The 115,343-nt window shown below is 38.6% G+C and carries 103 protein-coding genes and 1 tRNA gene (1 of these 104 only partly in view); 71 read left to right on the top strand and 33 right to left on the bottom strand.

Annotation, left to right across the window (positions count from 1 at the left end; genetic code table 11):
- A protein-coding gene (locus OQX64_RS14460; RefSeq protein ID WP_088299839.1) for a LacI family DNA-binding transcriptional regulator crosses the window boundary here: on the top strand, positions 1-533 show its 3' portion. Its footprint begins 490 nt before the window's first position; 533 of the gene's 1,023 nt are visible here — the last part of the coding sequence; its start codon lies off the left edge, out of view; its stop codon occupies positions 531-533.
- A gap of 3 nt (positions 534-536) precedes the next feature.
- Here OQX64_RS14460 and uxuA read toward each other — a convergent pair whose 3' ends face one another.
- On the bottom strand, positions 537-1,706 hold the full coding sequence (uxuA, locus tag OQX64_RS14455; protein ID WP_265819294.1) for a mannonate dehydratase: 1,170 nt from the start codon (positions 1,704-1,706) through the stop codon (positions 537-539).
- A 251-nt stretch (positions 1,707-1,957) separates the two neighbouring features.
- Between uxuA and OQX64_RS14450 the strand changes: the two genes are divergently transcribed.
- Positions 1,958-3,613, top strand: coding sequence for a glycoside hydrolase family 43 protein (locus tag OQX64_RS14450; RefSeq protein WP_265819293.1), 1,656 nt, complete (start codon positions 1,958-1,960; stop codon positions 3,611-3,613).
- A gap of 219 nt (positions 3,614-3,832) precedes the next feature.
- On the opposite strand, the gene nagB is transcribed toward OQX64_RS14450, so the two are convergent.
- Positions 3,833-5,758, bottom strand: a complete 1,926-nt coding sequence (gene nagB, locus OQX64_RS14445; RefSeq protein ID WP_088299836.1) for a glucosamine-6-phosphate deaminase — start codon at positions 5,756-5,758, stop codon at positions 3,833-3,835.
- 142 nt (positions 5,759-5,900) lie between these two features.
- Between nagB and OQX64_RS14440 the strand changes: the two genes are divergently transcribed.
- The 3 genes from OQX64_RS14440 (at position 5,901) to OQX64_RS14430 (ending at position 11,667) form a co-directional block, all read left to right on the top strand.
- Positions 5,901-7,097, top strand: coding sequence for an anhydro-N-acetylmuramic acid kinase (locus OQX64_RS14440; RefSeq protein ID WP_265819292.1), 1,197 nt, complete (start codon positions 5,901-5,903; stop codon positions 7,095-7,097).
- Positions 7,098-7,203: 106 nt separating this feature from the next.
- Positions 7,204-10,353, top strand: coding sequence for a SusC/RagA family TonB-linked outer membrane protein (locus tag OQX64_RS14435; protein ID WP_265819291.1), 3,150 nt, complete (start codon positions 7,204-7,206; stop codon positions 10,351-10,353).
- Between the two features lie 18 nt (positions 10,354-10,371).
- On the top strand, positions 10,372-11,667 hold the full coding sequence (locus tag OQX64_RS14430) for a RagB/SusD family nutrient uptake outer membrane protein (protein ID WP_265819290.1): 1,296 nt from the start codon (positions 10,372-10,374) through the stop codon (positions 11,665-11,667).
- 35 nt (positions 11,668-11,702) lie between these two features.
- Here the strand turns inward: OQX64_RS14430 and OQX64_RS14425 are convergent, their stop codons facing one another.
- Positions 11,703-12,449: a DeoR/GlpR family DNA-binding transcription regulator gene (locus OQX64_RS14425; protein ID WP_265819289.1), complete on the bottom strand. Its 747-nt coding sequence runs from the start codon at positions 12,447-12,449 to the stop codon at positions 11,703-11,705.
- Between the two features lie 237 nt (positions 12,450-12,686).
- Between OQX64_RS14425 and OQX64_RS14420 the strand changes: the two genes are divergently transcribed.
- From OQX64_RS14420 to OQX64_RS14410, 3 genes are read left to right on the top strand one after another with little or no spacing between them, the layout of a single operon-like run.
- The gene (locus OQX64_RS14420; protein ID WP_265819288.1) at positions 12,687-15,785 is read left to right on the top strand and encodes a SusC/RagA family TonB-linked outer membrane protein; all 3,099 of its coding nucleotides are present in this window, start codon (positions 12,687-12,689) and stop codon (positions 15,783-15,785) included.
- Positions 15,786-15,795: 10 nt separating this feature from the next.
- Positions 15,796-17,367, top strand: coding sequence for a RagB/SusD family nutrient uptake outer membrane protein (locus OQX64_RS14415; RefSeq protein ID WP_088299956.1), 1,572 nt, complete (start codon positions 15,796-15,798; stop codon positions 17,365-17,367).
- 10 nt (positions 17,368-17,377) lie between these two features.
- A complete protein-coding gene (locus OQX64_RS14410; protein ID WP_088299832.1) occupies positions 17,378-18,193 on the top strand; it encodes a DUF4397 domain-containing protein in 816 nt (271 codons plus the stop codon).
- 67 nt (positions 18,194-18,260) lie between these two features.
- On the opposite strand, the gene OQX64_RS14405 is transcribed toward OQX64_RS14410, so the two are convergent.
- Complete coding sequence (locus OQX64_RS14405; protein ID WP_088299831.1) at positions 18,261-18,863, bottom strand: porin family protein; 603 nt, start codon at positions 18,861-18,863, stop codon at positions 18,261-18,263.
- 160 nt (positions 18,864-19,023) lie between these two features.
- Here OQX64_RS14405 and OQX64_RS14400 point away from each other — a divergent pair, with 160 nt between their 5' ends.
- The 4 genes from OQX64_RS14400 (at position 19,024) to OQX64_RS14385 (ending at position 26,165) form a co-directional block, all read left to right on the top strand.
- Entirely contained in the window at positions 19,024-19,239 is a 216-nt protein-coding gene (locus OQX64_RS14400; protein WP_029281875.1) for a hypothetical protein, read from the top strand.
- A 204-nt stretch (positions 19,240-19,443) separates the two neighbouring features.
- Complete coding sequence (locus OQX64_RS14395) at positions 19,444-21,141, top strand: S41 family peptidase (RefSeq protein WP_265819287.1); 1,698 nt, start codon at positions 19,444-19,446, stop codon at positions 21,139-21,141.
- An 88-nt stretch (positions 21,142-21,229) separates the two neighbouring features.
- A complete protein-coding gene (locus OQX64_RS14390) occupies positions 21,230-23,485 on the top strand; it encodes a GH92 family glycosyl hydrolase (RefSeq protein WP_265819286.1) in 2,256 nt (751 codons plus the stop codon).
- Between the two features lie 73 nt (positions 23,486-23,558).
- On the top strand, positions 23,559-26,165 hold the full coding sequence (locus OQX64_RS14385) for a glycoside hydrolase family 2 protein (RefSeq protein ID WP_265819285.1): 2,607 nt from the start codon (positions 23,559-23,561) through the stop codon (positions 26,163-26,165).
- A 118-nt stretch (positions 26,166-26,283) separates the two neighbouring features.
- Here OQX64_RS14385 and OQX64_RS14380 read toward each other — a convergent pair whose 3' ends face one another.
- Both OQX64_RS14380 and OQX64_RS14375 read right to left on the bottom strand, forming a co-directional pair.
- Positions 26,284-26,610: a 2Fe-2S iron-sulfur cluster-binding protein gene (locus OQX64_RS14380; protein WP_047799587.1), complete on the bottom strand. Its 327-nt coding sequence runs from the start codon at positions 26,608-26,610 to the stop codon at positions 26,284-26,286.
- Between the two features lie 66 nt (positions 26,611-26,676).
- Positions 26,677-27,687 carry an NAD(P)/FAD-dependent oxidoreductase gene (locus OQX64_RS14375; protein ID WP_088299827.1) on the bottom strand — a complete coding sequence of 337 codons (1,011 nt, stop codon included), beginning with the start codon at positions 27,685-27,687 and terminating at the stop codon, positions 26,677-26,679.
- A gap of 561 nt (positions 27,688-28,248) precedes the next feature.
- Here OQX64_RS14375 and OQX64_RS14370 point away from each other — a divergent pair.
- Positions 28,249-28,680 carry a hypothetical protein gene (locus OQX64_RS14370; protein ID WP_265819284.1) on the top strand — a complete coding sequence of 144 codons (432 nt, stop codon included), beginning with the start codon at positions 28,249-28,251 and terminating at the stop codon, positions 28,678-28,680.
- 72 nt (positions 28,681-28,752) lie between these two features.
- Here the strand turns inward: OQX64_RS14370 and OQX64_RS14365 are convergent, their stop codons facing one another.
- Positions 28,753-30,879, bottom strand: coding sequence for a prolyl oligopeptidase family serine peptidase (locus OQX64_RS14365; protein WP_265819283.1), 2,127 nt, complete (start codon positions 30,877-30,879; stop codon positions 28,753-28,755).
- A gap of 245 nt (positions 30,880-31,124) precedes the next feature.
- Here OQX64_RS14365 and OQX64_RS14360 point away from each other — a divergent pair, with 245 nt between their 5' ends.
- The 4 genes from OQX64_RS14360 (at position 31,125) to OQX64_RS14345 (ending at position 33,684) form a co-directional block, all read left to right on the top strand.
- Entirely contained in the window at positions 31,125-31,874 is a 750-nt protein-coding gene (locus tag OQX64_RS14360; RefSeq protein WP_265819282.1) for a UDP-2,3-diacylglucosamine diphosphatase, read from the top strand.
- A 135-nt stretch (positions 31,875-32,009) separates the two neighbouring features.
- Positions 32,010-33,083: a peptide chain release factor 1 gene (prfA, locus tag OQX64_RS14355; protein ID WP_088299822.1), complete on the top strand. Its 1,074-nt coding sequence runs from the start codon at positions 32,010-32,012 to the stop codon at positions 33,081-33,083.
- A gap of 105 nt (positions 33,084-33,188) precedes the next feature.
- A tRNA-Asp gene (locus OQX64_RS14350) sits at positions 33,189-33,262 on the top strand.
- Between the two features lie 137 nt (positions 33,263-33,399).
- Positions 33,400-33,684 (top strand): putative quinol monooxygenase, encoded by a 285-nt coding sequence (locus tag OQX64_RS14345; protein WP_265819281.1) that lies wholly within the window; start codon positions 33,400-33,402, stop codon positions 33,682-33,684.
- Between the two features lie 3 nt (positions 33,685-33,687).
- On the opposite strand, the gene OQX64_RS14340 is transcribed toward OQX64_RS14345, so the two are convergent.
- From OQX64_RS14340 to OQX64_RS14325, 4 genes are all read right to left on the bottom strand, one after another.
- Entirely contained in the window at positions 33,688-34,161 is a 474-nt protein-coding gene (locus OQX64_RS14340) for a CAP domain-containing protein (protein WP_265819280.1), read from the bottom strand.
- Between the two features lie 64 nt (positions 34,162-34,225).
- On the bottom strand, positions 34,226-35,050 hold the full coding sequence (locus OQX64_RS14335) for a glycoside hydrolase (RefSeq protein ID WP_265819279.1): 825 nt from the start codon (positions 35,048-35,050) through the stop codon (positions 34,226-34,228).
- Between the two features lie 517 nt (positions 35,051-35,567).
- A complete protein-coding gene (locus OQX64_RS14330; protein WP_265819278.1) occupies positions 35,568-36,707 on the bottom strand; it encodes a hypothetical protein in 1,140 nt (379 codons plus the stop codon).
- A gap of 17 nt (positions 36,708-36,724) precedes the next feature.
- Positions 36,725-37,618 carry a TssN family type VI secretion system protein gene (locus tag OQX64_RS14325; protein ID WP_265819277.1) on the bottom strand — a complete coding sequence of 298 codons (894 nt, stop codon included), beginning with the start codon at positions 37,616-37,618 and terminating at the stop codon, positions 36,725-36,727.
- A 115-nt stretch (positions 37,619-37,733) separates the two neighbouring features.
- On the opposite strand from OQX64_RS14325, the gene OQX64_RS14320 reads away from it, so the two are divergent.
- Entirely contained in the window at positions 37,734-38,672 is a 939-nt protein-coding gene (locus tag OQX64_RS14320; RefSeq protein WP_265819276.1) for a type VI secretion system baseplate subunit TssG, read from the top strand.
- A 19-nt stretch (positions 38,673-38,691) separates the two neighbouring features.
- Here OQX64_RS14320 and OQX64_RS14315 read toward each other — a convergent pair whose 3' ends face one another.
- Together OQX64_RS14315 and OQX64_RS14310 are read right to left on the bottom strand one after the other, a co-directional pair.
- Entirely contained in the window at positions 38,692-40,557 is a 1,866-nt protein-coding gene (locus tag OQX64_RS14315; protein WP_265819275.1) for a hypothetical protein, read from the bottom strand.
- 27 nt (positions 40,558-40,584) lie between these two features.
- Positions 40,585-41,019 carry a GPW/gp25 family protein gene (locus tag OQX64_RS14310; RefSeq protein WP_088299814.1) on the bottom strand — a complete coding sequence of 145 codons (435 nt, stop codon included), beginning with the start codon at positions 41,017-41,019 and terminating at the stop codon, positions 40,585-40,587.
- Between the two features lie 171 nt (positions 41,020-41,190).
- On the opposite strand from OQX64_RS14310, the gene tssO reads away from it, so the two are divergent.
- From tssO to OQX64_RS14250, 12 genes are all read left to right on the top strand, one after another.
- A complete protein-coding gene (tssO, locus tag OQX64_RS14305) occupies positions 41,191-41,712 on the top strand; it encodes a type VI secretion system TssO (RefSeq protein ID WP_265819274.1) in 522 nt (173 codons plus the stop codon).
- A gap of 9 nt (positions 41,713-41,721) precedes the next feature.
- Positions 41,722-42,207, top strand: a complete 486-nt coding sequence (locus OQX64_RS14300) for a type VI secretion system transmembrane protein TssO (RefSeq protein WP_088299812.1) — start codon at positions 41,722-41,724, stop codon at positions 42,205-42,207.
- Between the two features lie 44 nt (positions 42,208-42,251).
- A complete protein-coding gene (locus tag OQX64_RS14295) occupies positions 42,252-43,229 on the top strand; it encodes a PKD domain-containing protein (RefSeq protein WP_265819273.1) in 978 nt (325 codons plus the stop codon).
- Positions 43,230-43,267: 38 nt separating this feature from the next.
- Positions 43,268-45,643 carry a type VI secretion system protein TssR domain-containing protein gene (tssR, locus tag OQX64_RS14290; protein ID WP_088299810.1) on the top strand — a complete coding sequence of 792 codons (2,376 nt, stop codon included), beginning with the start codon at positions 43,268-43,270 and terminating at the stop codon, positions 45,641-45,643.
- A 5-nt stretch (positions 45,644-45,648) separates the two neighbouring features.
- Positions 45,649-48,165, top strand: coding sequence for an ATP-dependent Clp protease ATP-binding subunit (locus OQX64_RS14285; RefSeq protein WP_265819272.1), 2,517 nt, complete (start codon positions 45,649-45,651; stop codon positions 48,163-48,165).
- Between the two features lie 55 nt (positions 48,166-48,220).
- Positions 48,221-48,667, top strand: a complete 447-nt coding sequence (locus tag OQX64_RS14280; RefSeq protein ID WP_088299808.1) for a hypothetical protein — start codon at positions 48,221-48,223, stop codon at positions 48,665-48,667.
- A gap of 18 nt (positions 48,668-48,685) precedes the next feature.
- A complete protein-coding gene (locus OQX64_RS14275) occupies positions 48,686-50,077 on the top strand; it encodes a DUF5458 family protein (RefSeq protein ID WP_253248952.1) in 1,392 nt (463 codons plus the stop codon).
- A 202-nt stretch (positions 50,078-50,279) separates the two neighbouring features.
- Complete coding sequence (locus OQX64_RS14270) at positions 50,280-50,852, top strand: NAD(P)H-dependent oxidoreductase (RefSeq protein ID WP_088299807.1); 573 nt, start codon at positions 50,280-50,282, stop codon at positions 50,850-50,852.
- 291 nt (positions 50,853-51,143) lie between these two features.
- On the top strand, positions 51,144-51,539 hold the full coding sequence (gene tssD, locus OQX64_RS14265; RefSeq protein WP_029281978.1) for a type VI secretion system tube protein TssD: 396 nt from the start codon (positions 51,144-51,146) through the stop codon (positions 51,537-51,539).
- Positions 51,540-51,667: 128 nt separating this feature from the next.
- On the top strand, positions 51,668-52,063 hold the full coding sequence (gene tssD / locus OQX64_RS14260; RefSeq protein ID WP_088299806.1) for a type VI secretion system tube protein TssD: 396 nt from the start codon (positions 51,668-51,670) through the stop codon (positions 52,061-52,063).
- Between the two features lie 870 nt (positions 52,064-52,933).
- A complete protein-coding gene (locus OQX64_RS14255; RefSeq protein WP_265819271.1) occupies positions 52,934-53,701 on the top strand; it encodes a hypothetical protein in 768 nt (255 codons plus the stop codon).
- Between the two features lie 3 nt (positions 53,702-53,704).
- Positions 53,705-54,295 (top strand): hypothetical protein, encoded by a 591-nt coding sequence (locus tag OQX64_RS14250; RefSeq protein WP_265819270.1) that lies wholly within the window; start codon positions 53,705-53,707, stop codon positions 54,293-54,295.
- A 42-nt stretch (positions 54,296-54,337) separates the two neighbouring features.
- Here OQX64_RS14250 and OQX64_RS14245 read toward each other — a convergent pair whose 3' ends face one another.
- The gene (locus OQX64_RS14245) at positions 54,338-55,195 is read right to left on the bottom strand and encodes an EamA family transporter (protein WP_265819269.1); all 858 of its coding nucleotides are present in this window, start codon (positions 55,193-55,195) and stop codon (positions 54,338-54,340) included.
- 135 nt (positions 55,196-55,330) lie between these two features.
- Entirely contained in the window at positions 55,331-55,678 is a 348-nt protein-coding gene (locus OQX64_RS14240) for a hypothetical protein (RefSeq protein ID WP_088299802.1), read from the bottom strand.
- A 118-nt stretch (positions 55,679-55,796) separates the two neighbouring features.
- Here OQX64_RS14240 and OQX64_RS14235 point away from each other — a divergent pair, with 118 nt between their 5' ends.
- Together OQX64_RS14235 and OQX64_RS14230 are read left to right on the top strand one after the other, a co-directional pair.
- On the top strand, positions 55,797-56,330 hold the full coding sequence (locus tag OQX64_RS14235; RefSeq protein ID WP_265819268.1) for a superoxide dismutase family protein: 534 nt from the start codon (positions 55,797-55,799) through the stop codon (positions 56,328-56,330).
- Between the two features lie 94 nt (positions 56,331-56,424).
- Complete coding sequence (locus OQX64_RS14230; protein ID WP_265819267.1) at positions 56,425-56,955, top strand: ExbD/TolR family protein; 531 nt, start codon at positions 56,425-56,427, stop codon at positions 56,953-56,955.
- A 60-nt stretch (positions 56,956-57,015) separates the two neighbouring features.
- Here OQX64_RS14230 and metK read toward each other — a convergent pair whose 3' ends face one another.
- Positions 57,016-58,266 (bottom strand): methionine adenosyltransferase, encoded by a 1,251-nt coding sequence (gene metK / locus OQX64_RS14225; RefSeq protein WP_265819266.1) that lies wholly within the window; start codon positions 58,264-58,266, stop codon positions 57,016-57,018.
- Positions 58,267-58,490: 224 nt separating this feature from the next.
- Between metK and OQX64_RS14220 the strand changes: the two genes are divergently transcribed.
- The 31 genes from OQX64_RS14220 to OQX64_RS14070 all read left to right on the top strand — a co-directional run bounded on the left by OQX64_RS14220 (position 58,491) and on the right by OQX64_RS14070 (position 86,145).
- Complete coding sequence (locus OQX64_RS14220; protein ID WP_253248951.1) at positions 58,491-59,372, top strand: diacylglycerol/lipid kinase family protein; 882 nt, start codon at positions 58,491-58,493, stop codon at positions 59,370-59,372.
- A 39-nt stretch (positions 59,373-59,411) separates the two neighbouring features.
- Positions 59,412-59,762, top strand: a complete 351-nt coding sequence (locus tag OQX64_RS14215) for a translation initiation factor (RefSeq protein WP_088299798.1) — start codon at positions 59,412-59,414, stop codon at positions 59,760-59,762.
- Between the two features lie 243 nt (positions 59,763-60,005).
- Positions 60,006-61,601: a phosphoenolpyruvate carboxykinase (ATP) gene (gene pckA / locus OQX64_RS14210; RefSeq protein WP_265819265.1), complete on the top strand. Its 1,596-nt coding sequence runs from the start codon at positions 60,006-60,008 to the stop codon at positions 61,599-61,601.
- A 298-nt stretch (positions 61,602-61,899) separates the two neighbouring features.
- Positions 61,900-62,730: a MotA/TolQ/ExbB proton channel family protein gene (locus OQX64_RS14205; RefSeq protein ID WP_010601914.1), complete on the top strand. Its 831-nt coding sequence runs from the start codon at positions 61,900-61,902 to the stop codon at positions 62,728-62,730.
- Positions 62,731-62,804: 74 nt separating this feature from the next.
- On the top strand, positions 62,805-63,419 hold the full coding sequence (locus OQX64_RS14200) for a biopolymer transporter ExbD (protein WP_088299796.1): 615 nt from the start codon (positions 62,805-62,807) through the stop codon (positions 63,417-63,419).
- A gap of 3 nt (positions 63,420-63,422) precedes the next feature.
- Positions 63,423-63,929, top strand: coding sequence for an ExbD/TolR family protein (locus OQX64_RS14195; protein WP_088299795.1), 507 nt, complete (start codon positions 63,423-63,425; stop codon positions 63,927-63,929).
- A 17-nt stretch (positions 63,930-63,946) separates the two neighbouring features.
- Positions 63,947-64,768, top strand: coding sequence for an energy transducer TonB (locus tag OQX64_RS14190; RefSeq protein ID WP_088299794.1), 822 nt, complete (start codon positions 63,947-63,949; stop codon positions 64,766-64,768).
- 6 nt (positions 64,769-64,774) lie between these two features.
- Positions 64,775-65,002 (top strand): hypothetical protein, encoded by a 228-nt coding sequence (locus tag OQX64_RS14185; RefSeq protein ID WP_088299793.1) that lies wholly within the window; start codon positions 64,775-64,777, stop codon positions 65,000-65,002.
- Positions 65,003-65,011: 9 nt separating this feature from the next.
- Positions 65,012-65,914: a PstS family phosphate ABC transporter substrate-binding protein gene (locus tag OQX64_RS14180; RefSeq protein ID WP_265819264.1), complete on the top strand. Its 903-nt coding sequence runs from the start codon at positions 65,012-65,014 to the stop codon at positions 65,912-65,914.
- 74 nt (positions 65,915-65,988) lie between these two features.
- Positions 65,989-67,704 carry a tetratricopeptide repeat protein gene (locus OQX64_RS14175; RefSeq protein ID WP_088299791.1) on the top strand — a complete coding sequence of 572 codons (1,716 nt, stop codon included), beginning with the start codon at positions 65,989-65,991 and terminating at the stop codon, positions 67,702-67,704.
- A gap of 81 nt (positions 67,705-67,785) precedes the next feature.
- Complete coding sequence (locus tag OQX64_RS14170; protein WP_088299790.1) at positions 67,786-68,157, top strand: NADH-quinone oxidoreductase subunit A; 372 nt, start codon at positions 67,786-67,788, stop codon at positions 68,155-68,157.
- A 186-nt stretch (positions 68,158-68,343) separates the two neighbouring features.
- On the top strand, positions 68,344-68,886 hold the full coding sequence (locus OQX64_RS14165) for an NADH-quinone oxidoreductase subunit B (protein ID WP_088299789.1): 543 nt from the start codon (positions 68,344-68,346) through the stop codon (positions 68,884-68,886).
- Positions 68,886-69,386 (top strand): NADH-quinone oxidoreductase subunit C, encoded by a 501-nt coding sequence (locus tag OQX64_RS14160; RefSeq protein ID WP_265819263.1) that lies wholly within the window; start codon positions 68,886-68,888, stop codon positions 69,384-69,386. Before OQX64_RS14165 ends, OQX64_RS14160 begins: the two co-directional genes overlap by 1 nt.
- A gap of 5 nt (positions 69,387-69,391) precedes the next feature.
- A complete protein-coding gene (locus tag OQX64_RS14155) occupies positions 69,392-70,606 on the top strand; it encodes an NADH-quinone oxidoreductase subunit D (protein WP_265819262.1) in 1,215 nt (404 codons plus the stop codon).
- Positions 70,599-71,114: an NADH-quinone oxidoreductase subunit NuoE gene (nuoE, locus tag OQX64_RS14150; RefSeq protein WP_265819261.1), complete on the top strand. Its 516-nt coding sequence runs from the start codon at positions 70,599-70,601 to the stop codon at positions 71,112-71,114. The genes OQX64_RS14155 and nuoE overlap by 8 nt, the downstream gene beginning before the upstream one ends.
- A gap of 76 nt (positions 71,115-71,190) precedes the next feature.
- A complete protein-coding gene (nuoF, locus tag OQX64_RS14145) occupies positions 71,191-72,558 on the top strand; it encodes an NADH-quinone oxidoreductase subunit NuoF (protein ID WP_088299785.1) in 1,368 nt (455 codons plus the stop codon).
- 59 nt (positions 72,559-72,617) lie between these two features.
- Positions 72,618-73,166, top strand: coding sequence for an ORF6N domain-containing protein (locus tag OQX64_RS14140; RefSeq protein ID WP_088299784.1), 549 nt, complete (start codon positions 72,618-72,620; stop codon positions 73,164-73,166).
- 60 nt (positions 73,167-73,226) lie between these two features.
- The gene (locus tag OQX64_RS14135) at positions 73,227-74,237 is read left to right on the top strand and encodes a 2Fe-2S iron-sulfur cluster-binding protein (protein ID WP_265819260.1); all 1,011 of its coding nucleotides are present in this window, start codon (positions 73,227-73,229) and stop codon (positions 74,235-74,237) included.
- A complete protein-coding gene (gene nuoH / locus OQX64_RS14130; RefSeq protein ID WP_088299782.1) occupies positions 74,237-75,274 on the top strand; it encodes an NADH-quinone oxidoreductase subunit NuoH in 1,038 nt (345 codons plus the stop codon). Before OQX64_RS14135 ends, nuoH begins: the two co-directional genes overlap by 1 nt.
- A 2-nt stretch (positions 75,275-75,276) precedes the next feature.
- On the top strand, positions 75,277-75,780 hold the full coding sequence (locus tag OQX64_RS14125; RefSeq protein WP_088299781.1) for a NuoI/complex I 23 kDa subunit family protein: 504 nt from the start codon (positions 75,277-75,279) through the stop codon (positions 75,778-75,780).
- A 131-nt stretch (positions 75,781-75,911) separates the two neighbouring features.
- The gene (locus OQX64_RS14120; protein ID WP_088299780.1) at positions 75,912-76,415 is read left to right on the top strand and encodes an NADH-quinone oxidoreductase subunit J; all 504 of its coding nucleotides are present in this window, start codon (positions 75,912-75,914) and stop codon (positions 76,413-76,415) included.
- Positions 76,415-76,744, top strand: a complete 330-nt coding sequence (nuoK, locus tag OQX64_RS14115; RefSeq protein ID WP_010601897.1) for an NADH-quinone oxidoreductase subunit NuoK — start codon at positions 76,415-76,417, stop codon at positions 76,742-76,744. The genes OQX64_RS14120 and nuoK overlap by 1 nt, the downstream gene beginning before the upstream one ends.
- Positions 76,745-76,757: 13 nt before the next feature.
- A complete protein-coding gene (nuoL, locus tag OQX64_RS14110) occupies positions 76,758-78,659 on the top strand; it encodes an NADH-quinone oxidoreductase subunit L (protein WP_322974961.1) in 1,902 nt (633 codons plus the stop codon).
- 20 nt (positions 78,660-78,679) lie between these two features.
- Positions 78,680-80,143, top strand: a complete 1,464-nt coding sequence (locus OQX64_RS14105; protein WP_265819259.1) for a complex I subunit 4 family protein — start codon at positions 78,680-78,682, stop codon at positions 80,141-80,143.
- A 3-nt stretch (positions 80,144-80,146) separates the two neighbouring features.
- Positions 80,147-81,520, top strand: a complete 1,374-nt coding sequence (locus OQX64_RS14100; RefSeq protein WP_265819258.1) for an NADH-quinone oxidoreductase subunit N — start codon at positions 80,147-80,149, stop codon at positions 81,518-81,520.
- 46 nt (positions 81,521-81,566) lie between these two features.
- Positions 81,567-82,217, top strand: a complete 651-nt coding sequence (locus OQX64_RS14095; RefSeq protein ID WP_088299777.1) for a DedA family protein — start codon at positions 81,567-81,569, stop codon at positions 82,215-82,217.
- Between the two features lie 8 nt (positions 82,218-82,225).
- The gene (locus OQX64_RS14090) at positions 82,226-82,777 is read left to right on the top strand and encodes an inorganic diphosphatase (RefSeq protein ID WP_029282047.1); all 552 of its coding nucleotides are present in this window, start codon (positions 82,226-82,228) and stop codon (positions 82,775-82,777) included.
- 71 nt (positions 82,778-82,848) lie between these two features.
- Positions 82,849-84,204: a hemolysin family protein gene (locus OQX64_RS14085; RefSeq protein WP_172406438.1), complete on the top strand. Its 1,356-nt coding sequence runs from the start codon at positions 82,849-82,851 to the stop codon at positions 84,202-84,204.
- A 9-nt stretch (positions 84,205-84,213) separates the two neighbouring features.
- On the top strand, positions 84,214-84,918 hold the full coding sequence (locus OQX64_RS14080) for a 16S rRNA (uracil(1498)-N(3))-methyltransferase (protein WP_265819257.1): 705 nt from the start codon (positions 84,214-84,216) through the stop codon (positions 84,916-84,918).
- Positions 84,915-85,640 carry a DUF4159 domain-containing protein gene (locus OQX64_RS14075; protein WP_265819256.1) on the top strand — a complete coding sequence of 242 codons (726 nt, stop codon included), beginning with the start codon at positions 84,915-84,917 and terminating at the stop codon, positions 85,638-85,640. Before OQX64_RS14080 ends, OQX64_RS14075 begins: the two co-directional genes overlap by 4 nt.
- 4 nt (positions 85,641-85,644) lie before the next feature.
- Positions 85,645-86,145 (top strand): acetyl-CoA carboxylase biotin carboxyl carrier protein subunit, encoded by a 501-nt coding sequence (locus OQX64_RS14070; protein WP_265819255.1) that lies wholly within the window; start codon positions 85,645-85,647, stop codon positions 86,143-86,145.
- Positions 86,146-86,206: 61 nt separating this feature from the next.
- Here OQX64_RS14070 and OQX64_RS14065 read toward each other — a convergent pair whose 3' ends face one another.
- The gene (locus OQX64_RS14065) at positions 86,207-87,874 is read right to left on the bottom strand and encodes an SUMF1/EgtB/PvdO family nonheme iron enzyme (protein ID WP_172406427.1); all 1,668 of its coding nucleotides are present in this window, start codon (positions 87,872-87,874) and stop codon (positions 86,207-86,209) included.
- Positions 87,875-88,472: 598 nt separating this feature from the next.
- Between OQX64_RS14065 and porV the strand changes: the two genes are divergently transcribed.
- Positions 88,473-89,657, top strand: a complete 1,185-nt coding sequence (porV, locus tag OQX64_RS14060) for a type IX secretion system outer membrane channel protein PorV (protein WP_088299770.1) — start codon at positions 88,473-88,475, stop codon at positions 89,655-89,657.
- Positions 89,658-89,728: 71 nt separating this feature from the next.
- Positions 89,729-90,208, top strand: a complete 480-nt coding sequence (ispF, locus tag OQX64_RS14055) for a 2-C-methyl-D-erythritol 2,4-cyclodiphosphate synthase (RefSeq protein WP_265819254.1) — start codon at positions 89,729-89,731, stop codon at positions 90,206-90,208.
- 54 nt (positions 90,209-90,262) lie between these two features.
- Here ispF and OQX64_RS14050 read toward each other — a convergent pair whose 3' ends face one another.
- The 9 genes from OQX64_RS14050 to OQX64_RS14010 all read right to left on the bottom strand — a co-directional run bounded on the left by OQX64_RS14050 (position 90,263) and on the right by OQX64_RS14010 (position 98,011).
- Positions 90,263-91,132 (bottom strand): pirin family protein, encoded by an 870-nt coding sequence (locus OQX64_RS14050; RefSeq protein ID WP_265819253.1) that lies wholly within the window; start codon positions 91,130-91,132, stop codon positions 90,263-90,265.
- Between the two features lie 57 nt (positions 91,133-91,189).
- Positions 91,190-91,720 (bottom strand): YceI family protein, encoded by a 531-nt coding sequence (locus OQX64_RS14045; RefSeq protein WP_265819252.1) that lies wholly within the window; start codon positions 91,718-91,720, stop codon positions 91,190-91,192.
- A gap of 204 nt (positions 91,721-91,924) precedes the next feature.
- Positions 91,925-92,512, bottom strand: a complete 588-nt coding sequence (locus tag OQX64_RS14040) for a Crp/Fnr family transcriptional regulator (RefSeq protein WP_088299767.1) — start codon at positions 92,510-92,512, stop codon at positions 91,925-91,927.
- Between the two features lie 9 nt (positions 92,513-92,521).
- Positions 92,522-92,680: a FeoB-associated Cys-rich membrane protein gene (locus tag OQX64_RS14035; RefSeq protein WP_088299766.1), complete on the bottom strand. Its 159-nt coding sequence runs from the start codon at positions 92,678-92,680 to the stop codon at positions 92,522-92,524.
- A 153-nt stretch (positions 92,681-92,833) separates the two neighbouring features.
- Positions 92,834-94,021, bottom strand: coding sequence for a hypothetical protein (locus OQX64_RS14030; protein ID WP_265819251.1), 1,188 nt, complete (start codon positions 94,019-94,021; stop codon positions 92,834-92,836).
- 186 nt (positions 94,022-94,207) lie between these two features.
- Entirely contained in the window at positions 94,208-95,035 is an 828-nt protein-coding gene (locus OQX64_RS14025) for a type 1 glutamine amidotransferase (protein ID WP_265819250.1), read from the bottom strand.
- A 7-nt stretch (positions 95,036-95,042) separates the two neighbouring features.
- Positions 95,043-96,143, bottom strand: a complete 1,101-nt coding sequence (locus OQX64_RS14020) for a carboxylate-amine ligase (RefSeq protein ID WP_265819249.1) — start codon at positions 96,141-96,143, stop codon at positions 95,043-95,045.
- 26 nt (positions 96,144-96,169) lie between these two features.
- Positions 96,170-97,225 carry an ATP-grasp domain-containing protein gene (locus OQX64_RS14015; protein WP_265819248.1) on the bottom strand — a complete coding sequence of 352 codons (1,056 nt, stop codon included), beginning with the start codon at positions 97,223-97,225 and terminating at the stop codon, positions 96,170-96,172.
- Between the two features lie 81 nt (positions 97,226-97,306).
- Positions 97,307-98,011 carry an esterase family protein gene (locus tag OQX64_RS14010; RefSeq protein WP_088299761.1) on the bottom strand — a complete coding sequence of 235 codons (705 nt, stop codon included), beginning with the start codon at positions 98,009-98,011 and terminating at the stop codon, positions 97,307-97,309.
- Between the two features lie 143 nt (positions 98,012-98,154).
- On the opposite strand from OQX64_RS14010, the gene OQX64_RS14005 reads away from it, so the two are divergent.
- Entirely contained in the window at positions 98,155-98,988 is an 834-nt protein-coding gene (locus OQX64_RS14005) for an alpha/beta hydrolase (protein ID WP_265819247.1), read from the top strand.
- A gap of 3 nt (positions 98,989-98,991) precedes the next feature.
- Here the strand turns inward: OQX64_RS14005 and OQX64_RS14000 are convergent, their stop codons facing one another.
- Entirely contained in the window at positions 98,992-99,669 is a 678-nt protein-coding gene (locus OQX64_RS14000) for a TIGR02117 family protein (protein ID WP_265819246.1), read from the bottom strand.
- A 147-nt stretch (positions 99,670-99,816) separates the two neighbouring features.
- Between OQX64_RS14000 and OQX64_RS13995 the strand changes: the two genes are divergently transcribed.
- Positions 99,817-100,266, top strand: coding sequence for a VOC family protein (locus tag OQX64_RS13995; protein WP_088299758.1), 450 nt, complete (start codon positions 99,817-99,819; stop codon positions 100,264-100,266).
- 63 nt (positions 100,267-100,329) lie between these two features.
- Here OQX64_RS13995 and OQX64_RS13990 read toward each other — a convergent pair whose 3' ends face one another.
- Positions 100,330-100,671 carry a hypothetical protein gene (locus OQX64_RS13990; protein ID WP_265819245.1) on the bottom strand — a complete coding sequence of 114 codons (342 nt, stop codon included), beginning with the start codon at positions 100,669-100,671 and terminating at the stop codon, positions 100,330-100,332.
- Between the two features lie 280 nt (positions 100,672-100,951).
- Between OQX64_RS13990 and typA the strand changes: the two genes are divergently transcribed.
- The gene (typA, locus tag OQX64_RS13985) at positions 100,952-102,757 is read left to right on the top strand and encodes a translational GTPase TypA (protein WP_088299756.1); all 1,806 of its coding nucleotides are present in this window, start codon (positions 100,952-100,954) and stop codon (positions 102,755-102,757) included.
- 224 nt (positions 102,758-102,981) lie between these two features.
- On the opposite strand, the gene OQX64_RS13980 is transcribed toward typA, so the two are convergent.
- Both OQX64_RS13980 and pnuC read right to left on the bottom strand, forming a co-directional pair.
- Positions 102,982-103,512 carry an ATP-binding protein gene (locus tag OQX64_RS13980; protein WP_265819244.1) on the bottom strand — a complete coding sequence of 177 codons (531 nt, stop codon included), beginning with the start codon at positions 103,510-103,512 and terminating at the stop codon, positions 102,982-102,984.
- Positions 103,496-104,101 (bottom strand): nicotinamide riboside transporter PnuC, encoded by a 606-nt coding sequence (pnuC, locus tag OQX64_RS13975; protein ID WP_265819243.1) that lies wholly within the window; start codon positions 104,099-104,101, stop codon positions 103,496-103,498. Before pnuC ends, OQX64_RS13980 begins: the two co-directional genes overlap by 17 nt.
- 487 nt (positions 104,102-104,588) lie before the next feature.
- Between pnuC and OQX64_RS13970 the strand changes: the two genes are divergently transcribed.
- Both OQX64_RS13970 and carB read left to right on the top strand, forming a co-directional pair.
- On the top strand, positions 104,589-104,906 hold the full coding sequence (locus OQX64_RS13970) for a carboxypeptidase-like regulatory domain-containing protein (protein WP_088299754.1): 318 nt from the start codon (positions 104,589-104,591) through the stop codon (positions 104,904-104,906).
- Positions 104,907-105,257: 351 nt separating this feature from the next.
- Complete coding sequence (carB, locus tag OQX64_RS13965) at positions 105,258-108,095, top strand: carbamoyl-phosphate synthase large subunit (protein WP_265819242.1); 2,838 nt, start codon at positions 105,258-105,260, stop codon at positions 108,093-108,095.
- Between the two features lie 87 nt (positions 108,096-108,182).
- Here the strand turns inward: carB and OQX64_RS13960 are convergent, their stop codons facing one another.
- Positions 108,183-110,621, bottom strand: a complete 2,439-nt coding sequence (locus tag OQX64_RS13960) for an outer membrane beta-barrel protein (protein WP_265819241.1) — start codon at positions 110,619-110,621, stop codon at positions 108,183-108,185.
- 265 nt (positions 110,622-110,886) lie between these two features.
- Positions 110,887-112,566 carry a dipeptidyl-peptidase 3 family protein gene (locus OQX64_RS13955; RefSeq protein WP_265819240.1) on the bottom strand — a complete coding sequence of 560 codons (1,680 nt, stop codon included), beginning with the start codon at positions 112,564-112,566 and terminating at the stop codon, positions 110,887-110,889.
- 113 nt (positions 112,567-112,679) lie between these two features.
- Between OQX64_RS13955 and OQX64_RS13950 the strand changes: the two genes are divergently transcribed.
- Entirely contained in the window at positions 112,680-113,516 is an 837-nt protein-coding gene (locus OQX64_RS13950) for an N-acetylmuramoyl-L-alanine amidase (protein ID WP_265819624.1), read from the top strand.
- A gap of 132 nt (positions 113,517-113,648) precedes the next feature.
- Here the strand turns inward: OQX64_RS13950 and OQX64_RS13945 are convergent, their stop codons facing one another.
- Positions 113,649-115,304, bottom strand: coding sequence for a glutamine--tRNA ligase/YqeY domain fusion protein (locus OQX64_RS13945; RefSeq protein WP_088299750.1), 1,656 nt, complete (start codon positions 115,302-115,304; stop codon positions 113,649-113,651).
- Positions 115,305-115,343: the final 39 nt, after the last annotated feature.

The following is a 115,343-nucleotide window of genomic DNA, read 5'->3' as shown; positions in this document are numbered from 1 at the left end:
ATGATTTTAGGGCGGGTTATATGGCCACCCAGCATTTAATTGATCAGGGATACCGGAACATTGCTTTCATAACCACTATTCATCAGATTAAAATTTTTAACGACAGGCTGAAGGGGTATAAAGCGGCATTACAGGACAATCATCTGCCTGTTTTGGAAGAGTATATTCATTTTGGCGGATTATCCATTAAAGACGGCAGGTTTGGTGCCGGAAAATTAATGCGGTTTGAAAATAGGCCGGATGCCATTGTTGCCGGAGATGATTTTACGGCATTGGGTGTAATTAAAAAACTGAAGGAGATTGATCAGACACCGCCTGAAATCGGGGTGATTGGTTTTGCGAATGAAGCATTTTCGGCCTATATCACGCCAAACTTATCTACCATTGATCAGCATGCCTCGCAAATGGGACAGGAATGTGCAAAAATGTTTCTAAAGATGATTCATCAGGAAAATCCTTATGAAAATACAGCGCATATTGTGTTAAATCCAACAGTAGTAGAAAGGCAATCTAGTACTAAATTGCCTTCCTGATGCTTAATTGAATAAGCTTTTGCTGATGCCCATTTCAAGGCCTCTGATTTCGGCCAGGCCTTTGAGCCTACCTATGGCAGAATATCCTGGATAAGGTTGTTTGCTAAGGTCATCAAGCATCTGGTGTCCATGATCCGGACGCATTGGTATTGTTCTGTTTTCAGCATGCATCAGTTTTACCGCTTCACGAACGACTGTAAACATATCGGCATCGCCCTCCAGGTGATTGGCTTCATAAAAATTACCGTCTTCATCCCTTTTTGTACTTCTTAAATGGAGAAAATGGATTCTTGAACCTAATCTTTTGATCATCCCCGGGAGATCATTATCTGGTCTTGCACCAAATGAACCACTGCAGAAACAAAGGCCATTTGATTTAGCTGGTACCTGGTCGATCAGGTATTGTGCATCTTTTTCTGTACTCATAATTCTGGGTAAACCTAAAATGGGATAAGGAGGATCATCCGGGTGGATGGCCATTTGCATACCGTGTTCGTCTGCAACCGGCGTAATCTCCTTCAGAAACTGAACCAGGTTTTGTTTTAAGATATCGGAGGTAATTCCTTTAAAGCCATCTAATAATCCTAAAACTTGTTCAGGTGTGAAATGATCCTTGCTGCCTGGTAAGCCCTGCAAACAATTTGCAGTGAGTTCATTTTTTTGTGTATCGGTTAATTTGTCGAAATAATGAGTAGCCTTTTTTATTTCATCTTCAGTATAATCTGCAGTTGCATTTGGCCTTTTCAGTAAAAATAAATCGAAAGCGATGAATGCTGATTTTTCAAATCGTAAAGCCAGGGCCCCGGTTTCAGTTTCGTACCTGAGATTGGTGCGCATCCAGTCCAATACCGGCATAAAATTATAGGTAATCACCCTGATGCCACAGGAGGAAAGGTTCTCCAGGCTTATTTTATAATTGTTGATCCAGGTTTGGTACTTCCCGGCTCTTTTTTTAATGTCTTCATGTACCGGTAAGCTCTCCACAACACTCCAGGTCATACCGGTCTCTTCAATTTCAGCCTTTCTTTTCTGAATTTCTTCAACAGTCCAGATTTCACCTACCGGAATGTGGTGTAATGCCGTAACTACACCACTGCAGCCCGCCTGTTTAATGTCTGTTAAACTTACAATGTCATCTGGTCCATACCAACGCATGGTTTCAATCATTTTCATTTCTATCGTTTTGATTTTGGTTTAATATAATTGGTATTGCTGCTTGTTCAGTAAAAATTTTCGTGCTTTATTTAACAGGTAAAATTAAAATATTGGTTACAACTGTGAATTTATGTAAAAAGCACCTTATACCGTACTTTTAAAATGCCATAAATTGTAGAGGCAAAATAAGAAAAAAAATCATATTGCAATCGGTTGCATTTTCATGCCATTATGTATATCTTCAACAATTTAACCAGGTATAAATAAATATGAGAAAGCTGATTTTCCTTTTTTTAATAGGCATAACGTTCCGGGGCGTTGCACAAATTAAGTTTAACAACCCCATATTATCAGGTTTTTATCCCGATCCCAGTGTAACTAAAGTTGGATCAGATTACTATCTGGTCAACTCAACTTTCTCGTATTTTCCAGGTATTCCTGTGTTTCATAGTCAGGATTTAAAAAACTGGAAGCAGATTGGAAATGTAATCGATCGCCCTGGTCAGATGAATTTTATGGACAATCGCGTTTCCAGGGGATTATTCGCGCCAGCAATTCATTATCATAATGGATTATTTTACGTTACCTGTACCTTGATAGATGGAAAGGGTAATTTTGTGGTCACGGCTAAAAACCCTGCGGGGCCATGGAGCGATCCTGTTTGGCTGCCTCAGGTGAAGGGAATCGATCCATCTTTATTTTTCGATCGTGATAAAGCTTATATTGTTTACAACAGCGATGCGCCGGATAATAAACCCTTGTACAGTGGCCACAGAACAATCAGGATGTATGAATTTGATCCTGAAACCTTAAGCGTTCGGGGTGAAGAAATACAACTGGTTAATGGCGGTGTTGATATCAGTAAAAAACCGGTTTGGATTGAGGGACCACATATTTTTAAAAGAGGAGAATGGTATTACCTCTGTGCTGCGGAGGGAGGAACATCAGTAAATCATTCACAGGTGGTATTAAGAAGTAAATCCGTATCGGGGCCATATCTGCCTTATGAAAATAATCCGATTTTAACACAGCGGAACTTAGATCCGAACAGGAAAAATCCCGTTACTTCGGCTGGTCATGCAGAACTTGTAGAAGGTCCGGATGGAAATACCTATGCTGTTTTCTTAGCGGTCCGGCCATATGAGGGCGATTATTACAATACCGGGCGGGAAACTTTTATTGCACCTGTAAAATGGGAAAACGGATGGCCTGTCATTAATCCGGATAGCAAGGAAATAAAATATAGTTATTCGGCTGGCTTCAAAGAAGTCAAGCAAAAAGACGCAAGACCTCAAAGTGGCAATTTCTCTTACAGAATAGAATTTAAAGACAAGCTTGATCCTGCCTTACTTTTTCTAAGAACTTTAGATACAAGCTGGTTTAAGCTTAGTAAAACTGATGGTTTAACGATGAATCTATTGCCCGAAACCTGTATGGGAAAAGCTAATCCTGCTTTTATTGGTAAACGATTGCAACACATCAAAGCCAAAGCCAGTACGGAGCTGGTATTTAAAGCCAAAACAGCTAACGAAAAAGCCGGGATAATGATTTTTCAGAATGAATATCATTTTTACTATTTATGCCGATCAGTTGTAGATGGCAAATCAGTATTGCAGGTTTTAAAAGGCGACCAGGATCAAAAAAAGGCAACGCTAATTAAACAGGTTGAAATCAGTGGAAATAATAAAGTATACCTGCAGATTGAAACAAATGGCGATAAATGTAATTTTCAATATGCTACACAAACTGATAAATGGAAACTGCTATTGGGAGATGTTGACGGGAAGTATCTGAGTACTAAAGTGGCAGGCGGATTTGTAGGATCTCTATTTGCCCTCTATGCTACTTCTTCCGGCGAAGCTTCCCAAAATGTTGCAGGTTTTAAATGGCTGGACTATGCGGGTAACGATGAAATTTACCGTTAGTGCCAACTTACGAAGTATAGGCAGGATGTGGGTTTGGAAGAACTTCTTTTCAATTCAGTTTAATAAACAAAAAAGGGGCTGTGTCATAAATCAATTTATCTTCCTGAATCTGTCACGTTGAACTTGTAGAAATGCACTGAACGGCTTTTTTACAAGTCCTTCGACAGGCTCAGGAAGACATTTTGTATTTATGAGACAGCCTCTTAAATCTTAATTTATTTAGTCCTGAAACTTCCACCTGACGAAAGCTTCCATGGCTTCATATTCAGCCAGGCCGAGTTCATCATAGGCTTTAGCCGTTTCACGGTTGCGGTCTTCTGCACGTTGCCAGAATTCCCTTGAATCGTCGCCCGGAAAAACAGCCCGGTCTTTCTGACTCTGGTGCTTAAAGATCGCATTCCTTTTGCGCTCCAATTCCTGAGGAGAAATGGGTACGGCCATTTCAATTTCATGGGTTTCAAATTCATGCCATGCACCACGATACATCCATAACCAGCAATCTTTAGCCCATTCTTCCGTTTCACGGAGGCGGGTTAAAGCCGCAAGAATAATATTGAAGCAAACAATGTGCGTTCCATGCGGATCTTCAAAATCACCGGCAGCAAAAACCTGCTGTGGTTTTACCTTTTGTAAAAGTTGAATGGTTAGATCAATATCTGCGTCGGTAACCGGATTTTTCTGATTCTTTCCGCTTTCATAAAAAGGAAGCGCCTGGAAATGAATGTGATCATCTTCCAAACCACAATAACGCGCACCAGCAATGGCTTCACCTTTTCTAATTAATCCTTTAACGGTTTGAATTTCAGGAGTATCTACCTGATTGGGTTGTTTAGCCTCGATGAAAGTCCTCATTTTATGGTAAAGATCTTTCAGGTGAGTGTTATCCATGCCCATTTTTTCTGTAAAATCTACATTAAATTCTACAAAACGCAAGGCATCATCATCCCAAACGGCGGTATTTCCAGAAGTTTGATAAGCTACATGCACATCATGTTGCTGATCAACTAAACGGATGAAGGTACCACCCATCGAAATTACATCATCATCAGGATGCGGAGAAAATATAATCACCCGTTTTTTCGCTGGTTCAGCTCTTTCCGGACGTTGAGAATCATCAGCATTAGGCTTTCCGCCTGGCCAGCCGGTAATGGTATGTTGTAATTTATTGAAAATATGAATGTTGATGTTGTAAACCGGACCCTTTTCAGTAGCCAGTTGCGCCATACCATTATTGTTGTAATCATCTTCTGTTAACTTTAATACCGGTTTACCTAAGGTATTGGCCAACCAGATTACAGCTTTACGGATCAATGCGTCAGTCCAGATGCAATCTTTAACCAGCCATGGCGTATCAAAACGAGTCAATTCTGAGGCCGCAGGGGTATCCAGGATAAACTCAACATGATCAGACAATTGCAGATAGGTTGCCGGAACCTCGCCAGAGATTTCTCCTTCTACAGCTTTTTTAATGATGGATGCTTTTTTACGGCTCCATGCCATCAGGATAATTTCCCTTGCTTTAAAAATGGTGCCGATACCCATGGTAATGGCTTTGGTGGGTACAAAGGTTTTTCCACCGAAATCACGTGCAGCATCTCTGCGTGTCAGATCATCCAAAGTCACCAATCGGGTACCTGAATTTGGTGCCGATCCGGGTTCGTTAAATCCAATGTGGCCAGTACGGCCAATTCCAAGTATCTGGATATCCAAACCACCTAAATCGCCAATTTTCTTTTCATAATCCAGGCAAAAGGCCGGAATATCTTCCAGTGCCAGGGTACCGTCAGGAATATGAACATTGTTCTTGTCGATATCGATGTGATCGAAAAGATTCTCATTCATAAACGTAACATAACTCTGCGCTGCAGTTGGCGCCATTGGATAGTACTCATCCAGGTTAAAAGTAATCACATTTTTAAAACTTAAACCCTCTTCTTGATGCAGTCTGACCAGTTCGGCATAAACTGCAATTGGGGTAACACCTGTTGCTAAGCCCAGTACTGCAGGTGTGTTGCTTGCTTGTTTGGATTTAATGAGGTTGGCGATTCGGTGCGCCACATTAACTGAAGCAATTTTTGGATTTTCGAACACGCTTACGGGTAGTTTCTCGAAACGTGTCTCCTCCAGTAGATTTAATCTAGCCATTTTTTTTATATGGTTTTTAATGTACGGAGCAGTAAAGATAGCGAGTTATGTGCAGTTTTTAATAAAGGTTATTTACTTTTATTGATTAAATGCCCGATGTACAAAAACTAAGCGCTATCAATTTTAACAATCAAGCCTGAATATGAATAATCAAATTCAAAACCTCTATCTGAAAGCAAATAAAGCCGAAAGACTGATTATTGGTTTAATGAGCGGTACCTCTATGGATGGTTTGGATATTGCACTTTGTAAAGTAAGTGGAAGCGGTGCGGATACGGATATTGAGGTGCTGGAATTTAAAACCGGAGATTTTACACCTGATTTCCGGGCAAAGGTTAAGGCCGTATTTTCTAAAAAGGAAGTGGATCTGCAGTTGGTTTGCCTGATGAATGAGTTGATTGCCAATACCCATGCCGGGTTGATTAATGATGCGTTGAAGGAATGGGGTTATCAAAATGAAGAGATCGATTTCATCGCCAGCCACGGGCAAACCATTTTTCATGCACCAAAATCATTGCATCAGATGAATGATTATCCAAACGGTACCTTACAGATTGGTGATGGTGATCATATTGCCGTAAAAACCGGGATTATTACCTTATCTGATTTCAGGCAGAAACACCTGGCGGCAGGTGGTGAGGGAGCTCCATTGGCGGTATATGGCGATTATTTAATCTTTTCTAAAAAAGCAGAAGACCGAATCATGCTGAATATCGGGGGCATTGCCAATTTCACCTACCTCCCGGGAAGTTTGCAGGCAGATGAAGTTTTTTCTACCGATGTGGGGCCGGGTAATACCCTGATGGATCAGTTTATGCAACAGCATTTTAATCGGTTTTATGATCAACATGCTGCAATAAGTTTATCGGGGAATTTAAACCAGGATTTGCTTTCCGCCTTGCTGAACAATGAATTTTTTGAGGCCGCTTTCCCTAAAACCACCGGACCAGAGTTGTTTAACCTGGATTATCTGCTGAATGCACAAAAAGCCTCTGGAACTGCAAATCTTAAAAAAGAAGAAGTAATGGCTACACTCTGTCACTTTTCTGCCGAAACCATTGCTCATGCGATTCAAAAGTGTTTTGTCAGGGAGGTAAAGGCAAAGGTTTTAATGAGCGGTGGCGGGATGCATAACCCATTGCTGGTTAATTTATTACGCGGTAAATTGCCTGATTTCAGTTTTGGAACCACTGCCGATTTAAATATAAATCCAGATGCAAAGGAAGCCGTATTGTTTGCCGTTCTGGCAAATGAAACGCTTAGTGGTAAACCTATTGATTTTGGGCACAGAAAAGGAGTTCCTTCCGTGTGCATGGGTAAAATCAGTTTACCGAAATAGCTGGATTTAATTGATTTCTTCAGGAAGACTGATTACAAGGAATAAAAATTGGCTTTGTAAGTGATTTTACTAAATTTGTTTAAAATCCTGACCCTAACCTAATTTTATGGAAAAAATTTACCTTCAATGGTTATCGAAGTTATTTATGATTTTGATGATTCCATTTCTCCTGCTCTATTGTACCGATCCGGTACGGGCGCAAAACAAACGGTATACCATTAGTGGAAAAGTAACTGACGGTGCCAATAACACCCCCATTCCCGGGGCGGTGGTTAAAATACAAAATACTAACCTGGCCACAAGTACAAACGGGAGCGGAGCCTATACTTTTTCCGTAGACCTGGCACCAGGGAGTTATCAGCTATCTTTCTCTTTTGTGGGTTATAAATCTGCTGTACAATCCCTCACACTTGGTGAAAATAATACCATCCAGTTAAATGGCGTATTAAGCGGAGATGCCGTTGGTTTGGATGAAGTTATTGTTACCGGTACCTCTGCCGGAACAACCAGAAAGGAACTGGGCAGTTATGTCAGTACGGTAAAAGGTGATGACTTAAATAAAGCGCCGAGCGGCAATGTACTGTCTTCTTTACAAGGGAAGACCGCAGGTGCACAAATCAGTCAGAATTCAGGAGACCCTGCTGGTGGAATGTCAGTGAGGTTAAGGGGAATTAGTTCCGTGAACTCATCTTCAGAACCGCTATACATTATTGATGGTGTAATCGTGAACAACTCCACTACCAGAGTGACCAATACTTCGTCAAATTATGATGGCGGAAACGTAGTGGGAAGCATAGGCCAAAACAGAATGGTCGATATTAATCCAGCGGATATTGACCGGATTGAAGTTTTAAACGGTGCTGCCGCTGCGGCAATTTATGGTTCAAGAGCCAACTCAGGCGTAATTCAGATTTTCACCAAAAGGGGTGCAAGCGGGAAAGCGCAGGTTACTTTTAATACCAGCCTAACCATGAGTGAACTGCGGAAACAGATTGACGTGAACCAGTCGCCGGTTAAATTTGGTGGCTCAGTAAATTCATTCACACAGGATGTCATTCAAACGGTGGTAACGCCTCCGGCTACTGCGGCAGCCCTATTAACAAACACGACCCCGGTTACCCGATATAATTATCAGGATTATATTTTCCAGACCGGATACGGTACCGACAATACAGTTTCTATCAGCGGAGGAACGGATAATACTAAGTTTTATACTTCAGCAAGTTATTTCACCAATCAGGGGATCATTAAAAACACCGATTTTTCAAGGTACAACCTGCGGGCAAACGTAGATCAGAAGATCACCGATTGGGCATCGTTAAGTGTAGGTATGAATTACATCAGGAGTGCGGCCAAGGAGAAACCCGACGGTAACTCTTTTTTTTCTCCGATGAATTCGGTGACCATTATTGGTAACTTCCATGATATTTTTGCAAGAGATGCCAATGGCAATCTGCTGGCGGTTGGAGAGCGTGGCCGGGTAAATCCGGTTTCCGTAATTGAAGATATTAAGCAACGTCAGGAAACCAACAGAATCATTTCAAGTGCCAATCTGAAACTTAATCCGGTAAAAAACCTAACGTTAAATTTCCTGGTTGGTGTAGATAACTCTGGTTCAAATGGTTCTACTTATATTCCGCCGTTTGCTTATAACGTAAACCCCGATTTTTATGGTGGCGGCGCAACACTGGATGGTACGCTAAACGGTTATGCCAGTGCGGCGAGTAATAATGCCTTTCAGTTTAACAATGATATCAATGCGACTTACCAGGCTAAAATCAATGATAAAATTGCTTCAACAACTCAATTGGGATATTCTTTTCAGTATGAGCAAACGCGATATCAATTGGTAAATGGTAGGGGTTTAGCTCCTTTAATTGAAACGGTTAATGCTGCGGCAACCCAACTGCCTAGTGTGGATGGCAGAACACAGCTTTCTGTAACAGGAGGATATTTACAGCAGACTTTTAAATACAGGGATCACTTTTTCTTAACAGGAGCTGTTCGTGTTGATCAATCTACCGTATTTGGTGCCGATAACCGGACACAAACTTATTTCAAAGGCAACGCAAGTTACGTGTTGTCATCAGCTGATTACTGGAAAAATCTGGGTGTTTCCTCCTGGTGGGATACTTTTAAAATCCGGGCTGCCTATGGAGAATCGGGTAATTTAACAGGTATTGGTGCTTACGACAGGATCAATGCCTATTCAACACAGTCTTTTTTAGGTCGGGCATCCTTGTTTTCGAGCGCGACTTTGGCTAATGAAAATGTTAAACCAGAGCGTCAGCGTGAACTGGAGTTGGGTACCGACTTATCTTTTTTTAAAAACAGACTTGGGTTGCAGTTTAACTGGTACAATAAAAAGGTAAGTGATTTGTTAATCGCCAGCGTTACCGCTCCTTCTACCGGATTTTCTAGTTTTCTGGATAACATCGGATCGCTGAGGAATAAGGGAATTGAACTGGTGTTGAATGGAACGCCAATAAAATCAAAAGATTTTAGCTGGAATACCACCGTAGTTTTCAATAGAAACAGAAACCAGGCACTTAATGTTGGTGGTTTAAGGTTATTCTCAACCAATCCTGGTGCGCCTGTAGCCATTATTGATGGTGAAGCAATCGGTGTGTTTTATGGAACTTTCTTTGCCCGGAATCCGGATGGCAGCTTATTAACCAACGCCGCCGGAATTCCGCAGCTGGAGCGTGGAATACAGAATTCGGCAACCACCTTTACACCGCAGCGTGGCGCTGATGGTTTGCCTACCGGAACAACCTTACGTAAAGTGCTGGGTAACCCGAATCCTGATTACACAGCTTCCTTTGTGAATGATTTCTCTTACAAAAAGTTTAACCTTCATGTGCAGTTAGATGCTGTTCAGGGGGGTGACGTTTGGAATGCCGACTGGAGAACACGCCAGGGTGTAGGAAGTGGTAAAGTGGCAGAAGCAGAACAACTCGGCCAGTTGCCGAGAGGTTACGTGGCCGGTGTGTACGCTACGGAAGAATGGCGGATTGATGATGGATCTTTTGTGAAGTTAAGAGAAGTTTCTTTAAGCTATAATGTAGGTAAAGTTAAATACCTGCGCGATCTGACCGTCACCTTAAGCGGAAGAAACCTGGTTTCATGGGATCATTACAAAGGATATGATCCTGAAGTGAACTCAGGCGGTCAGTCTACTATTTTAAGAAATATCGATTTTGGATCGGTTCCCATTCCAAGAACCTTTAGTTTAGGTTTACAAGTTAAATTTTAATCGGCAAAGGAAAAATTTATGAAAAGTTTAAAATTCACTACCTCAAAATATATCACTTGCCTTGCTTTCACTTGGGCGATGGGTTTAGCTTCCTGTACCAAAGAGTATCAGGATCCATCCAGGGCAAAAACAGCTGTGGCACTCACTAATCAGCAAGGTCTGACGGCTGTGGCCATTGGTTTGCAAAGGGTTTATACCTTAAGCAGAACAGGGGTGATGTTTAATGCTGTTGCCGCCAATGGTTTTGTTACCAATGAACTTTCCTTACTGAACTCTGGAAATATTCCTGAATTACAGTTAAGTACAGGCGGAACAGCTGTGGATGGTACGAATACCATTTTATTTAACCTGTGGACAAGCGCAAATAAGATTGTTTATGACGCTGATTTAGTAATTACCAATGCAGGCAACCTTGGTGATAAAGGATATGCATCCGGCCTGATTGCCTACTCGAGCATTTTTAAGGCACTTGCTATTGGCAATCTATCTCAATATTGGGAAAAAATACCCGATGGAACAGGGAAAAATGTCGCATTTATTACAAGGGCAACTGGTTTCACTAAAGCCATTGCTGTAATAGATAATGCTTTAAACACCATAACGGCTAATCCAATTTCAAGCGGCTTTAATTCAAATGTACCCAATATCAATATCTTAAATACCTTGCATGCCTTAAAGGCAAGATATGCCTTGTTTTCCGGTAATTATTCACTGGCTTTATCGGAAGCAAATGAAGTAGATTTAACAAAAGCATCTTCTTTTAACTTTGATGCCACATCACCAAATATTTTATTTACCATTATTTCTTCGAATAATGTTTTTCAGCCATCCAATGTAAATTTGGGTCTGACAGGTGCTGATGTGCCTGATGCCGGAGATAAAAGAATCCCATTCTATACTATTTTTGCTGGAAATCAGGTGGCAACCATCCGGATGAATGGCTTTGCGGCCAGTACAACAACGCCTTTTCCAATTTATCTGCCCGGAGAAATGACGTTAATTAAGGCAGAGGCCTACGCCCGGCAGCCGGATTTGTCAAATGCTTTGGCCGAACTGAATAAAGTTGTTACCAAAACGACAGATGTTTTTGGTGTAACGGCAGCATTGCCACCGCTGAGCGGAACTTATACACAACAGCAGTTGCTGGATTTAATTTATAAACACCGTTCCATTGAATTATATGCTTCAGGCTTAAAAATTGAAGATATGAGGAGATTTAACCAGCCAGTCGCGAACCGGAAGCGTAACTTTTTTCCTTATCCCTTCCAGGAAAGAGATAACAATCCGAATACACCTGCAGATCCAGGTTTTTAACGCAAATGGGGCTCCGAATCTTCGGGGCTCCATTTCTATAAAATATGCACTTCTCTGTTCTGGTATCTTGTTAATGACTCATGATCCTGATCCAGTTCGGTAATGAGGTAGCTGATGCTTTCAATCGGGCATACCCTTAAACGCAGCGCAATGTCCAGTTTCTCTGAAATACACAATACTGCAGTCTTTTTTGAGGACGCCAGCATGGCTTTTTTAAGCTGGTTAATTTCCCAGTAAGTGTCTGTCAGTCCCTCTTCGGGATGAATGGCACTCGTACCCATCAGGCATAAGTCTGCTTTGAGTTCAGCAAGTTGGGTAATCACCTGTCCGCCATAAGTAACCTGCGAATTTTTAGAAAATAAACCACCAATCAGTATCACTTCTATATTGTCGTATTTAGCCAACTCTACCGCCACCAGGGGGCTGATGGTAAAAAAAGTAGCCGCTATGTTTTGCGGAAGCTGCTTTACAAACTCTAAAATGGTGGTGCCGCCACCAGTTAAAACCACCATTCCGTCTGTGATCAGGCCGATTGCTTTTTTAGCAATAATGATTTTACTGTCTCTGGCATAAACCGTACTGTCATCGAAAGAACTATGGTAGGATTTAGATAGTGCGCCACCATGAACTTTAAAAAGCAAGCCTTCATCTGAAAGTTCCTGTAGGTCTCGCCTGATGGTATCTTCAGATACGTTAAGCAATTGAACCAGATCGGAAGTAAGTACACGGTTATGCAGGTTGATCTGGCGCATAATAAAATCGTGGCGTTCTTTTTTAAGCATACTGAGGTATTTTTTACGGAAGTAAATATAAGATTTATTTGTATTGCGTGTTTTTGCGGTTTGTTGCAATAATATATTGGGATTAGAATGTTAAAATCTTAACTATTTGTTTTTTAAATGGAAAACATTTATGATATTAGCTAAATATTGGAAAAATATGCGTGATTATGCGTGTTTGAAAATATTGGCAAACAACTATATCAAACTAAACTCATTTCATTTCAAACCAGGCAGTTTATGAAAAAAAAACTACTACTCACCATTATGGGTACTTTTTTGTTGCTGGCACATGCCATTGCACAACAAATTACCATCACGGGTAAAGTCTCCTCTACAGATGGTCCAATCCCCGGTGTTTCCATCCGGGTAAAAGGAACCACAACCGTTGCACAAACCAATGGCGACGGGAATTACACGATTAAAGCGTTGGAAACCGATGTTCTTGCATTTTCCTATATCGGATATAAGGCCGTTGAACGAAATGTCGGTACAAACAAAATCATCAATGTTTCTTTAGTTTCTGATGCTAAGGGTCTTGATGAAGTTGTGGTAACTGCTTTGGGTAATACAGTGAAAAAACGCGAATTAGGTACATCCCAACAAACCGTTTCAGGTGCTGTAATAGCAGAAACGCAACGCGAAAATTTTATCAATGCTTTACAGGGACGTGTTGCGGGTGTTGAGGTAACAAGCTCTTCAGGTGTTCCGGGGGCATCATCCTCCATAACCATTCGCGGAGTAAGTTCTATCAGCGGGAATAATCAACCATTAATGATTGTTGACGGTTTACCAATTGATAACAAAACGTTAAGTACTTCAGCCTTTGTTTCAGATGCGAGTTCAAATACATCTTTTAGTAACAGAGGGGTTGATTTTACTAATCGTTCTGCAGATATCAATCCGGAAGACATTGAAAGTTTAGTGGTTTTAAAAGGTCCTGAAGCTGCTGCGCTTTATGGAATTGATGCGGCTAACGGTGCAATTGTCATTACTACAAAGAGGGCAAAGGCTGGTAGTGGTGCAATCAATTATAGTAATAGTTTCAGGGTGGAGACAACGAGAGCTTATCCTGAAATTCAGAAAGAATATGGATTAGGTGGGAGTGGCGCTCCTGGATCAGTATCTACATTAAATAATATCTATCAATATTTCGGTCCGGCTTACGCTGAAGGAACGCAGTTCTATGATAATGTAAAGGATTTCTTTCAAACAGGATTTACGCAAAGGCATAATTTATCATTTGAGGGTGGCTCTGAAAAAATGAATTACCGGATTTCAAGTGCATATACAGATCAGGAAGGTGTGGTGCCAAATTCCGCTTACCAGAGAATTAACTTAACAGGAGCATCACAAGGCACTGTAAATAGCTGGTTAAAGACAGATTTATCTATGAATTACAGTTATGCGGTAAATGACCAACCCTTAAAAGGAAGTATCGGGCCTTTACTTGGCCTGCTGGCCTGGCCGCAAACTGATCAGGCTTCTAACTACCTTACACCGGCAGGTACAAGAAGGTTATTGGCTTACGGATCTGCTGGCAATGCTGAAATTGATAATCCCTATTTCAATGTGAATAAAAATATTATTAATTCTAAAACCAGCAGGATTATTTCCAACCTTGGCTTAACCATAACCCCATTTTCTTGGGCGAACATCAAAACCAATATTGGTATGGATTCTTATACCAACCAAAACTTAATTGTACGCCATCCGGAAAGTGCTTCAGGCTTTAGCAGAGGCGGAACGATAGATGTAGCCAATGACGTAACAAGGAATATCAACCTTCAAAACCTGATTAATTTAAATAAACAAAAGCTAACCAGCGATATTTCCTTTGATGCAACTTTGGGTAATTCATTGCAAAACCTGAAATCTAATGTAGATGCGGGTTATGGAGAAGGCTTCTTAGATCCTAATTTTAACTCTTTAAATAATGTGGCAACTAAGTTGGTAAGAACAACAATTACACAACGTCGTTTAGTGAGCTTTTTTGCCAGGGCAACTTTTGATTATAAAAATTATTTATTCCTGACCGGAACTGTGAGAAATGACCGTACTTCCACTATTCCTATAGATCGTTATTCCTTCTGGTACCCATCAGTTCAGGGTAGTTTTGTTTTTACTGATGTTCCGGCTTTTAAGGGGCTTAAAAACATTTTCTATTATGGAAAGTTGAGAGCTGCTTATGCTAATGTTGGTAAAGACGCAAGACCATATGCTTATGTTCCGAGCCTGGAAAATAAGACAACCTCTAACGGGGGCTATGGTTATGGCTTCACAGGTCCTAATCCGGGGCTTAAACCCGAATTTGCAAAATCATATGAATTTGGAGCAGAGCTGGGATTTCTGAATAACCGTTTAGGCCTGGATGTGACGGTGTATCGTAAAGAAACAACTGATCAGATCGTAAACGATATCAGAAGCAGTTATGCCACGGGCTTTATACTCTTAAATCTTAACGGTGGATCAACGAGAAATCAAGGTATAGAACTTACATTACGAGGAACGCCAGTAAAAACCAGCAATTTTAATTGGGATGTTCTGGCGAACTTTGAATCTGCGCGTGGAAAAGTACTTTCACTTCCGAATGAATTACCAGAATCTTACGTTTCCGATACATGGCTATATGCGAACGTGCGTAACGGGAATACCCCGGGAAATTCAACAAGATCATTAACGGGACTATTTTACCTTCGGAATAACCAGGGGCAATTGTTAATAAATCCAACTACCGGAATTCCGGTGCGTTCTACCGTTTTTGTTGAAGGTGGTTATGACAGGCAGCCAGACTTTACCATCGGCTTAACAAATACGTTCACCTATAAAAACATGTCGCTATCCTTCTTACTTGATATCAGAAAAGGTGGCGATGTATTAAATGCTACCCAGCACTTTCTAACAACGATTGGTTTAAGCAATACTACATTAAACAGACTGACCCCAAGAATCATTCCGGGCGTATTGCAGGATGGTAGAGAAAATACAGCCAATCCAACAGTGAATAATATTGCATTTGTGCCCTATTATCAAAACTCTTTTTATTCTAATGCAAGTGAGGAATTATTTATTGAAAAAGATATCAATTGGATAAGGCTAAGAGATGTCACCTTCAGTTATAAGTTACCACAAACCTTATTTAAAAAGCAAAATTTTATCAAAAGCGCAAGTGTTTTTGCCACAGGGACGGATTTATTCTTAATCACAAATTATACAGGCCTTGATCCTGTAGTTAATGGCAATACTGCAGCTGTTGGTGGTTCCGGGGCATCAGGTATTGATTATGGTAACTTTCCAATGCCAATTGGTTTAAACTTTGGAATTAAGATTGGATTATAATATAGAAAATATGAAAAAGATATATTTAGTATTGCTAACCGGAATTCTACTTTCAGTTAGTAGCTGTAAAAAATACCTGGATGTAAATACCAACCCCAATGCTCCGCAAACTGTAACAGCAAATTTGTATCTGTCACCAATGATTCACTGGATGGTAACAGCTCCACAGTATGACGGACGGTTTATTGGAAGATATACACAAAACTGGACTTCAACAACTTCTGGTACTACATGGGATCTCCAGGGCTATGACCCGGTGTCAGATAATGGTGCACAATTGTGGCGGGATGTATATTGGAGCTTTGGTCAGAATCTGATTGATATGAATACCAAGGCAGAGGCTGAACAACGTTGGGATTTATTAGGTGTCGGGCAGATTTTAAAAGCCTGGGGCTGGCAAACCCTGACCGATATTCATGGTGAGATTATCATTAAACAGGCTATAGATCCTACCAGAAATGTTTTTGACTATGATAGTCAGGAATATGCTTATCAGGAAGTTCAGCGTTTACTGAATGCTGCCATCGCAAATTTGGCAAGAACGGATGGAGCAGTAGATGCTGCGTTTTTGGGAAAAACCGATATTCTTTACAAAGGCGACAGAGCGAAGTGGACAAAACTGGCCTATGCCATGCTTGCGCTAAACTTGAATCATTTCAGCAATAAATCCAGCTATAAACCAGATGATGTCATAGCCGCTGTTGATAAGTCATTCGCCAGTAATAATGATGATGCTTTAATGGGATATCCCGGCATTACCGGTAATGATGACAGAAATTTTTTAGGACCAACCAGGGGTAATATGCAAACATACAGACAAACCTCTTTCATTGTGAACCTGATGAACGGAACCCAGTTTGCGGGTGTAGTGGATCCCAGGATGAGCAGAATGCTTTCGCCTTCTCCTGATGGTGTATACAGAGGTATTGTGACAGGAGCAGGAACCGGTGCTTTTACATCCAGCCAGCTACCCAATAACTTGTGGAATCTTGCTTCCATTTCAGCACCGGCAGCAAATACCCAGGGAAGGTATATTTTCTCTGATAAATGTAAATTACCTGTGATGACCTATGCTCAACTTCAGTTCATTAAAGCAGAAGCTGCATTTAAAAAAGGAGACAAAGTAACTGCCCTTGCGGCGTTAAAGAATGGCATCTCATCCCATATAGATTTCGTTAATGCAAGGAATCTTGAAGATAATCAATCTCCAACACAAATTACCAGCACCGAGAAAGCCGCATATATGAATACGCCATCCATTGTTCCTGCAAATGCTGCCGATTTAACACTAACACAAATTATGTGTCAGAAATATATTGCGCAATGGGGATGGGGTCATTTGGAAACCTGGATGGATCTAAGAAGATATCATTATACAGACACCGATCCCTTAACCGGAAAACAGATCTATTTAGGCTATGTTTTTCCGGTAACACTATATTCGGAAAATGTTGGTAAACCAGCATATAGAATCAGGCCCCGTTATAATTCTGAATACGTATGGAACAGGCAGGCATTGAGTGTTATAGGTGGTTTAGCCACTGATTATCATACCAAAGAAACCTGGATTATTCAACCTTAATCAGCTAATCATGAAAATAAAAAATATAGGTCATTTAGCGGTTCTGCTAATTCCGATCATAAGTTTCTCTTGTAAAAAAGACAATAGCATACAGGTAATTGATATACCAATTGAAGCTACTGAAGTTGCACGAATCAAATATTTTAATTTTACAGCCGGTTCCCCTTCTGTAAACTTTTATGCCAATGGTGTAAAGGTTTCCGGGATCCTGAGCAATACCGGTTCGGAAAGTACAGCGGGAACGGCATATGGCGCTGTTTACCCAGCTTCAAATTACAGTGTCATTAATCCAGCAACTTATAAGATAAACGGAATAATCCCTTCTACTGCCACAGCTAATGCCAATGTTACCATATCAGAAGTTAATTCCAATCTGGAAAAAGGAAAATATTATTCTCTTTACACCGGTGGCATTTATAATAGCGCGACAAAAACGGCAGAATCATTTATTCTGGAAGATGTTTTACCACCTAACAATGCAAGCAACATGGTCGCTTATGTTCGTTTTGTAAATGCTATTCCAAACGGGAACTCCCCCATGACCCTGGTTATTAAAAATGCTGTATCCGGTTTAGAAACGGTTGTCGCAACAGGTATAGCTTATAAAGCAGGTTCAGTATTTGTGCCTGTTCCTATCGGGAGTTATGAGTTATATGTAAGATATTCAGCATCAGGAATCAATATCATTTCCCGAAACGGCACAACTAATGGAGTTGTACCTTTCCTTGGAGGCAGAACGTACACTGTTGGTGCAAGAGGTGATATCACCATAACATCGGCAACAGCCGCAACAAGGCCGTTAATTGATAATACGGCTAATCAATAATTTGACTGCGCCGACATTAAACCTCAACGAACAACGCATTTATGTTGTTCGTTGAGGTTTAAATAAATTACAAGATCTTAAATCCTAAACTCAACTGAAATAAGTTCGGTTTCTGGCTGTATTTCTCACTTTTACTAATGTTGGAAAGACCTGCTTCATAACGTAAATCAACTGAAATGGCACCTATATCAACACCGGCACCCGCCTGTAAGCCAAGGGCCTGATTTTTATAGTTGTCAAAATCAGTAGCTTGCTGGTAAGCCGAGCTAAAACTCGAGTTTTCATCCAAAATAAATGAAATTACAGGTCCGGCCATCACCCTGAAATTTAGGTTTTTAGCCCCAAACTTGGTGCCTAATAAAACTGGCACATCCAATGTAGTAAATCTCACTTTACCTTCTGCAGTTACTTCATTATTGTTATTATTGGTAAAGCTGATGAATTTATTGCCTTTACTACCAATATAAGCTTCGGGCTGTACATAAAAACTTGCGCCGCCAATACGGGCCCAGGCACCTACCTGATAACCTAAGCGATTTTCTTCACTGGCAAAATCAGCATTAAGTTTGGCTAAATTTACACCGGCTTTAACACCAAGATTAAATGTTTGCGCTTGCGATGTTGCCCAACCCAGGGTCAGGAAAACAATAGGGAGAATAAATTTTTTCATTGTCTTTAAATTTTTGCGTGTTTTTTATTGGATAAATAACGAATTTTTAACAAAATTATCATGCCAGATATTGTATAGCTCTATTTTTTTTATTACTCATTGGTAAAAAGATATTATAGTGCGCAAATATTTTTTACTTTTGCATCAAATAAAATCTGCTATGGCTAATTTTCAACTTACCGCTGAAACCGCATTTAAAGTAAAAACAAAGTTCTTGAGAAAGTACCGCGACTTAGCTAATGAGCCATTGGAATTTACACCTGGCAAGGAAGATGAACTGGTGCAGGATTTAATGCGCCTGGTAAAACGCGACCGCACTTACATTGAATTTACCATTCAGAAGGCCCTTGCTGATACTAAAGGAAACAGATTGTAATCCTTCTTTAAAAATTTACCTTTCATTTCGTAACGCTTTATTTACGCTGTACCTGAATAAGTATTTTTAATATTTATCTCTTTTTGTACATTTACACCTGTACGGTCAGGAATTGTTTTTCAATGCACTTCATGTTGTATTAAGATACAGTTAAATCTCTGTTTAGCAATCTTTATTCGTGTCACCATTATAATATTAGCAAGGATGAAAAAAATAAAATATGCTTTTTTAGCCGCAGGGTGTTGTATGGCGATTTTATCATTTTCATTTAAAGAAGACTTATTCCTGGTTTCTAAAAATCTCGATATTTTCGCGTCCCTTTATAAGGAAATTAATATCAATTATGTTGACTATACCAATGCACCACAACTGATGAAAACCGGTATTGATGCCATGCTGGATAGCCTTGATCCTTATACTGAATATGTGCCGGAATCTGAGATTGAAGATTATAAGCTTAAATATGTCAGTACCCAATATGGCGGCATTGGTGCCAGTACCGTTTTGATTGCGGGCAAACTTTTCGTGAATGAAGTAAGCGAAGGCTACCCGGCTAATAAAGGTGAAGTAAAGGCCGGTGATCAGATCGTAAAAATAAACGGAGTTGAAGTTAAGGGGAAAGAAAGGGCTGAAATCAGCCAGTTATTGCGCGGGCCTAAAGGTACTCCGGTAGACCTGGTTTTGTTTAGGGAAGGTAAAGAACTCCAGAAGAAAATTATTCGCGAGGAAATCAAACAGCCAAATGTATCCTATTCAGGTATGGTAGGCGATGGCGTGGGGTATATCAAACTGGATAAGTTTTTAGAAAATTCTGGTCAGGAAGTAAAGGATGCCCTTTTGAATATCAATAAGGAAAATCCAAAGGGAATTATTCTTGACCTCCGGAATAATGGTGGCGGAATATTACAGGAAGCCGTAAAGATTGTGAACCTGTTCGTGCAAAAAGATCAGCTCATTGTTACCCAGAAGGGCAAAAATATTGAAAAAACAATTGCCTATAAAACCCAATATCCTCCGGTTGCTCTTGATGTTCCATTAGTGGTGCTGGTCAATGCAAACTCTGCATCTGCATCAGAAATTGTAGCCGGCTCGCTGCAGGATCTTGATCGGGCAATTGTGGTGGGGCAGCGGAGTTATGGAAAGGGCCTGGTTCAACAAACCTTTAATCTGCCCTACAACAGTCTGGTAAAAGTAACGGTTGCTAAATATTATACCCCATCCGGCAGGTGTATTCAAAAGCTGGATTATACGCATAAAAATGCCGATGGCGTGGCAGAGCGTTTTGCTGATTCAACCATGATGATGTTTCAAACCAAAGCCGGCAGAAATGTATACAGTGGTAATGGCATCTATCCGGATGTGGTGGTGGTGGTTAATACCGATAAACTAAGCCCGGTAACCATCTCCATGATTAGTAAAAATTTATTTTTCAACTATGCCAATCAATACCGGAAAACTAACCCCAAGCTCGAATCTGCAAAAACTTTTCAGCTATCTGATGCCGATTATACTGCTTTTGTGAATACCTTAGCAGATAAAGACCTGACCTATCAAAGCAAAACCGAAAGGTTGCTGTCTGATTTACGGCAGGAAGCCGAGAAGGAAAATAAATCGGCAGAAGTTAAAGCTGACCTTGAAAATTTGAAATATAAACTGACCATCTCTAAAAAAACAGATGTAGCCACGCATAAATCAGAGATCAAAAGAGTTTTGGAAACACAAATTGTGAGCCGCTATTTTTATGAAAGGGGGAGAATCGAGCAAAGTTTTCAATATGATAAGGAGTTGATGGCAGCTAAGGCTTTGTTTGGTAATCAGCCCCAGATGTTAGCGATTTTAAAGGGCGATGGGAATTACAAAGTAATTGGTAAACCCATTAAAGAAACGGCCTCACTAGATTAATCCTGTCATTATTGAAAAATATTTTAACATAACGAGCTATTATTATCTAATTTAGTAAAACGATTTATCAAATACCGAATAATAAACCATGAATTTTAAGAAACTTACACCTGTTTTATTTACCGCACTCCTTTTATCTGCAAATGTGCATGCCCAGAAAACTGCCCATTTAACCCAGTTTGTTGATCCCATTATTGGTTCTGCTAAGCATGGTCACGTTTTTGTTGGTGCCAATGTCCCATTTGGGGCAGTACAGCTGGGGCCAGATAATGTTTTTGAAGGTTGGGATTGGTGCAGTGGCTATAACTATGTGAGCAATACCATCACGGGGTTTTCACATACCCACTTAAGTGGTACCGGAATTGGTGATCTTGGAGATATTTCCATTATGCCAGCCTCCGGAGAAACCATTCTGCAAAAAGGTAAAAAGGGTGAGGAAGATAAAGGATATCTTTCCACGTTTTCACATGAAAATGAAGTGGCAAAAGCAGGTTATTATAGCGTATTGCTGGATAAGTACAAAATTAAAGTAGAATTAACGGCCACCGAACGTGTTGGTTTCCATCAATATACCTTTCCTAAAAAAACAGCAACCCCTCATGTTATTATTGATTTGATTGAAGGGATCGGGTGGGATAAGCCTGTTAACGCTTCATTTAAACAACTGGATGCCACTACAATTGTAGGACATAGAAACTCTAAAGGCTGGGCCAACGATCAGCGGTTGTATTTCGTGATTAAGCTTTCTCAACCTTTACAGAAGTTTTCTATCTATAGCGATGATAAACTTGCAAAAGGGACTGATGTAAGTGGTGAAAAAATTAAGGCCGTAATTGATTTTGCATCAGTTAAGCAAAATCAATTGCAGATTAAAGTAGCCTTATCGCCGGTGAGTACGGAGAATGCGCTATTGAATTTAAAAACTGAGTTGCCAGGGTGGGATTTTACATCTACCGTAAAAGCAGCTGATGCAAAGTGGGAAAAAGAATTGTCAAAAGTAAAAATTGATGCTTCAGCAAACACTAAAAAAGTCTTTTATACCGCACTTTATCATACGATGGTTGCACCATCCTTATTTAATGATGTGAATAAAGATTATTTAGGCACAGACAAGAAAATTCATCATGCGGCTGGTTTCAACAACCTCACTACCTTTTCGCTTTGGGATACCTATCGGGCAGCCAATCCACTTTATACTATCCTTCATCAGGATAAAGTGAATGATGTGGTGAACACCATGCTGGCCATTTACAAAGAACAAGGAAAGTTGCCTGTTTGGCATTTGATGGGCAATGAAACCAATACCATGGTGGGTTACCATGCCGTACCGGTAGTGGTTGATGCTTATTTAAAAGGTTACCGTGGTTTTGATGTCAATCTGGCTTACGAAGCTGTGAAACAATCTGCCATGCAGAAAACTGATGGCATCGATTACATTCAGAAGTTGAAATATATCCCGGCAGATAAAGTAAATGAATCTGTTGCCAAAGCATTAGAATATGCCATTGATGATTATTGTATTGCCATGTTTGCAAAATCGTTGGGCAAAACGGATGATTATCAGTATTTCAGTAAAAGAGCTGGTTTGTATGCGCAATACTTTGATCAGGATGTGCAGTTTATGAGGGGTAAATTGGCTGATGGGAAATGGAAATCACCATTTAGTCCGGTTGCAGCCAAACACCGTGAGGATGATTACACGGAAGGAAATGCATGGCAATATACCTGGTTGGTGCCACAGGATGTAGAAGGTTTAATTTATCTTTTCGGTGGCGATAAGCCTTTTGTAAACAAACTGGATTCCCTGTTTATTGTTCCTGCTGATTTAGGCAAGGAAAGCTCGCCAGACATTTCTGGATTGATTGGTAATTATGCACAAGGTAATGAGCCTGGGCACCATATTCCATATTTATATGCTTATGCTGGTCAGCCATGGAAAACCGCAGATTTAATCCGTAAAATTGATCACGACTTCTATACTTCCAAGCCAGATGGATTATGTGGTAATGAAGATGTTGGACAAATGAGTGCCTGGTACGTATTTTCTGCCCTAGGATTTTATCCGGTAAATCCGGCCAATGGTGCCTATGTTTTTGGTACGCCTCTGGTTAAGAATGCCACGATTAATTTGCCCAACAAAAAAACGTTTGATATAAACGTAATTGATAACAGCAGCGAAAACAAATATATTCAGCGAATCCTATTAAATGGGAAGCCATATACCAAATCATTTATCCTACATAAAACCATTGTAGAGGGTGGTTACATGACAATTTATATGGGAAATCAACCCTCTAAATTATGGGGTATATCAGCAAGTGACAGACCGGTTTCGGGAAAATAAATTATTAGTTGGATGAATGTTAGCAATATGCCGATGTTCATCCTACAATCAAACATTCAATAGTATACAGGATATGAGAAGAGTGCTTTTATTTTTTTTGTTTGTTGCCAATTTTTGTGCTCAGGCACAACAACGCTACGAATTAAACACTGGCTGGTTGTGCAATAACATTAAAGAAGTTAAAGTGAGCGGTCAGCAATTGTCGGACACAAATTTTTCGCTTAACAGCTGGATGCCTGCTACAGTTCCGGGAACAGTACTGACCACTTTGTTAAATAATAAAAAAGTGCCCGATCCATTTTATGGCATGAACAATGAAAAAATTGAGGATGTTTATAAAACCGGAAATGATCATTACACGTATTGGTTTGTTAAAGATTTTTCGGAAAAGGCAGTAGCTAATGAACAAGTGTGGCTGCAGTTTCGCGGAATAAATTACAAGGCGGAGTTTTATCTGAACGGTAAAAAACTAAATCCTAAAACACACGAGGGGATGCACATCCGGGCAGAATACAACATCACAAAATTCTTATCGTCAACAGGAAAAAACAGATTGGCCGTGTTGGTTTATCCACCTGATTTTCCAGGAAACCCCAACGGCGGACAAGGTGGTGATGGTACCATTGCAAAAGGATTAACCACACAGTACACCGCTGGGTGGGATTGGATTCAACCCATTCGTGATCGAAATACCGGAATTTGGGATAAGGTAACCATTGAGAAAACCAAGGCGATTAATATTAAAAATCTGCATGTCGTTACTTTGGTGCCGGGTAAAAGATTGCCAGCAGGTACTCAAAAACCAGCAACACTAAAAGTATCGGTAGAGGTAGATAACCCAACCAATAAAGTAGTCACCGGCGTTTTGCAATACCAGGTTGCGGGTAAAACCATTAGCAAATCTATCTCATTGCCGGCTAGTAAAAATACAACAGTAAACTTTGCAGATTTGTCTATAGAAAACCCGAAGCTTTGGTGGCCAAGTGGTTATGGCGCACAAAATCTTTACGATCTTAAAATTCAGTTCCTTTCCGCAAACCAGGTTTATGATCAGGAAAGTTTAAAGGTAGGAATCAGGCAGATTGATAACATCTGGAATGCACATACCAAAAGTATGGGTGCCTATGTAAATGGCCAGAAAATTTTTATTAAAGGCGGCAACTGGATTATTTCTGATGCCATGCTTCGTTTCAGTGATGCCCGTTATGATGCTGAAATCAGGTACCATAAAGATATGAATCTGAATTTGATTCGGATTTGGGGAGGTGCGATCCTCGAACGACCAGAATTTTATAACGCATGTGATAAATATGGATTGTTGGTTTTCCAGGATTTCTGGTTCAGTGGCGATTGTAATGGCCGTTGGGTTGATCCGATGAAAAAAGAAGACCAATGGACACGGAGAAACTATCCGGATAACCACCCGTTGGTATTAGATGCGATTGAAGATCAGGTGAAAATGATTCGCAACCACGCTTCCTTAGCATTTTGGTGCGGTGGAAATGAAATCACGCCGCCAGAAGATATTTTAAACCCGGTTAAAAACGATATTTTACCTCGTTTAGATGGCACCCGCCTGTTTTTCGATTTTTCTAACAGTGATGAAATGTCGTTTAATGATCTGGGTGGCAATGGCGATGGTCCATATGGCATCCAGGATCCGAAAAGCTTTTGGAGTACTAAAACATTTCCATATAATTCTGAAGTGGGATCAGTGGGTGTGGGCGATTATGAATCATTAGAAAGGTTTATCCCCGCAAAAAATATGGTAGCACCACAATTTAAGAACAAGCCAGATTCGGTTTGGGATTACCATAAATACATTGCTTATGAACAATACATCAATCCATACGGAAAGGCTAAAGATGTAAAAGATTTCGCCATGAAAGCACAGTTGGTTAATTATGATCAATACCGTGCCTTAATGGAAGGATTTTCTAACAAGATGTGGGATTGGTATACCGGGTCAATTATCTGGAAAACACAAAATCCATGGACAGCGCTTCGTGGTCAGATGTATGATTATTATCTTGATCCAAATGCCTGTTTATATGGTTTAAGAAAAGGAAGTGAGCCATTACACGTAATGATGAATCCTGTTGATAGCATGGTTACCGTGGTTAATAATGGCTTTACAGGTCTGAATAATTTAATGGTTCAGGCAAAAGCATATGATATGGACGGAAAAGAGCACTTCATCACGCAGGCTTTTAACAGCATCGGTGCTTCATCAGTTCGTAAGTTTTTCTCTTTAAATGATTTTTTAAAGAAACTGGATCAGAAAGAAGGTGTATTTGTTTCGCTTAGAATCCTGGATCAGAAACAGCGTATCTTAAGTGAAAATATTTACTGGCTGGCAGACAAAAACGGCGAATACAGTGGCTTGCAAAAATTGAAAGCTACTCCATTAGATGTCATGGCCGCGAAAAAGTCGAACAACAAAGTTGAGGTAACGTTGAGCAATAAAAATGATAACCCGGTTGCCTTTTTTAATCGAATTGCACTAATCGATAAGCAGAGTGGTAAACGCATTCTCCCGGCATTTTATGATGATAATTATGTGAGTATTCTTCCGGGCGAGCATAAAAACATTACAGTAGAATATACCGGAGCGCAGGATAATTTGGCTGTAGAAGTATATGGCTGGAATGTAGAAAGAAAAACGGTAGCGATAAATTAATTGCATATTGCTGCACAAACCTCAGGTTTTTTAAAATTGTGAGGTTTATAATCTAAATTGAAACCAACAAAAAAGGGCGATACTTAACATATCGCCCTTAATATTTTAATAAGCTTTTCTAGCTCACACCGTGAAGTTTCACCTTCAAACCATCCATGTTGTTGTTTAACTGTAACTGACAGGCTAATCTCGAATTTGGCAATAAATCTGGTAAAGTATCCAGCATTGCATATTCGTCATCAGTCATTTCATTAAGCTTTTCTTCGCCTTCTAAAACATCTACGCAGCAGGTCGCACATAAAGCCATACCACCACAAGTTGCCAGAATATCATATTCTGAAGCTTTCAAAAATTCCATTAAACTTAAGCCCATATCAGTTGGTGCTTCATGTTCTGTAACAGAGCCATCCGGCTCCTGCATGTATATTGTTATGTTGTTTTCCATTTCGCTCACTTATTAACGCAAACTTAACTAAAACTACAGAGCTTATGAACACAAATTAAAAAATCCTTAAAATTCTGAAACGCCGTTTACAGTAGTATATTTCATCGTGTATTTCACGCCTGGGTTCATGTATGAATAAGCACTGTGGCTCATTAATGCAGCCTCATGGAAACCACTCAGGATTAATTTTAGTTTGTTGGTGTAAGTGTTAATATCGCCAATGGCATAAATACCTGGAATGTTGGTTGAATAATCGTCTACATTTACCTCAATAGCACTTTTGCTGATGTTTAGGTTCCATCCTTCAATCGGGCCTAATTTCGGACTTAAACCAAACAAAGGAATTAAATGGTCGGCGGCTACTACAGTTTTTTCCATTGTGCGGTTCTGAACAATCTCCACCTGTTCTAATTTATCCGTTCCCTGTACAGCCTGTAAATTGCTATTCAGGATCAGGTTAATTTTTCCACTTTCAGCAAGAGACATCACTTTGGCGACTGAATCTGGTGCGCCACGGAAACTTTCGCTTCGGTGAACCAGGGTCAGTTCTGAACAAACTTCAGCCAGATAGATCGTCCAGTCTAAGGCCGAATCGCCACCACCGGCAATTACCATTTTCTGATCGCGGTATTTCTCCGGATCAAGGATCATATAGTTAACACCTTTACCGTTTTCAAAATTCTCTAAATTTTCTACGGCAGGTTTGCGGGGCTCAAAACAACCTAAACCACCTGCAATAACCACCACTTTGGATTCAATAACAGTACCCATGTTAGTTGTTAAAACGAAATCAGCTTCGCCACGCTTTTCCAAACCTTCTATACGTTCACCCAGGGTAAAAGTAGGATGAAAAGGTTTGGCCTGTTCCATCAAATTATCAATTAATTCCTGAGCAAGAACCGAAGGATAACCCGGGATGTCATAAATTGGCTTTTTAGGATAAATTTCAGAAAGCTGACCACCAACCTGTGGTAAGTAGTCAATTAAATGGCAACGCATTTTTAATAAACCGGCTTCAAAAATGGCAAATAAACCAACCGGACCAGCGCCAATTATGGCTATATCAGTAGAGATCATTCAAAAAAAATTTACGCAAAGTTACAAAATAAACTTTTATGAACATCCCTATTTAGAAATATTCTAGATAATTCTGTAATCTTTTTGTATTCAGTATTTTATATGCTTTGAATGAATTAAAAACAAAAGTTAAGGTTTTTGTTTAGTTTAAAGCAAATTATAATTGGTCTATAGGTTTAGTAGGAAAATGGAGTGGCTTTACTTTATAAGGTTGTTAATTGATTATTCATAGATCGGTATCACTGCTATCGACAGGTCTAAAATCTGGTATTCAATGAAGTAAGTTTTCAGAGGTGTTAAAATTCAAAATAAATGATATCTTTCCTAAAACTTTAATTAACGATGCTCGATTATTTTTTCATTGCTTTACCTTTTGCTGCGCTATGGTTCTTCCTTTTTCTGTTTTGCAGCAGAAGCTGGCAAATGCCTGCCACATTTGCTCCTTTGTGCATCTATGGTCTTTATTCAGGTCATAGCACTTGGAGATGGATATTGTTAATCCCGTTGTTATCTCTTTTAGTGTTGGATTTGCATATTATATTGAGAGAACCTAAATTCAGTATGAAGATCAATATTTTGACTTACCTCTTCATCGTTCCAATTTTAATCGCTTATTTCTGTTTCGGATTAGGATTTACCAGGGATACCAGTTTAGCGGGTACCATTTGGGGCTATATTTGTCAGGTTATTTTTTTAACAATTTTATTGAAATTCTGGTTCATTGATATATTGTTGCTTTTGATAAACCGCTTATGGCTAAAAGAAAAGCACAGTATAGAAACGCAGATTATAGAAAAGTCAACGCGAACTGTAGGAAGAAGGACAATTTATTTTGTAATATTTGATAACCTGGGTAAGAAGGAAGTCTCTGGCTTTTATTACCTATACCTTAAGTTAAAGCGTGTAAAGCCCGAAGATAGGGTTGAAATGGTGATTAGAAAAGGTTGTCTGGGTGTTGAGTATATAGCTGGTTTCCCCAGGTTAATGTCGTAAAATAACGTTGCCACAACAGCACAGTTAACATCAGGATATCCGATGCGTATTGCACTGCTGTGGCAAGGATCATTACCAGTTCATCCCTAAATTCTGGAAAACAAAGCTCCACACATCAGCAGCCTCCCCAATCAACTTAGTGGTTGGTTTTCCTGCGCCATGGCCAGCTTTTGTTTCAATTCTGATCAGTATTGGGTTTTCACCTTTATATTTTTCCTGCAAGGTTGCCGCAAATTTAAATGAATGTGCAGGTACAACGCGGTCGTCATGGTCTGCAGTAGTGATGAGTGTTGCCGGATAGTTTACACCTGGTTTCACGTTGTGTAGTGGCGAATACTTAATCAAATAATCAAAATCTTCTTTCTTATCGCTGGTGCCGTATTCTACTGCCCATCCCCAACCCACAGTAAATTTGTGGTAGCGTAGCATATCTAAAACACCAACAGCTGGTAGTGCAACTTTAAAAAGTTCTGGCCTTTGTGTCATACAGGCGCCAACCAGCAAGCCACCATTTGAACCGCCAGAGATCGCGATTTTGGCCGGATTGGTATATTTTTCTTTGACCAGGTATTCTGCTGCGGCAATAAAATCGTCAAACACATTTTGTTTTTTGGCTAACATACCGTTTCTATGCCATGCTTCTCCGTATTCACTTCCGCCGCGTAAACTGGGTTGTACATAAATCCCGCCTTTCTCTAAAAACAACATCCGTGATAAGCTGAAAGATGGCGTTAAACTCACCTGAAAACCACCATAGGCATACAGGTAAACGGGATTATTGCCATCAAGCTTAATTCCCTTTTTATGGACGATAAACATCGGAACTTTTGTGCCGTCTTTTGAGGGATAGAAAACCTGACTGGTTTCATAATTGTCGGTGTTTAATTTTAGTTCGGATTTTTTGTAAAGTGAAGATGTCGCTTTTGCAATGTCATAGCGGTAAATGGTTCCCGGTGTTGTAAAGTTAGTGAAGGTATAAAAGAATTCTTTATCTTCTTTATAGCCACTAAAACCAACAGCGGTGCCAATTTCCGGAAGTTTAACTTCGCCAATTTTAGCGCCGTTTAAAGCAAACTGAACAATATGGGTGCTGGCATCTTTCAGATAAGAAGCCCATAGAAAACCACCGCCGCTTGATACTGCTTCCAGCGGAAGTTCCGACTCAGGAATAATCTTTTTCCAGTTTTTAGGATCGGGATTTTTAGGATCAATTAAAACCACCTGCTTATGTTCTGCGTCTAAATCCGTATAGAGCAATAGCTGATCTCCGTTATTATCAATAATATCATGATTATGGTCGTAACCTTTAACCAATGGCAATATTTTGTTGTTTACTTCCTTTAAATCCTGATAATACAATGCATTTCCGGATGTTCCGGCACTTGCAGATATAATTAAGAAGCGCTCATCTTCTGTTACATCTGCACCGAAATATAAGTTTGGGTTGGTTTTATCTTCAAAAATTAACTGATCATCTTTTTGTTGCGCACCCAGTTTGTGGTAGTAAATCTTCTGAAACTTATTTGTGGCAGATAAATCTGTCCCTTTTGCAGGTGCATCGAATCTGCTGTAATAAAATCCATCACCTTTCCAGGCCGCACCCGAAAATTTGGTCCATTTCAGTTCGTCACTTAATTTAGCTTTAGTGGCGATATCCATTACGTAAATACTGCTCCAGTCTGATCCGGCCTGCGCTATAGAATAGGCAACATATTTTTTATCATGTGAGAATCCGAGTAAAGAAACTGCAGCTGTGCCATCTGTTGTAAGTTTGTTCGGGTCAAGAAATACTTCCTCTTTTCCTTCCAGGCCTTTTTTGATGTACCAAACACTTTGATTTTGCAAACCATTGTTTTTCCCAAAGAAATAGTATTCTCCAACTTTCATTGGTGCACTTTCCTTTGGGTAGTTCCAGATTTCGGTGAGCCGCTTTTTAATGTCAGCACGATAAGGAATCTGATTCAGGTAGTTTTGGGTTACTTTATTTTCTGCAATAACCCAGGCTTTGGTTTCTGCAGATGTATCGTTTTCAAGCCATCGATAAGGATCGGCAATGGTTTTACCAAAGTATTGATCGGTTGTGCTATCTTTTCTGGTATCCGGATATTTCATTCGTGTTATTTTATCTATTGGTTTTTTACCTTGATTACAAGCTAAAAGGCTTAGCGCAAATAAGCCTAATAAAAGTTTATTTTTCATAGTAGCAACAATTTATTTACTAATATATGTTTTTGCCTTCAGTATGATTACACAGATTGCAGGATTTCACTGATTTTCTGCGGGATGATTTCAGAGATTTTTGGATATTGATCATTTGTCGTCTATCGTTAAACGTCCATGACTCAGGTCTCTTTATAATCCTTTCTGCTTTAGTTCTTAAGTTTTTTCTTTTGAACCTCCTGCTTTGAACTTTCACCTCTTTTTCCTTTACCTTTGGCTCAGACATGGATAAAAAAATTTATTTCGCATCTGATTTTCATTTGGGTACTCCAGATTATGCTGAAAGCCGTGCCCGGGAAGCACGTATTGTAAGCTGGTTAAATTTTATCGAGCCTGATTGCGGCGAATTATTTTTAATGGGCGACATTTTTGATTTCTGGTTTGAATATGCGAAGGTGATTCCAAAGGGGTTCATTCGTATTCAGGGAAAGCTGGCTGCAATGGCAGATAAGGGGATTAAAATTTATTTCTTTAAAGGCAATCATGATATGTGGGTGCGCGATTATTTCACAAAGGAAATCGGAATGGAAATTATCAGCGATGAGCTGGTCATTGAACGTAACGAAAAAAGGTTTTATCTGCACCATGGTGATGGTTTAGGCCCCGGAGATGCGAAGTATAAATTTTTAAGGAAAATCTTCAGAAGCAGACTTTGTCAGTGGCTCTTTGCCCGTTTACATCCGAATTTGGGTATTGGTATGGCCAGTGCATGGAGCCAGGGCAGCAGAGCAGCACAAACCGAGAAAGAAGTTTTTATGGGCGAAGACAAGGAATGGTTAGCCATTTATGCGAAAGAACAGTTGCAGAAACAACACTTCGATTACTTTATTTTTGGCCACAGGCATTTACCACTGGATTTAGATCTGGGAAACGAAAGTCGTTATGTAAATATTGGCGAGTGGATTAACTATAATTCTTACGCTGTTTTTGATGGGATAGACCTTAAGCTTGAATATTTTACAGGTAAACCATAAGAATCTTACTTTTTGAAAACCTTTAATTGAGTTGAAGCTTTAGGTTTCAAGGCTAATTCAGCTTTTTTCCTTATTTTTGCATTTCCTGAATTTTTGGATTTATGCCAGGTTCGGGGAATTTCAACAAGAATAAATATGTTAGACAAATTAGAAGCTATAAAGCTGCGTTGGGAAGACGTAGAGGAATCGTTAAGTAATCCGGATGTGATTCAGGATATGAAACGTTTTGCGGCTTTAAATAAAGAATATAAAGACTTGGGCAAGATTGTAGATGAATATAAAATCTACAAAAATGTGATGAGTAATATTGATGCCAACAAAGAGATCTTGTCCGTTGAGAAGGATGCTGAAATGCGTGAAATGGCAAAGGAAGAGCTGGATATGTTGTTGAAGCAGCAGGAAGAAATGGAAAGCAATATCCGTTTAATGCTGATTCCTAAAGATCCTGAAGATGCTAAAAATGCTGTTTTTGAGATTCGTGGTGGTACCGGTGGTGATGAAGCTGCCCTTTTTGCCGGTGATTTATACCGGATGTATACCCGCTATTTCGAAACCAAAGGCTGGAAAGTGGAAACCGTTGATGTAACAGAAGGTACTGCCGGTGGGTACAAAGAGGTGATTTTGAAAGTAAATGGTGATGATGTGTATGGCCAGCTGAAGTATGAAAGTGGTGTACACCGTGTACAACGTGTTCCTGATACCGAAACACAAGGCCGGGTTCATACCTCTGCAGCATCTGTTGCTGTTTTACCTGAAGCAGAAGAGATTGATTTATATATTAACCCTGCAGATATTGAATTACAAACCTCCCGTTCTGGTGGTGCCGGTGGACAAAACGTAAATAAGGTAGAAACGAAAGTACAGTTAACGCACAAGCCTTCAGGTATTGTAGTCGTTTGTCAACAGGAACGTTCGCAGTTAGGTAACCGCGTAATTGCGATGGAAATGCTTAGAAGTAAGTTGTATGATATCGAATTACAGAAAAAGAATGGTGATATAGCGGCGAAACGTAAAACAATGGTTTCGACTGGTGACCGTTCTGCTAAAATCAGAACGTATAACTATCCGCAGGGTAGGGTTACCGAGCACCGGATTGGTTTAACCATGTATAACCTCCCTTCTATTATGGACGGAGATATTCAGGAAATTATTGATGCGCTGCAATTTGCCGAGAATGCAGAAAAAATGCAGGAAGGTGCTGTAGGTTAATTGGTTACGATTATTTTAAAATAAAGTTTGCAATTAAAGAATTTGTCTCTATATTTGCAACCTCGAAAGGGGAAAGAGGTTTAAACTTTTAAAAAGTAAACAAAAGGAGTGGTAGTTCAGCTGGTTAGAATGCCTGCCTGTCACGCAGGAGGTCGCGGGTTCGAGTCCCGTCCATTCCGCAAAAAAAGCCTTAACTTGAAAAAGTTAAGGCTTTTTTGTTTTAATGATAAATCATGCTTTGATGAGGTGAAAAATGATGTAGAGATCAGAATTTTTAGGTTACATTTAGCACACTTATTTTTAAATACTGAAATATATGAGCATTTACCTGACCGCTATTATTAAAGGCAAACCGGAAACAAAAGAAGAATTGAGCAAGATACTGCTTAATATGGTTGTACAATCCAGAAAAGAGATCGCCTGCGTGCAGTATGATTTACATGAAGATACTAGTCGTAATCTATTTATTTTCCATGAAGAGTGGACCAATGAGACCGGCTTGGATTTCCATAATCAACAAGAATATCTTTTAGATTTTGTGGCCAAATCAAGTGAGCTAACAACAGATATTGTAATTCATCAAACAAATAAAATAGCTTAAATTTTATAATGAAGCGCCAAATGATATCGCCCAGTAATTCTCGCTGAAGCCAATACCAGCTTCATTACTATTGGCATCCATCATCGCTTTGCAATGGCTCGCGCTTTTTTTCCAGGCGTTAATTACTTCGTCTGCATTAAGATATCCTTTGCCTAAGTTTTCACCTTCAACATTACCCTTATAGCCCGCTTTAAAGGCACGTTCTTGAGGAGTAATACCTTCAGGTGATATATGTTCGAAATAATTTCGTTGATCCATATCCTTTGCATGTGCCATGGCCGCACTCTCCAGTTGACTGTTTAAAGATAAGGGAGCCACAGGCGGCATGTAATCACTTCCACAGTTACAGCCCGATTGCCTTAATAAATTAATTTTCTCCAGGACAAGGTTAAAATCTTGTAGGGGCAGTGCAATTACATCTTTCTTGCATTGCAGAAATATTATGCAGCAAAGCATACAGCCAATGATGGGTTTCATTTCTGAAGTCTTTATTATTTATTGAAATGGAGGTAGCTTAAGGATACCTCCATATTTTATTTTCTTAAAAGGCTCTTTCCCTGCCCATATATACATTCTTAATACGGTATAAGGTATTCCCGGTCGGACCTGGCGAACCACTGTCACCCTCCATTTGCATATTAATAATGAGCCACATAGGTTTGTTAACCGCATTACTTAAGACATGTCTGGCGACCCAGTTGTTGTCAATATAATAATGACATTCTACATCAGTCGCACTTATTTTATTGTACCAGCACTTATAATTATGATAAGATCCGGCGTTGGATACATTTGTCAGTTTATTTTCCCAAGCACCATCGTAAGTATTTTGCCAATTGGTAGAATTTCCTTTAAATTCCATGATATCACTTTCCGGTGGCCATGAATTTACTCCCGTAATCCAGAAAGCAGGCCAGGTTCCTCTCGCTGTAGGAACGGCAAAATCTCCAGAGATGGTATAGCTTGGAAACTGATCATTAATTAATACCTGTTGTTTAGCATGGCATGCGCCTGAATTATACCAGATGGCTACATTGGTAAAGCCATTTGCTGTACTGTTGCCTGGTGAACTTGTCAATCGAGTGGCAGTGATTGTCATTTCTCCACTACTTAGTGCAATCTGGCTATGGTTTGTACTGCTACCTGCCATGCGAGCAGCGCCATTATGATCAGTGCCCCAAGGATAGTTATAATTCCATTTTGCTTCAAAATTACCGTAACTGGCAAAAGAATTACCATCTATTAAAGTCTCCCAGGCCTTTACGCGCTCTGTCACAACTGATTCCCGATCTTTTTTGCAAGATAGCCATATTGCGGATAAGCAGGTTAATAATAGCATGGCTTTAAATGTTAGGTGTTTACTCATCTTTTTAAATTTTAGGTAAATATTTGGTTAGTTTTTGAGCTGATGAAGATTTACTTTTTGTTCGTTAGCCATGGGTAAAATGAGTTTATATTAAAATTTATAAATTCTATTCGGCCATTTTCTATCTTCATTGAAAATATCTTTGATACTATCGTAATACGTTTTGTACCTTACATTAAGGTAGTTTTAAGCTACAATAATTTGTATTTAAATATAGGTTATTTTGTTATAAAGAAAGTGTAATGTAGTGGCTTGTTGATCAGCAGATAAATGCCAATCGCCTTGATGCCTGAGAAGGCGATTTAAAGAAGTGAATTATACAAGAAGAAAGCCCAGCTGTATTCATGATTAAACTGAATAAATTTGTGAGTCAAAGATTTCAAGAATAATGATTTAATCTGTTTTATTTTAAATAAAAAAACCGATCAACATTTAGCATTTAATGATTTAGGCTTTTTTTCTTACGCCCAATCATTTAAACTGAATATTGATCGGTAATTTACCGTTTGCTGCTAATTTAATCTAAAAGCGTCCAGGTTTTTCTGGCCTGCACCTGTTGCACAACTTGCTGTTCTGCAACCACAATGTTTTCCTTGCGCTGACCGATATATTCCAGTCCGCTGAGTTTATTCCATAGTGCAACCAATACACTTAAAAAGTCGTTAATGGTAACCATCGATTGGTTAATCTGCTTATGGTCATAAACAATTTCAATTGTTTTAGCCAATAACTCTTCAAAATTTCCTGGAGTTACATCCTTCCATTCATAGAAGTACTTTAATAACTCTTCTCTTTCTTTAGAGTCAATTAATTTGATGGCCGTGAAAAAGATATGTGCCAAACTGGAAAAATACCCTACTAAAACAGTTGGAGATTCCCGGTAAGCAACATTTCGATATTCATAAAAAATACTGGCAATAAAATCAACAATTTTTTCAGAAACCAACCTGATATTTTTACCTAAAGGAGTGATGTTATCCCTGCCTCCGGTCTTATCAATAATCTTAAAAGAAGCCAGCTGCAAATCGTTAAGCAAGCTGTTAAATGTTTCATAATAGCGGATTAATGCCGGGTGGCTGGTAATGGTAGAACTTGGTGGAATATAATTTTTGTTGATGGAAATCCTCCCGTTTTCATGATAAACCTGGCCGATTGTCAGAAAATAATTATCGGGCAACTGGCTAGCAATTTCGTTTTCCGGAAGAACAACAATGCTGTAAGCTTTAGCCAGTTCAGGATAGCGTATAGGGCTCTCTTCCGGATCTGGCGTACCAGCCGGCACCCGGTTAAAAGGATTTACAACCAGTAAAATGTAATAATTGCGGGGTTCTGATTGGCCGAAATAATGACTATGGGTCAGGTTATCCATGCTGTCATTCTGCAAAATATCAATATGACAACCCTCCGGTGTTAATGCATTGCAATGTTTCACCCTGATTTCGATATGATTGGTTGCCTTTTCTACGATTTCAATATCATGAGAGTTAGGATATCCTGCAAGTGGCGGTAAGAATCCATAGTTGGCATTATTGATATTAAGAGATATGGCATCCCTGACAAAATCCTGTAAATAGAGATCGTTGGCAGTAAAATGATTACTGGATAACTTCATTCCATTAATCCAGTTGATCGATTTATGTTTTAGTGGCTTAATCATGGTAGCGGTTTTAATGGTTAGATAAAGATAGCACTTTCTCCTACTTCATTTGGCTTGTTAACGTTTTCGGATACACGTTTAGCATAAATGGTCATTTTTTCTGAAATGCCGTTCTCTGTGATGTCTAAATCCGGGTCAATAAAAATGTTCCTTTTAAAGAATGATGTTTTGATAAAGAATATCCACTTGTAACCATCCTGGTCTTCATCTCTGAATTCAACAGGGTTTTTAGCAAATTTAAGGTTATAATCATCAATGAATTTATGAAACCAGATACCAAAGTTCATATTTTCAGGTGCCTTAACTTTAACTTTTAAAGGTTCAGGATCAGTGCTTTTTTTATAAAGTTCAAGCTCCAATACCAGTAACTTATTAAAATCTACATGGTCCATGTTAATGTCCAGAGGTGTTGCAGGATATTTCCAGATCTTGTAAATTTCTGACGGGATGCCCAGCAGGGAAACATATGCCCACCAGAACATGAGCGGTACAAAGAACCAGGCAATACTTCCGGCTCCCCACCAGCCAAAATGAACATTGCTTAGCCAGTTAAAAGCCAGTTGATATAAATAAAGTGCCAGAATAGCTGAAACCAGCGTCGCGAAGAAAATAAATACCTTACGTTCCAGCAGCTCAGTGGCGTAGTGCTTGGTGAGCAGATATACAAAAACGGTACCGGTTAAAATGTAAAAAATACAGCAGATGATGTAGCCCCAAGGCATGAAATTAAAATTCAGAAATCCTAAAAAACCGGGGAGTGCTAAAATAATGCCGATAAGGAGAACACTTACAATAAGTCTTTTGTTATTAAGAAACTGGTTCTTTTTATTAATGATAGAGAGTACGCTGGCCGAGACAATGAAGATCAGCGGAAATAGCAGATAGCGAATAAAAAATGATTGAACGTCCATTAATTTTTTTAGATGTGATGTGTTACAAATATAGTATCTTTAGTAGTTGATTGTAATCCTATTTTTTTCTATAATATAAATTTAACCTTAACAAATAATCTAGCTTAAAGTTTAGATGAAAAAAGAAACTTTGGTTCATAATGAACTCTTTACCGATTATAAAGCGATTGCACATGCTGCCGACCTGATAGAACGGGAGGTCATTGCTGCCGACAGGATTGAAATTATCCCCATTGGACCGGATAAGCGCGCTTTTGCAAAAGATATCGAAAACAGTGAAGTTTATTATTCTGAAAAGAGAAGGCAAGACCGCATCCGCATCAGCGCCAACCGGGAAAGTTTATATGATATGTTACCTGAAGGAATTTTTCACCGTCCACCTACCGGAAGCGCGGGGATGGATGAAGAATCCATGATTAAGGATATTAAGGACAGGAGGGAGGAAGAACGGCATGCCAGGTTGTTTTTTACACCTTTTGATGCTGAAATCAATCATGTCAGGATCATGACCGAGCTTTATGAAAATAAACTTGATAAAAAAACTACCTATGCTGATTTAAGCCAGATTTTCGAATTTGGCTGGGATGAATTTAATTTGTTAAATAAAGAGCAGAGCATTATCTGGATGCACCTGCTACCTGAAATTCAGCAAAAAAGGAATGATATCGATTTCGTATCTAAAGTGCTTACAGCCTTGTTTAATCTGCCGATTCTGCTGGTAGATGCTTCGGCCAATGTTAGCCCGGTAAAAATAGCGGATGACATGCAGATGCAGCTGGGGCAAAGTGCCCTTGGTATTGACACCATTATTGGAGACAGCTTTATGCCTGACAACGAAGCTTATCACATCAATATTGGACCAGCCACCCCGCAGGAATTGATTAAGTTTATTCCGGGGCAGCCAAACCGTGCTATTTTAGATATGGCCATTAGCTACCTTATACCAGTTGATGCTGACGTCAATGTTGAATTACTAACGGCCGCAGACTTTCAGGAAACCTTATTAACTGATGGTGGCGAAAGTGCCTATCTGGGCTACACGGTTTATATTTAATCCTGTTTTAAACACTTAATTATATTACTTTATACACAGAAGGTTTTAATAACATTCGGTAATGTATGTTCATCGTGCTTCTGAGTTTTAATTTAGCCAGGGTTAAACTTAATAATTCTTCCCAATCTTCAGCAGTCAGTTTTATATTTTCGGCAGGCTCAATAATAATATCTGTTGTTTTAATAAAGCCCGCATTGGGTTTATGGTCCATCATTATGCCTTTGGCCAAAGTAATTCCACTCAGTTTCTCACCCAGTTCATAACGGCAAAAATTAATGACATCAGCTTTGGTGATAATCCTGTCTGCCGTAGTTAAGCCATACTTATAAGCCTGTACCCTGTTGGTGGCATTTAATTTTGTGCGGCCTCCTTTTGTCTGGCTCAGGAAAAAGATACTTTCGGCATTGACTTTATTGTTCTCATAAACCACTAACCGGCTACCTGCATTAATGTGGTTGGCTTCTTCAGCCTGTGTTACCCAGATATCTACAAATAAAATATCAGCATCATCAATCGGCTTTAGTATGATGTAACTTGGCAGTTCTTTAATATCTTTCAGCGCCGAACGGCTTTTTTGCTCAATAAGGGCAATGTTTTGTTCTAAGTTTTTGAGTATGGTGCTTAAAAAATCAGGACCATAGGCAGAAAAGGCAGCTTTTTCATCTCTAAGCAATTCAAAAAGATAGTCAACGAGTTCTTTTGCATTCCTCGTATCGAAGCGTTCTGTTCCACCATACCTGATGGAAAATGAGCCATCACCCTTTTCATTCTCGTTGGTAAAGGGAATTTCATTATAACTATGCCCGTGGTTATCTTGCAGGTTTTCTACCGCAAGCATTTGATCAAGGGCTTCTGTTTTAATCGGAATAATGTTATTCATCGTTTTAAGCCGGTGTTTAATCTGGCTTAATCTCTTATTAACCACCGGGAATGCATTGATGTAAACATGAAGTTCATTCAGCATTTCCTGATTAATTACCGCCGGAAAAATTACTTTCAGCCATTTTACATTTTTATCGATCTGGTTTAAAGCTGCGGGCTGGAAAATGTTGCCCAAGGCAGCAGGCAATTCCTGTTGATCATCGATGTTGAAATCGTTAAGATCGCCCAGTGTGAGAAACCGGTTACTGTAAAACTGTAAAATATCCGCTTTAATGAGATTAAGCAATTGCTTGTGATGGAAGGGGGCTTCAACTTTACCTGTTAAAGGTTCATCCATAAATCGTTCTGTATAAGCACTAAGTTCGTTATCCTTATAAAACCATTTTCCCAGTGATAACAAATCATAGGTATTTTCAGGTACCGAATAATTCTTCCAGTCGAAAAATAAATTCAACTTGTTAAAATCCATCCAGTTTTTAATCCCGCTTAAGCCAATATACATGGTATTCTTTTCTATTGAAAAGCCAGGAAGTGTATTTAAGAGCGGTTGTTTACTTGTATTTACGGTATTAAAAAGGGTATTTCCAGTTGCAATATATTTTACAGTGGCATTATGAACTTTTACAGTATGCAATGGACTAAAAAAAATGTCTGTTTTTTTAGCTTTGTCATTTTCCTGCTGAACGCTTTTCTTAAAAGCAAACTGGGTGTATGGCGAAAGGTAATCTTCATCTTCAATAGGCCTGGCGTGGATAATGGCATGGGCAGGCAACGAAGAAGTCAGGTGATCAGGTGCTAAAATCCGGCTGATCTTATCAAAAATTCTGTTTTCCAGATTTTTAACATCATTGGCAACATTAAAAAGTTCGTTACTTAAGGCTTCAATAATTAACCTGACTAACGGATCAAAATCATTACTGTCTTTAATATTCCAGAAATCTTCTGCGTTTTTTAATATTCTATTTCGGATTTCATCTTTTGATGAATAAAATACTGGCTTCATGTGTAGGATAAATGAGTCGTTTTTAGATTAGGTTGAAAGTGGGCTGAGGAATAAAGCGGTATTAAAAAAATATTTTTCTCCGGTGGTTTTTATCTTGGCCCTTACCGTGATATCAACCTTCTTTTTAATCTCTGTTATTTTGCGTAAAGGATATACATTTTCGACCTCTGTAATACGTACTTCTACTGCAATATGATCTATTCTAAATTCATAATCCGAGATCGATTTAAGCAGGGATTTGCGGAATTTTTCCTCCCAGAGGCTTTCACTTACAATTAACTCAAAATCAAGGTCCCATATCTCACAACCAAAATCGTTACGGTAGCGGTGCTCTCCATATCGTGTAAAAATAATCAATTCGATATGGTTCGATATAGACTTTCCAAGATCAGTGGATTGAAGTCCACTACCTAGAAATAGGGAGTTAAATCTGAAGGGTTTATTGAAAAAAAATTCAGACATAGAAAGTTGGCTTAAAGTTTGTTAAAAGTAATTTAAAATAATCGTTTTTATATCCAAACACAAAATATAAAAAATTGTTATTTGCAAAGTTGATTTGAAAAGGCTTGTGTGATTAAGTGATGTTGATTGTCAGATTAATTATAAACTATTTTAAGTGAAACATAAAGCTCTATGAAACCCATTAACGCCGTCGAAATTAGGAATGCTTATACAAAGTTTATCCTGAATTTTTTGATCCTCACTGTTTTTTCTATTTTTTGTATTTTTCTTTTTTTTGCAGCCTCTGATTATGAATATGCCCTGCTGGATAAAAAAGTGAAGGAAACAGAAAAGTTATCTTATTTAAGAAAAGACATTAATACCAACTTTGACCTGATCCTGGTTCGTTTTAAAGAGCTTGCGCAATACCGGGCTTACAATGCCAATGAAATGAGCAAGCAGGCTATTCTTCTTGCTGATATACAGTCGGCCAACAACAAAATTAAAGATCTGATTTCCAAAAAAACGGAGGATAGTCCAAGTTTTAACTTGTATGGTAAACTAAACAATAACGTTGGTGCAATGGCTGATTTGCAGGATTCGCTCATCCAGTCGAGAGGCGACATACAGCGTTATAAAGAGCAAATAGACGAATGTCAACAGGCCAACAGGTCTGCAGCAAACAGAATCAGAAACGGGCGATTCGGCCGATAATAGTTTACCATGATAAAATTAAGCATTAAAGAAAGACGCGAACAATTCTTGTTTTTTACAGCGTTGTTTGTTTTTACCGTAGGGCTGCTGAGCTTTGGTATTTTCTACAGCAACCAATCGCGATATGAAATTTCGAAAGAAGATCTTGAAGTTAAAATCAATGAAAATGAAGTATTTGAAAACATGGTAAAGGAAACCATGCCCACCATTGATACCACTTTTAAGCAGATTACGCGCTATAATCCAAACGTACAGGCCGTTTTTTTAAAGAATGACATTCAGCTTTCGCTGGGCTCTATAAAATCAGCATTCGATCGTAAAGCATCCGATTCACGCTACAAAATATTCGTTCAGACGGCACAGTTGTATGACAGGTTATTTTACGACAGGCAGGAACAGAACAGAAATATATCGGATATTGAATTGCACAAAAGACAACTTGACGACTGCATTACCAACAGGCGACAGTTACAACAAACGATTTCATCAAGATAAACCATCTAATTCCTTATCAAAACAATAAATATAAAACGCTAACTATGTCTGACTCAAACACCAAGCAGGTTAATTCAAATTCACAAGGCTATGTTATTTTATACATCTTATTGGCTGTATTACTGTTAACAGGCCTCATCTTTTTATTTAAAAGCTCATTGTTCGAAAAAAGAGCAATTGAAGCCAGAATTCTCAAAGACGAGATTTATTTAAATGAAGATTTAGTTTTTACCGATAATACCCCAAATGCCAAAAAGTGGCTATGGGAATTTGGTAACGGCGAAAGAGCCACCACAAAAACGGGATCTTATCATTACACTAAACCGGATACTTACATTGTACGCTTAACGGTTGACGGAGAATTGCGCCAGGAGTTTCCGATTACGGTAAGAGATACCGTAAAAACGGCCGTTGCAGATAGTGTGCTCACCATCAGCGGGCCTACTGCAGGTTTGGTTAATGAAGAAATCAGATTGGAAGGAGATGGGGAAGGAAAAGATTTTGAATGGTCTTTCGGTGAAACCGGAAGGGTTGATGTGAAAGGTAAAACCGCTTTGTATACTTATCGGGCACCAGGAAAATATGTGGTTCGGCTGCGGTCAGACAAAGCACGTAAACCCGCTTATTTAACCGTATTGATTACTGATCCTAATGCAGAGATTGTAGACGATCTAGTGGCGCCAGGTGATGGAGAACGCAAAACGATCGATGATATCAGGGCACGTTTACAGGCAATCGCAAATGGAGCTGATTTTAATTCCAACTACTATTACCTGATTAATAAATACATGTGTGGAAATGAAAAAGTAACCGTTAATGTGGAGATGAACGGAAAGAAAAAACAGACTGATATTTATTCGTACTGTATGGGCCTAACCTTTGGGGGAGAGATTGCGGTAGATGAAGCACAACTTACCATTAAACCAAATTCTACCTGTGCAAGTTTATTAAATATTAAACAACATTCGGGAACCGTCCAGCCTGCAGCAACAGCCACTGCCGCTACTGATCAATCAAAATAGATTAACATCTTAACTTCTAAAGCTCATCTGTAAGAACTATGAAAAAATACTATGCCTTATCCATCCTGTTGTTAGGAATATCGTTTGCACAGGCACAATCGCCGGCAGCATTTGGCAAAAAAGTAAAATATATGCCTAAGGCCTATGAAAGGCCTGCAGAATCCATCAATGTAAATGAAAATACCAGCAACAGCCGTTTGCCCTGGATTGTGTTTTCAGATCGTGAGGACAATTATACCACCACTGCTCCGGGTGGTAGCCTGATCATGAAAAAAATAGGTTTTATGGAGCCTTTTTATGTGTCAAAACAAGAAAACGGTTACCTGAAACTGATCAAATACAAAGCAGGAATGATCAGGGGCAGAAAAATTAATGATAAAAAAAGTGCCATCAGCTATGGCTGGATTGCTAAATCAAAACTGCTTTTATGGCAACGCGCATTCTCTAACCAAAAAACAGGTTATGCCGAAAAATCTATAGGTATTGTAAATGGTAAAAATGCGTTAACCGAACCAAAATTCTATTTTGATACTACTGATTCCATTCTGGTTTACAACACCCCCGAACTGAAGGACAGACGTACAAAAGTAAGACTGCATGAAATAACTTATATTTATAAAAAATCCGAAGATGGCAAAAAATACCTGATTGGTTCTGACGATCAGCTTGTTGCCGATACGGCCTTAAAAAGTATTTATGGCTGGGTTTCATCAGAAGCCGTGCATAACTGGGGAGACCGCTTGTATATTACTTCGGCAAAACCTGGTGATGATAACAGCAACGATTCTACCGCAACAGCCATTAAAAGTGGAATGGGTAAAGGAACCGATTTTGTGATTGACCCTTTGCTGCCACGGGAAAACGTTATCCTTAAAAGTGTACCTGTAATCACCAATGAAGACAATGCGTACACCGTGGGGATAGCGGCAGATGTTTACAACAAGAAGGACAATAAAATTTTAACGATTAATGGTTCATCCCTTTCCTATCAGGATTACCTTAAACTCCGTAAAAACAAGAATAAGATCAATGTGCTGTTTGTGGTAGATGGCGGAAGTTCCATGACGAAATATTTATCCGGAATGACCAATACCATTGCTTCATTTGAAAATACCATGGGCGATTTCGGTAAGGGTACAAATATAAGCTACGGCGGTGTAGTATACCGTGGTGAATCTGGCTGCGCGCTTCAGGGAATCTTCGTCAGCCCAATTCAGAATGACTACCGGAAGTTAATGACCTTTTTATCCAACCAGGCCAAAAATACGTTGAGGTGTAATGGAGAAGTAGCTGAAGGACCTGTATTTGATGGCTTAAAAGCAGGCTTGAGCCTTTTTAAAGCCAAAAAGAATGAAACCAATCTCATTATCCTGGTGGGTAGTACAGGGAATATAGGTGGTACTAATAATTACCTGATTAATGAATTAAGTGAGCAGGTTGCCCTTGCAGATGCCCGGATTTTGGCACTTCAGGTATATAGTGATTTCAATCAATCGTTCAATAATTTTGTAATTCAGGCGCGTAAACTGGTTTCTGAATCAGCCATCCGTTCTGCTGAATACAGAAAAAACACCATGGTTAAAGGTGAAGGCTTAAAAAGCTTCCAGCCATATAACACCAGTCTTCAGGATTCAATCTCTTACTATCTGGATTATCCTAAAAATAGTTTGATCCAGGGAGGAGTGGTATTCCCAACCAAAGGATCTGTAAATTCAAACCAGAGCATGACGATAGCCCTACGCCGTTTTGTAAAAGAAACCAATATGGATATCGAAAATCAGATCAGTTCATTAGATAGCGCATTTCGTTTAACCGGTATTTCCCGTAAAAATCTTGCTGCAGATGTGGAAAGCCTGCTACCGCCACCAGTGGGTGCAGAAGTAGCAGACCGGATGCCGCATAATGCCTTTAAGTATTTCAGTACAGCAAACTTATCTGCTGATGTAGTGAAAAATAACCGATCAGCTTTGCAATATGCGATTGTGTTAAATAACATGGAATACAAACAGATTCTTGATGTTTTTTCAATCATGCTGGGCGAAAACCTGCAGGCAGATCAATCATCTTTCAGAAGGAAACTGGTTAAAAACTATATTAAAATGCCAAAGCAATTGTTGGGCATGAAAGTATCTTCTGGTGAGATAAAAGCGATGACACTGGCAGACTATGTTAAATTAGTAACCGGATTACCATTGAATAATGAGTTTTTAGCTAAGTATAAGGTCAATGATTTAAAGAGCACTTCCAAAATGCCACTGGATCAGTTTGAAAGTTATATCAAACTACTAAATCAATCCGTTCAGCAAATTAAGAGAGCGACACAGATAGAACAGCAGTTTTTATCTAATGGTAAAATATATTATTACATCACTGAAAATAATTTTAACCCGGCAGTTGTGCCAGTAACCAATTAAGGGATATGGCGATTACAAATTTAAGCGAGTCAGTTAAAACAGCCCTGCACATTGCACAGTCGCTGGCTAAGGAGTATAGAAATGAAGTATTTACCGCTGCGCATCTGCTCAAGGGTTTAATGCATAAAGATGTTGGATTAAGATCATTTATTACCGCTATCGGAAAAGATGAAGAATACATCAGTGAGTGGGCAGAGGTAAGGATCGAAGAACAGTCAAAATCTGCAGGCCTGAGCGATACCGTTAGTGGTGCCCCTGAAATCGCTGTTATATTTGAAGAAGCGGATAATGTACGTATAAAACTCGGGCTTGATTTAATTACTCCCGTTTGTGTGTTAACGGCACTGGCAAAGCCGGGAATAGGCTTTCAGCCAGATCAGTTAAAATCTTTTCCGATTAAGGAACGTGAAATTTTAGACCTTTATGTTAAAGACGAGGAAATTTCAAGAGTAGTTTCTCCTGATAAAGCCACTGCCGGAACCGAAAATAAAAGTACAGGCAATGCCCTGTATAAATATTGTATAGATCGCTTACAAATGGTTCGGGATGCTAAAACAGATCCGATAATTGGTCGTGATAAGGAAACCCGCATGATGATGGAAATTCTTTGCCGCAGAACCAAACCCAACGTCATTCTTACAGGCGATGCAGGCGTAGGTAAAACAGCTTTAGTTGATGGATTTGCTATCGATATTGTGAATCAGAATGTGCCCGACAGTTTGAAGCCCGTACAACTTTTTGAACTTGATCTGGGATCGCTAATTGCCGGTGCATCATATAAAGGGGAAATAGAAGATCGTTTAAAAAACATCATTAAAGAAGTAAAACAGTTTGAAAAAGCAGTACTCTTTATTGATGAAATCCACACCTTATTAGATAGTAAAGGGCCTTTAGGTGCCGGAATTGGTAATTTATTAAAACCAGAACTGGCCCGTGGAGAAATTACGGTAATTGGTGCTACAACGATTGATGAATACCGGAAAATTATTGAACCGGAACAGGCTTTCAGCAGGCGTTTTGAAGTCCTTCAGGTGAATGAGCCGAATGAAGAGAGCACCATCAAAATGTTGCAGAAACTCGCGGTGAAATATGAAGAACATCATGCCTTAAGTATTGAACCGGATGCATTGGGTGAATGTGTTCGCCTGGCCAAGCGATACATGAAAGACAGAAGACTGCCTGATTCTGCATTTGATTTACTGGACAGAACCATGGCTGCCATGAAAATGATGAATGACACATCTGATCAGGTAATTGCAAGTCTGGAAACGGACCTTGTGGCGCTGAATGCAGATGAAGAAAAATCAGAGGCGGATCAGTTTGCCGATTACAAATGGCTATTCTCTTTACTTCAAAATAAACTGAGCCCGGTTTTATTAGGCCGCTTAACGGATGAAACCCAAACAGATGCCTTTGAAACGGCTGATGAATACCAGGGTTATATCAATAGCAGTCTGCAGGAATTAAAGAAATATGCTGCTGAAAAGAGTGATAGGATCACTAAACAGGATATTGCTTCCATTGTGGCTTATAAAACTGGCATCCCAATGGGTAAACTGCAGGCAGGTGAGAAGGAAAAATTGCTGAATATGGAGCAATACCTTAAAAAGCGTGTGGTAGGTCAGGATCAGGCACTCAAGGCTGTTTCAGATGCTATACTGGAATCAAGAAGTGGGCTAAATAAAAAAGGACAGCCAATCGGGTCATTCTTTTTATTAGGTCCCACAGGAACAGGTAAAACCGAATTGGCCAAATCAATTGCCGAATTTTTATTTAATGATGAAAAGGCAATGATCAGGTTTGACATGTCTGAATTTAAGGAAGAGCACAGTGCGGCCTTACTTTATGGCGCGCCTCCGGGATATGTGGGTTATGAAGAAGGTGGTTTACTGGTGAATAAAATCAGACAACAGCCCTATTCTGTATTATTATTTGATGAAATAGAAAAAGCCCACCCTTCGGTTTTTGATACCTTTTTACAGATTTTGGATGAAGGTCATATGCACGATCGTTTGGGTAAGGAAGGAGATTTCAGCAATTCATTAATCCTGTTTACCTCTAATATCGGCAGCGAATGGATTGCCGAGCAAATTGGTAAAGGGGTTATACCGGCCTCAAATCAACTGATGGAAGTTATGGCTGGCCATTTCCGCCCGGAGTTTTTAGCCAGAATTTCGGAAATTGTGCCTTTTGCCCCGATTAATGAAAGTAATGTGGTCCGTATTTTCGAGATCCAGTTAAGCAGTCTGGTACAATCACTGAATAAAATGGGCATCGAATTTGAAATTGCGGAAGATGCCAAGAAAATGATTGCTTTGGATGGCTTTACCCCTAAATACGGCGCAAGGCAGCTGTCAGCCGTGATTAGAAATCTTTTGCGTCGGCCGATCTCTAAATACATCATTTCTGGTGAACTTAAAAAGGGATCTAAGATCGTGGTGAGTAAACATCCTGAAGAAGATCAGCTGGAATGGAAGATTATTCATCCTGAAGCATCAATATTGGAACAAAAATTGAGTTAAAATGTTAACTACTATATCATTATAAAATTTAACCTTAAACCTAAAACAGCATACTATGTTTAACTATGAAATTGGTGGAAACGAACGAAAAATCGATACATCAGAAGCATTCGCAGAAATTGCCCATAACAAAACGCTTTTTGTGCAAAAATTAACAGATAATGAACCCATTAAGCCAGAAAAGGTTGAGGGTTTAAAAACCGTTAAAGAAGTGTTTGATCACTACAAGCCCAATGTTAAAGTGGCTTTTGAGAAACAAGACGGATCAACCGTTGGTGAAACCATCAACTTTAATGACATGAGTGATTTTGGTGTGAAGAATATCATCAACCAAAGTAACTATTTAACCAATGTGAATATTGAAAGGGAAATGTCACTCAACGTAATCAAACAACTAAAATCCAACAAAACTTTAAAAGCTACCCTTGATGATGAAGAAACTAAACATGCTTTCATTAGTGCTTTGAAGAATTTTGTAGATGAACTGGAGCAAAATAAATAATCTAAACGCCAAGAAAACATGTCAAATCCTCAAGAATTAAACGCAGAACAAAATATATCCCAGGAAGCAGGCTTCAAACCGGCAGAAGGCAATAAGATAGCGAAAACATCACTTAAAGAAAACTTAGAAAAACTGGCCAGAGTAGGTGGTTTTGATTTGTTGGAAACTACGGTTGATGGCCTACAGAACTTAAACCCGGAAAGAAAAGCCAGAAAGCAAATCTTTTTAACAGGAGATGAGAAAAGAAAGGAACGTGAAGAACTGAAAAAGAAAATTCAGCTCTGGATCGACGTACTTGAATCTTCTACTTCTGTTGCGGATATGGTGGAGAAGAGTACCGAGAAATTAAACGCTGCGGAACAAAACCTGAATAAAAATATTGGTACAGCTTTAGAAAGTTCAAGAGAACTGGAGCAGGCATACCGGTCGGTTCACTTGTTTTACAAAAATACAGAAGCCGATAAGCTTAAAAATGTAGTGCTGTTGAACGCTTCAATGGATCAGATTAAGGATTTAGATAATCCTCGTTTTATCGATTACGTTGATGATGAGTTAAAGCAAAATTACGACCGTTTAGATTTACGTAAAAACTATTCACTAATGGTAGTGCCTGGTTACATGGGATCTAACAAAGTGCTGGAACGATGGGGTAAAATTGCGCACAACAATAAAGCCATGCTGGTAACAGATTTCGCCGATTTAGACCAGCCGGATGATGTGCTGGATCTATTTACGGCTGCTAATTTCACCGGTGCTGATGCTTTCCGTTCTAATGTTATTATGACCTGTAACTGGTTAGTAGGCAGGGGTAAAGTGGCGGAAGTAGGTGAGGAAGATGATTTAACAGTTCCGGGGTCTGCTGCATTAGCCGGAAAAATGTACTATACCTTAATGTCTCAGGTTACAGCCGGTAAAAAACATGGTGCCATTAATGAGGTAGACGGCGTTAAATTTGATTTGAAGAAAAGCGAAATCTCACATTTGGAAAGAGTAGGATTAGTGCCAATGGTTAATGAATATGGAAAAGTAATGGCATTCTCTGCTAAAACTTTATTTAATGGCGATAACATCGGCCTGCAAACTTATTCTGTAGTAAGGGTATTTGATTACATTACTAAAGTGTTGTTTGATTTCTTAAACAGAAGAGCTTTTGAAAACTGGACATCAAAAACAGAACAGGATTTACGTGGACAGATTGTGAAGTTTTTGGATGGTATTCAAGGTGCTGATCGCTTAATTGAACGTTTCAAAATTATGCGTTTCGAACGTGATGAACAACAAAAAGACAGAATTCATTTAGATATTCACATTACCCCATATTTTCCTGCAAAGAGTTTTGTAGTGAAATTAGACGGTCATAAAGGTGAAGATGAAAGTACCACCTGGGCATCTGAATACAATCAGCAATAAGAGAGCCTGAATGAATTCATGACAGGTTAAATGTGTTTTTAAAACAGGTTTACTGCAGACCTGGATTGATGATATTTATTTTTGTTAAGGTAAAAAACCTGGTCAGTCTGATCAGGTTTTTTCGTTTTTGATGCATGAGGTTAACAAAAACTTTATAGTTTTGTAACATCTACCGCCTCAAAAGCTAAATATCAACATATAAATGAAGCAAGTACTTATCCTAAATGGGGATATAGAAAAGACGGTATCCACAGATTTTTTGATTAATGCCTATAAAAAAGGTGCTGAAAGTGCTGGTGCAACAATTAGGGAAATTGCCATTATTGACCTGATCTTTAATTCCAATAAACTTTTTAATAACAGACAGATTGCCGAGCTGGAGCCTGACTTACAAAAGGCTTTAAATGCCATCAGACAGAGCAGCCATATTGTGCTTTTTTGCCCGGTTTATGTAGATCATATACCTGCCAAAATCAAAGGATTTTTTGACCGGTTATTTATGCCTGATCAGATTTTTCTGACTCAGCAACAAAACATTAATAATAACTTTAGCGGGCGTTCTGCCCGGATTGTTTCTATTTTAGATGAAGCTACTTTTAAAGAATGGAAAGCAAATAAGAAAACAACATATCTCGCAATTAAAAAAGCGGTGTTTGAAAAATGTAAGATAAGCCCTGTATTAACCAATACCATGGGCGAATTACATTCTCTGGAAAATCATTATAGCCAAAAATGGGTGGCCAAAATGGAAAAATTCGGATTTCAATTAATTTAGTAGACAAACCCACAGTGGAATAACATGCCCAAAAGTGCTACATATTGTGGAGAATTACTACAATCAGCATTTTGTTTTATGAAGCATATTAAAGTCTTTAATTATTTTTTGTAAATTCTTTACCATAAAAATCTTGTCGCAGGCGTTTGTAAAAGGGATATTTGTAACATTACTTTTATGGTTTATCAAATTTTAAAATACGTTAACTGATTGCTGGCCTGATATTTGGTTTATATTTTGTGTTGTAGCAAAAGCTACATTAACAAATTTTAACCTTTAAATTTAGACCCTATGGCTTTCAAAGCTAGATTGAATTTTTCGGGCAAGGAGTACGATGTGCTTCATTGCGCCTATGCATTAAACCGTGATGTAGATGCTAAAGGAAGACCCTCTTCCGGAGTTTATGGCGGTACCATTGATATTGAGATTGAGTCAACCGAAGACACCTCCATTATCGAAGCAATGGTAAACAATCAGTACAAACCCATTACCGGAACCCTTCTGATTAAGAAAACGGAAGAAGATGCCAAAATGAAAGAAGTTGATTTTGAAGATGGCTACATTGTCAAGTATTCCGAAGGAATCAACATTGTGGGCGATCACCCGATGACGCTTAAATTCCAGATCTCGGCCAGAAAGCTGAAACTCGGAAATGCAGAGCATTTAAACGATTGGCCTAAAGCGTAAAGGAAGTAGAAATAAAAAGGTTAAAGGGATAAGGTTAATTAAATGCCGAATGCTCATGACCATGCTCTTCACTACAGCCAATTGCTAATCACAATTCATTTTTTCAAAAACATTTAAAACTTACCAAAATGGCATTTAAAACCAGATTAACATTAGGTTCAAAAGAATTTGATGTTTTACAGTGCAGCTTTTCATTAAACAGGGATGTAGACGCTAAAGGCCGTCCATCATCAGGTGTATACGGTGGTACCATTAACATCGAAATTGAATCAACTGAAGATACTTCAGTCATCGAATCAATGGTGAATAACCAATACAAACCACAATCAGGAACGATTGTCTTCAAAAAAGGTGAAGAAGATGCTAAAATGAAAGAACTAACTTTCGAAGATGGCTATATCGTTCAATATAGTGAAGGTATCGCCGTGAATGACAATACCCCAATGACACTTACTTTCGTGGTATCAGCCAGAAAACTCAAACTGGGTAATGCAGAACACGAAAACGATTGGCCAAAGGCTTAAATTATATTTTAATATAAAGATTAGAAGCGATTGGTACAAGCCAATCGCTTTTGTTTATCACATATGAAATTTAAACCACTAATCTAATATTCGAGACAAAACCACCCTACTGTGTATTTTGAGCTTGATTGTATTTAAGAATTAACATTATAAGCTTTTTAAACATTTAATTCTGTGCAATTAGTACAATACTTATTTAACTGAGCACTGTAAGTGAATTGGATTTTGTTCAGATCAACATCGCATGCCTTTCTGAATGAGTTTCAGTTGATTTTTGATCCACCAATGGAATGATCTAAAAGGAGTGGCTAACGCTCATACAAGTTCATAAATTGATTGCATTGTTCAGTGTATAGTGTTTGAAAAATACATTCATTAAAAGCCAAGAGGATAATTAGCATTCTACTGGAGCGAAATTAACTGCTTTAATATATACTCGTTAGCCATTATATATGAGTAAGATACATTGAATTTGGCTTGGTATTTGGGGGCAATAGTAATGCTGAAATTACCAAGTTTTAATTCTAAAATTTAAAATCTTGGCTTTCAAAGCTAGATTTAACTGTGATGTGAATGCGCTAGAGGGAAGTAGTCTATCATCCGCAGTCTTCTGCGGCGGTGTGAAATAGAATATTGAAATCGGATGCCTTAATATCGGAGCGATGGTCAATAAACAATACAAGCCTATTACCGGAAAGCACCTGATTTGGAAATAGGGAAAAAATACCAGAATAATAGAAATGGTTTTAAACAGGATGATATGGTAAGGTATTCCGAAGGAATAATATTTTTGGCATCACCTGATGCCCATGAAATTCCAGATATCCATTGAAGGCATTTATATATCTTTCACCTAATGATCGTTTACTAATGAAAAAGACCAAAACCATAAAAATAGTAAAGCCATCACAACCAACAGACCTGGAGTACATCAAAATGTTTGATGATTGTGTTATTGACTCAACTAAAATTGGAACAATTGATAAAACGATAGATGACAATATCAATGCCAACAGAAACCGGTATACTGATATTTCCAATCAGGTATCAGGCAATTCTTTGGCTTCGCCATTTGCATCCGGGTCTTTATTTGAGCCAGTTCATGCATTCAATTTAATTAAGCCGCTGGATACATCCATAGGCCTTTTTCAGGCCAATCCAGCGGAAGAACCTTTTCAGGATTTTGTGACAGGCTCATCAAAAATTCCATGGTACTTTATAGCTTGTACACATTATTTAGAATGTAGTTTTGATTTTAAGAAGCATTTGCATAATGGAGATCCTTTAACAGGTTATACCAAACGGGTACCCGCTAACAGGCCAAAAGTAGGGCATGGGCCTCCTTTTACCTTCGAAGAAAGTGCTGTTGATGCTTTAAAGTTTAAAAAATTTAATGAAATCACCAACTGGAGTCTGCCAACAGTTTTGCGTCAACTGGAAGCGTACAATGGTTTTGGATATTTTAAGTACCATAGCATTAATTCTCCCTATCTGTGGAGTTATTCCAATCAATATCAAAAAGGAAAATATGTTTCTGATGGGAAGTTTGACGCAGAAGCGGTTTCTAAACAAATGGGCGCAGCAGTTATTCTGAAAAGAATGGAACAACGCGCACTGATATATATACCAAGGCACTAATATATGAACTGGATTAAAAATTTAACAGCCATAGTGGTTTTGCCTTTTTTCATTTGCTGCACTACGGAAAACGGCCGGGGGCAGCAAATGATGAATAAACAAGCAGATCAGAAATCGCATCGATCCTTGTCTGAAAAGCCTTTGACCAGTTTAAGTGATGAGCAGGAATTCAGAAGAGTACTGGAAAGTTTAAAGCAAAATCTAAGGAAGAAAAGTTTAAAAAATGTTTCTGCCTTATTAAATTATCCTTTTTATACCAGTCATAAACAAGCCTCTAATGGCATTGGAATACCTGATGATCCCATCAATCTGTCAGAATTTAATACGTATAAATCTGCTATTTTTAATACTGATGTGATGCGGATTCTGCCTTTATGTAAAGAAGATAACTTATCTGAAATTGACGATAAAACAGATGAGGTTTATTATCGTTCACTCAAAAAAATAACTGATGCCGGCAGTAAAATGTATGAAGTTTATATGCAATACCCTGAACGCGATACACAAGCTGAAAGTTATTTCAGCTTTATCTTTGGCAAAGTAAATGGTAAATTTAAAATGCTGGCTACCTACGCTAAGTGGCCTGTTAAATAATCTTCCTATAACCGTATCTATTACATAGAATGCCCCTCTCTTTTAGCCTCCCTGATGATTTCTTCTGGCGGTAAAAGAAGAGCCGGCAGAAGCAATAACCACACAGGCCACGGCAACACATTCTGTAAAGGAAAGGTATTCCTGTAAAAATACAAAGGCTGCGAGTGATGCCACTGCAGGTTCCAGACTCATTAATATACTAAAGGTTTTGGCCGGTAGTTTCTTTAATGCACTCATTTCAAGGGTAAATGGAATGGCGCTCGAAAGTAAGGCAAGTGCTGCACCGAGGCCCAATAATCTGGGGGTTAATACACTAAAACCCCCGCTGAAAATGCCGAAGGGTAAAATAACAATAGTGGCGATGAGCATACCTGCTGAAACAGCTTCGCCGCCTTTCATTATTTTTGATATTTTACCGCCCAATACTATATAAGCTGCCCAAAAAGCACCAGCAAGCAAAGCCAGTAAAATTCCTCCAATATTTAATCCATTGCTGTGCCAGGGGGCAATTAAAGCAATACCAATTATCGATAAAGAAACCCAGATAAAATCTATGGCCTTTTTGGACGTAGAAATGGCTAGAATTAAAGGGCCGACAAATTCGAGTGTTACCCCCAACCCAACAGGAATTCGTTCGATTGCTAAATAGAATATCATATTCATCAATCCAAGCGTGCTGCCATACAGGAAGACATACTGCCACTGTTTAGCATTTAATTTAAAAAGATTGGGACGAAAAGTAATGAAAAGAATTACGGCTGATAATCCAATTCTGAGTGATGCAGTAGCCGCCGCACCTATCTCCGGGAAAAGCCCTTTTGCGATAGCTGCCCCACACTGAACGCTGATTATGGACGTAATAACGGCAGGAATAGGTGGGATATTAAATTTACTTTTCATAGAAATGATAAACGAGCGGCGAAATTACATATTTATCGGATGCCACTATCAATCAGATGAGCATTATGGCTCTTCTATTATAAAAAAAGAGGCGAAGATCAGATCCACGCCTCTCGCAAAAGTACTTTAATGAAGTTAGCAGAACAACTCCTGCTCGTCTCTGTTTTCAGTCGGTATTTTCTTTAGAAAGTCGTCAAATGCAGAACCAATATTGTCAGAATAAATGCCATAAGCGTCCAAAATAAAGCCAATATTATGATCAGAATCTTCCACCAAATAAAGAACGGAATTATCGCCGGGATCAGACTGGCCCTCAAAGCGGTATGTTTTTACAATCGTAAGGTCTTCAGGCTTATAAATCTTATCTAATGATTTACTTTGCATCTTACCGTGATCTGTCATCTTTAATTCATTATCTCTTCCTTTCAGCCTCAATTTCTCTAAAATTTGACTCAAGGTGTTCATTTCAAATGGCTGTTCCATAGTTACATGATTTTATATTGAATAAACACTACGTAACGTAAATGGTTTTGTAATCATATTTTAAAAAGCAAACTAAATGATTGTCAATGTGTTTGATATAAAACTAAATATGAAAACAATGAAAAAATATTTTTTAGGCTTAGCCATTGCGGGTATGGCATTCATCAGTGCCTGTTCTCAAAAGGAAACAGAACTCGCTACTGCAAATCTTTCTGAAACTGCAGATCCATCTAAAAACATTGGTACTGTAAAGTTCTACGGACTTAGTGACGGGAAAATTAAAATGGATTTAAAATTAAAGTTTGCATCAAAGGCAGATAGTAATGTTGCTGTACATTTTCATGAACATGGCGATTGCGGTGATATGGGTGAAAATACTCATGGACATTGGAATCCAACAAAAGAGGACCATGGGAAATGGGGTTCGGGGTCGTATCATAGTGGTGATATCGGCAACATTAAACTAGATAATAAAGGAGAGGGTGAAATTTCAGTTACCACTGACCGATGGAGTGTGCAGGATGGCGATGTGAAAAATATCATTGGAAGAGGCATTATTGTTCATGGAGGAACTGATGATTATAAAACGCAGCCAACTGGTAATTCAGGTCCTAGAGTAGGTTGTGGTGTCATTGAAGCAGTTAAAAAGTAACCTTTAATTTAACCATATCAGAAAGCGATTAAATATTAATCGCTTTTTTTATGCAATTTTAACAAGACTGTCATCATCATAAAAAAGATAAGATATGGCAACTTTAAATGAATCTCCTCGTGGCAAGGCCCATAAAGGAAAAATCAGAAAAATAGCTCCACGAGTGGATTTAACCGCAATGGTTGATCTCATGTTTCTGCTTACCACGTTTTTTATGCTGACGACCTCTTTAGGTACATTAAACGCGGCAGACATCGCTAAGCCCGATCCTTGTGATGATTGTACAATTGATTATCCTGCTTCCAGAACAATGACAATCTTGCTAGGGAGAAATAATATGGCAATCAGTTATCTCGGTACACCAGCAGGTGCAAGTATGAAAGTAATGCCCGTCAGTGAAATTTATAATCAGATCAGACTGAATAAATCAGTGATTGCAAAATCCCACGGTAATAATGAAAGTAAATATATGCTCGTGATCATAAAGCCTGTCAAGACAGCAAAATTCCAGGATTTTGTTGATGTTATTGATGAAATGAAAATTGCAGCGATTAAATCCTACAGCATTGATGATCAGCATTTCGATCCTTTAGAAATAGAAACACTAAAAGCAAATGATTTATAAGGTACATAAATAAGAAAATCCCGGTGTTCGCCGGGACATTACTCATGTTGTTAAAAATGCTTAAATGCCAAAAGCAGCCTTGACCTGGTCTACATAATCTAATTTTTCCCAGGTAAATAACTCAACCGTAACGGTCTTCTCTTCACCATTTGGCGTTCTGAAGGTTTTGCTAACGGTTTCAGGTGTTCTGCCCATGTGGCCATAAGCAGCAGTTTCACTGTAAATCGGATTTCTAAGTTTTAAGCGTTGCTCAATAAAGTAAGGGCGCATATCAAAAACTGATTCAACAATTTTAGCAATTTCGCCATCTGTTTTACCCACCTTGCCAGTACCATAAGTATTAATGTAAATTCCCATTGGTTTTGCAACGCCGATGGCATATGATACCTGAACTAAAATTTCATCAGCAATGCCGGCCGCAACCAGGTTTTTAGCAATGTGACGGGTAGCATAAGCAGCACTTCTATCTACTTTGCTTGGATCTTTGCCAGAGAAGGCACCACCACCATGTGCACCTTTACCACCGTAAGTATCAACAATAATTTTTCTGCCGGTTAAACCTGTATCCCCATGTGGGCCGCCAATTACAAATTTACCGGTCGGATTAATGTGGTATTCAATTTTATTATTAAATAAATGAGCATATTGTGGATTACTTTTGATGATTCTTGGAATTAAAATCTCCACTAAATCAGATTTGATTTTAGCCAGCATAGTAGCTTCTTCATCAAAATCATCATGTTGTGTAGAAATTACAATTGCATCAATGCGAACAGGTTTATTATGATCATCATATTCTAAAGTAACCTGACTTTTCGCATCCGGGCGCAGATATTTAATCTCGTCGTTTTCACGTCTTAAAACAGCTAATTCCTGCAATAATTTGTGAGAAAGATTTAAAGCCAAAGGCATATAATCTTCCGTTTCATTGGTGGCATAACCAAACATCATGCCCTGGTCGCCGGCGCCCTGTTCCTCTTTGCTGCTCCTGTCTACCCCCTGGTTAATGTCCTGAGATTGTTCATGTATGGCGGATAAAATGCCGCAGGAGTTAGCCTCAAACATATATTCACTTTTGGTGTAACCGATTTTCTTGATTACATCACGGGCAATTTGCTGTACGTCTAAATAAGTTTTAGATTTAACCTCGCCGGCTAAAATTACCTGGCCGGTAGTAACCAAAGTTTCACAGGCCACTTTCGATTCCGGATCAAAAGCTAAAAAATTATCAATTAATGCATCCGAAATTTGATCGGCAATTTTGTCTGGGTGGCCTTCAGATACAGATTCTGATGTAAATAAATACGACATCTATTAAGTTTTAATGATAAATAAACATTTATAAAAGCGCCAATGACCCCTGGAAACAGGTTCTACATGATTGAAGGAGGTATTAGCACTTTTTTTTAAGTGGTTGCAATCCGTTCCGAATCTCTTCGGAATAGCAAATCAGTCCACTATATTATGCGACAAAATTAGCATATTTTCTTTATTTCAAAAATTATAGATTATTTTGTACCCTCATTCTTTACGTTTTGCACACAAAGCACAATATACTTTTTATCATAAACCCAATTTCAGGTGGGAAGGGAAAACTGCGGATCCCTGATTTTATAGATAAATATCTCGATAAGGAGAAGTTCAATGCAAACTTTGTATTTACAGAATACATTGGCCATGCCGCTGAACTTGCCGACGAAGCCGCCAATAAAAATTTTGACATTCTCATTGCCGCTGGTGGAGATGGCACTATAAATGAAGTAGCGACTAAAGTACTTCAGCATCAAAAGATTCTGGGTATTTTGCCTCTGGGTTCAGGAAATGGACTGGCCAGGTTTCTGCAGATCCCTAAAAATCTTCGTCAGGCCATATTAGCCATTAACCGTTTGAAAATAGATAAAATTGATACGGCAACCTTCAATAATAAAAAATTCTTTAACCTTGCCGGAATCGGTTTTGATGCTCACCTGAGCTCCGTTTTTTCAAATGATAAGAAAAGAGGACTTGCCGGCTATGTAAAATTAGGTTTGAAGGAAGTTTTTGGTTATCGTGCACAAAAATATATTATTGATATTGACGGAATAGAATATCAAAGAAATGCATTTGCAATCAGCATAGCCAATTCCTCACAATATGGTAATGATGTTTTTATTGCGCCGGGCGCATCCATTAGGGATGGTCTTTTGGATGTTTGTATCATTAAGCCATTTTCACTGCTAAAATTGCCTCTTTTAGGTTATGTAATGCTAAAAGGAACTGCTGAACATTCAGAAATGATTGAGATCATCAAGGGTAAACAGATTAAAATTCTCAGAGAAACCGATGGGGCCGTGCATATAGATGGTGAACCTTTAAAAATGGGCAAAGAGATAGCGGTGAGTGTAGCCCCTCTTTCATTGAGTGTCGTCGTTCCCTAGCAAATTTTCTTATTGATCATTTCGCTTACATTTGTACCTATGAAACCTAAAAAAAACAGCTTGAGCGATCTTGGAGGAATTATGTTTTCTACCAATCCCGACTTTGAATACCAGGAAGAGGCAGATGATCAAACTACATTGCCCAATAATCAGCAGGATTTACGGGTAATGCTGGATAAAAAAAATCGTGGAGGAAAAGCAGTAACGCTCATTACAGGCTTTAACGGGCGAGATGAAGACCTTGGGGTTCTAGGGAAAATGTTAAAGACCAAGTGTGGCGTAGGTGGTGCCGTTAAAGATGGTGAAATTATGATTCAGGGAGATGTCAGAGATAAAGTGATTGCTATTCTTCAGAAAGATGGTTATAAAGTTAAAAAAGCTGGGGGCTAAAAAATCCGGTGCTTAAATGCGATTAGAATATTTTCCTTAAATGATCCTTTCTACTTCAGTTTTTAAGTCAGTCTTAGTGTATTTTTTTAATTTTTTTTCGATCTAAAATTTTGATTTAATTATTTGTATGTCAATACTTTAAGTATTAGTGTATTTGCTACAATATGTAAATAAATAGTTAAAAATATTGGTTTTTGTGATCAATAACTATTTACCTTTGCTGCACTAATCAACTTATTGTTTATGAGCAAAAAGAAATTGCAAGCACCAGATTTAGGCTATTTAAATCTGGGTGAAAACATGACTGTAATGTACCAGTTGTCGCCAATGGAGCTAATTGATGAAGCCCTGGTAAACAGAGAAGGTACATTGGCGTCTTCAGGAGCTTTGGCTGTTGATACGGGTAAATTTACAGGACGATCTCCCAAAGACAGGTTTATCGTATATGACAATCTTACTGAAGACATGATTTGGTGGGGAGATGTAAATATTAAAATCGCTCCATCGCATTTCGATCAGCTTTTTTCTAAAATGACCAGCTATCTGCATAATAGGAAAATTTATGTACGTGATGCTGCGGCCTGCGCCAAACCGGATGTTGCCATTTCAATCCGTGTTATTACAGAAACCGCTTATCAAAATCTTTTTGCCCATAATCTTTTTCTCCGTCCGGAACATGATGACTTAGGCAAGTGTCCGGAATGGTCAGTTATTGCGGCGCCGGGTTTTCTGGCCAATCCGCTTACTGACGGGACGCGCCAGGAAAATTTTTCGGTCATTAATTTTACAAAAAAAATGATTCTGATTGGTGGAACCGGATATACAGGTGAAATCAAAAAGGGAATTTTTTCTGTATTAAACTTTATATTGCCTGTTTATAAAAATGTTTTACCCATGCATTGCTCTGCCAACGTAGGTAAGGAAGGAGACACAGCGATCTTTTTTGGTTTGTCTGGCACGGGCAAAACAACTTTATCTGCAGATCCGCAAAGAAAGCTGATTGGTGATGACGAACATGGATGGGATGAAAACTCGGTGTTTAATTTTGAGGGAGGTTGTTATGCCAAATGCGTGGATCTCACTGAAGAAAAAGAACCGCAGATTTATAAAGCCATCAAATTTGGTGCTTTATTGGAAAACATTAATTTTCAACCCGGAACGCAAGATGTTGATTATGGTAATACCGATAAAACCGAAAATACAAGGGTAGCCTATCCGATTGATTTCATAGATCATGCGGTAATACCTTCTGTCGCATCTATTCCAAAAAATATATTTTTCTTAACAGCCGATGCTTATGGCGTGTTGCCGCCTATTTCAAAGTTAAATGTAGAACAGGCTATGTTTCATTTTCTAAATGGCTACACGGCCAAAGTTGCCGGTACAGAGACAGGTATTACAGAACCTCAGCTTACTTTCTCGGCCTGTTTTGGCAAAGCCTTTCTGCCATTGCACCCATCCGTATACGCCGGTCTTTTAGGTGAAAAAATGGAAAAGGAAAATGTGAATGTATGGTTGGTTAATACAGGATGGAGTGGAGGACCATATGGCATTGGAAAAAGAATAAAATTAAGTTATACCAGATCAATAATCAGTGCCGCTTTAAAAGGAGATTTAGATCATCATCACTATAAAAAGCATCATGTTTTTAAATTAACGATTCCTTTACATTGTCCTAATGTGCCTGATGAGATATTGGATCCCTCAAAAACATGGAGTAATCAGGAAGAATACTTTATTAAAGCGTATGAACTGGCAAATGCCTTTGACCAGAATTTTAAGCAGTTTGAGCAAACCAAAGTGTCAAAAGTACACCCTAAATCGTTAAAATTGTGCTAAAAGCACTTTAAAATGCATTTTTTGAACGAAAAATTTGCAAATAGAGATTTTTTTAGTTTTTATTGTGAAAGAATTGTCTCCGGCTGAGGCAATTTTTTTGTTATACACCCTGTACGTTTGCAATAAACCATATCGTTAGGTAACGATTTAATTGTTTATTGATTTATTAATTTGTAATTTAAAATCAATTTATAAATTTGTTTTTCGCAACAAAATCAGATCGCATCCGTTGTGTGTAGTACAAAAGATAAAACAGCTAAAAATTAAAAACAAGAACTAAAACTAAAAATTAAAAAAAATGGCAAACGCACCAAAACCAACAACTGTTAAAAAAGAGAGCTCTTCAAGTGCATCAAATGTTTTCGCAACATTGGTTATTCCTATTTGTATCGTAATTGGCTTTATTATCTGGAGATTCGTATTGGGTGATCCGGCAAACTTTATTGACAATAATAACGAGAACTTACCATTACCAAACAACTATCCAGGTACAGCTTACAAAGGTGGTCCAATCGTGGCAATCTTAATCGGTTTATTATTAACTACTATCGTTTTCTCTATCGAGCGTTTAATCGTAATTGGTAAAGCAAGCGGAAAATCAAGCTTAGATACCTTCATCATTAAAGTAAAAGGTTTATTAAACGCTGGTAACATCGAAGCTGCTAAAGCTGAGTGTGACAAACAACAAGGTTCTGTTGCTAATGTAATTAAATCAGGATTAAAAAAATATAGCGAAGTTGAAGCTGATACTAATTTAGATGTTGAGCAATCAATCGTTGCCATCCAAAAAGAAGTTGAAGAAGCTACAGCCTTAGAAATGCCTATGTTAGAGCAAAACTTAACCATTATTGCTACCTTGGTTTCAATTGGTACGTTAATCGGTTTATTAGGTACAGTAACAGGTATGATCCGTGCTTTCGCCGGTTTGGCAAACTCTGGTGCTCCAGATCAATCAGCATTAGCGGTAGGTATCTCTGAGGCGTTAATTAACACGATGACTGGTATCGGTGTATCTACTTTAGCGATCATCATGTATAACGTATTAACATCAAAAATTGACAAGTTAACTTATGCAATTGACGAAGCTGGATTTAGCATCGTTCAAACTTACGCTAGTTCGCATAAATAATATTTTGAAATAATTTTTACCGGCTTTATGGAAAACCGGCAAAAAGATCATCATTATTAAAAAGTTAAAATATTATGCCTAGAATTAAAGTTAAAAGAACCAGTACGGTAACAGATATGACTGCCATGTGCGATGTAGCTGCGCTGTTACTTACGTTCTTCATATTAACTGCTACGGCAAAGCAACCAGAACCATTAGCGGTATCTACGCCTTCATCAACATATGAATTTAAGGTGCCAGCTGAGAACAATGCAACATTAACCATTGGTCAAGGTAAGGTATTCTTTGAAGTGGCTGGCCAAAAAGTAAGGGCTAGAACCTTAGAGTTAATTGGAGAGCAGTACAAAATCAAGTTTACACCTGATGAAGTAAACAGGTTTTCGGTTATCGGAACCTTTGGAGTACCGGTTGCAGACCTTAAAAAGTTTATAAATATGCCAGGTGGCGATCGGATGAAGCCAGGTGTTCAAACAGGTATTCCTACAGATTCTACTGATAACCAGTTGAATAACTGGGTTTTACTTGCGCGTAAAGCAACCGCTGAAGTTAATCAGCAACCAATGCGTGTAAGTATCAAAGGAGATTCAAAAGAAGAATATCCTGTAATTAAAAAGATCGTGGATGTATTGCAGAAGCAAAAAGTTAACAAGTTTTTATTGGTAACCAACGCAGAAGCTAGAAGAAAATAAGAAATGGCAGAATTAAACACAGGCGGGAAGAAAGCCACGCCAAGAGTCGATATGACGCCGATGGTAGATTTGATGTTCCTTTTGGTTACATTCTTTATCTTAACTACATCAATCTCTACGCCTCAGGCGATGGATATTGTAAAGCCTGATAAGGATGATAACAACAAGGACAATAAATTGGAACTGAAAGCTTCTAAAACCATGACTATTTTATTGGGTAAAAGCGATAAGGTAGCCTGGTATATGGGAGAAGCTGGTGCATCAGCTCCAACTATAGAAAGTTTATCACAGGTTGAAAAAGCGATTATCGATAACAGAAAAGTTGCAGATGCATCTGGAGTGAAAGGTGATTTCGTGGTATTGGTTAAACCAACCAGCGGATCAAATTTCAAAAACTTCGTTGATATCATGGATGAATTGGAAATATTAAAGGTTAAAGTTCGTCAGATTGATGATGACAATATTCTTGATAATGAAAAAGCATTCATGAAGGAGAAGGGTATTTTATAATTGTTAAATCCGTAATCATGTCAAAATTAGATATATTAAGAAAGGAGTGGATTGAAGTAGTTTTTGCTGAAAAGAACAAAAGCTACGGAGCCTACCAATTGCGTAAAACCAATGGGGCCAATACCACACGGGCATTAATTATTGGTTCAATAGTATTCCTTGCACTTTTCTTCGCTCCAAAAATTTATGGCCTTATTAAAGGTTCGATGAATGATACTGAGCAGGTAGAAAAAGCACAGGAAGTAGTTATTGCGCCACCGCCACCAGTTGATCCAAAAACACCACCCCCACCACCGGTAGAGCCACCGCCACCAAAAGTGGATCAGGTTAAAATGCCGCCTCCAATTGTTAAGCCTGATGAGCAGGTGCGTGATGAGGAACCGCCAACAGTAGAAAAATTAAAAGAGGCAGATCCAGGTCAGAGAGATATTAAAGGTGATCCAACCGCTGATATCGTAATCGCTGAACCAGTTGGTGAAGGTCCGAAAAGAGAAGCTGCAGTTGCGGTTGATGATAACAAGGTTTATGACTTCGTTAGTATCGAGAAGCAGCCAGAATATCCTGGAGGTATCGCTAAGTTCTACAAATATTTAGGAGGAGCGATTAAATACCCACCAATGGCACAGGAAAATAACGTACAGGGTAAAGTATTTTTATCTTTCGTTGTTGAAAAAGATGGTAAATTGACAGATATTCAGGTTACCCGTGGTTTGGGTAGCGGAACTGATGAAGAAGCCATCCGTGTGTTAAAAGCGAGTCCACGCTGGAACCCAGGTATCCAGAATGGTAAGCCGGTAAGGGTAAAGTATAACATCAACGTTAACTTTACATTGAACTAAAAGTAAATGTTAAATTTTGATATTTTCAAGCAAAAATCGCCTAAACAGCGGTTTTTGCTCATTTTAGGCCTACTCACCTTTGCTTTATATTTAGTGATGGGGCTTGCCTTCATCTTTTGGGCACCACTTGCAATAAGGTTTAATTTTATTCCGGCATGGGGGCGTATTGCCATAGGTGTATTTTTAATTTTTTATGCTTTTGTAAGGCTATTAAGCCTTGGCAGAAGAGACTAAAATCCTGAAATGAGAAACATACTTTTAATATTTATGATCTTGGGATTCATTTCTTGTAAAAGAAAGGAAAAGACCACTCAGGTTAAAGAAACAAGAACAAGCGGAATATTGAAAATTCTGGTTGATGAAAGTGTAAGTCCTATCGTTCAGGAGCAGATTGATATTTTTAGTCTGGATTACCCAGATGCCAAATTTCAGATTACAGTTAAACCTGAAGAAAAGATTATTCCCGCTTTTCTGAATGACAGCGTAAGGGTAATTGTAATGCCCAGGTTACTGACTAAAGCAGAGGAAAAATACTATACTCAAAGGGGCATCAGGATAAATGCTACCCGGTTTGCCGTTGATGGCATTGCATTAATTACCAATAGAGACAATATCGATAGTACTATTACCGTTAAAGAGGTTATTGATATTTTACAGGGGAAGACTTCAGCAAAAAAACTGGTTTTTGATAACACCTATTCAAGTACCTTTCAATACTTTAAGCAACTGGCTAACATCAGTCAGTTTCCAGCTCAGGGTGTCTATTCAAAAAACTCAAGTGCAGAAGTAATTAAATTTATTGCTGAAGATAAAAATTTTATAGGTATTTTAGGGGTTGATTGGGTTTCAGATAGAAATACAAAATATGCTGAATACCTGTCGAAGATTAAAACACTTGGTGTAAAAAATTTGAAAGGTAAGCCAGGAGATGATCAGTTTTATAAACCAACACAGGATAATCTTATAAATGGAATCTATCCTTTTCTAAGAAACGTAAATATTATAGATTGTGAGGGTAGAGATGGTTTAGGCACAGGATTTGCAACATGGTTAAGAAGTCAGCGAGGACAATTAATTGTACTTAAATCTGGACTTGGTCCACATAAGTTAATGCCTAGAGAGATTAACCTGACAAAAGGAAAATAAATAACAAATTATAAATTGAACCACGAAGTTATCTCAACAGACACTTCATTTTTATTAAAAAAACAGAATATCCGATGAAAATTTTAAAGAAAGCAATAACCTTAAATGTAGGTTTGGTGTTGATGGGTTCTGCAGTTTTTGCTCAAAATTTAAATGATGCGAAAAAAGCCATTGACGCTGAACAATATCAGAAAGCAACATCAATGCTAAAATCATTGGTAAGCTCACAAGCTTCAAATGGCGATAATTATTATAATCTGGGTTTGGTTTATTTAAAAACAGGTTATATTGATTCAGCCCGTGCTGTTTTTACTAAAGGCGTAACAGCAGATGCTAAGAATAACTTAAACCTGATTGGTTTAGGTGAAGCAGATATGTTATCTAATAACCCAACTTCTGCTAAAACCAATTTCGATAAAGCAATCGAAATGGACAAAAAAAATTATAAAACCTATCTGGAAATCGGTAAAGCTTATTTAGCGCAGGATAAACCTAGTGATGATGTGTCTAAACCAGATTTTACCAATGCTTTAGCGAATATTACTAAGGCTGATGAATTAGATTCGAAAGATAAGGATGCAGAGGTTTTCTTGGCTTTAGGTGATGCTTATGCATTGCAAAAGAAAAATTCTGAGGCATTAGGTCCTTACATGCGTGTTGGTGATGTAGATCCTAACAATCGCAGGGCTAAAACGCAGATTGGTAAAATGTATAAAGAATCAAGAGCGTTTCCTGAAGGTGAAAAAGAATTACAGGATGTAATTGCTGCTGATCCGAACTATGGACCGGCTTATCGTGAATTAGGTGAGCTTTATCTACAATGGAGCAGCTTTGGTACTGATCAGGAAAAAGCTAAAAAAGGAATTGAGAACTATAAAAAATATATGGATTTAACAGATAAATCTTTAGAGTCTCAGTTACGTTATGCACAGTTCTTGTTTTATGCAAAGGATTACGCAACATTAGAGCAGGTAGCATCAACAATCCAGGCTCCGGCAAATGATCCAAAAAGTGCTGTTGTTTCTAGGTTAAAAGGATGGGCTGCTTACGAGAATAAAAATTATCCTGCAGCTTTAACCAGTATGAATGAGTTCTTTGCAAAAGAAAAAGATCCAAATAAAATCTTGGGTTTCGATTATTTGTACTTAGGTAAAGCACAGTTGAAATCTGGACAGGATAGTTTAGCATTAATTAATATTACTAAAGCTGTAGAAAAAGATTCAACCAACGTTGAAGCATTAGCAGAGGTGGCTAAAACCTTCTTTGACGCAAAGAAATATACAAAGGCTGCTCAAATATATGATAAAGTAATTGCTGCTAATCCTAATGGAAAAGGTGTATTATACAGTTATTTTTATGATGGCTTAGCTTATTACTTTGATTATGCTACTCAATATTCAGCAAAGAAAAACCCTTCAAAAGATTTATTAGTGAAGGCGGATTCATCTATTGCTAAAGTAGCTCAGCTTGCTCCGGAAACTACTGATGCATATTTATATCGTGCAAGGGTTAATAGTTTATTGGATGATGAAAAAGCACCAAAAGGATTAATGGTGCCTCATTTTGAAATGTTTATCAAAAAGGTAACTGAAAAACCAGAATTGGTTACACCGAATGCTAAAAAATTATCAGAAGCATATGATAACCTTGGAGGATATTATTTCAATACTGATAAAGCAAAAGCAAAAGAATACTTTGATAAGAGCGTTGCTGTATATCCAACAGGAACATTTGCTGCTGCAAAGCTGAAAGAGTTATCTGCTCCTGCAGCAAAAGGAAAAGGTAAATAATTTCAAGTTAAATAATTTAGAAAAGGCAGCGTTTGGTTACTCTGCCTTTTTCTTTTACTTTTGCATCAGAAAATATAGATTATGCAAGCACAAAGTACCTCAATAGATTTTTTACCCATTATATTTCAAGTCGTAGTTGCTTTGGGTTTCGTGGTTACCACTTTGGTGGCTACACACTTTTTAGGTCCAAAACGTAAAACAAGTGATAAGCTTGAGGTATTTGAGGCCGGCGTTAAGAGCGTAGGTAATGCCCGTCAGCCTTTCTCTATCAAATATTTTGTAGTAGCTATTCTTTTTGTATTATTTGATATTGAAGTAATCTTCATGTATCCATGGGCTGTGAATTTCAGAGCACTTAGAATGGATGGGATGATTGAAATGTTCATCTTCATGGGGACATTACTTTTAGGATTTATTTATGTAATAAAGAAAAAAGTTTTAGACTGGAACTAGTTTGGTTGGCCATTCTTGGTTAGCTAATTTTAACTGAAAACTAAAAGTGTAACAACTACACTAACTCATATCCTCTTTGTTTATTTAGAAAGGTTCTAAATCAGGTTAAGCTTGTTTAATTGCCTTTTAAATATTGTAAATTTGTTGCTCATTCTGCAAAGGGATGAGCATTTTTTGTTTATAAACATGAGTGAAATTAATATAGTAGATGCGCCTCCAGGAACAGAAGGACCTGGTTATTTTGCCACTTCTTTAGATAAGGTAATTGGTTTGGCGCGCTCCAATTCATTATGGCCACTGCCTTTTGCCACTTCCTGTTGTGGTATTGAATTTATGGCAACTATGGGATCTCACTATGATCTTGGTCGTTTTGGCGCAGAGCGCTTAAGCTTTTCTCCACGTCAGGCAGATGTTTTAATGGTGATGGGAACTATTGCAAAAAAAATGGCTCCGGTATTAAAGCAGGTTTATATCCAGATGGCTGAGCCACGCTGGGTAATGGCTGTTGGTGCTTGTGCCAGTAGTGGGGGAATTTTTGATACTTATTCCGTTTTACAGGGTATTGATGAAGTTATTCCGGTTGATGTTTACGTACCAGGTTGCCCACCAAGGCCTGAAGCTATTTTAGATGGCTTCCAACGTATTCAGGATTTGGTAAGAAACGAATCAGGCAGAAGAAGAAACTCAGATTATTATAAAGATCTTTTAGGTCAATACGGCATTAAATAATGGAAGAAACTATACTGAATAACGATATCCACGTTAAGCTGACTGAAAAGTTTGGTGAAAAAGTTACTGCCGTTTCTGAGCCTTATGGTTTTTTAACTATCGTAACCTACAAAGATGTGATCATTAACGTGCTTTCTTATCTCAAAGAAGAATTAAAGTTCAATTTTCTTACTGATATTACTGCGGTTCATTATCCGGGTAAAGATCATGGTATTGCGGTGGTTTACCATCTGAATAATATGGTAGAGCGAGTAAGGATCAGAATTAAGGTTTTTATCTCTGAGCAAAATCCAACCATTCCTACGGCAACAACTGTTTGGAAAGGTGCTAACTGGATGGAGCGTGAAACGTATGATTTGTTTGGGGTTAAATTTGAAGGCCACCCAGATTTACGCCGTATTTTAAATATGGATGATTTAGGTGTACATCCGATGTTGAAGCAATATCCATTGGAAGACCCTAACAGAGTTGATAAAAAAGATGAATTTTTTGGAAGGTAATTTATATGAATCATAACCATCCGGTATATACAGATAACGATCCGCAAAGTGAGCTGGTAACCTTGAACTTAGGTCCAACACACCCTGCAACCCACGGTGTTTTTCAAAACGTTTTGCAATTAGATGGCGAGCGGATTGTAAGCGGCGTTTCTACAATTGGGTATATTCACCGTGCTTTCGAAAAGATTGCTGAACATCGCCCTTTTTATCAAATCACGCCACTTACTGATCGGTTAAACTATTGTTCGTCGCCTATTAATAACATGGGCTGGCATATGACAGTTGAAAAATTACTGAACATCCAGATGCCAAAACGTGTTGATTATCTTCGCGTAATCATCATGGAGCTTTCCCGTATCGCTGATCACATTATCTGTAATACGATTATCGGTCAGGATACCGGTGCAACGACAACTTTCCTTTACCTGTTCCAGTTTCGTGAACACATTTACGAGATTTTTGAAGAGGTTTGCGGGGCTCGTTTAACTACAAATATTGGTCGTATTGGTGGTTTTGAAAGAGATTTCAATGAAATTGCCTTTGCCAAAATCAATAAATTTTTAAAAGAGTTTCCGGTAGCTTTAAAAGAGTTTGAAAATCTTTTAACCCGTAACCGTATTTTTATCGACAGAACAGCAGGGGTTGCTGAAGTTACGAAAGAAACTGCCCTGGAATATAGCTGGACAGGTCCGCTTTTGCGTGCCACAGGTGTAGATTATGATGTTCGGGTAAGTGATCCATATTCTTCTTATCAGGATTTCGATTTCGAGGTTCCGGTAGGTACAAGTGGTGATATCTATGATAGATATTTGGTGCGTAATGAAGAAATGTGGCAGAGTGTTCGCATTATCGAACAAGCACTGGTGAAGTTAAAAACAGAACCTAAAGGTATTTTTCATGCCGATGTTCCTGATTTTTATCTTCCTCCGAAACAAGAAGTGTATAATAATATGGAAGCATTGATCTATCACTTTAAAATTGTGATGGGAGAGATTGATGCACCAAAGGCAGAAGTTTACCATGCCGTAGAAGGCGGAAACGGCGAGTTAGGTTTCTATCTGATTAATGATGGAGGGCGTACACCATATCGCTTGCACTTCCGCAGACCAAGTTTTGTAAATTACCAGATGTTTGCACCAATGAGTGAAGGCATGTTATTGTCTGATGCCATTATCAACATGAGTAGTATGAATATCATTGCAGGAGAATTAGATGCTTAAAGTAGAAGAACAAACACCTGTACAATTTTCATCAGAATTGTTAGCCAAATTTGATGATGTTAAAAGTCGCTATCCTGAAGGGAAAGAAAAATCAGCATTGCTGCCATTATTACATTTGGTACAGGCAGAATACCTTTGGGTAAGTACTCCGGCGATGGATAAGGTTGCAGAATACTTAAATATTCAGCCCATTGAAGTATATGAAGTGGCTACATTTTATACGATGTATTTTTTAAAACCCCAAGGTAAATATGCTTTGGAGGTTTGCCGTACAGGCCCTTGTTGCCTGGTTGGTGCAGAAAAAATATTAGATCACCTCGAAGCAAAGCTGGGTGTTAAAGAAGGTGAAGTCACAGCAGATGGTTTATTTAGCTTTAGAGGAGTTGAATGTTTAGCTGCCTGTGGATTTGGTCCGGTTTTGCAAATTAGCCCGGAATATACTTTCTACGAAAACTTAACTACAGAAAGTGTAGATCAATTGATTGAAGATTTGAAAAATAAGTCTTAAGTCTTAAGTCTTAAGTCGTGAGTCATTTTGGATTCGAGACTTAAGACTTAAGACTACGGACTATAGACTAATAAAAATGTCTCGAAAACTGTTACTTGAGCATATAAACGTACCAGGCATCAATACACTTGAGGTCTATCGCCAAAAAGGCGGGTACCGTGCCGTGGAGAAAGCCCTTAAAACTTTAACACCTGAAGAGATTGTTGAAGAAGTTAAGAAATCAGGTTTGCGCGGTCGTGGTGGTGCGGGTTTCCCAACGGGAATGAAATGGAGTTTTTTGGCTAAACCAGAAGGAGTTGCGCGCTATTTAGTATGCAATGCTGATGAGTCTGAGCCGGGAACTTTTAAAGACCGTTACCTGATGACTTACATTCCTCATGCTTTAATCGAAGGAATGATTGTTTCCAGTTTTGCCCTGGGTGCGAAGGTTTCATACATCTACGTTCGTGGAGAAATGATGCCTCAAATCCGTATTCTGGAAAAGGCAATTGCTGAGGCAAAAGCTGCCGGATGGTTAGGTAAAAACATTTTAGGAACGGGTTACGATTTAGAATTATATGTTCAGCCCGGTGGTGGTGCTTACATTTGTGGAGAAGAAACCGCTTTGTTAGAATCACTTGAGGGTAAAAGAGGTAATCCGAGGATTAAGCCACCATTCCCTGCGATTGCTGGTTTATATGGCTGCCCAACGGTAGTTAATAACGTAGAATCGATTGCTGCAGTGGTGCCAATTATCAATGATGGTGGCGATGAATACGCAAAAATAGGTATTGGTAGAAGTACAGGTACAAAATTAATATCAGCATCAGGAAACTTAGTAAAACCTGGTGTTTATGAAATTGAATTAGGCTTACCAGTTGAAGAATTTATCTATTCTGATGAATATTGTGGAGGTATTGCGAATGGTAAACGCTTAAAAGCAACAGTTGCAGGTGGGTCATCTGTTCCGGTTTTACCGGCTAATTTAACTTTAAAGTTAGCTAACGGGGAACCTCGTTTAATGAGTTACGAATCTTTATCAGAAGGCGGATTTGCTACCGGAACCATGATGGGTTCAGGTGGTTTTATTGCTTTTGATGAAGACCAGTGTATTGTTCGTAATACCTGGAATTTCTCCCGTTTTTATCATCACGAAAGTTGCGGACAATGTTCGCCATGCCGTGAAGGTACCGGGTGGATGGAAAAAGTGTTACACAAAATTGAACATGGTCATGGATCGATGGATGATGTGGATTTGCTTTGGGATATCCAACGGAAGATTGAAGGTAATACCATTTGTCCATTAGGAGACGCAGCAGCATGGCCTGTAGCGAGTGCAATTCGTCATTTCAGAGATGAATTTGAGTGGCACATTAAAGAACCCGTTAAAAGCCAGAGCCAAAACTATGGTATTGCTAATTATGCAACACCGATTGAAAAAGCGCCGGTAACAGAAGAGAAATAAAATCCTAAGGACGCAATTTGTAACCTTAGGATTTAACTTAATACGATAAAAATATGTAGATGAAAGAAGAAATATCACCAGTAATCATCCCAAACGAAGTAATAATTAATAAAATATATCTTTTTAGAGGAGTAAAGGTGATGTTAGATTCTGATTTGGCAGAGCTCTTTGGTGTTGATACTAAACGGCTAAAAGAGCAGGTTCGAAGAAACATAGTGCGTTTTCCGGAACACTTTATGTTTGAATTGACGAAAGAAGAAAATGATGTTCTAAGGTCGCAATTTGCGACCTTAGAACAAGGGAAATACTCAAAATATCTACCGTTCGCATTTAGCGAACATGGTATTTTGCAATTATCAAATGTTTTAAAAAGTAATCAGGCGATAGCGGTAAGTATTAAAATTATTGATGTATTTGTACAGCTCCGAACAATGGTTTTGAGCAATACAGAAATCAGATTAGAAGTAGAAAAGATAAAAAAGAAGGTAGATCATCAGGATAAAAACATTGAAGTCATCTTCAGGTATTTTGATGAACTACTCGAACAGAAAGAAAAACCAAGAAAAGAAATTGGTTACAAAATCTCGAAAGAGAAAAATAAATTATAAAGATTGCTAAATGCCTAATAATAGTGGCATAGTGCTTAAAAATAAAGATTATCATTAACCATGAGTGAAAAAGTTAAGGTTACGATAGATGGAATAGCAGTAGAGGTTGATAACGGAACCACTATCCTGAATGCTGCAAGGCAAATAGGTGGTGATATCGTACCTCCGGCCATGTGCTACTATTCCAAGTTAGAAGGAAGTGGTGGTAAATGCCGTACCTGTATTGTTAAGGTAACAAAAGGTTCTGAAAAAGATCCGCGTCCAATGCCAAAGCTAGTGGCATCTTGCCGTACAACCGTAATGGATGGAATGGAAGTGTTAAACATCACCTCTCCAGAGGTTTTGGAAGCACGCGCTGGTGTAGTCGAGATTTTATTAATTAACCACCCGTTAGATTGTCCGGTTTGCGATCAGGCAGGGGAGTGTGATTTGCAAAACTTAGGTTACGAGCATGGATTGCAAAAAACGCGTTATGAGTTTGAGCGCCGTACTTTTGATCGTATCGATATTGGTGATCAGATTCAGTTGCACATGAATCGCTGTATTCTGTGTTACCGTTGCGTTTTTACTGCCGATCAGATTACCAACAAGCGTGTTCATGGAATCTTAAACCGCGGCGATCATTCTGAAATTTCAACGTATATACAGCAGGCCGTAGATAATGATTTCTCCGGAAATGTGATTGATGTTTGCCCGGTCGGAGCACTAACCGATAGAACTTTCCGTTTCAAAAACCGGGTTTGGTTTACCAAACCGGTTGATGCACACCGCAATTGTGACCATGAAAAATGCAACGGTAAAGTGACACTTTGGTATAAAGGAGAAGATGTTTTACGTGTTACGGCCCGTAAAGATCAGTTTGGAGAGGTTGAAGAATTTATTTGTAATACTTGTCGTTTCGATAAGAAAGCAACTTCCGACTGGACTATTGAGCATCCAACACATATTGATGATACTTCAGTAATTGCATCTAATCATTACGAAACACTAAGGCCACTTCCGGTAATTAAGCCAAATGCGGCACTACAGGTGGCAAATGAAATTGAATTACATAAAACAGTAAAATACTAATGGATACAGGTTTTATCATAGAGAAATTTATTCTGGTAGCGGTTATTTTCGGTATCAGTTTGGTTGTAGCCATGTATTCCACTTATGCGGAGCGTAAGGTTGCAGCTTATCTGCAAGACCGTTTAGGTCCGGATAGAGCTGGTCCGTTTGGAATACTGCAACCTTTAGCCGATGGTGTAAAAATGTTTATGAAAGAGGAAATCATTCCCGCTTCATCCAATAAGTGGTTATTTATTGTGGGCCCGGGTTTGGCCTTGCTTTGTGCCTGTATCGGTACGGCGGTTATTCCCTGGGGCAGCCCGATGGAAATTGGCGGTAAGGTTGTTCCATTACAGGTAGCTGACATCAACGTTGGCGTTTTATACATCTTTGGCGTGGTTTCTTTAGGCGTTTATGGGGTAATGATTGGCGGTTGGGCATCGAATAATAAGTATTCATTATTGAGTGCCATTCGTGCAGCATCACAAAACATCAGCTATGAAATTGCAATGGGTTTATCTATCATCGCATTGCTTTTGATGACCAATACTTTAAGTTTAAAAACCATTGTTGAGCAACAACATGGCTGGCATTGGAATGTATTATATCAACCGTTGGGATTTCTGATATTCATGGTTTGTTCTTTTGCAGAAACCAACCGTGCGCCTTTCGACTTGCCTGAATGTGAAACGGAATTAATAGGTGGTTACCACACGGAATATTCATCCATGAAATTAGGTTTTTACCTGTTTGCAGAATACATCAACATGTTTGTCTCATCAGCAGTAATGGCCACTTTATACTTTGGCGGGTATAACTATCCAGGCATGGATTATATGGCTACTTTGCTTGGGCCAACATGGGCACCACTTTTTGGTGTGGGTGTTTTCTTTCTGAAAATAGTTTTTTTCATCTTTTTCTTCATGTGGGTACGCTGGACAATCCCTCGTTTCCGTTATGATCAGTTGATGAATTTAGGTTGGAAAGGTTTAATACCTTTGGCCATTGCCAACATTATAATAACCGGAGTTGTGATTGCGATTATAGAGAAGTTTTAATTATGGAATCATTAAGTAACAAGAAAAAAGTACTGGAACAAAAGCCGCTGAGCTTTATGGAAAGAATGTACCTTCCGGCAATTGCAAAAGGAATGGGCATTACCATCAGCCACTTGTTCAAAAAAGAGGCTACAGTAAGATATCCGGAAGTTGAACGCGAATTTTCTGCAAACTTTAGGGGAATGCACTCACTTAAACGCGATGAAAACGGAAAAGAGCGTTGTACAGCTTGTGGTTTATGCGCATTATCCTGCCCCGCTGAAGCAATTACCATGATCGCTGCAGAACGCAAAAATGAGGAAAAGCATTTATATCGTGAGGAAAAATATGCAGCTACTTATGAAATTAACATGTTGCGTTGCATTTTCTGTGGATTATGTGAAGAAGCCTGCCCTAAAGAAGCTATTTACTTAGACGGGCCAATCGTACCTGCTGATTATTTACGTAAAGATTTTATTTACGGTAAAGATAAACTGGTTGAGGCGCCGTTGGAGATGAAAAAATAATAAATGTTGTCCTGAACTTGTTTAAGGACTAAACATTAAGATCCTGAAATAAATTCAGGAAGACGAAAATAAAAAGATTGCTTCGTACCTCGCAATGATGACGAAGAAACTAATAAACAAATAACAAATTAATGAGTACACAAGTATTCTATTTCGTAGCCACATTAAGTATCATCTTTTCGCTGATGGTGATTTTTGCTAAAAATCCAATTCATAGCGTTCTATACTTAATCCTCACCTTTTTCACATTTACGGTACATTATGTACTGTTGAATGCACAATTTTTAGCGGTTGTAAATTTCATTGTTTACATGGGAGCCATCATGGTATTATTTCTATTTGTACTGATGCTTCTCAACCTCAATAAAGAAACTGAACCGGTAAAATCACCATTAATTAAGATTGTGGGGGTAATTGCAGGCTGTTGCTTAATTGTTACCCTGGTAGGTTCATTTAAGGCTGCAAGCATTAACAGTCCGCTGATCTTAAAAAACCAGGGATTAGGCTTGGTTGAAAATTTAGGTAAGGAACTTTTTGGCCCATTCCTGTTACCATTCGAATTATCATCTCTGTTGCTATTGGCCGCAATGGTTGGAGCCGTTTTATTATCTAAAAGAGATGAGGTAGAAGCATAATGGAAAATTTAACTACACAAATGGCAGGCGTTCCGCTTAATCACTACATCTATTTATGTGCCATCATTTTCACAATTGGTGTAATCGGTGTATTAACCCGTAGAAATGCAATCGTAATTTTCATGTCGGTTGAACTCATGTTAAATGCAGTAAACCTGCTTTTGACTGCCTTTTCGGTTCACAGTAATGATCCTTCCGGACAGGTTTTTGTATTCTTCATTATGGCGCTTGCGGCTGCAGAAGTTGCAGTGGGTTTGGCGATTATCGTAATGGTTTACAGAAATACAAAATCAATAGATATTAATGTTTTAAATCGCCTTAAGTGGTAAATATATATTAAGAATGACAATAGAACAATTGATTTGGTTAGTTCCCTTACTTCCTTTTTTAGGGTTTGTAATTAACGGACTGGGCAGAAACACTCTATCTAAAGGACTTGTTGGAATCATTGGAAGTGGCGTAATATTTGCCTCATTCATGATCAGCTTAGTTATTTTCTTTAGTTTACAAGGCGATACACAAAAATCTCACGAAGTATTTTTATTCGATTGGATAAGCGCAGGAACATTGCACATTCCACTATCATTCCTGGTTGACCCGTTGAGTTCAATTATGCTGTTGATTATTACAGGAATTGGTTTCTTAATCCATTTATATTCGACCAGCTACATGCACGATGATGCCGGATTTGGTAAATTCTTCGCTTACCTGAACCTGTTTGTATTCTTCATGCTGTTATTAGTATTGGGTTCAAATTATATCGTGATGTTTATCGGATGGGAGGGCGTAGGTTTGTGCTCATATCTGTTAATCGGTTTCTGGTATACCAACACCGCTTATGCATCAGCAGCTAAAAAGGCATTTGTCATGAACCGCATTGGTGATTTAGGCTTTTTACTAGGCGTATTCATAATGTTCAACTTCTTCGGAAGTGTTGAATTTTCTAAAATCTTTCCTCAAGCAGCGAACATGTTGCCAGGAAATAACACATTGGTTTTAATTACTATCTTATTATTTATTGGTGCCTGTGGTAAATCGGCGCAGTTGCCTTTGTTTACCTGGTTGCCTGATGCGATGGCCGGACCAACGCCTGTTTCTGCATTAATACATGCAGCAACAATGGTAACCGCGGGAATTTATATGATTGCCCGTTCAAGCGTATTATTTGATCTGGCACCATTTACCCAACATATTATTGCCATTATTGGTGCGACAACCGCTTTAGTAGCTGCAATTATTGCTTTAACACAAACAGACATCAAAAAAGTACTGGCGTATTCAACCGTATCCCAATTGGGATATATGTTTTTAGGCTTAGGTGTTGGCGCTTACACAGGCTCATTTTTCCACGTGTTAACCCACGCATTCTTTAAAGCATTATTATTCCTTGGGGCTGGTTCAGTTATTCACGCCATGCATCATGAGCAGGATATGCGCCAAATGGGCGGATTAAGGAAGAAACTTCCGGTAACTTTCTTAACCATGATGATCGGCGCCATTGCCATCGCTGGTTTACCTCCGTTCTCTGGTTTCTTTTCTAAAGATGAAATTTTAGCACACGCTTTTCAATATAGCCCGGTACTTTGGGGTATTGGTGTATTAACTGCATTTTTAACTGCGTTCTATATGTTCAGAATGATGTTTCTTACTTTCTCCGGAAAATACAGAGGAACACATCATGAAGAAAGTCATGTGCATGAGTCGCCAAAAGCAATGACTATTCCATTAATTATTTTAGCCATTTTGGCTGCAATTGGAGGAGCAATTAACATTCCTCATGTTTTCGGTGGCAACGAGTGGCTGGCACATTGGTTATCAGGTGCAGGTGTTGCACAACATGAGTTGGATTTAAGTCATTCAACTGAATTTACATTAATGGGTGTTTCCGTTGTAGCTGCCATTTTCGCATTGCTTTATGCTTATACCAGATATGTAAAAGGTGCTCGCGTTCCTGTTGCTGATGAGGCACCACGTTCAGCTTTGGCTAAATTATCATATCATAAATTCTATCTGGATGAGATTTACGATTTCATCATTACAAAACCTTTAGATGCATTTTCAAGATTTTTCTACAGAATCATTGATACAAAATTCATCGACGGTATGGTGAACGGATTGGGATGGAGTACAAACGAGGCAAGTAAAGGTGTTCGTTTATTACAAAGTGGGAACGTAGGTTTCTATATATTTATGATGGTAGCTGGTATCATCGCATTGCTTGCTTATACATTTTATTACATCTAAAAAGGGTTCAAAAATAAATAATGGAACAACTTTTACTACTTATATTTCTTCCGCTTGCAGGTGCAATTATTACGGCCCTTGCAGGTAAGTCGGCTAAAATAGTTTCGACCGTAATTTCGGTTGCATCTCTGGGCCTGGCCTTGTTCATTGCCTGTAACTTTATTCCAGACGCAAGTACACAGTTCGAAGCAAACTTACCATGGATTGCGGATCTTGGCATTCGTTTCCATGCAGGTATCGATGGCATTAGCATGTTAGTGGTATTACTTACGAATTTGCTTATTCCGATTATCATTTTATCGAGCTACAAATACGATTATAAAAATCCGGCTGCTTTTTATGCCTTGATTTTATTCATGCAGGCTGGTTTATTATTGGTTTTTACCGCAATGGATGCTTTCTTATTTTATATAGGATGGGAAGCTGCATTGATTCCGATTTACTTTATTTGCGCATTCTGGGGCGGAAAAGATAGGATACGCATTAACATGAAATTCTTCGTTTATACGATTGCAGGTTCATTGTTTATGTTGATGGGTATTATTTATTTATACTTACAAAACCCAGCCCACAACTTCGATATTCAGGCTTTTTATGCTTTAAACTTAGATAGTGCACAACAAGGCTGGATTTTCTGGGCTTTCTTTATTGCATTCGCGATCAAGATGCCGATTTTCCCTTTCCATACCTGGCAGCCAGATACCTATACGGCAGCTCCAACTCATGGAACGATGCTGTTATCCGGTATCATGTTGAAAATGGGTATTTACGGTGTAATCAGATGGTTGTTGCCGATTGTGCCAACGGGCGTTCAGGATTGGTCTTGTCTGGCTATGGTACTGTCCATTATCGGAATTGTTTACGCTTCACTCATTGCCTTTACTCAGAAAGACGCTAAGCGACTCGTTGCTTATTCATCTATTGCTCACGTTGGGTTAATTTCTGCCGGCATTTTTGCATTGAACCAACAAGGTATGCAAGGTGCAATGGTTCAAATGTTAAGTCATGGTATTAACGTGGTTGGTCTGTTCTTCGTTTTGGATATTATTTTCTCCAGGTTAAAAACGAATAAGATTGAAGAACTTGGCGGTATTGCTAAGTTGGCTCCACAATTGGCTATCACATTTTTAATTATTGTTTTGGGTACAGTAGCTTTACCCGGAACGAATGGTTTTATTGGTGAATTCCTGCTATTAATGGGGGTTTACAATTACGGTATATGGGCTGCTGCAATTGCAGGGCTAACCATCATTTTCGGCGCAGTTTACATGTTGCGCATGTATCAAAATGTAATGCTTGGCAAAACCAACGAATTAACCATTACCTTCACAGATATTAAAGGAACTGAAAAATTAGTCCTTTACATTATTTGTGCCTTGATTATTATTTTGGGTGTTTATCCAAAACCATTATTGCATTTAACAGAGGCATCTGTACAACATTTATTAGAACAGGTACATCAAAAATTAACATCAGTAAAATAAGCAATGAATATTATCATAACCATTAGTATAACCGCTTTTATTGTTCTTTATGCAGGATTGTTTAAAGCCAAGAAAGCATTACTGCCGCTTACTGTTGTTGGCTTGCTTACCGCATTGGGATTTACTATCGGCGCCTGGAATGGTCATGCCATTCACTTCGGCATGATGCAGACAGATAACTTTGCGTTAGCATTCTCTGGCGTTTGTATCATTGGTACACTTTTGATTTTCCTGTTGACACAGAACTATTTTCATGCTAAAAGTGATAACATAGCCGAATACTATACTTTAATTCTTTTCGCCCTTGCCGGGATGATTATGATGGTATCGTATAAAAATATGGCGATGCTTTTTGTGGGACTTGAAATCATGTCGGTAAGTTTATACATTCTGGCCGGGATCCGAAAAAGGGACTTTGCATCGAACGAAGCATCATTAAAGTATTTTTTAATGGGTGCATTTTCAACAGGCTTTTTACTGTTCGGTATTACCTTAATTTACGGTGCTACCGGTTCATTTGATTTAGATAAAATTCAGGCTTACCTGGTTGATAATAGTAAAGCGATATCGCCAATTTTTTATCCCGGCGTTATCCTGATGATGATTGGTTTATGCTTTAAAGTTGGCGCTGCACCGTTCCATTTCTGGACACCTGATGTATATGAAGGATCTCCTACATTGATTACCACCTTTATGAGTACCGTGGTTAAAACAGCTGGTTTCGCTGCTTTCTTAAGGTTGTTTTCAGATGCTTTTGCTCCCCTTCATGATTTCTGGGTGGCACCTTTAATTGTAATTGTTTGTTTAACCTTATTCATTGGTAACATTACGGCACTGTTTCAGAAGAACTTTAAGCGGATGTTAGCGTATTCCAGTATCTCTCATGCAGGTTACCTGTTGTTTTCTCTTATTGTATTAAGCGCAAATTCAGAAAACAATGTTTTAGTTTATGCGGCGGCCTATACTTTTGCTTCCATCATTGCATTTGCGGTGTTGATTCTGGTAAAGCAAAAAACCGGCAGTGATAGTTTTGAGAGCTTCAACGGTTTGGGCAGGAAAAATCCTTTAGTGGCACTTTCGCTCACGGTTGCGATGTTATCTTTAGCAGGTATTCCTTTAACTGCTGGCTTTATCGGGAAATATTTGATGTTCCTGAATGTAATGGGCGAATATCAAATGTTATTGGTAACCTTTGCCATTCTAAACGCGCTGGTAGGTTTTTACTATTACTTTAAGGTTATTGTAGCCATGTGGTTTAAAGAAGGGGCAGAAATCGAACTTTCTACACCAGGTCAGTATAAGGTAGTTTTATTGGTATCAGTAGCGATTACGCTTATTTTGGGTATTTATCCTGCAATTATTTTAAACCTAATATAGGTATACAGTTGTTAGATAATTATTTGTAGTTTTACAAATAACTTATATGCACGATTTTTGGAATAACCTGCATCACCTGATTGATCCCGAGAAATTATTGAGGGAAGGCGGTTTCTATCTTGTTGTATTTGTCATTTATGCAGAGACCGGTTTATTCTTCGGTTTCTTTCTCCCTGGTGATTATTTACTGTTTTTAGCTGGAATGTTTGTAGCAACAGGGAAGCTGGATGTCAACATTGCATTGCTGTTGGCAGGATTGTGCGTTGCTGCAATTTCAGGAAATTTTACAGGTTACTGGTTCGGAAGAAAAACAGGGCCGGTGCTGTACACTAGAAAAGACAGTTTTTTCTTTAAAAAGAAATATCTCAAAGCTGCAGAACGTTATTATAATAAACAGGGGGCTTTCGCATTAATCATGGGCAGATTTGTTCCGATTGTTAGAACTTTTGCACCGATTTTTGCTGGGGTGGTGAGATTAGACTTTAAGCGATTTGCCCTTTACAATGTAGTGGGTGGTGTATTATGGATTTGCTCGCTTACTTTACTGGGATATTTCTTAGGAAAAAGGTTTGAAAAAGAAATTAACGATTACTTATTATATATTATTATTGGCTTCATCATTATCACAACTATCCCTTTATTGATTACATTTGTAAAAAGTAAAGTAACAAGTTCTGAAGAGGATAAGACAGATTAAAATTAAAAATGGCAAAAGAAGAAACCCACGCTTGGCATAGCGTATCACCAGGTAAAAACGTACCGGAAATTGTAAATGCAATTATTGAAATCCCAAAAGGCTCAAAAGCAAAATACGAAATAGATAAAGAATCAGGATTAATTAAGTTAGACAGGGTTCTTTTTTCATCAGTGATGTATCCTGCAAATTATGGTTTTATTCCACAAACTTATTGTGACGATAAAGATCCTTTAGATATTTTAGTGCTTTGTTCAGTTGATGTTTATCCTATGACATTAATCGAAGCAAAGGTTGTAGGTGTAATGCATATGGTGGATAATGGAGAGCAGGATGATAAGATTATAGCTGTTGCTGCTCATGATATGTCTGTTAACTATATTAACGACTTAGATGAATTGCCTCCGCACCAGATGAAAGAAATTGTTCGTTTCTTTCAGGATTATAAAGCATTAGAAGATAAAAATGTAACCATCGAACATTTGTTAGGTGTTCGCTATGCTCATAAAGTGATTAAAGAGAGCATGGAACTTTATAATACCACATTTAGAGAATTAGCTTAATGGATTTACCCACGGTTTGCTTGTTTTTAAATATTAAATTAAGCGCAATCCTTCCATCATCAAGCCTGGCGATGGTTGCCTTAGCGGAAACTGATACAACATCAGTTGGATGGCGGTTATTTTTTGCTTTGTTCCTGGTATTGTTGAATGGATTTTTTGTTGCAGCAGAGTTTGCCATTGTTAAAGTCCGGGCTTCACAAATAGAAATCAAAGCAAAAACAGGCAGCAGAGTGGGTAAAATGGCTAAAACAATTATCCATAACCTGGATGGTTATTTAGCTGCCACACAGTTAGGTATAACGCTTGCATCACTTGGCCTGGGTTGGGTTGGTGAAGGCGTTATGCATACTATCTTTAAAAATCTTTTTGATAGCTTACAATGGGGTTTAAGTGATGCAACCATTCATACCGCATCTACCATTGTAGCCTTTTCTCTGATCACCATTATGCATATTGTGTTTGGTGAACTGGCTCCCAAATCATTCGCCATTCAGCGTCCGGTAGCCACAACATTATTTGTATCCGTACCCTTACAGATCTTTTATGTTGTTTTCCGGCCATTTATATGGACGTTAAACAGCTTGGCTGCTGTAATTTTAAAGCCATTCGGGATTGATACTTCTGCGGGGCATGAATCACTGCATAGCACCGAAGAATTACAGTACTTGCTTGAACAAGGTAAAGAGAGTGGTGCATTAGATAATAACGAACACGAATTAATTAAAAATGTATTTGATTTTAATGAGCGTGTGGTTAAAAATATTATGGTGCCACGAACTAAAATTTCGGGTATTGAATTAACTTCTCCAAAGGAAGAAGTGGTGGATACAATTATTAAAGAAGGATACTCCCGTTTACCGGTTTATGATGACATCATGGATAAAATTGTCGGTATCATTCACGCTAAAGATATTTTGCCGCTCGTTGCAGCCGGAAACCAGCATTGGACATTAAACGACATTATCCGTAAGCCCTATTTTGTTACGGAAACAAAAAAGATTAATGATTTGATGAGCGAACTTCAGAGTAACCGCATTCAGATTGCTATTGTATTAGATGAATTCGGTGGAACAGCAGGTATGGTTACCCTTGAAGATATTGTAGAAGAGCTTGTTGGAGAAATTCAGGATGAATACGATGAGGAAAAACCATTGGTTGAAAAGGTTTCTGATAATGAGTTTATTGTAAACGCCTTTGCAACAGTTTATGATGTTAATGAACATTTGCCACATGATTTACCGGAGGATGAAGATTTCGATACCATTGGTGGTCTAGTGTCGCATGTGTTTGAACGTATTCCGGAAGTTGGCGAAAGCAATGAATCTTATGGTTATCTGTTTACCATTCTGAAGAAAACTGAACAAAATATCGAAACCATAAAGTTAGAATTGGTGATCAATAAAGAAGATATGGTTGATAATCACTAATTTCAATGCATGCATATTTTTTATACGCCAGATATTTCCAAAAATACTTATACCCTAAACGAAGAAGAAAGTAAGCATTGTGTTCGGGTGCTTCGGCTTTCAAAAGGAACAGTTGTTAACCTGGTTGATGGTATTGGCGGTTTCTATACAGCCGAAATTATTGACGATCATCCTAAAAAAGTTACGCTATCCGTTTTAAATGTGGAAAGGGAATTTCATAAGCGTAATCACTATTTACACATTGCTGTAGCGCCAACTAAAAACATTGACCGATTGGAGTGGTTCCTTGAAAAGGCTACTGAACTGGGGATTGATGAAATTACGCCCATCATTACAGACCGTTCTGAACGCAGGATAGTAAAAGATGACAGGTTAAATAAGGTAATTACAGCTGCTGTTAAACAATCCATCAAAGCTTATCATCCTAAACTAAATGAGGCAATTTCTTTCGATGATTTTTTGAAACAGCCATTCGAAGGCGAGCGTTTAATTGCCCATTGTATTCAAGATTCAGAAAAGAAATTCATCTCTGATTTAGCAGTGCCTCATCAAAAATATTTAATTCTTATCGGTCCCGAAGGTGACTTCACACCAGAAGAAGTTGGTTTGGCTTTGAATAAAGGCTTTAAACCATTAACTTTAGGTGAAAACAGGCTGCGCACAGAAACTGCTGCATTGTCCGTTTGTTTTGAAATCAATTACCTTAACCGATGAAAAAAGTTATAAGCGATAAGTTAAAAGTTAAAGGTCAGCATTCATTCTTCTTAAAACGATTATTCTTTTTTTCGTTTCTCCTCATTCCTTTCTCTTTACTTTTTTGTCTTTTGTCTTTTACTGTCCCTTCTTACAGGATGGGGAAATTAAAATATAGTGGTGGGGGAGACTGGTATGCTGATCGTACAGCTTTACCTAACCTCATTTCATTTTGTAATACCAACCTGAAAACTAATTTTTATCCAGAAGAAAGCATAGTAGAAGTAGGGAGTAAAGATATCTTCAACTTTCCCTTTGTTTATATGACCGGGCATGGGAATGTACAGTTTAGCGATCTTGAAGTAAAAAACTTACGACAATATTTAACAGGAGGAGGTTTTCTGCATATTGACGATAATTATGGCTTAGATAAATTTATCCGGCCGCAAATGAAAAAAGTTTTTCCTGAATTGAATTTTGTAGAACTACCATCCAATCATGCCATTTATCAGCAGAAATTTAAATTCTCAGGAGGATTGCCTAAAATTCATGAACATGATAATAAACGGCCGCAGGGATTTGCTTTAATTTATAAGGGCAGGGTCGTTTGCTATTACACCTATGAATGCGATTTAGGGAATGGCTGGGAAGATTTGGGTACATACGCCGGAGACACACAGGAAACGCGCTTAAAAGCACTAAAAATGGGTGCTAATTTAGTGCAATATGCTTTAACACAATAGACGTATGGATAAGATCGAGGTGAATAAGAATATCATTTTTAATATTAGCGGAGACGCTACTAAATTCCATGTAAATGATCAGCCAGTAGAATTGGATTTAATCGATATATCGGCTTCGGAGACACATATTTTATATCGAAATCAATCATTCAATGTAGAAGTCGTAGAAGTAAATCAACAAGATAAGACCTGTAAAGTTAAAGTCAACGGGACAATTTATCAAACCAAAGTTGAAGACCGATTTGATCAGTTATTAAAAAACCTGGGTATGGATAACCTCAATTCTAATAAAGTTTTAGAAATGAAAGCGCCCATGCCTGGTATGGTTTTAAAAGTATTGGTGAATGCTGGTGATGAAGTTAAAAAGGGCGATAACCTTTTAATCCTGGAAGCCATGAAGATGGAAAATATCTTAAAGTCAACTACGGATGGAACAGTTAGTAAAGTATTAGTTAAACAAGGAGATAAGGTAGAAAAGAACCAGATCTTAATTCAGTTTAAATAACGATATATAAGTCTTTGTATAAAAAAAGTCCCGGCCTAAAACCGGGACTTTTTTTTATGATTTATCTTCCTTTAACACGATAAGGTTTAGGAGGTGGGGTTTTGAAACTTCTCTTTCCGGCAGTGCTGATTTCCGGGGCACCTAACATCGTCATGGCGCAGCGAAATCCAACTTCAGCAGATGATTCATCTTGTTGCATAAAGCGACGTGTTGCAGGATTTAACCAGTAGGCCATGTCATTCCATGAACCACCTTTGTAAACCCTTGATTTATCATTAACCAAGGTTACACCTTCTTCATTCAGCAGTAAATTCTGTTTATCACGAAAACCTCTTTGATCTGCCTGATAACTATTTGAAGCCGTAATAGGTTGTGGATCCGTAGATTTAGAAATAGAATCGATACGTTTGGCCTGTGCCTGTTTTTCAGCCCAGGTTTGCTTTCTGCCTGAATATGCATTTTCTTTAATTGGGTTGCCATATTTATCAAGCGCAATTTTACCATTCTGAGCATCCTCCAATTTTTTATTGGTGAAGTAATTACCACGGTAAGGGTTAAAAGCATCAGCATCTGTAAATGTGCCTGTTCTATACACATCGTTAACCCATTCATTAACGTTTCCGGCCATGTTGTATAAACCAAAATCGTTTGCCGCATATTGAATAACCGGAACAGTTAAATCACCCTTATCGTTCAGTGATCCGCCAACACCCATGTAATCTCCCGGAGCCCTTTTAAAGTTGGCCTGAATCATGCCCCTCGTTTTTTTACTGGCTGAACTTACACCTAACCCGTTCCATGGATAGATTTTATTCTGATTAATATTTTCATATTCGGTATTACCGATTAAGCCCAATGCAGCATACTCCCATTCAGCCTCAGTAGGCAGTCGATAGGGTTGCATAATTACACCATCTTCCAATGTGGCTGTTCTACGTGGTTGAGTATTTCCCTTTCCTGCACCAGCTGTTGTGGTTGCTGCACCTGCTCTGGTATTATAATCTATAGGTGCATTTTTGCCTTTATCATCATATTGCCCATTCAGATAAGCATCCGTATTAAAGGGCTTATCGGGTCTAGGTGTTGCTGCAGCAGTCGCATTATTCCCTTTACCGCTTGTACCTGCATTAAGTGTTTTATAATCCGTTAAGATACCTTTTTCACGCAAAATAAACTCGTTTGCCCTTGAGGTCCGCCATTCACAGTAACGGGATGCCTGTTCCCAGGAAACGCCTACTACGGGGTAATCACGGTATGCCGGATGCCTCAAATAGTTATCTACATAGGGTTCATTATAAGATAATGCACTCCGCCAAACAAGGGTATCAGGTAGCTCATTGTAATAGAATTCCCGGTCTTCCGGATAGTTATACCTGATCCAGTGTAAATATTCTAGCCAGTCCGTATTGGATACCTCTGTTTCATCCATATAAAATGAAGGCACAGTCACCTGTCTTTTATAATTGTAGATATTTGGTTCTACTCCAGGAATTTCAATTGCACTTCCGCCTACCACAAGAACACCGCCTTCAATTGGAATCAATCCCGGGCCGGGTGCACGCTTATATTGCGTCGCTACGGCAAAAGCTCCGGAAGGATTTGTTTTACTTTTACGATTGGCATAAGGAATGCCGGTTTTACTAGAACTGTTTCCACCTTTCGAGCTACAGCTGGAAAGCAGAATGGCTACCGACAAACATGTAAAAGAGTATAGTAATAGTTTTTTCATAAGTGAGTTTCAAAGTATCGCCCCGTCAACGATTCAACTGATAAAATTAAGCAATTTTAAATCAATATATAAATATTGTGCTAATTAATTGAGGATATATTTTTAAAGGCATAACGTGTTGTCTGGATTGATATTGTAGCAATAGGGTTTTTATTTTTTATTTAGGTTAAAATATTATAAATAAGGCATCTAGTTGGATTCTGGTTGTGGAAAATGGCATTATCAGGATCTTAATTTACAAAAAATTTCTGCAGTGTTTAAGGATGACCATTCTGATTAAACAGGATTCAGACCAAGGAAATAGTGTGCTACAACTTTAGCGAATACATTTGTTGTTCGATCACCTACAAATGCTATAATTTACTGGACGAAGGCAAGGGTAATCAAAGCGCCAATAGCAGTTGACTTCATGCTTCAACTTTCATCAGGAGTTGTAATCATAGTTGGTTTGTAAAAAATGTGGGTTTAATTAGTAAATTATGACTTAATTCGTAATTTGCTAAAATATAGTGTTTGGTTTGACGTTAGGATCAATATATTAAATATATTCTGCAGGTTTTACCGAATACCAAAATCTAAAATTACGTACCTTTAAAGGATGAATTTCAAGTACATCAGTAAACTTGCCTTTTCTGCACTGTCGCTGGCCTTAGTGTTTGGTAAAACAAATGCACAGGTTGTAGCTGGCAATACGCTTACCAATGGAAGTGAATCCAACAATATTGTAACTGCGGTTCCATTCCTGTTGATTACTCCAGATGCCCGTGCAGGTGCAATGGGTGATGCAGGTGTAGCAGTAGCCGGTGATGTAAATTCAGCAAGTATTAATGCTTCTAAACTGGCTTTTCTGGATCAGCCTTATGGATTTGCAGTATCATATAGCCCCTGGCTGAAAAGCCTTGTCCCTGATATCAATCTGGCTTATCTCAGTGGATTTTATAAATTGGATGACCGAAATACGATTGGTGCCTCCTTAAGGTATTTCTCCTTAGGATCTATTCAGTTAACGGATATTAACCAACAGGAACTCGGAATTGCCAACCCAAATGAGCTGGCTTTTGATGTGAGCTTCGCAAGAAATTTTGGTGAAGAGTTTTCATTAGGAACCTCGCTACGGTATATTTATTCCAATCTAGCTTCAGGACAGTTTGCTTCAGGTCAGGTAAGGGCTGGAAATGCCGTGTCGGTTGATGTTTCAGGCCTATATAAAACGGAAAGTGATCTTTTCGGAAAGCCTGCCATTTTTTCAGCAGGAGCGAATATTTCAAATATTGGTACTAAAATGAGTTATTCTGATGGTAGTCAGAACTTTTTTCTGCCTACAAATTTAAAACTGGGCGGGGCATCTACCATTTTGTTAGATGATTATAATACATTTACTTTTGCGCTGGATTTTAATAAATTACTGGTCCCCACGCAGCCCATTTATGATGCCAATAATAATATCGTCAGTGGAAGAGATCCCAACCGATCTGTTCCTGCCGGAATATTCGGATCTTTTAGCGATGCACCCGGTGGTTTAAGCGAGGAATTAAAAGAGATTGGCATCTCCACAGGAGTAGAATATTGGTATAACCAACAGTTTGCCATCAGAGCCGGTTACAATTACCAGAGCCCAATGAAGGGAGACAGCCGTTATTTTACCATGGGCCTTGGTCTGAAATATAATGTCTTCAATATTGATTTCTCATACTTAATGGCCAATGCACAAACTAGTCCGCTTGCCAATACCCTACGTTTTGGTCTTTTGTTTAACTTTGGCGGTAGCAAAACAGTTAAATAACCGCTTTTGGTTCTCATGTAGTTTTCCACTAGCAATTAACCGTTATCAATTTAAATCAATAAACTTTTATAATGAAGATTAAAGTAGGCTTTGGCTTCGACGTTCATCAGTTAAAAGATGAGCATCCTTTTGTGGTGGGTGGGGTAACATTAGAACATCATAAGGGTGCTTTTGGCCATTCGGATGCAGATGTTTTACTACATGCCATTTGTGATGCGCTTTTGGGAGCAGCGAATCTCCGTGATATCGGCTACCATTTTAAGAATACTGACGACCGATGGAAAGGCATCAGCAGCATTATCCTATTAAAAGAAACGGTTAAATTGTTAACAGAAAAAGGTTGGCAAGTGGGGAATATTGATGCCATGCTTTGTCTGGAGGCCCCTAAAATTAATCCTCATATTCCTGCTATGCAACAAAATATTGCTGATGCCATTGAAATTTCTACTGAAGATATTTCTATCAAGGCAACTACAAATGAGCAAATGGGCTTTATTGGCAGGGAAGAAGGTGTGGTGGCCTATGCGGTTTGCCTGATTGAAAAAGCCTGATTTGCCGATACTGCAGCACGTTAAATAGGATGGATTCAAATTCATCCTATCTACCTATTCCTCCAGGTAACCAAATTTTCCCTGATTGTAATCTGATAAGGCCTGCTGTATCTCAGCTGCCGTATTCATTAAGAAGGGGCCATAATGTGCAATAGGCTCATCAATGGGCTCACCACTTAAGATTAGGATAACACTATGGGATAAGGCTTCGATTTCAATTTCTGTTCCGTTATTTTGGAAATGTACAAAGCTATCTGCATGAGCAATTTCTTTTCCATTTACTTCTATCTCACCCTCAATCATCATGAGGCCGGTATTATAATTTGCAGGAAAGCTCAAATTTACTTTTCCGCCTTTATTTAACCTGGCATTGTACACATGAATAGGGGTAAAAGTATTGGCATTGCCTGTTATTCCCTGATAATTCCCGGCAATAACCTCTATTTTTCCGCCCTGATCCGGTAGCTCAATATTTGCCATTTCTGCTTGCTTAATGCTCTGGTACCCGGGTTTCCCCATTTTATCTTTCGAAGGTAGATTAATCCATAACTGAACCATTTGAAAGGATCCTCCGGTTAGACTGTAGTTTTCTTCATGATATTCCTTATGCAGTATGCCCCTTGCTGCAGTCATCCATTGAACATCACCGGCATAAATAATTCCACTCTTTCCCGTACTATCGTGATGTGCAATAGCTCCATGGTAAGCAATGGTTACCGTTTCAAAGCCCCGGTGCGGATGAATGCCTACTCCACGCGGATTTTTTCGTGCAGAAAATTCAATTTTTGAACCATAATCCATCAGGAAAAAAGGACTCATCTCGATTTTATATCCCCCGGGGAAAAAGTTATGTACTCTAAAACCATCTCCAACCATATGCGGTGCAGGTGCTTTTAAAATGCTGGCTATTTGTTTTATTTCCATTCCCTTTAAGTTAAATAAGGCATAGAGCAATAACCCCATGCTGAAATTCCCTTTGCTCTATGCTTGTTTCACAAACTGTAATTCGCCTAAAATTCGAACTTCCTCACTCACCATTACACCACCGCCTTCTATCGATGCATTCCATGTCAGACCGAAATCAGTCCGGTTGATTTTGCCGTTTAATGTAAAACCTGCTTTGGTGTTTCCCCACGGATCAGTTGCTATGCCACCAAATTCTGCAGTTAACTTTACTGGTTTAGTTTCGCCCTTAATAGTTAAATCACCCTGAATCAGGTAATCATCTCCTTCTTTTCTTACGGATGATGATTGAAATTCCATAGTTGGAAATTGCACTGCATTAAAGAAATCTGCACTTTTTAAATGATGATCACGGTCTGTATTTCCGGTGTCTAAAGAATTAATGTCGCCTTCAAATGAAATTTTACCGTTTTCAAATTCATCATTTTCTGTGTCTAATTCTGCTTTAAAAGATTTCAGATTACCAGTAATGGTGGTGATCATTAAGTGTTTTACTTTGAACTGAAGTTCGCTATGTGTTGGATCTAATGTCCATTTTGTAGTAGCCATATATTCTGTTTTGATGCGTTTAATATTACATCACAAAATTACGATAGTAGCTAGGAGAGGAGGTTGATGTATGGTAATAAATAAATTATTGAATTAGAGAATTATTGAATTATAGAATGTTTGAAAAGCCATCTCTCTCCTTCAAAACTCAAGCATTCAATTATTAGAAATGCATTCCTTCATTCAAACCTTATTTGTTCTTAATTACGGGCGGAAGTGTTTGTTGGCCAGTTCTTTTCTTACCCTGCTTAATGATTCCGGTGTAATGCCTAAATACGATGCAATCATCCATTGAGGTACACGAAGTGTAAGATTTGGATAAAGCTTAATAAAATCAAGATAACGTTCTTCAGCCGTTGCACTCAACAGCATATTAATGCGCTTTTGCATAAATCGGATGGAGTTATTCAGCAACCTGACTTGCATCGGCTGCAGACAGGGTACCTGTATGGCCGCCTGCTCCATAAAATCATTGGGCATGAGCACGACTTCGGAAGCTTCGATCGCCTCAATGAAAAATATCGATGGCTCATTATTCATATTATTCCGGTCAGAAATTAACCAGTTTTCGGGTGCAAACTGAAGAATATGTTCTTTGCCCTTTGAATCAATTGAATAGGCACGTAATAGTCCTTTACAAACAAAGAAACCATGTTTAAGGTTATCTCCTGTATATTGAATGATCTGGCTTTTATCGAATTTCTTTACTTTTAAAGGAGAAGAAATGCTGTCAAATTGCTCATCAGTTATGGCTATTTTTTCTTTGAGATAGTTTTTAAACTGATCGATCATAAAGGATTATTACTTTTTTGAAGGTTTAATGTCCGAAAAATCTACACCGCATTTGCAATTGCCGCCGCAGCCATCTTTCTTCACCCGAAGAGACTTATAAACCAAACGGCCAACATATACCAATGCTACCGCAAAAAGTAAAAAGACTAAAATGGTTTGAATATTCATAATACAAATATAACAGGCATTTTTAGTTTGGTGTTCAGGTGAATGTAAATTATTTTAAAGTCAAATTAAGTATCAAATATTTACCACAGAGCGCACTGCATTTTAACACCGAGTGCACAGGGAAAGTAATTTTTTAGGATTAAAATAAAGAGATTAGTCTTCCATAAAACCTACGGTGCCACCAACCCAGTCAAAATCTGCATTGTAACGGACGCCAATCATTTTGCCACGACTTAACCTGGCCAGGTTGATACAAAGTTGCGGTTCGCCATCATCCGGCCATAAATACATCATCCTGATTTCTGCCTTCACGCCACCTGTTGGCGATTGTACGGCAGGTTCATAATTAACTTTTCGCTGCAAAATCCAGTTTTCAGGGTCGGGGATAGTCCTAACATCTGCTTCCGTCACATCAATAATGACTCCCATGCCCGCAAATGAAAATAAAGGCTTTAATACATAGTTTTCCAAGTCAGTTGGAATGCTATCAATCTGATTTAAAAACCTGGTTTCAGGAACAAATTCACTATCCAGAAAAGGCATGGTGTATTTGCTGATCCGATAAAACCAGTTGGGGTGGGTTGCCCATTCAATATCCAGTTCATCTCGCGGATCGAAGCTGGTTTTGAAGATCTCGGTATTATTGGCTACCTCATCAAATATTAATCGGTTATAGATTCGCTTCAGCTGAATTTGTTTGCCGTTTTCTTCGTAGAAAAGCTGCTTTCCTATCTTCTTAATATCCTTCAATGCCAGGATCTTTATTCCAAGCAGCTTTTGCGTTACAAAAAAATCGATGGCTGTTTTTTGATTGGGTGCATCAACATCCATCAGCGCTACCTCATGTGGTTGATGCTTACCAATAATCACCTCTTTTAATAATTGGATGTATTGCGCTTCATTAAATCCATTCAGGAAATAATCCAGGGATGAATCAATATCAAACTGCGTAGCAAAAGTTTTTCCAAGGTGATGCTGAAAACCATAAAGAGATGGAAAACCCTGCAGCTCTATTAACATCGGTGTTAATTCCCCTGCTTCGTTTTTACAAATGCCGAAATCAAAAGTTAGAAAATGAGGGTGGTCATTTTCGTTTGGCACATTCCATTGAGGCGGTATTGAGGGAGCTGTAAACGCTTTGAAATTTGGTTGCTTAATCAGATTGATGATTTCTTCACCGGCAGCGATTAACTTTTCTTTTAATGCTTTAGGAATGAAAACCGGAGTTTCGGCTACGCGAAAGGGAATTTGAGGATAACTATCTTCCAGCACTTTAATGAAGTTTTGATACTTTTCATCATTAAACTGCTTATTATATTTTTCACGTTGTGCAGGTATCATAATTAGGTATATTTATTTGATACTATTCTATTTCTCTGCAGCTTTTGCTTCGCAGGCCGCTCATTGCCAGTTTTCATTTTTTCAACAAAGTGAAGCAATCGATTATGAATGAAATTCGAATCAGGAAGATTGCTTAACATTATGATTCAGCATCATTTTACAATAATTATACTTAATAAACCATAATTAAACTTCCTGTAATGTCCCGATGGCTTGTTTCAAAAAATTAGGTAAGATTATGCTTTGCGTCAGCACAATCCTTGCCGGATCATCCAAGCTGTTCAGCATATCCAAATACTTTTGTTCGCCATGCAGATCAACAATTGCTTTTTTCTTTTCTTCCTGAAGCAAATACATTTTCATTCCAACCGGATCTGCCTCCGGATGAAACTGGGTACCGATAATTTCATTTGAAAAGCGTATTGACATCATGCAACGTTCCAAATCCACATGTTTTCGTTCTTTTTCTATCGCCAGTAGTTTAGCACCTTTTCTTTCAAAGGCATCAAAATCTGGCTCAATAACCTGCCAGTCTCTGCTGTCAACAGAGAAAAATGGATTGGTGATACCCTTAAAAATTTCATCCTGCTCGCCTTCTTCGGTAAGCGTGATGGGGAAAATCCCAAAAGCATTTGATCGCCTTTCGGTTACATTTCCCAGTTTGTATTTTTTGCAGGCCAGCTGGAAGGAGTGGCAAATCAGAAAAGCATATTTTTTTTCCATTTCGCTTCCTTGATTAAAGGCTTCAATCTGATCGAGCAAGTTGTAAAAGTCATTTTCCCACTTTTCGCCTTCACTCTCCAGCGGACTTCCGGGTCCGCCGCTTGAAATGTAAGCATCGTATTCCAAACCGGGAATTTCTCCTTTCTGCCTTAAATCAAACAGATCAAAAGAAAGGTTGATATGATTCTCTTTTCCAAAGCGCAACAGAATTTCCTGAATTCCCCGCATACCCTGGTTAGCTGCGCCATTATTCATGTCGATAACGGCCACCTTTAAATCTTTTTTATTCATCGTGAAATTACTTTGCACCAATCAGGGTTTGAGTGGTGATATAATCTACTACTGATTCAAAACTATCGGTTTGCTGGTAAACGGCCAGTTGCCTGTCGGCACCGGTACCATGCTCCAGTATTCGGTGTACATAGTTAATGTCATCACGACAGCCTAAATCATCCACTACATCATCTACAAAATCCAATAACTCCAGGATCAGGTTTCGACAGTTAACTTCCATTTCTTTACCGAAATCTATTAAATTTCCGTCAATTCCATAACGGGCAGCACGCCATTTATTCTCATTAATGAGTGCGCGTGAATAGCTGATAAATTCCATATTCTGTAAACGCAACTTATATAACTTGGCACAAAGGGCCTGAAACAGGGCAGTGAAAGCCATCGTCTCGTCAATCAGCATCGGGCAATCACAAATCCGGAATTCTACCGTATCAAAAAAGGGGTGAACGCGAATGTCCCACCAGATTTTTTTGGCATTGTCCATGCAATTGGTTTTGATCAGCAGCTTAACGTAGCTGTCATAATCTTCAATACTGTTGAAAATATCGGGAATACCTGTTCTTGGAAACTTATCGAAAATTTTGGTCCGGAAAGATTTATAGCCAGTATTTCTCGATTCCCAAAAAGGTGAATTTGTAGATAATGCAAATACGTGAGGCAAAAAATAACGAACCTGGTTGGCAATATGGATGGCCAGCTCACGTGATTGAAAACCCACATGCACATGAAGGCCAAAGATCAGGTTTGAACGTGCAGCTTCCTGTAATTCGTTCACAATTTCATTATACCGCGGATGTTCCGTAATCAACTGCTTTTCCCAGTGCGAAAACGGGTGTGTACCTGCGGCGCCAATCCGTAAGCCCTGTTCTCCGGCCAGTTGCGAAACGGTGTAGCGCAGTTGGGAAATTTCTTTTCTGGCTTCTGTAGTTGATTTGCAGATGCCGGTTCCCACCTCCACTACAGCCTGGTGCATCTCTGCCTTTACCTGGTCTTTATGGATTTTTTGTGCAGCTTCAACAATTTTTTGATCATGTGAGGTAAGTTCCCTGGTAACGGGATCAATTACCATGTACTCTTCCTCTATGCCAAGCGTAAATTCATTCATCCTGATTGGTATTTATAAAATCCCATTTATTTTTTTGGTGCTGCCTTTTTAGGCTTTGGAGTAGCTTTTTCTATTCCAGCTTTCGGGGCAACGGCTTTTTTGGCTGGCGCTTTTGGAGTTGCTTTGGCAACCAAAGGTTTTCCAGCAACTGAAGCTTTAATATACTCGCCCCAGGTTAAGTTATCCTGCCCATCTTGTTGTGCTTTGGCTCTTTCAATGGCATAATTGGCTGTAGTTTCTACCACCCAGTCGAAGTTCTCCTGTCCAACACTTTTAATATCGGCATCCGGAGCCGGGTTACAGAAATCAATGGCAATAGGCACACCATCTCTAACGGCAAATTCTACAGTATTAAAGTCATAACCTAAATACTGACACAATTTAAGGGTATACTCTTCTACTGTTTTTAATAATTTAGGGTCTGGTGCTTTACCATCAACCGCATAGCGCAAATGGTGCGGATTGCGTGGGTCATATTGCATGATGCGTACATGTTTTCCGCCTATGCAATAACACCTGAAATATTCTTCGAAAATGATTTCTTCTTGTAAAAGCATCACCAGTTGTTCAGTACCACTATGTTTATCAAAGAAATCTTCCTTATCGTGCAATTTATAGACATCTCGCCACCCACCGCCATCATATGGTTTCATGTAAGCCGGAAAGCCGGTATATTCAAAAATCGCATCCCAATCCAGTGGCATGGTCAGATTAGAGAAAGATTCACCGGTGGTTCCTGTTGGATGTTGTCTTGATGGAATTAAAGCTGTTTTAGGTACCGGTACACCAATCTGTTCGGCAAGCGCATTGTTAAAGAACTTCTCATCAGCACTCCACCAGAACGGATTATTAATAACTGCCGTACCGGTAGTTGCTGCATTTTTTAATGATGCACGGTAAAATGGAACATCCTGAGAAATACGGTCAATAATCACCGAATAACCCAGTGGCACATTTTGAAATATTTTATCAATTTTAACTGCTTCGGCAGTAATGCCATCTTCTGCTTTTTGATTAATCCTCTCGATAACGGCTTCAGGGAAAGAACGTTCCTGGCCAAATAGAATCCCAATTTTTTTCATTTTTACTAATTAAGTTTAATTGTGGTAAAGGTTAATCGTGTAACTGATTAATTGTTAAATTGTTTTATTGTTAAGCAACATCTATAACTGAGCGATATAATTTGGAAACATTTCTCTCCAGATTGGCCAGTCATGATCTGCATTTTGCCTGATATCCAGCCAATGGTCTATTCCTTTTTTTGTTAAAATACCAGATAGATTTTCATTATCTGCACGGCACATATCCCGATCAGTAGTACCCAAAACAATTTTCATGTGATGCAGTTCTGGGTTACTGTTGTTCATCAGGTTATCTACAGGGTTATTAAAATAGACATCATCGTTATAAAAACCATCCAACTGTCCTTTGATGTCAAAAGCGCCACTCATGCTAAACATGTGGCTCACCAGCCAGGGATGCCGAAAGGCAAAATTAGCCGCGTGGTAACCGCCAAAGCTGCAGCCGGCAGTGATGATTTTAGTACTTCCGGTTTCATGTCTGGCCAATGGTGCCACTTCTTCCAGCAGGTATCGATCATACCAGATGTGATTTTTTACCCGGTCTGCCGGATGGATACCCTTATTGTACCAGCTCAGTTTGTCAATACTGTCAGGACAATAGATTTTAATTTTTCCTTCATTGATAAATCCTTCCACCGAGTCAATCAGTTTAAAGTCTTTGTTTTCGTAATAGCGCCCCATACTTGTCGGGAACAGCAAAATAGGAATTCCGCTATGGCCAAAAATAAGCATGTCTATTTCTGTGCTTAAATTTGTGCTGTACCACTTTTTATGTTCTTCTCTCATATCAAAAATTGAATGTTTTAAGATAGAGATTTTATCATTATAAAAAGAACCTTCATGGCTTAAATAAAAGCGTAATGTAAAAATTGAATACTGATAATTAATAGTTTAGCGAGATTTGTACCTTTGCGCCTTTAAAGGGCAAGATGCCAGTGTTAGGGGATTTATTTATGTATACCGCAATTTTATCAATAAAAGTTAATGTTAACCATTTCAAGATTCCTTCAGCTTATTTAGCACACGAGGTTGAAATCGATATGTATGTGCCTGAGGGTATTTTGGGCAACGAAAAAATAGAGCTGCTTTTAATTAACGACGGACAAGATGTAGCCAGGATGGATTTTGCGCAAATACTGGAAGATGCTCATCATAGTAAGCGAAACCACAGGTTAATTGTAGTGGCGATTAAAGCATCAGCAGATCGTTTAATGGAGTATGGTGTTGCAGGTAAACCTGATTTTAAAGGAAGGGGAGCAAGTGCCGGGTTATACAATGATTTTATCATTAAGGAGCTTTTGCCTTTTGTTAAAAAGAAAATTGCGATGCCCATTACCGGTAAAGTTGCTTACGCAGGGTTTTCGCTGGGTGGCCTTTCTGCTTTCGATATTGCATGGAATAATCCAGGTATTTTTGATGTAATTGGCGTTTTTTCAGGGGCTTTCTGGTGGCGAAAAAAGGATTTAACCGATGGATATACGGATGCAGATCGAATTATTCACGAATTGATCGATTCCAGCGATACAAAACCGGATATGAAATTCTGGCTGATGACCGGAACAGAAGATGAAAAGGCCGATCGCAATAGAAATCTGATTATTGATTCTATAGATGATACCATTGACGTGGTGAAAGGACTGTTGAACAAAGGTTATAAACGGCCGGATCACATCTTTTATTATGAAAAAGTGGGTGGAAAGCATGATGTGCAAACCTGGGAAAGCGTGATGCCTGCTTTTTTGAATTGGGCGTTTGAGGCTTAAATACTAATTGTACTTTTCAAGTATACCCGTATCAAATATGGTCCATAAACAACTGCGCTGACCGCACCTTTTTAATGCGGCGTTTGTCCAGGTATTGCAGGTTTTAAACATGCTGTAACTTCCTTTGGCTTCATAAAATGCATCGCCAATATCGTAATGAGTATTGGTTTTTACCTTAATAAAGTCTCCTGCAGCGTCTGTCTGAAAACTATTGCTTACATATCGAATCAGTTTTTGGTATTGCACATGGCTGATCATTACTTTTTTGCATTGCTCATCTTCTAACATATATTGATAGTAAGTAGCGTGCATGGCAGAAGTGCTTAAGCCAGATATGGCTCGTAGCGCGGTAGCCAGTTTCAGGTCAGAAAATGCCGGCGTTTCTAAATAAAATTTTTTATCGCCCCAGCCAATAGCCAGGTATTGATAGGTGCTATCGGCTTCAAGGGTGTTGCTATAGGGGATTTTCTTTGTCCAGTCTATTGCGGGATTTGCGGCGGGCATGACAATATCAGTATGTATTCCATTCGATAAAATATAGATGGATACTTCTGGCTTGTTGTTCGGTTTCGCATTTACGGTGATCCGTGATAAACCAAAGGCCATCAGAAAATAGAAAGCAATCAGAGCAATAAAAATAAAGGTAAATCTACCAGCGTATTTAAGAAACCGTTTATTCATTGAAAATGGAGTGGGGTCTGTTGTTAATACAAAATGGGTAATAGGGTAACCCCAAAATGGCATAATTTATAGTAATATCAATTTTAGTGATGCGCTTATCAATAAAGGTGATTTTTTGCAACTATAGATAATGTTTACTTTCATCACATGATAAAAGGACTATTTGAAACTCATATTGATGTTGAGGACTTAGAAAGAGCTATTGATTTTTATAAAAATGTAATGGGTTTAACCCCGTGTTATTATGAAGAAGGAAGGAGAATTGCTTTCTTTTGGGTTGGCGAACCGAAGGGAGCCATGCTGGGGCTTTGGGAAAAACCGAAAGGTGAAGTCTGTGTAAGGCACTTTGCTTTCAGTTGCGATGTAGATGATGTACTGAACAAATCCGTAAGTTTTTTACGGGAGAATAACCTAAAACCTTATAATTTTTTAAAAAGTGATGATTTAGCACCTATGGTTTTTGCCTGGATGCCAGCTATTGCTATTTATTTTAACGATCCTGATGGAAATGCATTAGAGTTTATTGCGATGCTGGAAGGCGAAGCCAAACCTGATTTAGGCGTTATTTCTTATGAAGAATGGCTGAATAGCATTTAAAAATGTGGCATTAAGAGAAATAGTATAGAGCCATAATGCCTAAAAAACAAGTTGTTCTAAGCATTATTCTTTATCCTGTACCACAATGCCGCCGCCTTCACAATGAATCAACACAGTACATTCATCGCGCCTGTCTTTAACCAGCACTTTGGTGTTAATTTTACAAAGCTTATCGGCCAGGGCATCCTGAATTTCAGACCATTCCTGGCTTAGCGTTTCCAATTCTTTTTCCTTTCTTTCTCTTTCCATGCAGGCAATCAGGTGTTCATCGGCCTGGTCTGAAGTAATGTATTCTTCTTTAGATAAATCTGGTACTTCAGCTGCATCCATAGCCCTTTTTGCTGCTTCTACTTCAAGCGACTTTTCTTCGTACTGATCAAATAATTGTTGTATCGATTTTTCCATTTACATAATACCCTAAAATTATTCATTTGTTTTGTTCTTTTGAACTTGTACGATTTTTTAAAACAGGCTTTGGTTTCTAAACCTGATGGAAACGGCAGCCCCTAATTTTTGATGAGTGCTAATCATACAGCAGGAACGACGCAAACCGAAATGTTACTGCCTTTGCTTTTCTAATTAAAAATGAGACCATTACAAGATTATTATAGCATTAAATAGTAAGCGATATAGTAGAAAATCCATTTCTAAACACTATCTTTGCGCCAAATTTGAGGCGCATTTTATGCAAAAGATTAGAAATATAGCTATTATAGCACACGTTGACCACGGTAAAACCACGTTGGTTGATAAGATTTTACACTCTTGTTCTATTTTTCGTGACAACGAACAAACAGGAGATTTGATATTGGATAACAACGATTTAGAGCGCGAACGTGGTATCACCATCGTATCTAAAAACGTATCTGTTCAGTACAAAGACGTAAAAATTAACATTATTGACACTCCTGGTCACGCGGATTTCGGCGGTGAAGTAGAGCGTGTTTTGAAGATGGCAGATGGTGTACTTTTACTTTGCGATGCTTTTGAAGGTGCAATGCCTCAGACACGTTTCGTAACGCAAAAAGCTTTAGCCCTTGGTTTAAAACCAATTGTGGTAGTAAATAAAGTGGATAAGGAAAACTGTCGCCCTGAAGAAGTTTACGAACAAATTTTCGAATTGTTCTTTAACCTTGAGGCTACTGAAGAACAATTGGATTTCCCGGTTATTTACGGTTCATCTAAACAAGGATGGATGAGTACTGACTGGCAAAAACCAACTACAGATATTTTCGCATTGTTAGATGCAGTTGTGGCTAACATTCCACCTGCACCGATTAACGATGGTACTTTACAAATGCAAATCACTTCGTTAGATTATTCTTCTTTCGTAGGTCGTATTGCCATTGGTCGTGTTCACCGCGGTACCATTAAAGAAAACCAACCGGTTACTTTAATCAAACGCGATGGAAAAGTTGTTAAAACCAGGGTAAAAGAACTTTATACTTTCGAAGGTTTAGGAAAAATCCGTACCACAGAAGTAAGTTCTGGTGATATTTGTGCCGTTGTAGGTATTGACGGATTTGATATTGGTGATACAATCGCTGATTTTGAAGCTCCTGAACAATTACCGGTAATCAGCATTGATGAGCCTACGATGAACATGTTGTTCACCATCAATAACTCTCCATTCTTTGGTAAAGAAGGTAAATTGGTTACTTCTCAGCGTATTAAAGAGCGTTTGATCAAAGAAACTGAGAAAAACCTGGCTTTAAAAGTAGTTGAAACAGCATCTCCTGATTCATGGTTGGTTTACGGTCGTGGTATTCTCCATTTATCGGTATTAATCGAAACGATGCGTCGTGAAGGTTATGAGATTCAGGTTGGTCAGCCACAGGTTATCGTAAAGGAAATCGACGGTAAAAAACATGAGCCAATTGAGACTTTAATTGTTGATGTGCCTGCTGAAGTTTCTGGTAAGGTAATCGAATTGGTAACGCAGCGTAAAGGTGAGTTATTGATTATGGAACCAAAAGGTGATTTACAACACTTAGAATTCGAAATCCCATCTCGCGGTATCATCGGTTTACGTAACAACGTATTAACGGCTACAGCTGGTGAGGCAATTATGGCGCACCGTTTCAAAGCTTATGAGCCTTGGAAAGGTACTATTCCTGGTCGTTTAAATGGTGTATTGGTATCGATGGAAAAAGGACAAACTACTGCTTATTCAATCGATAAGTTACAGGATAGAGGTCGTTTCTTTGTTGATCCGGGAGTTGATGTTTATGAAGGTCAGATTATGGGTGAACACATCCGTGATAATGATTTAGTCGTAAACGTTGTGAAGGGAAAAGCATTAACCAATATGCGTGCATCTGGTACAGATGATAACACCCGTATCGCACCTGCAATTAAATTCTCTTTAGAAGAGGCTATGGAATATATCCAGGCTGATGAGTATATTGAGGTTACACCTGCAAGCATGCGTTTACGTAAAATCTTTTTAACAGAACAAGAACGTAAAGTTAAAGGAAAGCAATTCGCTTAAACGTCTAAATCCCTAAGGGGTAAAATATAGCTTACCAAAGCCTCGATGTAAATCGGGGCTTTTTTTGTTTAATTGGTGAAGTTTTTATCATTTAAGGGATGTAAGTTGGATAGTGGAAATTCCTGGCTTTCAGGTTTGATTCAAGAGCCATTGTTCCCCTCTCTTTCAGGAGACGGACTTCCATAAGCCTACCGCAACCTACGGATCGTTGATAAGATGAAGCCCTATCTCTCTAAAAACTCATCAATAGCCTTTATTGCATGCGCAATTCGTTGGTTTCCTAAGCCACCGATCAACCTGTATTTTGCATCCAAAGCCTTTAGTTCCTGGTGCCAAACTTCCATAAAATATTCCCTCTGATTCGGGAAGTCACGAAGCGGATCATCCTGCCAGGGTAAATCAATATCCATCAGGAGATAGAGGTCATAAGGTCTTTTCGGAAGTGCATCCAATACCACCCGGGGCGTTTCACCCAACATCTCATCACTCCAGATTTTTACGGTAACAAACGTGGTATCGCAAATGATGAAGTCGCTTTCAGTAGTAACCAAAATGGCATCCTCCAGCGCAATTTGTCCATAAAACATGTTTACCTCATCCTGTAAAGTATAAGGGGCCGTTAAGTGTTCGCAATAATAGCGGGCATATTCAGGTACCCAGGAAACACCATAATGTTTTGCCAGCAATTGAGACATCGTTGATTTACCCGTGCTCTCTGGCCCGACAATGGCAATTTTTTTAACTAATTTGTTCACGATATGTTTTTCTCCAGTTTAAATATCCATTAAATGCAATGATGATCAGTACAAGATAAAGTAATGCGCTTAGGTTAAGGTTTTTATAAATAAATAGTGGAACGTAACAGATGTTAGCAAAAACCCAGAGTAACCAGTTTTCTAATATTTTCCTGGTGAGGAGAAATTGGGCCGTGAAACTTATAGCCGTGCAAAATCCATCAGCATAAGGCACATTACTATTGGTAAAACGATCCATAAACCAACCTAATAATATGCTTAGCAATGGAATGAAAAGAATAGCTAAAAACGATTGTTTTGCTGTTAACCTAGAAATTGGCCGGTGTTGTTCTACTTTTTTCCTGATCCAGAAATACCAACCATAAACAGCGGTAAATAAGAAATAAATCTGCAGTGTCATATCGCCGTACATCGCTTCTCTGAAAAAAAGTAAGCCATAAGCCACCACGCTGATGATAGAAACCGGCCAGTTCCAGATACTTTCTTTAGCGGCAAGATAAATACAAAGGAAACCAGTAATTACCGCGGCCCATTCCAAAAGCGTTGTCTGCTGGAATTGTGTGGTAACAAATTGAAAAAATGATGCCATTAACACGATCATATTGATCAAAAGTAAAAGAAAAAGCCATAAAAGAAAAAATCCGGTAGAGGAGGGCTCCTCTAACCGGATAATAAACCAAACAAACTATTTATGAAGAAATCCTCATTGCGGTTAACTACTCCGCGGAGGAAGCTTTAGATCTTTTTCTAAAGTATATACAAAACGCATATATGTTCTGCTTATTACAACATTATTGCCAATTATCCTGGTTAGGATCATTCATGACTTAAACATGACTTCGTGTTCTTTTAACACTATATTTATGTTACATTTTAACAGAATTTTAACGATTGTTCATTACTTTTGCGCTCGGTTTACAATTAATATGAAATTTGTACAGGACAATATTTGAGCCTGATTATTTAAAAAAGAATACAGTGTTCAATTTCTGCTACAAACAAATTAGTTGTATGATGCGTTTAAGATGGGCACTATTGAGATGAAATTTTTAGAAAAAAGACTAAAATAAATTAATATGAAAAAGCTGAGTGTTTTTTGCGTGGCATTAATCCTTTCATCTATTCTGTTTGTAGCTTTTACCTTTGTCAAATTAGGCGGTATTGTAGGACGGGTAAGCCATGCCGATGCCGTTTCAGGTATTTCACTGATTGCCGGGCAGGATACGATGACGGTAACAGTTAATCAGGGTAGTTTTTCTTTTACCAATCTGAAAGAAGGTGTTTATACACTTGTGATCAAAGCAAATGCACCCTACAAGGATGCGATTATTGAAAACGTTGCTGTTAAAGACAGTGCCACTACTGATCTGGGTGAAGTCGTATTAAAGCAATAGTTTTGAAAGATAGAAAAAGGAGCGTCAAGCTCCTTTTTTATTTCCCGGAACTTAGGATACCATTGCTCTATGCATCGCCAGCAAGATATTATTGATGGCAAACACCTGTATAACCCTTTCATTAAACCTGGTTTAATCTTCAGAAAAAAGGATAGAAAAGGTTAATTTTATGGATTTGATTTCGGGTATTTTAATTTTAAAAAATTAAACAAAAACTACTTCAAAAAACATATCTTTGCATCCCGACAGAACAGTTGGGATTTTCTCTTCAAAAAGCAAAAAAACCTTCTTGCTTCTTCACCTTTAACAGGTCAAACACTTTAGAATTTTAATCATTGTTTAAGCTTAATCATGCCTAAAGACACTTCAATACGCTCAGTATTAATTATCGGATCGGGACCAATCATTATTGGACAAGCCTGCGAATTTGACTATTCGGGTTCACAAGCGGCACTTTCCTTAAAAGAAGAAGGAATTACCGTTTCCATTATCAACTCTAATCCGGCTACGATTATGACGGATAAGGTTATCGGAGATCATGTTTATCTTCGGCCTTTATCAGTTGATTCCATAGAGGTAATTTTACAGGAGCATATCGACTCTGCAGATTTACCTAGAATTGACGCTGTTTTGCCAACTATGGGCGGTCAAACGGCGCTAAATCTTTGTGTAGAAGCTTCAGAGCGTGGTGTTTGGGAAAAATATGGTGTTAAAGTGATCGGTGTTGATGTAGCAGCTATCGAAAAAACTGAAAACCGTGAATCTTTCCGCCAGTTAATGGTTGATATAGGTGTAGGTGTAGCGCCGTCTAAAATTGCCAACTCATTTTTAGAAGGTAAAGAAGCTGCTCAGGAAATTGGTTTTCCGTTGGTAATTCGTCCGTCTTATACCTTAGGTGGTTCTGGTGGTGGTTTTGTACATAGAAAGGAAGAATTTGACGCTGCACTTAAACGTGGTTTAGAAGCTTCGCCAACACATGAGGTTTTGGTAGAACAAGCTGTTTTAGGCTGGAAAGAATACGAGTTGGAGCTATTGAGAGATAGCAATGATAATGTAATCATTATCTGTTCGATTGAAAACTTCGATCCGATGGGTATCCATACAGGAGATTCCATCACTGTAGCACCAGCGATGACCTTATCTGACCGTTGTTATCAGGAAATGCGTAATCAGGCCATTAAAATGATGCGTGCTATCGGTACTTTTGCCGGTGGGTGTAATGTTCAATTCTCGGTAAATCCTGCAAATGATGACATTATCGCCATCGAAATTAATCCGCGTGTATCCCGTTCATCTGCTTTAGCCAGTAAGGCTACAGGTTATCCAATCGCTAAAATTGCGGCGAAATTAGCTATCGGTTATAACCTGGATGAGATTGAAAATCAAATTACCAAAACAACTTCAGCCTACTTTGAGCCTACTTTAGATTACGTAATCGTTAAAATCCCTCGCTGGAATTTCGATAAATTTAAAGGTGCCAACAAAGAACTGGGTTTACAAATGAAGTCTGTAGGTGAGGTAATGGCGATAGGTCGTACTTTTATCGAAGCTTTACAAAAAGCCTGTCAGAGTTTGGAAATCAACCGTGCAGGTTTAGGTGCTGATGGCAGACAGGTGCGCAACATTGAAGAAATTATGGATGGCCTGGAGCATGCTTCGTGGAACCGTCTGTTTTTAATAAAAGATGCCATGACAATGGGGGTGCCTTTGGAATCTATCCGTAAGGTAACCAAAATTGATAAATGGTTCTTAAACCAGATCCAGGATCTGGTTCTTTTGGAAACTGAATTAAAAAGATATTCATTAAATAACATCCCTCAGGATTTCTTCTTCACCCTGAAACAAAAAGGATTCTCTGATATTCAGATTGCCTGGTTGTTAGGAAATGTTACGGAAGATGAAGTTTACGATCGCCGGAAGGCTTTAGGCATCAACAGGGTGTACAAAATGGTAGATACCTGTGCTGCCGAATTCCCTGCACAAACACCTTACTATTATTCTTCTTTTGATGAGGAAAATGAATCAATCCCTACAGACAACAAAAAAGTAATTGTTTTAGGCTCTGGCCCGAACCGTATTGGTCAGGGTATCGAATTTGATTATTCTTGTGTGCACGGTTTATTAGCCGCTAAAGAATCTGGTTTCGAAGCCATTATGGTTAACTGTAACCCGGAAACAGTTTCTACAGATTTCAACATGGCCGATAAGTTATACTTTGAGCCGGTTTTCTGGGAACATGTTCGTGAAATCATTGAGCTGGAAAAACCAGTTGGTGTGATCGTTCAGTTGGGTGGTCAAACCGCTTTGAAAATGGCTGAAAAATTAACACAACTTGGTGTTAAAATCATCGGAACATCTTTTGAGAACATGGATATCGCTGAAGATCGTGGTCGTTTCTCTGACTTGCTTAAAGAATTAGATATTCCATATCCTAAATATGGTGTAGCAGAAAATGCTGAAGAAGCCATTGTGGTTGCCAATGAAGTAGGTTATCCGGTTCTGGTGCGCCCGAGTTATGTATTAGGCGGACAAGGAATGAGTATCGTGATTAACGATGAAGACCTGGAAAAAGCTGTAGTAAAATTATTGGGCGATTTACCAGGTAACCGTGTATTGATCGATCACTTTTTAGATCGGGCAGAAGAAGCGGAGTCCGATTCGATTTCTGATGGTGATGACGTTCACATTGTTGGGATGATGGAACATATTGAACCAGCGGGGATCCACTCCGGTGATTCGTTTGCCGTATTACCTACTTTTAGCTTGCCTGAATCGGTAACTAAAGCAATGGAAGAGTATTCGGTTAAGATTGCGAAAGCATTAGATGTACGTGGCTTATTGAACATTCAGTTTGCCATCAAAGATGAAAAGGTTTATGTAATCGAGGCTAATCCAAGAGCATCACGTACAGTTCCCTTCATTGCCAAGGCATATGATGTTCCATACATTAACATCGCCGCAAAGATTATGTTAGGGGTAGCGAAATTGAAAGATTTCACCATCGAACGGAAGTTAAAAGGATATGCGATTAAAGAGCCGGTGTTCTCTTACGAGAAGTTCCCTGAGGTGACGAAAGAATTAGGTCCGGAAATGAAATCTACAGGTGAGGCCATTCGCTTCATTAAAGATCTGGAAGATCCTTACTTCCGTAAACTTTACAAAGATAAATCAATGTATTTGAGTAAATAAATAGCCAAGGGCGATGGAAACATCGCCCTTTTTGCTGTAAAGTGTGCTGGTAAATAGGGAGGCATTAATATCAAATCATTAATATTATTAATTCTTCATCCTGTTTTGCTCATCTTCTGAACCGGTAGAGCGGCGGCGGGCTGGTTTAATTTCTTTACCAAACCGGTACGTGAAACTTATTCTGCCAATCTGGCTTTCATTTTTCTGATGTACTTCATATTTTAAACCCGGGTAAGCGCTGGAGATATCATTTTTATAAGTATTAAAGATATCCGATAAAGCCAATTTCAATGAAGCTTTTTTATCCAGGAATGATTTACTCAAACCCGCATCAATGGAATAGCGTGATTTAATTCTCAGTGTTCCATAATCCAGTGGTGATTCGTAACTGCCGTTTAATTCTGCTGTAAGGCCGCTTGCGATGATAAAGTTTTGTTGAGATTTAAACTGGAAGGAAGTCTTTCCTGTTTTTAGGGCTACACCAGCTAAATCCGGGGCTTCAAAACTCAGGTAAAAAACATTTAGGTTATTATTCATCGACCACCATTTGGCCACCTGAACGGGGATATTCAGGTTGGCATTATAACTGGTGTTTTTTGCTAAGTTTTCATTGGTTTGAAACAACGCTTTTTGAGCAGAATCTGGTAGTAAAACTTCTGTTATCACATCATTGGTTCTGCTATAACCTACCGAGAGCATATATTTCTGCATGAAAGTGTAACTCAGTTCCATATTGTTGGTATACTGCGGTTTTAAAAATGGATTACCTTTATTGTAGGTATATTGATCCAGGTAATAAACAAATGGGTTTAAAGCATCATAGCTTGGGCGATCTATCCTGCGGCTATAGGAAAATCCTAACTGATTATTTTTAGAAAGTGTTTGTTGCACGAATAATGTCGGGAAAAAATCGAAATAATCCCGTTCAACTATCGTATTGGTGGTAACCAGATTCCCTTTAGAATTGGTTTGCTCCACTCTTAAACCAAGCTGGATACTGGTGTTTTTAAATTGCTTGTTAATGTTTGTATAGGCTGCATTTACATTCTCATCATAAACAAATTGATTGCTGCGGCGAACATCATTTTGCCAGATGTTATTAACCAGTTCCTCAGCCTGCAAATCATTATCTGTTTTTACCCAGCTGCTTTTTAAGCCTGCTTCAAGCTTTATGGTTTTACTTAATGAAACATTATAATCAATTTTAAAGGTTTTTATATCAATTTTGGATGGTGTACCATTTCTGGTATAATTAACAGGGCGAATTCTATTGCCATTAGCGAACATATAATCATTTTCATATGCAGAACCATCGTTTCCATTGTATTTTGAGTAATCAAAGTCAGCTGAAATTTCAGAACCTGCGGTATCCAGAATCGATTTATAGTTAAGGTTATAAGAAATATTATTGTATTTATTGGTTTGCAAACTATTAGATGCCAGTGTTGAATCTACTTTTTGGAAAGACGGGCCAATTAAAGTATTGTTTTTCGAAGCTTCCGTTCCGTGGTTAAAATAGCCGTTCACCAACACCCCAATAGTATTATTTTTATTGATGAAGTAATCTAAACCAGTTTTAAAATTATTGTTTTGCTGCTTCCGTAAGCTTGATCCGGCCTGCATGAAATAAGTATCGGGTGTGCCGTTAGAAATCCTGTCAATGGTGATGATGTTTTCACGCGTAGTTTTGCCGTAGTTATAGTTCCCGAAAAGATTTAGCTTTTTTGTTCTGTGGTTCAGGTTTAAGCCTGTATTGCCTCTAAAGTTTTTACCATATCCGGCCGTAGCATTTAAACTTCCATTGGTGCCGCCAGCTTTGTTTTTCTTGGTTTTAATATTGATGATACCTGAATTTCCGGCTGCATCGTATTTGGATGATGGATTGGTAATCAATTCTATGGTTTCTATCTCTGAACTTTGCATGTTTCGAAGTAAGTTGGCTACATCTGCACTACTCATGTAAGTTTGTTTTCCATCAAGCTGAATTAATACACCTTGCTTTCCCTGCATTGAAATATTATCATTCTGATCTACCGAAACACCTGGTGCTTTTTGTAAAACCTCCAGTGCCGTAGATCCTGTCATGATGGAACTGCCGGATACATTCATTACCACTTTATCCATCTTTCTCTCAATTAATGGTTTGGTTACTGCGATACTAACTTCCTTTAAATCTTGCGTGCTGGAAACCAGTTGTGCCGAACCAAAATCTACTTTTTGATTTTCATCGGTAAGGGTAATGGTTTTACTTTTAAACGTTTTATAGCCCATATTACTGGCTTTGTAGAAATAAGTTCCTTTTGCACTTACGTTAAAGCCGAAAACACCATTCTGATCTGTAAAACTGGTTTTTACAATACTTGAGTCGGCTGCTTTATATAATACTACTGTTGCATAATCTACTGGTTTTTTCTGCTCATTAAGAATAATTCCCTTTAGGTTAGGCTGAGGTGAAGTTTGCGCAAACAAACTTCCTGAAGAGCAGGCAGCAAAGATGATGAAGGATATTTTATATAAAATTTTCATTTGTTTAGGTTTAAAGTTAAAAATCCAGGCCAAATAATTCCCATAACGCATCTGTATCCGTTTTCTATTTTTTGCCTTTATCTTTATAGTTTAGCCTGGAAACGAATTGTTCCCATTGTTTAGTTATCAGTAAGACGAACGTTTGTTTAAAAGGTTACGCCGTTTTCAAAAAAAAAGAAAATCCCTGATTGAAAGACGAATATTAGTCTTCAAATCAGGGATTTATTTGACACATTAAAAAACGATGTGTGGTTTTTTATTGCTATTATTTAACGCCTAATACGTCTACACCTTGTTCAAAAACAACATCAACAGGAATGTTTTTTCTGGTCAGGCGGTCAAGGTCTTGCTGTAGTGTAGCCGGAATAACTGCTTTTTCTTTTTGCGTTTTCTCGACAGCTGCTTTATCTCCGTTTCCCTGTAAAGTGATGATTAATGCACTGAGCTCATTCATTGCAGAACCAAATTTTTCGAAATTAACTTTATAGGTTCCTTTGGAGGTTCGCTCGAAAGCACCTTTCTCTGCAAAGTAATTAAAGCATTGCATGTTGGCTTTACCATGTGCTTCTGAAACGCCAAAACGAACTGATCTTAAAATACCTGCCATAAATGTGGTGTAATAGTCTTTGATATCGCCTTGTAATTCACCTTTTTTCAGCAAGCCGGTAACCATATACAAGCCTAAAATATCGGCTTTGCCTTCTTCCAGCCAGCTGTATTGTTCTTTTAAAGCCTCACGAACAAAACCTTTCCCGGTAACGGTTTTTTTAATGCCCAAACCATGTGCAACCTCATGAAACATTACATTGGCAAAAAAAGCATCGAACTTGATGTATTGCTGCTGATCTAAGTCTATTAGTTCTTTAGATATTGGAAGAAGGATTTTATCAAATTTTGCCTGCATCGCATTTTTTAGCTGCGAACGGCGGGTTCCTTTTTCCTGCTGAATTTTTTCATCGTTTGGAAGGTTAACGGCAATGGTTTTTGAGCCTGCATTGCAATCTCCGGCATAATACACCACATCATAGGCATTCAATTCAGAATCTGTACCAGGAGTTTCGGTTTTGTATTTTGCTGGTACCGGAAGATTCTTTTGTAACTCTGGCAATAGCTTTACATATTTTGCCAAGCGCTTACTCCATTCTTTATCTTTGATTAAAACATAAGCTTCGTAACTGGTACGGGCATTAAAGAGCTTGTCTTCATAGTTTTCAATCGGACCAATGATAATATCCAGGCCATTTGTTTTCATGTCCAGCCAGGCATAATCACTGGCGGTAAACTTATCCGTTACTAAGGCATCAGCCCGTAAGTTTAAATATTTTTTTAAACCAGCATCTTCTGCAATTAATGCTGCTTGTTTCAAAAGGGAACTTGCTCTTTGTAATTCGGAAGCGAATAATACATGATAAGGAACAGTAATGAATTTTCCGAGGCTATCTTTTTTTACTACAGAATACGCGCCATATTTATCTGCTAATTCAGCTTTTTCAATTTCCTCCTTGGTAGTGCCATATGGATAAAATGAAGCACCTTCAGGTTTATTTACCACGCCGGCAACAAAAGGCTTATCATTGTTGAGTCTATCCCATGGCCCATAATTAATGTTAACAAATTCACGGGTTTTTTCATCCTTAACTGTTGCCAGTAAGCTATCTCGTTGCGGATAGGCCTGTTTCCAGTAGAGTTCATCCATAATTTCAGCCGCCTGAATAAGAAGCGGCAAAATTTTGCGGTCATTAATACTAAGCTGATTAAGGTTTGTGCTGAGCTTTACCCGCTCGTATATAGGGAGCCGACTGGCTACATAATCTGTTAAGCTATCTTTTTGTACAACAGTTACTTTTTCTTCGGTGGGTTTGCTATTGTTGGTGCAAGCCGTAAATAAACTTGCAGAACAGGCTATTGCCGATACAAATAGTATAGGTTTGTATAGTTTTTTCATGATTAAGATATATCGCGACTAAATTACTAAAATTTGAAAGCTTTGTATAAAGTTTGATGTAATGGATGAAGTTTAATATAACTTTGTACCTTCATATTTTATTTATTCATATCATGTTTCCTGTAAAATCTTATTCTCTTAAAAGTACTTCTGTTTTGGCTCTGGCATTATTCTTATCTTCCTGCAGTACGAATAAATATGCTGCAACAGAAAAGATTTATAAGCAAAAGAGTAAAGAATTTGCCAATATAATTTCGGCTACACCGCCCGAAGGTCAGTTATATGATCTCCAAAATGCAACAAATCAAACCTGGGTGGGTTCTGTAAATTTTGGGATACGTAAACCTAATTTTGTTATCCTTCACCACACTGCCCAGGATAGCTTAGCCCAAACCATCAAGACCTTTCATTCTACTAAGGCAGAAGTTAGTGCACATTATGTGATTGGCCGTGATGGAAAAGTAGTGCATATGGTAAATGATTATCTGCGATCAAACCATGCCGGCATTGGGAAATGGGGAAAGGATACAGACTTAAACTCTTCCTCCATTGGTATTGAACTGGATAACAACGGAACAACAGACCCATGGCCGGATGCACAAATTAACAGCCTGGTGAAATTACTGGAGACCTTAAAAAAAGCTTATAATATTCCGACTGCGAATTTCATAGGCCATTCTGATATTGCCCCTAAACGCAAGCCTGACCCAAATAAATTTCCATGGAAAAAATTAGCTTTAAAAGGCTTTGGTTATTGGTATGATGATGTGCTTAAAAACCCTCCGGCAGATTTTGATGGACCAAATGCATTAAAATTAATGGGTTATGATACCAGCGATTTAGGCGCCGCAATAGTTGGGTTTAAACGCCACTTTATACAAAGCGATATTACACCTAAGCTTACGCCGGTTGATTTATTGGTATTGTATAATGTGTATACGAAATACTAAAAAGGATGAGGGTAGGAAGGTTGATGGTAGAAGGGTTGATCTCTGTGTTCCCATGACAATTCTTAAGCAATTAAGCATAAAAAACACGGATAAATCTAAGTTTATCCGTGTTTATCTTTCATTATACCTAAACTATTTAGGTTTCTTAAAAGTATCTTTCAAAGTAACCGTCCGGTTAAAAACCAGTTTTTCAGATGTAGAATCTTTATCTAAACAGAAATATCCTTTTCTGATAAACTGATAACGGCTATCTAAATCGGCATGAGCCAAAGCAGGCTCGATGTAAGCATTTGGAAGAACCGTTAAGCTTTCCGGATTTAAGTAATCCTTAAAATCACCTTCTTCCGCATCTGGTGTTTCAGAAGTAAACAGGCGATCATATAATCTGATTTCTGCTGTTTTAGCATGTTGAACACTCACCCAATGAATGGTTCCCTTAACATTGATGCCACTGGTATCATTTCCACTTTTTGATTCCGGAATATAGGTGCAGTGAATTTCAGTTACATTGCCATTTTCGTCTTTAACAAAATCCTCACACTTGACAATATACGCAAACTTTAAGCGCACCATTGCTCCTGGTGCCAAACGGAACCATTTTTTAGCAGGCACTTCCATAAAATCTTCGCGCTCAATCCAGAGTTCATTGCTGAAAGGAATAATGCGGGTACCACCGCCATCTTCCGCTTCAGGATTATTTTCACCGATTAAGTCTTCAGTTCCTTTTTCATAATTGGTGATCACCAGTTTGATTGGATCTAAAACGGCCATTACACGATTGGCCGTTTTATTTAAATCCTCACGGATGCAAAATTCCAGCAAGCTTAGTTCTATCAGGTTTTCACGCTTGGCAATACCTATTCGTTCACAAAATTCACGGACACTTTTCGGCGTAAAGCCTCTTCTGCGCAAACCAGAAATGGTTGGCATACGTGGATCATCCCAGCCGTTAACTAAGTTTTCATTTACCAGTTGCAGTAATTTGCGTTTACTCATTACCGTTGAGGTAAGGTTTAAACGTGCAAATTCATATTGTTTAGATGGAAAAATTTCTAATTTCTCTATAAACCAATCGTAAAGTTCACGGTGCGAAACATATTCTAATGTACAAATGGAGTGCGTGATGTTTTCAATACTGTCACTTTGCCCGTGTGCAAAATCGTACATAGGGTAAATGCACCACTTGCTGCCCGTACGGTGATGTTCAGCATGTTTAATGCGGTAAATAATTGGATCGCGCATCAACATATTTGGGCTGGCCATATCTATCTTCGCCCGTAAAATATATGCACCATCAGCAAATTCACCATTTTTCATTTTTGTGAAAATGTCTAAATTTTCTTCAATACTGCGGTTACGGTATGGGCTATCCTGTCCGGGTTCAGTAGGTGTGCCTTTTAAGGCAGCAATCTCATCAGCTGAACTTTCATCAGCATATGCCAGTCCTTTTTCAATAAGCTTAACTGCAAAAGCATACAATTCATCAAAATAATCTGATGCATACAGTTCATTCTTCCAGTTAAAGCCCAGCCATTTAATATCTTCCTGCTGGCTGTTTACATACTCTGTTTTTTCTGTAACCGGGTTGGTATCATCAAAACGCAAATTAGTGTAACCACCGTATTTTTGTGTTAGTCCGAAGTTCAGGCATATCGCTTTTGCATGGCCAATGTGTAAGTAGCCATTGGGTTCAGGTGGAAAACGCGTTACCAGAGTTTTATACTTACCACTGTTTAGGTCGTTCTCAACAATTTCTTCAATAAAGTTCAATGACTTTTCTTCACTCATAAAAAGCTGTAAATTAGGAATGCAAAGGTAAAAAGATTG

Source organism: Pedobacter sp. GR22-10, from assembly GCF_026239715.1.
Lineage (GTDB): Bacteria > Bacteroidota > Bacteroidia > Sphingobacteriales > Sphingobacteriaceae > Pedobacter.
This window is presented reverse-complemented; position numbering and strand designations above follow the sequence as displayed.

What these genes read in the sequence shown, in the direction of transcription:
- OQX64_RS14235 (WP_265819268.1), top strand. Translation starts at nt 55,797, where the DNA reads ATGAAAAAATATTTTTTAGGCTTAGCCATTGCGGGTATGGCATTCATC.
- OQX64_RS14430 (WP_265819290.1), top strand. Translation starts at nt 10,372, where the DNA reads ATGAAAAGTTTAAAATTCACTACCTCAAAATATATCACTTGCCTTGCT.
- OQX64_RS14440 (WP_265819292.1), top strand. Translation starts at nt 5,901, where the DNA reads ATGAATAATCAAATTCAAAACCTCTATCTGAAAGCAAATAAAGCCGAA.
- OQX64_RS14425 (WP_265819289.1), bottom strand. Translation starts at nt 12,449, where the DNA reads ATGCTTAAAAAAGAACGCCACGATTTTATTATGCGCCAGATCAACCTG.
- OQX64_RS14395 (WP_265819287.1), top strand. Translation starts at nt 19,444, where the DNA reads ATGAAAAAAATAAAATATGCTTTTTTAGCCGCAGGGTGTTGTATGGCG.
- OQX64_RS14435 (WP_265819291.1), top strand. Translation starts at nt 7,204, where the DNA reads ATGGAAAAAATTTACCTTCAATGGTTATCGAAGTTATTTATGATTTTG.
- nuoE (WP_265819261.1), top strand. Translation starts at nt 70,599, where the DNA reads ATGCTTAAAGTAGAAGAACAAACACCTGTACAATTTTCATCAGAATTG.
- OQX64_RS14155 (WP_265819262.1), top strand. Translation starts at nt 69,392, where the DNA reads ATGAATCATAACCATCCGGTATATACAGATAACGATCCGCAAAGTGAG.
- OQX64_RS14045 (WP_265819252.1), bottom strand. Translation starts at nt 91,720, where the DNA reads ATGGCTACTACAAAATGGACATTAGATCCAACACATAGCGAACTTCAG.
- OQX64_RS14240 (WP_088299802.1), bottom strand. Translation starts at nt 55,678, where the DNA reads ATGGAACAGCCATTTGAAATGAACACCTTGAGTCAAATTTTAGAGAAA.
- OQX64_RS14280 (WP_088299808.1), top strand. Translation starts at nt 48,221, where the DNA reads ATGTTTAACTATGAAATTGGTGGAAACGAACGAAAAATCGATACATCA.
- porV (WP_088299770.1), top strand. Translation starts at nt 88,473, where the DNA reads ATGAATTTCAAGTACATCAGTAAACTTGCCTTTTCTGCACTGTCGCTG.
- OQX64_RS14075 (WP_265819256.1), top strand. Translation starts at nt 84,915, where the DNA reads ATGAAAAAAGTTATAAGCGATAAGTTAAAAGTTAAAGGTCAGCATTCA.
- OQX64_RS14125 (WP_088299781.1), top strand. Translation starts at nt 75,277, where the DNA reads ATGGAATCATTAAGTAACAAGAAAAAAGTACTGGAACAAAAGCCGCTG.
- OQX64_RS13945 (WP_088299750.1), bottom strand. Translation starts at nt 115,304, where the DNA reads ATGAGTGAAGAAAAGTCATTGAACTTTATTGAAGAAATTGTTGAGAAC.
- OQX64_RS13950 (WP_265819624.1), top strand. Translation starts at nt 112,680, where the DNA reads ATGTTTCCTGTAAAATCTTATTCTCTTAAAAGTACTTCTGTTTTGGCT.
- nuoL (WP_322974961.1), top strand. Translation starts at nt 76,758, where the DNA reads ATGACAATAGAACAATTGATTTGGTTAGTTCCCTTACTTCCTTTTTTA.
- OQX64_RS14310 (WP_088299814.1), bottom strand. Translation starts at nt 41,019, where the DNA reads ATGTCTGAATTTTTTTTCAATAAACCCTTCAGATTTAACTCCCTATTT.
- OQX64_RS14275 (WP_253248952.1), top strand. Translation starts at nt 48,686, where the DNA reads ATGTCAAATCCTCAAGAATTAAACGCAGAACAAAATATATCCCAGGAA.
- OQX64_RS14415 (WP_088299956.1), top strand. Translation starts at nt 15,796, where the DNA reads ATGAAAAAGATATATTTAGTATTGCTAACCGGAATTCTACTTTCAGTT.
- OQX64_RS14165 (WP_088299789.1), top strand. Translation starts at nt 68,344, where the DNA reads ATGAGTGAAATTAATATAGTAGATGCGCCTCCAGGAACAGAAGGACCT.
- OQX64_RS14405 (WP_088299831.1), bottom strand. Translation starts at nt 18,863, where the DNA reads ATGAAAAAATTTATTCTCCCTATTGTTTTCCTGACCCTGGGTTGGGCA.
- OQX64_RS14005 (WP_265819247.1), top strand. Translation starts at nt 98,155, where the DNA reads ATGCCAGTGTTAGGGGATTTATTTATGTATACCGCAATTTTATCAATA.
- nuoF (WP_088299785.1), top strand. Translation starts at nt 71,191, where the DNA reads ATGTCTCGAAAACTGTTACTTGAGCATATAAACGTACCAGGCATCAAT.
- OQX64_RS14300 (WP_088299812.1), top strand. Translation starts at nt 41,722, where the DNA reads ATGATAAAATTAAGCATTAAAGAAAGACGCGAACAATTCTTGTTTTTT.
- OQX64_RS14160 (WP_265819263.1), top strand. Translation starts at nt 68,886, where the DNA reads ATGGAAGAAACTATACTGAATAACGATATCCACGTTAAGCTGACTGAA.
- OQX64_RS14385 (WP_265819285.1), top strand. Translation starts at nt 23,559, where the DNA reads ATGAGAAGAGTGCTTTTATTTTTTTTGTTTGTTGCCAATTTTTGTGCT.
- OQX64_RS14140 (WP_088299784.1), top strand. Translation starts at nt 72,618, where the DNA reads ATGAAAGAAGAAATATCACCAGTAATCATCCCAAACGAAGTAATAATT.
- OQX64_RS14090 (WP_029282047.1), top strand. Translation starts at nt 82,226, where the DNA reads ATGGCAAAAGAAGAAACCCACGCTTGGCATAGCGTATCACCAGGTAAA.
- OQX64_RS14450 (WP_265819293.1), top strand. Translation starts at nt 1,958, where the DNA reads ATGAGAAAGCTGATTTTCCTTTTTTTAATAGGCATAACGTTCCGGGGC.
- OQX64_RS14420 (WP_265819288.1), top strand. Translation starts at nt 12,687, where the DNA reads ATGAAAAAAAAACTACTACTCACCATTATGGGTACTTTTTTGTTGCTG.
- OQX64_RS13990 (WP_265819245.1), bottom strand. Translation starts at nt 100,671, where the DNA reads ATGGAAAAATCGATACAACAATTATTTGATCAGTACGAAGAAAAGTCG.
- OQX64_RS14250 (WP_265819270.1), top strand. Translation starts at nt 53,705, where the DNA reads ATGAACTGGATTAAAAATTTAACAGCCATAGTGGTTTTGCCTTTTTTC.
- OQX64_RS14205 (WP_010601914.1), top strand. Translation starts at nt 61,900, where the DNA reads ATGGCAAACGCACCAAAACCAACAACTGTTAAAAAAGAGAGCTCTTCA.
- pckA (WP_265819265.1), top strand. Translation starts at nt 60,006, where the DNA reads ATGAGCAAAAAGAAATTGCAAGCACCAGATTTAGGCTATTTAAATCTG.
- OQX64_RS14245 (WP_265819269.1), bottom strand. Translation starts at nt 55,195, where the DNA reads ATGAAAAGTAAATTTAATATCCCACCTATTCCTGCCGTTATTACGTCC.
- OQX64_RS14080 (WP_265819257.1), top strand. Translation starts at nt 84,214, where the DNA reads ATGCATATTTTTTATACGCCAGATATTTCCAAAAATACTTATACCCTA.
- OQX64_RS14330 (WP_265819278.1), bottom strand. Translation starts at nt 36,707, where the DNA reads ATGATTAAGCCACTAAAACATAAATCGATCAACTGGATTAATGGAATG.
- OQX64_RS14180 (WP_265819264.1), top strand. Translation starts at nt 65,012, where the DNA reads ATGAGAAACATACTTTTAATATTTATGATCTTGGGATTCATTTCTTGT.
- OQX64_RS14340 (WP_265819280.1), bottom strand. Translation starts at nt 34,161, where the DNA reads ATGAAACCCATCATTGGCTGTATGCTTTGCTGCATAATATTTCTGCAA.
- OQX64_RS14185 (WP_088299793.1), top strand. Translation starts at nt 64,775, where the DNA reads ATGTTAAATTTTGATATTTTCAAGCAAAAATCGCCTAAACAGCGGTTT.
- OQX64_RS14190 (WP_088299794.1), top strand. Translation starts at nt 63,947, where the DNA reads ATGTCAAAATTAGATATATTAAGAAAGGAGTGGATTGAAGTAGTTTTT.
- carB (WP_265819242.1), top strand. Translation starts at nt 105,258, where the DNA reads ATGCCTAAAGACACTTCAATACGCTCAGTATTAATTATCGGATCGGGA.
- OQX64_RS14370 (WP_265819284.1), top strand. Translation starts at nt 28,249, where the DNA reads ATGAAGATCAATATTTTGACTTACCTCTTCATCGTTCCAATTTTAATC.
- nagB (WP_088299836.1), bottom strand. Translation starts at nt 5,758, where the DNA reads ATGGCTAGATTAAATCTACTGGAGGAGACACGTTTCGAGAAACTACCC.
- OQX64_RS14030 (WP_265819251.1), bottom strand. Translation starts at nt 94,021, where the DNA reads ATGATACCTGCACAACGTGAAAAATATAATAAGCAGTTTAATGATGAA.
- tssO (WP_265819274.1), top strand. Translation starts at nt 41,191, where the DNA reads ATGAAACCCATTAACGCCGTCGAAATTAGGAATGCTTATACAAAGTTT.
- OQX64_RS14195 (WP_088299795.1), top strand. Translation starts at nt 63,423, where the DNA reads ATGGCAGAATTAAACACAGGCGGGAAGAAAGCCACGCCAAGAGTCGAT.
- tssD (WP_029281978.1), top strand. Translation starts at nt 51,144, where the DNA reads ATGGCTTTCAAAGCTAGATTGAATTTTTCGGGCAAGGAGTACGATGTG.
- OQX64_RS14050 (WP_265819253.1), bottom strand. Translation starts at nt 91,132, where the DNA reads ATGGAAATAAAACAAATAGCCAGCATTTTAAAAGCACCTGCACCGCAT.
- metK (WP_265819266.1), bottom strand. Translation starts at nt 58,266, where the DNA reads ATGTCGTATTTATTTACATCAGAATCTGTATCTGAAGGCCACCCAGAC.
- OQX64_RS14095 (WP_088299777.1), top strand. Translation starts at nt 81,567, where the DNA reads ATGCACGATTTTTGGAATAACCTGCATCACCTGATTGATCCCGAGAAA.
- OQX64_RS14365 (WP_265819283.1), bottom strand. Translation starts at nt 30,879, where the DNA reads ATGAAAAATAAACTTTTATTAGGCTTATTTGCGCTAAGCCTTTTAGCT.
- OQX64_RS14380 (WP_047799587.1), bottom strand. Translation starts at nt 26,610, where the DNA reads ATGGAAAACAACATAACAATATACATGCAGGAGCCGGATGGCTCTGTT.
- OQX64_RS14170 (WP_088299790.1), top strand. Translation starts at nt 67,786, where the DNA reads ATGCAAGCACAAAGTACCTCAATAGATTTTTTACCCATTATATTTCAA.
- OQX64_RS14040 (WP_088299767.1), bottom strand. Translation starts at nt 92,512, where the DNA reads ATGATCGATCAGTTTAAAAACTATCTCAAAGAAAAAATAGCCATAACT.
- OQX64_RS14255 (WP_265819271.1), top strand. Translation starts at nt 52,934, where the DNA reads ATGAAAAAGACCAAAACCATAAAAATAGTAAAGCCATCACAACCAACA.
- uxuA (WP_265819294.1), bottom strand. Translation starts at nt 1,706, where the DNA reads ATGAAAATGATTGAAACCATGCGTTGGTATGGACCAGATGACATTGTA.
- OQX64_RS14025 (WP_265819250.1), bottom strand. Translation starts at nt 95,035, where the DNA reads ATGAATAAAAAAGATTTAAAGGTGGCCGTTATCGACATGAATAATGGC.
- OQX64_RS14360 (WP_265819282.1), top strand. Translation starts at nt 31,125, where the DNA reads ATGGATAAAAAAATTTATTTCGCATCTGATTTTCATTTGGGTACTCCA.
- OQX64_RS14400 (WP_029281875.1), top strand. Translation starts at nt 19,024, where the DNA reads ATGGCTAATTTTCAACTTACCGCTGAAACCGCATTTAAAGTAAAAACA.
- ispF (WP_265819254.1), top strand. Translation starts at nt 89,729, where the DNA reads ATGAAGATTAAAGTAGGCTTTGGCTTCGACGTTCATCAGTTAAAAGAT.
- OQX64_RS13960 (WP_265819241.1), bottom strand. Translation starts at nt 110,621, where the DNA reads ATGAAAATTTTATATAAAATATCCTTCATCATCTTTGCTGCCTGCTCT.
- OQX64_RS14410 (WP_088299832.1), top strand. Translation starts at nt 17,378, where the DNA reads ATGAAAATAAAAAATATAGGTCATTTAGCGGTTCTGCTAATTCCGATC.
- OQX64_RS13955 (WP_265819240.1), bottom strand. Translation starts at nt 112,566, where the DNA reads ATGAAAAAACTATACAAACCTATACTATTTGTATCGGCAATAGCCTGT.
- OQX64_RS14270 (WP_088299807.1), top strand. Translation starts at nt 50,280, where the DNA reads ATGAAGCAAGTACTTATCCTAAATGGGGATATAGAAAAGACGGTATCC.
- OQX64_RS14215 (WP_088299798.1), top strand. Translation starts at nt 59,412, where the DNA reads ATGAAACCTAAAAAAAACAGCTTGAGCGATCTTGGAGGAATTATGTTT.
- nuoK (WP_010601897.1), top strand. Translation starts at nt 76,415, where the DNA reads ATGGAAAATTTAACTACACAAATGGCAGGCGTTCCGCTTAATCACTAC.
- OQX64_RS14230 (WP_265819267.1), top strand. Translation starts at nt 56,425, where the DNA reads ATGGCAACTTTAAATGAATCTCCTCGTGGCAAGGCCCATAAAGGAAAA.
- OQX64_RS14065 (WP_172406427.1), bottom strand. Translation starts at nt 87,874, where the DNA reads ATGAAAAAACTATTACTATACTCTTTTACATGTTTGTCGGTAGCCATT.
- OQX64_RS14285 (WP_265819272.1), top strand. Translation starts at nt 45,649, where the DNA reads ATGGCGATTACAAATTTAAGCGAGTCAGTTAAAACAGCCCTGCACATT.
- OQX64_RS14200 (WP_088299796.1), top strand. Translation starts at nt 62,805, where the DNA reads ATGCCTAGAATTAAAGTTAAAAGAACCAGTACGGTAACAGATATGACT.
- OQX64_RS14335 (WP_265819279.1), bottom strand. Translation starts at nt 35,050, where the DNA reads ATGAGTAAACACCTAACATTTAAAGCCATGCTATTATTAACCTGCTTA.
- tssD (WP_088299806.1), top strand. Translation starts at nt 51,668, where the DNA reads ATGGCATTTAAAACCAGATTAACATTAGGTTCAAAAGAATTTGATGTT.
- OQX64_RS14295 (WP_265819273.1), top strand. Translation starts at nt 42,252, where the DNA reads ATGTCTGACTCAAACACCAAGCAGGTTAATTCAAATTCACAAGGCTAT.
- prfA (WP_088299822.1), top strand. Translation starts at nt 32,010, where the DNA reads ATGTTAGACAAATTAGAAGCTATAAAGCTGCGTTGGGAAGACGTAGAG.
- OQX64_RS14105 (WP_265819259.1), top strand. Translation starts at nt 78,680, where the DNA reads ATGGAACAACTTTTACTACTTATATTTCTTCCGCTTGCAGGTGCAATT.
- OQX64_RS14390 (WP_265819286.1), top strand. Translation starts at nt 21,230, where the DNA reads ATGAATTTTAAGAAACTTACACCTGTTTTATTTACCGCACTCCTTTTA.
- nuoH (WP_088299782.1), top strand. Translation starts at nt 74,237, where the DNA reads ATGGATACAGGTTTTATCATAGAGAAATTTATTCTGGTAGCGGTTATT.
- OQX64_RS14010 (WP_088299761.1), bottom strand. Translation starts at nt 98,011, where the DNA reads ATGAGAGAAGAACATAAAAAGTGGTACAGCACAAATTTAAGCACAGAA.
- OQX64_RS14135 (WP_265819260.1), top strand. Translation starts at nt 73,227, where the DNA reads ATGAGTGAAAAAGTTAAGGTTACGATAGATGGAATAGCAGTAGAGGTT.
- OQX64_RS14085 (WP_172406438.1), top strand. Translation starts at nt 82,849, where the DNA reads ATGGTTGCCTTAGCGGAAACTGATACAACATCAGTTGGATGGCGGTTA.
- OQX64_RS14000 (WP_265819246.1), bottom strand. Translation starts at nt 99,669, where the DNA reads ATGAATAAACGGTTTCTTAAATACGCTGGTAGATTTACCTTTATTTTT.
- OQX64_RS14100 (WP_265819258.1), top strand. Translation starts at nt 80,147, where the DNA reads ATGAATATTATCATAACCATTAGTATAACCGCTTTTATTGTTCTTTAT.
- OQX64_RS14175 (WP_088299791.1), top strand. Translation starts at nt 65,989, where the DNA reads ATGAAAATTTTAAAGAAAGCAATAACCTTAAATGTAGGTTTGGTGTTG.
- OQX64_RS14325 (WP_265819277.1), bottom strand. Translation starts at nt 37,618, where the DNA reads ATGGACGTTCAATCATTTTTTATTCGCTATCTGCTATTTCCGCTGATC.
- OQX64_RS14315 (WP_265819275.1), bottom strand. Translation starts at nt 40,557, where the DNA reads ATGAAGCCAGTATTTTATTCATCAAAAGATGAAATCCGAAATAGAATA.
- tssR (WP_088299810.1), top strand. Translation starts at nt 43,268, where the DNA reads ATGAAAAAATACTATGCCTTATCCATCCTGTTGTTAGGAATATCGTTT.
- OQX64_RS14070 (WP_265819255.1), top strand. Translation starts at nt 85,645, where the DNA reads ATGGATAAGATCGAGGTGAATAAGAATATCATTTTTAATATTAGCGGA.
- OQX64_RS14015 (WP_265819248.1), bottom strand. Translation starts at nt 97,225, where the DNA reads ATGAAAAAAATTGGGATTCTATTTGGCCAGGAACGTTCTTTCCCTGAA.
- OQX64_RS14035 (WP_088299766.1), bottom strand. Translation starts at nt 92,680, where the DNA reads ATGAATATTCAAACCATTTTAGTCTTTTTACTTTTTGCGGTAGCATTG.
- pnuC (WP_265819243.1), bottom strand. Translation starts at nt 104,101, where the DNA reads ATGGCATCATTTTTTCAATTTGTTACCACACAATTCCAGCAGACAACG.
- typA (WP_088299756.1), top strand. Translation starts at nt 100,952, where the DNA reads ATGCAAAAGATTAGAAATATAGCTATTATAGCACACGTTGACCACGGT.
- OQX64_RS14375 (WP_088299827.1), bottom strand. Translation starts at nt 27,687, where the DNA reads ATGATCTCTACTGATATAGCCATAATTGGCGCTGGTCCGGTTGGTTTA.
- OQX64_RS13970 (WP_088299754.1), top strand. Translation starts at nt 104,589, where the DNA reads ATGAAAAAGCTGAGTGTTTTTTGCGTGGCATTAATCCTTTCATCTATT.
- OQX64_RS14120 (WP_088299780.1), top strand. Translation starts at nt 75,912, where the DNA reads ATGAGTACACAAGTATTCTATTTCGTAGCCACATTAAGTATCATCTTT.
- OQX64_RS14345 (WP_265819281.1), top strand. Translation starts at nt 33,400, where the DNA reads ATGAGCATTTACCTGACCGCTATTATTAAAGGCAAACCGGAAACAAAA.
- OQX64_RS14320 (WP_265819276.1), top strand. Translation starts at nt 37,734, where the DNA reads ATGAAAAAAGAAACTTTGGTTCATAATGAACTCTTTACCGATTATAAA.
- OQX64_RS13995 (WP_088299758.1), top strand. Translation starts at nt 99,817, where the DNA reads ATGATAAAAGGACTATTTGAAACTCATATTGATGTTGAGGACTTAGAA.
- OQX64_RS14020 (WP_265819249.1), bottom strand. Translation starts at nt 96,143, where the DNA reads ATGAATGAATTTACGCTTGGCATAGAGGAAGAGTACATGGTAATTGAT.